General features: G+C 59.4%; 111 protein-coding genes, 5 tRNA genes and 1 pseudogene (2 of these 117 cut by a window edge). 77 read left to right on the top strand and 40 right to left on the bottom strand.

Annotation, left to right across the window (positions count from 1 at the left end; all coding sequences use genetic code 11):
- The 13 genes from LQ249_RS21445 to LQ249_RS21385 all read left to right on the top strand — a co-directional run.
- A protein-coding gene (locus LQ249_RS21445) for a FimV/HubP family polar landmark protein (protein ID WP_057005684.1) crosses the window boundary here: on the top strand, positions 1-2279 show its 3' portion. Its footprint begins 274 nt before the window's first position; 2279 of the gene's 2553 nt are visible here — the last part of the coding sequence; its start codon lies off the left edge, out of view; its stop codon occupies positions 2277-2279.
- 158 nt (positions 2280-2437) lie between these two features.
- Positions 2438-3262, top strand: a complete 825-nt coding sequence (truA, locus tag LQ249_RS21440; RefSeq protein WP_046382638.1) for a tRNA pseudouridine(38-40) synthase TruA — start codon at positions 2438-2440, stop codon at positions 3260-3262.
- A 64-nt stretch (positions 3263-3326) separates the two neighbouring features.
- Positions 3327-3959 carry a phosphoribosylanthranilate isomerase gene (locus LQ249_RS21435; protein ID WP_232565893.1) on the top strand — a complete coding sequence of 211 codons (633 nt, stop codon included), beginning with the start codon at positions 3327-3329 and terminating at the stop codon, positions 3957-3959.
- Positions 3960-4203: 244 nt separating this feature from the next.
- Positions 4204-5124, top strand: a complete 921-nt coding sequence (gene accD / locus LQ249_RS21430; RefSeq protein ID WP_046382640.1) for an acetyl-CoA carboxylase, carboxyltransferase subunit beta — start codon at positions 4204-4206, stop codon at positions 5122-5124.
- Positions 5121-6428, top strand: a complete 1308-nt coding sequence (gene folC / locus LQ249_RS21425; RefSeq protein ID WP_046382641.1) for a bifunctional tetrahydrofolate synthase/dihydrofolate synthase — start codon at positions 5121-5123, stop codon at positions 6426-6428. Before accD ends, folC begins: the two co-directional genes overlap by 4 nt.
- The gene (locus LQ249_RS21420; RefSeq protein ID WP_169864893.1) at positions 6412-7065 is read left to right on the top strand and encodes an SPOR domain-containing protein; all 654 of its coding nucleotides are present in this window, start codon (positions 6412-6414) and stop codon (positions 7063-7065) included. The genes folC and LQ249_RS21420 overlap by 17 nt, the downstream gene beginning before the upstream one ends.
- A gap of 257 nt (positions 7066-7322) precedes the next feature.
- Positions 7323-7880 carry a CvpA family protein gene (locus LQ249_RS21415; RefSeq protein ID WP_057005681.1) on the top strand — a complete coding sequence of 186 codons (558 nt, stop codon included), beginning with the start codon at positions 7323-7325 and terminating at the stop codon, positions 7878-7880.
- Between the two features lie 41 nt (positions 7881-7921).
- On the top strand, positions 7922-9427 hold the full coding sequence (gene purF / locus LQ249_RS21410; protein WP_017847690.1) for an amidophosphoribosyltransferase: 1506 nt from the start codon (positions 7922-7924) through the stop codon (positions 9425-9427).
- A 65-nt stretch (positions 9428-9492) separates the two neighbouring features.
- Positions 9493-10704, top strand: a complete 1212-nt coding sequence (locus LQ249_RS21405; RefSeq protein WP_057005680.1) for an O-succinylhomoserine sulfhydrylase — start codon at positions 9493-9495, stop codon at positions 10702-10704.
- Positions 10705-10715: 11 nt separating this feature from the next.
- Positions 10716-11480, top strand: a complete 765-nt coding sequence (locus tag LQ249_RS21400; RefSeq protein ID WP_017847688.1) for an SDR family oxidoreductase — start codon at positions 10716-10718, stop codon at positions 11478-11480.
- A 107-nt stretch (positions 11481-11587) separates the two neighbouring features.
- A tRNA-Val gene (locus LQ249_RS21395) sits at positions 11588-11663 on the top strand.
- Between the two features lie 55 nt (positions 11664-11718).
- Positions 11719-11795: transfer RNA gene (locus LQ249_RS21390), tRNA-Asp, on the top strand.
- Positions 11796-11900: 105 nt separating this feature from the next.
- Positions 11901-11977: transfer RNA gene (locus tag LQ249_RS21385), tRNA-Asp, on the top strand.
- A 224-nt stretch (positions 11978-12201) separates the two neighbouring features.
- Here LQ249_RS21385 and LQ249_RS21380 read toward each other — a convergent pair.
- Positions 12202-13485 carry an NAD(P)/FAD-dependent oxidoreductase gene (locus LQ249_RS21380; protein ID WP_017847687.1) on the bottom strand — a complete coding sequence of 428 codons (1284 nt, stop codon included), beginning with the start codon at positions 13483-13485 and terminating at the stop codon, positions 12202-12204.
- Between the two features lie 184 nt (positions 13486-13669).
- On the opposite strand from LQ249_RS21380, the gene LQ249_RS21375 reads away from it, so the two are divergent.
- Positions 13670-13746 (top strand) — tRNA-Val (locus tag LQ249_RS21375).
- Between the two features lie 545 nt (positions 13747-14291).
- On the top strand, positions 14292-14969 hold the full coding sequence (locus LQ249_RS21370) for an HAD family hydrolase (protein WP_057005678.1): 678 nt from the start codon (positions 14292-14294) through the stop codon (positions 14967-14969).
- A gap of 19 nt (positions 14970-14988) precedes the next feature.
- Here LQ249_RS21370 and LQ249_RS21365 read toward each other — a convergent pair whose 3' ends face one another.
- From LQ249_RS21365 to csrA, 3 genes are all read right to left on the bottom strand, one after another.
- Positions 14989-15285, bottom strand: coding sequence for a hypothetical protein (locus LQ249_RS21365; protein WP_017847684.1), 297 nt, complete (start codon positions 15283-15285; stop codon positions 14989-14991).
- 95 nt (positions 15286-15380) lie between these two features.
- Positions 15381-15644, bottom strand: coding sequence for a hypothetical protein (locus LQ249_RS21360; protein ID WP_046382646.1), 264 nt, complete (start codon positions 15642-15644; stop codon positions 15381-15383).
- Between the two features lie 211 nt (positions 15645-15855).
- A complete protein-coding gene (csrA, locus tag LQ249_RS21355; protein WP_003192511.1) occupies positions 15856-16050 on the bottom strand; it encodes a carbon storage regulator CsrA in 195 nt (64 codons plus the stop codon).
- Positions 16051-16297: 247 nt separating this feature from the next.
- Here csrA and LQ249_RS21350 point away from each other — a divergent pair, with 247 nt between their 5' ends.
- A complete protein-coding gene (locus LQ249_RS21350) occupies positions 16298-16678 on the top strand; it encodes a hypothetical protein (RefSeq protein ID WP_026140121.1) in 381 nt (126 codons plus the stop codon).
- 43 nt (positions 16679-16721) lie between these two features.
- Here the strand turns inward: LQ249_RS21350 and LQ249_RS21345 are convergent, their stop codons facing one another.
- The 3 genes from LQ249_RS21345 to LQ249_RS21335 form a co-directional block, all read right to left on the bottom strand.
- Complete coding sequence (locus LQ249_RS21345; protein WP_057005677.1) at positions 16722-17414, bottom strand: endonuclease; 693 nt, start codon at positions 17412-17414, stop codon at positions 16722-16724.
- Positions 17415-17418: 4 nt separating this feature from the next.
- Entirely contained in the window at positions 17419-17670 is a 252-nt protein-coding gene (locus tag LQ249_RS21340) for a DUF1654 domain-containing protein (RefSeq protein WP_017847680.1), read from the bottom strand.
- A 190-nt stretch (positions 17671-17860) separates the two neighbouring features.
- A complete protein-coding gene (locus tag LQ249_RS21335; RefSeq protein ID WP_017847679.1) occupies positions 17861-18949 on the bottom strand; it encodes an asparaginase in 1089 nt (362 codons plus the stop codon).
- Positions 18950-19512: 563 nt separating this feature from the next.
- Here LQ249_RS21335 and LQ249_RS21330 point away from each other — a divergent pair.
- From LQ249_RS21330 to LQ249_RS21300, 7 genes are read left to right on the top strand one after another with little or no spacing between them, the layout of a single operon-like run.
- The gene (locus tag LQ249_RS21330; protein WP_026140120.1) at positions 19513-20472 is read left to right on the top strand and encodes a sugar ABC transporter substrate-binding protein; all 960 of its coding nucleotides are present in this window, start codon (positions 19513-19515) and stop codon (positions 20470-20472) included.
- Between the two features lie 57 nt (positions 20473-20529).
- Entirely contained in the window at positions 20530-22083 is a 1554-nt protein-coding gene (locus tag LQ249_RS21325) for a sugar ABC transporter ATP-binding protein (RefSeq protein WP_232565892.1), read from the top strand.
- Complete coding sequence (locus LQ249_RS21320; RefSeq protein WP_046382649.1) at positions 22080-23057, top strand: ABC transporter permease; 978 nt, start codon at positions 22080-22082, stop codon at positions 23055-23057. The genes LQ249_RS21325 and LQ249_RS21320 overlap by 4 nt, the downstream gene beginning before the upstream one ends.
- Before the next feature lie 3 nt (positions 23058-23060).
- A complete protein-coding gene (locus LQ249_RS21315) occupies positions 23061-24083 on the top strand; it encodes a LacI family DNA-binding transcriptional regulator (RefSeq protein WP_104902760.1) in 1023 nt (340 codons plus the stop codon).
- Between the two features lie 23 nt (positions 24084-24106).
- On the top strand, positions 24107-25024 hold the full coding sequence (gene rbsK, locus LQ249_RS21310; RefSeq protein ID WP_232565891.1) for a ribokinase: 918 nt from the start codon (positions 24107-24109) through the stop codon (positions 25022-25024).
- The gene (gene rbsD, locus LQ249_RS21305) at positions 25021-25425 is read left to right on the top strand and encodes a D-ribose pyranase (protein WP_046382652.1); all 405 of its coding nucleotides are present in this window, start codon (positions 25021-25023) and stop codon (positions 25423-25425) included. Before rbsK ends, rbsD begins: the two co-directional genes overlap by 4 nt.
- Positions 25426-25451: 26 nt before the next feature.
- Complete coding sequence (locus LQ249_RS21300; protein ID WP_057005672.1) at positions 25452-26480, top strand: nucleoside hydrolase; 1029 nt, start codon at positions 25452-25454, stop codon at positions 26478-26480.
- 33 nt (positions 26481-26513) lie between these two features.
- Here the strand turns inward: LQ249_RS21300 and LQ249_RS21295 are convergent, their stop codons facing one another.
- Positions 26514-26726, bottom strand: coding sequence for a hypothetical protein (locus LQ249_RS21295; RefSeq protein WP_017847671.1), 213 nt, complete (start codon positions 26724-26726; stop codon positions 26514-26516).
- A gap of 171 nt (positions 26727-26897) precedes the next feature.
- On the opposite strand from LQ249_RS21295, the gene LQ249_RS21290 reads away from it, so the two are divergent.
- On the top strand, positions 26898-27206 hold the full coding sequence (locus LQ249_RS21290; RefSeq protein ID WP_026140116.1) for a hypothetical protein: 309 nt from the start codon (positions 26898-26900) through the stop codon (positions 27204-27206).
- Positions 27207-27350: 144 nt separating this feature from the next.
- The gene (locus tag LQ249_RS21285) at positions 27351-27671 is read left to right on the top strand and encodes an I78 family peptidase inhibitor (protein ID WP_017847669.1); all 321 of its coding nucleotides are present in this window, start codon (positions 27351-27353) and stop codon (positions 27669-27671) included.
- Between the two features lie 72 nt (positions 27672-27743).
- Here the strand turns inward: LQ249_RS21285 and LQ249_RS21280 are convergent, their stop codons facing one another.
- Both LQ249_RS21280 and LQ249_RS21275 read right to left on the bottom strand, forming a co-directional pair.
- Positions 27744-27956, bottom strand: coding sequence for a cold-shock protein (locus tag LQ249_RS21280; RefSeq protein WP_003234260.1), 213 nt, complete (start codon positions 27954-27956; stop codon positions 27744-27746).
- Between the two features lie 289 nt (positions 27957-28245).
- Complete coding sequence (locus tag LQ249_RS21275; protein ID WP_082107723.1) at positions 28246-28560, bottom strand: hypothetical protein; 315 nt, start codon at positions 28558-28560, stop codon at positions 28246-28248.
- 368 nt (positions 28561-28928) lie between these two features.
- Between LQ249_RS21275 and thrS the strand changes: the two genes are divergently transcribed.
- The 18 genes from thrS (at position 28929) to LQ249_RS21185 (ending at position 45194) form a co-directional block, all read left to right on the top strand.
- Entirely contained in the window at positions 28929-30851 is a 1923-nt protein-coding gene (gene thrS, locus LQ249_RS21270; RefSeq protein ID WP_232565890.1) for a threonine--tRNA ligase, read from the top strand.
- Positions 30851-31402 (top strand): translation initiation factor IF-3, encoded by a 552-nt coding sequence (gene infC, locus LQ249_RS21265; RefSeq protein ID WP_169850653.1) that lies wholly within the window; start codon positions 30851-30853, stop codon positions 31400-31402. Before thrS ends, infC begins: the two co-directional genes overlap by 1 nt.
- Positions 31403-31462: 60 nt before the next feature.
- Positions 31463-31657 (top strand): 50S ribosomal protein L35, encoded by a 195-nt coding sequence (gene rpmI, locus LQ249_RS21260; protein ID WP_002553160.1) that lies wholly within the window; start codon positions 31463-31465, stop codon positions 31655-31657.
- 30 nt (positions 31658-31687) lie between these two features.
- On the top strand, positions 31688-32044 hold the full coding sequence (gene rplT, locus LQ249_RS21255; RefSeq protein ID WP_002553161.1) for a 50S ribosomal protein L20: 357 nt from the start codon (positions 31688-31690) through the stop codon (positions 32042-32044).
- A gap of 109 nt (positions 32045-32153) precedes the next feature.
- The gene (pheS, locus tag LQ249_RS21250; protein WP_017847666.1) at positions 32154-33170 is read left to right on the top strand and encodes a phenylalanine--tRNA ligase subunit alpha; all 1017 of its coding nucleotides are present in this window, start codon (positions 32154-32156) and stop codon (positions 33168-33170) included.
- A 26-nt stretch (positions 33171-33196) separates the two neighbouring features.
- Positions 33197-35575 carry a phenylalanine--tRNA ligase subunit beta gene (pheT, locus tag LQ249_RS21245; RefSeq protein WP_232565889.1) on the top strand — a complete coding sequence of 793 codons (2379 nt, stop codon included), beginning with the start codon at positions 33197-33199 and terminating at the stop codon, positions 35573-35575.
- Between the two features lie 3 nt (positions 35576-35578).
- Positions 35579-35881, top strand: coding sequence for an integration host factor subunit alpha (gene ihfA / locus LQ249_RS21240; protein ID WP_002553164.1), 303 nt, complete (start codon positions 35579-35581; stop codon positions 35879-35881).
- Positions 35862-36218, top strand: coding sequence for a MerR family transcriptional regulator (locus LQ249_RS21235; RefSeq protein WP_003174972.1), 357 nt, complete (start codon positions 35862-35864; stop codon positions 36216-36218). Before ihfA ends, LQ249_RS21235 begins: the two co-directional genes overlap by 20 nt.
- A gap of 90 nt (positions 36219-36308) precedes the next feature.
- A tRNA-Pro gene (locus tag LQ249_RS21230) sits at positions 36309-36385 on the top strand.
- 1071 nt (positions 36386-37456) lie between these two features.
- A complete protein-coding gene (locus tag LQ249_RS21225; protein ID WP_169881657.1) occupies positions 37457-38386 on the top strand; it encodes a LysR family transcriptional regulator in 930 nt (309 codons plus the stop codon).
- 128 nt (positions 38387-38514) lie between these two features.
- Positions 38515-39009 (top strand): hydroxyquinol 1,2-dioxygenase, encoded by a 495-nt coding sequence (locus LQ249_RS21220; RefSeq protein WP_169881656.1) that lies wholly within the window; start codon positions 38515-38517, stop codon positions 39007-39009.
- 51 nt (positions 39010-39060) lie between these two features.
- The gene (locus tag LQ249_RS21215) at positions 39061-40080 is read left to right on the top strand and encodes a hydroxyquinol 1,2-dioxygenase (protein WP_169881655.1); all 1020 of its coding nucleotides are present in this window, start codon (positions 39061-39063) and stop codon (positions 40078-40080) included.
- Positions 40081-40169: 89 nt separating this feature from the next.
- Complete coding sequence (locus LQ249_RS21210; RefSeq protein ID WP_169881654.1) at positions 40170-41633, top strand: aldehyde dehydrogenase family protein; 1464 nt, start codon at positions 40170-40172, stop codon at positions 41631-41633.
- Between the two features lie 8 nt (positions 41634-41641).
- Positions 41642-42709, top strand: a complete 1068-nt coding sequence (locus tag LQ249_RS21205; protein ID WP_232565888.1) for a maleylacetate reductase — start codon at positions 41642-41644, stop codon at positions 42707-42709.
- A 36-nt stretch (positions 42710-42745) separates the two neighbouring features.
- Positions 42746-43618: a dioxygenase family protein gene (locus LQ249_RS21200; RefSeq protein ID WP_169881652.1), complete on the top strand. Its 873-nt coding sequence runs from the start codon at positions 42746-42748 to the stop codon at positions 43616-43618.
- Positions 43619-43621: 3 nt separating this feature from the next.
- Positions 43622-43933, top strand: coding sequence for a YciI family protein (locus LQ249_RS21195; protein WP_169881651.1), 312 nt, complete (start codon positions 43622-43624; stop codon positions 43931-43933).
- 2 nt (positions 43934-43935) lie between these two features.
- The gene (locus LQ249_RS21190; protein WP_169881650.1) at positions 43936-44277 is read left to right on the top strand and encodes a Rieske (2Fe-2S) protein; all 342 of its coding nucleotides are present in this window, start codon (positions 43936-43938) and stop codon (positions 44275-44277) included.
- A 140-nt stretch (positions 44278-44417) separates the two neighbouring features.
- Entirely contained in the window at positions 44418-45194 is a 777-nt protein-coding gene (locus LQ249_RS21185; RefSeq protein ID WP_169881649.1) for a helix-turn-helix domain-containing protein, read from the top strand.
- Positions 45195-45259: 65 nt separating this feature from the next.
- On the opposite strand, the gene LQ249_RS21180 is transcribed toward LQ249_RS21185, so the two are convergent.
- The 3 genes from LQ249_RS21180 to LQ249_RS21170 all read right to left on the bottom strand — a co-directional run bounded on the left by LQ249_RS21180 (position 45260) and on the right by LQ249_RS21170 (position 48407).
- Positions 45260-46522, bottom strand: a complete 1263-nt coding sequence (locus LQ249_RS21180; RefSeq protein ID WP_332840624.1) for an MFS transporter — start codon at positions 46520-46522, stop codon at positions 45260-45262.
- A gap of 355 nt (positions 46523-46877) precedes the next feature.
- Positions 46878-47513 (bottom strand): NADPH-dependent F420 reductase, encoded by a 636-nt coding sequence (locus LQ249_RS21175; protein ID WP_169881647.1) that lies wholly within the window; start codon positions 47511-47513, stop codon positions 46878-46880.
- 42 nt (positions 47514-47555) lie between these two features.
- Complete coding sequence (locus tag LQ249_RS21170) at positions 47556-48407, bottom strand: fumarylacetoacetate hydrolase family protein (protein WP_169881646.1); 852 nt, start codon at positions 48405-48407, stop codon at positions 47556-47558.
- Positions 48408-48777: 370 nt separating this feature from the next.
- Between LQ249_RS21170 and LQ249_RS21165 the strand changes: the two genes are divergently transcribed.
- Positions 48778-49071, top strand: a complete 294-nt coding sequence (locus LQ249_RS21165; protein ID WP_169881645.1) for a hypothetical protein — start codon at positions 48778-48780, stop codon at positions 49069-49071.
- The gene (locus LQ249_RS21160) at positions 49068-49565 is read left to right on the top strand and encodes a flavin reductase (protein WP_169881644.1); all 498 of its coding nucleotides are present in this window, start codon (positions 49068-49070) and stop codon (positions 49563-49565) included. The genes LQ249_RS21165 and LQ249_RS21160 overlap by 4 nt, the downstream gene beginning before the upstream one ends.
- A 122-nt stretch (positions 49566-49687) precedes the next feature.
- On the opposite strand, the gene LQ249_RS21155 is transcribed toward LQ249_RS21160, so the two are convergent.
- The 3 genes from LQ249_RS21155 to LQ249_RS21145 form a co-directional block, all read right to left on the bottom strand.
- A complete protein-coding gene (locus LQ249_RS21155; protein WP_232565886.1) occupies positions 49688-50218 on the bottom strand; it encodes a carboxymuconolactone decarboxylase family protein in 531 nt (176 codons plus the stop codon).
- A gap of 79 nt (positions 50219-50297) precedes the next feature.
- A complete protein-coding gene (locus tag LQ249_RS21150) occupies positions 50298-51077 on the bottom strand; it encodes an IclR family transcriptional regulator (RefSeq protein WP_232565885.1) in 780 nt (259 codons plus the stop codon).
- A 123-nt stretch (positions 51078-51200) separates the two neighbouring features.
- Positions 51201-52133: a fumarylacetoacetate hydrolase family protein gene (locus tag LQ249_RS21145; RefSeq protein ID WP_169881642.1), complete on the bottom strand. Its 933-nt coding sequence runs from the start codon at positions 52131-52133 to the stop codon at positions 51201-51203.
- 431 nt (positions 52134-52564) lie between these two features.
- Between LQ249_RS21145 and LQ249_RS21140 the strand changes: the two genes are divergently transcribed.
- From LQ249_RS21140 to LQ249_RS21130, 3 genes are read left to right on the top strand one after another with little or no spacing between them, the layout of a single operon-like run.
- A complete protein-coding gene (locus LQ249_RS21140) occupies positions 52565-53977 on the top strand; it encodes an MmgE/PrpD family protein (protein WP_232565884.1) in 1413 nt (470 codons plus the stop codon).
- A 60-nt stretch (positions 53978-54037) separates the two neighbouring features.
- A complete protein-coding gene (gene mhpA, locus LQ249_RS21135; protein ID WP_169881640.1) occupies positions 54038-55537 on the top strand; it encodes a bifunctional 3-(3-hydroxy-phenyl)propionate/3-hydroxycinnamic acid hydroxylase MhpA in 1500 nt (499 codons plus the stop codon).
- Positions 55515-56264, top strand: a complete 750-nt coding sequence (locus tag LQ249_RS21130; RefSeq protein WP_232565883.1) for a maleate cis-trans isomerase family protein — start codon at positions 55515-55517, stop codon at positions 56262-56264. Before mhpA ends, LQ249_RS21130 begins: the two co-directional genes overlap by 23 nt.
- Before the next feature lie 130 nt (positions 56265-56394).
- Here LQ249_RS21130 and LQ249_RS21125 read toward each other — a convergent pair whose 3' ends face one another.
- On the bottom strand, positions 56395-57936 hold the full coding sequence (locus LQ249_RS21125) for a carbohydrate porin (protein ID WP_232565882.1): 1542 nt from the start codon (positions 57934-57936) through the stop codon (positions 56395-56397).
- A 394-nt stretch (positions 57937-58330) separates the two neighbouring features.
- On the opposite strand from LQ249_RS21125, the gene LQ249_RS21120 reads away from it, so the two are divergent.
- Positions 58331-58762 carry an SRPBCC family protein gene (locus LQ249_RS21120; protein ID WP_169881638.1) on the top strand — a complete coding sequence of 144 codons (432 nt, stop codon included), beginning with the start codon at positions 58331-58333 and terminating at the stop codon, positions 58760-58762.
- Between the two features lie 120 nt (positions 58763-58882).
- Here LQ249_RS21120 and LQ249_RS21115 read toward each other — a convergent pair whose 3' ends face one another.
- Positions 58883-59668: a helix-turn-helix domain-containing protein gene (locus LQ249_RS21115; protein WP_253397212.1), complete on the bottom strand. Its 786-nt coding sequence runs from the start codon at positions 59666-59668 to the stop codon at positions 58883-58885.
- A gap of 416 nt (positions 59669-60084) precedes the next feature.
- Here LQ249_RS21115 and LQ249_RS21110 point away from each other — a divergent pair, with 416 nt between their 5' ends.
- The 11 genes from LQ249_RS21110 (at position 60085) to mdtD (ending at position 70712) form a co-directional block, all read left to right on the top strand.
- On the top strand, positions 60085-61347 hold the full coding sequence (locus tag LQ249_RS21110) for an acyl-CoA dehydrogenase family protein (protein ID WP_186354553.1): 1263 nt from the start codon (positions 60085-60087) through the stop codon (positions 61345-61347).
- Entirely contained in the window at positions 61344-62597 is a 1254-nt protein-coding gene (locus tag LQ249_RS21105; protein WP_222941884.1) for an acyl-CoA dehydrogenase family protein, read from the top strand. The genes LQ249_RS21110 and LQ249_RS21105 overlap by 4 nt, the downstream gene beginning before the upstream one ends.
- 11 nt (positions 62598-62608) lie before the next feature.
- Complete coding sequence (locus tag LQ249_RS21100; RefSeq protein WP_169881636.1) at positions 62609-63358, top strand: carboxymuconolactone decarboxylase family protein; 750 nt, start codon at positions 62609-62611, stop codon at positions 63356-63358.
- Entirely contained in the window at positions 63355-64080 is a 726-nt protein-coding gene (locus LQ249_RS21095) for a dienelactone hydrolase family protein (protein ID WP_169881635.1), read from the top strand. The genes LQ249_RS21100 and LQ249_RS21095 overlap by 4 nt, the downstream gene beginning before the upstream one ends.
- Positions 64080-64910, top strand: coding sequence for an SDR family NAD(P)-dependent oxidoreductase (locus tag LQ249_RS21090; RefSeq protein WP_169881634.1), 831 nt, complete (start codon positions 64080-64082; stop codon positions 64908-64910). Before LQ249_RS21095 ends, LQ249_RS21090 begins: the two co-directional genes overlap by 1 nt.
- Before the next feature lie 2 nt (positions 64911-64912).
- On the top strand, positions 64913-65470 hold the full coding sequence (locus tag LQ249_RS21085) for a carboxymuconolactone decarboxylase family protein (protein ID WP_169881633.1): 558 nt from the start codon (positions 64913-64915) through the stop codon (positions 65468-65470).
- Positions 65471-65503: 33 nt separating this feature from the next.
- Entirely contained in the window at positions 65504-66037 is a 534-nt protein-coding gene (locus LQ249_RS21080) for a VOC family protein (RefSeq protein ID WP_169881632.1), read from the top strand.
- 189 nt (positions 66038-66226) lie between these two features.
- A complete protein-coding gene (locus LQ249_RS21075) occupies positions 66227-67381 on the top strand; it encodes a thiolase domain-containing protein (protein WP_169881631.1) in 1155 nt (384 codons plus the stop codon).
- Positions 67378-67797 (top strand): Zn-ribbon domain-containing OB-fold protein, encoded by a 420-nt coding sequence (locus LQ249_RS21070; protein WP_169881630.1) that lies wholly within the window; start codon positions 67378-67380, stop codon positions 67795-67797. The genes LQ249_RS21075 and LQ249_RS21070 overlap by 4 nt, the downstream gene beginning before the upstream one ends.
- Positions 67798-67802: 5 nt before the next feature.
- Positions 67803-69206 carry a 3-oxoacid CoA-transferase gene (locus LQ249_RS21065; protein ID WP_169881629.1) on the top strand — a complete coding sequence of 468 codons (1404 nt, stop codon included), beginning with the start codon at positions 67803-67805 and terminating at the stop codon, positions 69204-69206.
- 123 nt (positions 69207-69329) lie between these two features.
- Complete coding sequence (gene mdtD, locus LQ249_RS21060; protein WP_232565880.1) at positions 69330-70712, top strand: multidrug transporter subunit MdtD; 1383 nt, start codon at positions 69330-69332, stop codon at positions 70710-70712.
- A gap of 27 nt (positions 70713-70739) precedes the next feature.
- Here mdtD and LQ249_RS21055 read toward each other — a convergent pair.
- Positions 70740-70994, bottom strand: a pseudogene (locus tag LQ249_RS21055) (winged helix-turn-helix domain-containing protein); the annotation flags it as partial.
- Positions 70995-71976: 982 nt separating this feature from the next.
- Here LQ249_RS21055 and LQ249_RS21050 point away from each other — a divergent pair.
- The 8 genes from LQ249_RS21050 to LQ249_RS21015 all read left to right on the top strand — a co-directional run bounded on the left by LQ249_RS21050 (position 71977) and on the right by LQ249_RS21015 (position 79697).
- Positions 71977-73209, top strand: coding sequence for an MFS transporter (locus LQ249_RS21050; protein WP_046382729.1), 1233 nt, complete (start codon positions 71977-71979; stop codon positions 73207-73209).
- A gap of 13 nt (positions 73210-73222) precedes the next feature.
- Complete coding sequence (locus LQ249_RS21045) at positions 73223-74140, top strand: LysR family transcriptional regulator (RefSeq protein ID WP_017847603.1); 918 nt, start codon at positions 73223-73225, stop codon at positions 74138-74140.
- Positions 74141-74225: 85 nt separating this feature from the next.
- A complete protein-coding gene (locus LQ249_RS21040; RefSeq protein ID WP_046382730.1) occupies positions 74226-74870 on the top strand; it encodes a DsbA family protein in 645 nt (214 codons plus the stop codon).
- Between the two features lie 67 nt (positions 74871-74937).
- Positions 74938-75657 (top strand): TetR/AcrR family transcriptional regulator, encoded by a 720-nt coding sequence (locus LQ249_RS21035; protein ID WP_046385219.1) that lies wholly within the window; start codon positions 74938-74940, stop codon positions 75655-75657.
- A 294-nt stretch (positions 75658-75951) separates the two neighbouring features.
- A complete protein-coding gene (locus LQ249_RS21030) occupies positions 75952-76434 on the top strand; it encodes a VOC family protein (protein WP_057005733.1) in 483 nt (160 codons plus the stop codon).
- Entirely contained in the window at positions 76431-77651 is a 1221-nt protein-coding gene (locus tag LQ249_RS21025) for an FAD binding domain-containing protein (protein ID WP_128192424.1), read from the top strand. The genes LQ249_RS21030 and LQ249_RS21025 overlap by 4 nt, the downstream gene beginning before the upstream one ends.
- A gap of 31 nt (positions 77652-77682) precedes the next feature.
- Positions 77683-78045, top strand: a complete 363-nt coding sequence (locus LQ249_RS21020) for a DUF485 domain-containing protein (protein ID WP_057005731.1) — start codon at positions 77683-77685, stop codon at positions 78043-78045.
- Complete coding sequence (locus LQ249_RS21015) at positions 78042-79697, top strand: cation acetate symporter (protein ID WP_057005730.1); 1656 nt, start codon at positions 78042-78044, stop codon at positions 79695-79697. Before LQ249_RS21020 ends, LQ249_RS21015 begins: the two co-directional genes overlap by 4 nt.
- A 148-nt stretch (positions 79698-79845) precedes the next feature.
- Here LQ249_RS21015 and LQ249_RS21010 read toward each other — a convergent pair whose 3' ends face one another.
- From LQ249_RS21010 to LQ249_RS21000, 3 genes are read right to left on the bottom strand one after another with little or no spacing between them, the layout of a single operon-like run.
- Positions 79846-82101 carry a xanthine dehydrogenase family protein molybdopterin-binding subunit gene (locus LQ249_RS21010; protein ID WP_232565879.1) on the bottom strand — a complete coding sequence of 752 codons (2256 nt, stop codon included), beginning with the start codon at positions 82099-82101 and terminating at the stop codon, positions 79846-79848.
- Positions 82098-82562 carry a (2Fe-2S)-binding protein gene (locus tag LQ249_RS21005; RefSeq protein WP_017847599.1) on the bottom strand — a complete coding sequence of 155 codons (465 nt, stop codon included), beginning with the start codon at positions 82560-82562 and terminating at the stop codon, positions 82098-82100. Before LQ249_RS21005 ends, LQ249_RS21010 begins: the two co-directional genes overlap by 4 nt.
- Positions 82559-83833, bottom strand: a complete 1275-nt coding sequence (locus LQ249_RS21000) for a c-type cytochrome (RefSeq protein WP_079444321.1) — start codon at positions 83831-83833, stop codon at positions 82559-82561. The genes LQ249_RS21005 and LQ249_RS21000 overlap by 4 nt, the downstream gene beginning before the upstream one ends.
- Before the next feature lie 235 nt (positions 83834-84068).
- Between LQ249_RS21000 and LQ249_RS20995 the strand changes: the two genes are divergently transcribed.
- The 4 genes from LQ249_RS20995 (at position 84069) to LQ249_RS20980 (ending at position 88087) form a co-directional block, all read left to right on the top strand.
- Positions 84069-84986, top strand: a complete 918-nt coding sequence (locus tag LQ249_RS20995) for a LysR family transcriptional regulator (protein ID WP_232565878.1) — start codon at positions 84069-84071, stop codon at positions 84984-84986.
- A gap of 111 nt (positions 84987-85097) precedes the next feature.
- Positions 85098-85742: a DsbA family oxidoreductase gene (locus LQ249_RS20990; RefSeq protein ID WP_057005726.1), complete on the top strand. Its 645-nt coding sequence runs from the start codon at positions 85098-85100 to the stop codon at positions 85740-85742.
- Between the two features lie 37 nt (positions 85743-85779).
- Positions 85780-86892 carry an alkene reductase gene (locus LQ249_RS20985; RefSeq protein ID WP_201021222.1) on the top strand — a complete coding sequence of 371 codons (1113 nt, stop codon included), beginning with the start codon at positions 85780-85782 and terminating at the stop codon, positions 86890-86892.
- 52 nt (positions 86893-86944) lie between these two features.
- The gene (locus LQ249_RS20980; RefSeq protein WP_079444318.1) at positions 86945-88087 is read left to right on the top strand and encodes an FAD binding domain-containing protein; all 1143 of its coding nucleotides are present in this window, start codon (positions 86945-86947) and stop codon (positions 88085-88087) included.
- Positions 88088-88254: 167 nt separating this feature from the next.
- Here LQ249_RS20980 and LQ249_RS20975 read toward each other — a convergent pair whose 3' ends face one another.
- Positions 88255-88524 carry a DUF2790 domain-containing protein gene (locus tag LQ249_RS20975; protein ID WP_232565877.1) on the bottom strand — a complete coding sequence of 90 codons (270 nt, stop codon included), beginning with the start codon at positions 88522-88524 and terminating at the stop codon, positions 88255-88257.
- A 406-nt stretch (positions 88525-88930) separates the two neighbouring features.
- Positions 88931-90052 (bottom strand): amidohydrolase family protein, encoded by a 1122-nt coding sequence (locus LQ249_RS20970; protein WP_128192416.1) that lies wholly within the window; start codon positions 90050-90052, stop codon positions 88931-88933.
- A gap of 277 nt (positions 90053-90329) precedes the next feature.
- Here LQ249_RS20970 and LQ249_RS20965 point away from each other — a divergent pair, with 277 nt between their 5' ends.
- Positions 90330-91241, top strand: coding sequence for a LysR family transcriptional regulator (locus tag LQ249_RS20965; protein ID WP_232565876.1), 912 nt, complete (start codon positions 90330-90332; stop codon positions 91239-91241).
- Positions 91242-91473: 232 nt separating this feature from the next.
- On the opposite strand, the gene LQ249_RS20960 is transcribed toward LQ249_RS20965, so the two are convergent.
- From LQ249_RS20960 to LQ249_RS20885, 16 genes are all read right to left on the bottom strand, one after another.
- Positions 91474-92109, bottom strand: a complete 636-nt coding sequence (locus LQ249_RS20960) for a hypothetical protein (RefSeq protein ID WP_165933338.1) — start codon at positions 92107-92109, stop codon at positions 91474-91476.
- A complete protein-coding gene (locus tag LQ249_RS20955; protein WP_169881619.1) occupies positions 92106-92807 on the bottom strand; it encodes a hypothetical protein in 702 nt (233 codons plus the stop codon). Before LQ249_RS20955 ends, LQ249_RS20960 begins: the two co-directional genes overlap by 4 nt.
- A 104-nt stretch (positions 92808-92911) precedes the next feature.
- On the bottom strand, positions 92912-93673 hold the full coding sequence (pstB, locus tag LQ249_RS20950) for a phosphate ABC transporter ATP-binding protein PstB (RefSeq protein WP_017847588.1): 762 nt from the start codon (positions 93671-93673) through the stop codon (positions 92912-92914).
- Between the two features lie 76 nt (positions 93674-93749).
- Positions 93750-94643 carry a phosphate ABC transporter permease PstA gene (pstA, locus tag LQ249_RS20945; RefSeq protein ID WP_026140105.1) on the bottom strand — a complete coding sequence of 298 codons (894 nt, stop codon included), beginning with the start codon at positions 94641-94643 and terminating at the stop codon, positions 93750-93752.
- Complete coding sequence (pstC, locus tag LQ249_RS20940; RefSeq protein WP_046382745.1) at positions 94643-95608, bottom strand: phosphate ABC transporter permease subunit PstC; 966 nt, start codon at positions 95606-95608, stop codon at positions 94643-94645. Before pstC ends, pstA begins: the two co-directional genes overlap by 1 nt.
- Before the next feature lie 74 nt (positions 95609-95682).
- On the bottom strand, positions 95683-96714 hold the full coding sequence (gene pstS, locus LQ249_RS20935; RefSeq protein ID WP_057005722.1) for a phosphate ABC transporter substrate-binding protein PstS: 1032 nt from the start codon (positions 96712-96714) through the stop codon (positions 95683-95685).
- A gap of 453 nt (positions 96715-97167) precedes the next feature.
- Positions 97168-98166, bottom strand: a complete 999-nt coding sequence (locus LQ249_RS20930; RefSeq protein ID WP_057005721.1) for a helix-turn-helix domain-containing protein — start codon at positions 98164-98166, stop codon at positions 97168-97170.
- Positions 98167-98237: 71 nt separating this feature from the next.
- Positions 98238-99716, bottom strand: coding sequence for an aldehyde dehydrogenase family protein (locus LQ249_RS20925; RefSeq protein ID WP_057005720.1), 1479 nt, complete (start codon positions 99714-99716; stop codon positions 98238-98240).
- Positions 99717-99787: 71 nt separating this feature from the next.
- The gene (locus LQ249_RS20920; RefSeq protein ID WP_057005719.1) at positions 99788-100636 is read right to left on the bottom strand and encodes a VOC family protein; all 849 of its coding nucleotides are present in this window, start codon (positions 100634-100636) and stop codon (positions 99788-99790) included.
- 22 nt (positions 100637-100658) lie between these two features.
- Positions 100659-102305 (bottom strand): bifunctional 3-(3-hydroxy-phenyl)propionate/3-hydroxycinnamic acid hydroxylase, encoded by a 1647-nt coding sequence (locus LQ249_RS20915; protein WP_057005718.1) that lies wholly within the window; start codon positions 102303-102305, stop codon positions 100659-100661.
- Between the two features lie 30 nt (positions 102306-102335).
- Entirely contained in the window at positions 102336-103148 is an 813-nt protein-coding gene (locus LQ249_RS20910; RefSeq protein ID WP_232565875.1) for an IclR family transcriptional regulator, read from the bottom strand.
- Between the two features lie 3 nt (positions 103149-103151).
- Positions 103152-104003 (bottom strand): fumarylacetoacetate hydrolase family protein, encoded by an 852-nt coding sequence (locus LQ249_RS20905; RefSeq protein WP_057005716.1) that lies wholly within the window; start codon positions 104001-104003, stop codon positions 103152-103154.
- Between the two features lie 232 nt (positions 104004-104235).
- Positions 104236-105681 (bottom strand): carotenoid oxygenase family protein, encoded by a 1446-nt coding sequence (locus LQ249_RS20900; RefSeq protein ID WP_057005715.1) that lies wholly within the window; start codon positions 105679-105681, stop codon positions 104236-104238.
- Between the two features lie 45 nt (positions 105682-105726).
- Positions 105727-106908 carry an MFS transporter gene (locus LQ249_RS20895; RefSeq protein WP_057005714.1) on the bottom strand — a complete coding sequence of 394 codons (1182 nt, stop codon included), beginning with the start codon at positions 106906-106908 and terminating at the stop codon, positions 105727-105729.
- A 15-nt stretch (positions 106909-106923) separates the two neighbouring features.
- Positions 106924-107916 (bottom strand): SphA family protein, encoded by a 993-nt coding sequence (locus tag LQ249_RS20890; RefSeq protein ID WP_057005713.1) that lies wholly within the window; start codon positions 107914-107916, stop codon positions 106924-106926.
- A 114-nt stretch (positions 107917-108030) separates the two neighbouring features.
- Positions 108031-108924, bottom strand: coding sequence for a helix-turn-helix domain-containing protein (locus LQ249_RS20885; RefSeq protein ID WP_057005712.1), 894 nt, complete (start codon positions 108922-108924; stop codon positions 108031-108033).
- Positions 108925-109128: 204 nt separating this feature from the next.
- Between LQ249_RS20885 and LQ249_RS20880 the strand changes: the two genes are divergently transcribed.
- The 4 genes from LQ249_RS20880 to LQ249_RS20865 all read left to right on the top strand — a co-directional run.
- Positions 109129-109968, top strand: a complete 840-nt coding sequence (locus LQ249_RS20880) for an SDR family NAD(P)-dependent oxidoreductase (protein ID WP_169864956.1) — start codon at positions 109129-109131, stop codon at positions 109966-109968.
- Positions 109969-110083: 115 nt separating this feature from the next.
- The gene (locus LQ249_RS20875; RefSeq protein WP_232565874.1) at positions 110084-111832 is read left to right on the top strand and encodes an FAD-dependent oxidoreductase; all 1749 of its coding nucleotides are present in this window, start codon (positions 110084-110086) and stop codon (positions 111830-111832) included.
- Positions 111832-112164, top strand: coding sequence for an NIPSNAP family protein (locus LQ249_RS20870; protein ID WP_126588891.1), 333 nt, complete (start codon positions 111832-111834; stop codon positions 112162-112164). Before LQ249_RS20875 ends, LQ249_RS20870 begins: the two co-directional genes overlap by 1 nt.
- A gap of 83 nt (positions 112165-112247) precedes the next feature.
- Positions 112248-112411: the start of an MFS transporter gene (locus tag LQ249_RS20865; protein ID WP_079444309.1), read on the top strand. It continues 1210 nt past the right edge of the window; the window shows 164 of its 1374 coding nt (coding positions 1-164); the start codon lies at positions 112248-112250; its stop codon lies off the right edge, out of view.

The raw sequence follows: 112411 nt of genomic DNA, 5'->3' as shown, positions 1-112411 counted from the left end.
GCAGTGTGGTGCGTGTCACGTCCAGCAAGCCGCTGCCTGATGCCTACGTGCGGTTCCTGCTGCAAGTGCAATGGCCCAATGGCCGCTTGATGCGTGACTACAGCGTGCTGCTCGACCCGGCCAAGTTCGACCAGTCGACGCCGACCAACAGCGCAGCCACGCCGCGTTTGAGCGCGCCCGCGTTGAGCGTGCCGGCCCAGCACACCACCACGGCCCGTGACACGCTGTGGGAAATCGCCGAGAAGCACCGTAATGGCGCTTCTGTGCAGCAGACCATGCTGGCGATCCAGGCACTCAACCCTGACGCTTTTATCGGCGGCAACATCAACCGTCTGAAAACCGGCCATGTGCTGCGCCTGCCGGATACCGTACAAAGCACGGCGTTACCGCAGCCCAAGGCCATTGCCGAAGTGACCGCGCAGAACGTCGCCTGGCGCCAGGGCCGCCGTGCCGCGCCCCACCAGACGGCCGGTAAGCAACAACTGGACGCCACCAAGCGCACCCAGGCTGGTAATGCGCCGGCGAGCACCAACGCCAAGGACAACTTGAGTCTGGTTTCGGCCGACTCCGCCAAGAAGGGCGCGAAGGGCAAGGCGGGTGATGGCCAGGCCCTGAGCGACAAGCTGGCGATGGCCCGGGAACAGCTCGACACCACACGCCGTGACAACGAAGAACTGAAAAGTCGCGCCGCAGACCTGCAGAGCCAATTGGACAAGCTGCAAAAGCTGATCCAACTGAAAAACGATCAACTGGCCAGGTTGCAGGCTGAAAAAGGCGCCCCGGCAACCCCGGCGACTGCGGTCATGCCCGCGCAGTTGGCAGGTGAGCCGCCGGCCGCTGCAGTCGCGCCCGCTGAGCCGGCCGCCACCGCGACCCCGGTGGCCGAGCCGATCAAGCCCGACGCCGTGCCTGCGACCAGCGAAGACAAATTCAACGAACTGCTGACCAACCCGATTGTGCTTGGCGTCATCGGCGGCGCGGCCGGCGTGGTGGCGTTGTTGCTCCTGTTGCTGTGGGCGCGTCATCGCAATGCCCGTCGCGCAGAAGAAAAGCACCTGCGCATGGCGCGGGCCCTGTCCGAAGAGCCGGAATTCGCTTCGAACATCGACCTTGATCTGCCACCGGACAGCTTCGCTGGCCTGGAAGTACCGGCACCGAACGTGACGTTGACCGCCGCGCCTGCGCCTGCGCCGGCACCTGTGGTCGCGCCGGCAGCGGCACCAAGCGCGGCCTCGGTGCTTGCGCCACTGGCTGGCGCCGTAGCGCCGGAAAACACCAATGATGCGCTGGTCCAGGCCCAATCCCATATCGACCGCGGTCACTTGAACCAGGCGGCCGATGTGCTGGAACAAGCCATCAAGTACGAACCCAAGCGCAGCGACCTGCGCTTGAAACTGATGGAAGTCTACGGCCTGCAGAACGACAAGGACGGTTTTGTCGTCCAGGAGCGTCAGTTGGTGGCCAATGGTGAAAACCATGCCCAGGTCGAGCAGCTCAAGTCGCGCTTCCCGGCCATGGCCGTGTTGGCGGCGGGAGTGAGTGCCGCCGTGGCCGCCGCCGCGATGGACGCTCAATACGTCAAGGATCTGCTGGAAGACAAGCCGGCCGCCGCGCCGCAAGCGACGGCAGAAGCGGAGCCGTTCGATACTGATTTCGATCTGAGTCTGGACGAGCTGGAAGCGGCTTCGCCTGCGGCGTTGGACAAGACCGATCAGCAGACCTTCGAAGCGCTGCTGCAACAACAGACCGATGCCAAGCCAAGCCCGGAAGATCTGTCGGACTTTGACCTCGACCTGCAACTGGACCCGCCGGCGTCCCAGTCCGATGACGACTTCCTCTCGGGGCTTGAAGATCAGATGAAGGACGTGTCGCCGGTCGAACCGCCGACCCTGACCCCGGCCGCCCTGGACGACCTCGACCTGCCGGAAGACTTCGACCTGTCCCTGGCTGACGAGCCGGACGCCCCGGCGGCCAAACCCGATGCGTTCGCCTCGGAGCTGGATGACGTCAACGCCGAGCTCGATCGTCTGTCCCAGAGCCTGGAAAACCCGCCGATCGAGCCGTCCTTCACCGCCGAAGATGCGGCGCTGGGCGGTGACGAACCGGAGGTCGACTTCCTCTCCGGCACCGATGAGGTCGCAACCAAGCTGGATTTGGCCCAGGCCTATATCGACATGGGCGATACGGACGGCGCGCGGGATATTCTTTCCGAAGTGCTGACCGAGGGCGATGAAACCCAGCGCGGCGAAGCCAAGGAAATGCTTGGCCGACTGGTGTAATCGCCACGGGATGACCCAGACGGCGGCCTTCGGGCCGCCGTTTTGCATTGCCGGTACCAAACACATGGCGTCTGGGGCGCAGCGCCTTATAATGCCCGCCTTTGCGCAACTCATCAGGCTCTCAGTTCTTGGCAAATATAGATAACCCGGCTGCCGAAATGGCGGCTGCAGGCTTTTACCGCATCGCCCTGGGCGTGGAATACAAAGGTTCGCGCTATTGCGGCTGGCAGCGCCAGGCGTCCGGCGTGCTGACGGTGCAGGAAACCCTGGAAAAGGCCCTGTCCAGAGTCGCCGACTCGCCGGTATCGCTGATGTGCGCCGGGCGTACCGACGCGGGCGTCCACGCCTGCGGCCAGGTGGTTCACTTCGACACCCAGGCCGAGCGCTCGATGAAAGCGTGGGTGATGGGCGCTAATATCAATTTGCCCCATGACGTCAGTGTCAGTTGGGCCAAGGTCATGCCGGCGCACTTTCATGCGCGCTTCAAGGCGATCGCCCGGCGTTACCGCTATGTGATCTACAACGATCAGATCCGCCCGGCGCACCTCAACGAAGAAATCACCTGGAACCACCGCCCGCTGGATGCCGAGCGCATGGCCGAAGCCGCGCAGCATCTGGTTGGCGTCCACGATTTCAGCGCGTTCCGTGCCGGCCAGTGCCAGGCCAAGTCACCGATCAAGGAAGTCCATCACTTGCGGGTGACGCGTCACGGCAAGATGATCGTGCTGGATATCCGCGCCGGAGCGTTCCTGCACCATATGGTGCGCAACATTGCCGGTGTGTTGATGACCATCGGCACCGGCGAGCGCCCGGTGGAGTGGGCCAGGGAAGTACTGGAAAGCCGTATTCGGCGGACCGGCGGCGTCACGGCGCATCCGTTTGGCCTGTATCTGGTGGAAGTGGAGTACCGCGACGAGTTCGAGCTGCCGCAGCGCTTCATCGGGCCACACTTCCTCACAGGTTTCAGCGAACTTGGCGGCTGACGCCCGGAAAAGCTTTTGTTACCATCCGGGACTTTCTCGGTTCAACCCCTGAGGTTTCCACGACATGTCAGCCGTTCGCAGCAAGATTTGTGGGATTACCCGCATAGAAGACGCGCTGGCGGCAGTCGAAGCGGGGGCGGATGCCATCGGTTTCGTGTTTTATGCCAAGAGCCCGCGGGCGATAAATGTGCTGCAGGCGCGGGCGATCATCGCCGCACTGCCGCCGTTCGTGACCACCGTGGGCTTGTTCGTCAATGCCAGCCGCTGCGAACTCAACGAAACCCTGGATGCCGTGCAACTGGACATGTTGCAGTTTCACGGCGATGAAAGCCCTGACGAATGCGAAAGCTACCAGCGTCCGTATATCAAGGCGTTGAGAGTCAAGGCCGGGGATGATATCGCCGGCGCTTGCGCCGCCTACACCGGCGCGCGCGGGATACTGCTGGACACCTACGTCGAAGGCGTACCCGGCGGCACCGGCGAAGCCTTCGATTGGTCGCTGATCCCCGAGGGGTTGAGCAAACCGATCATCCTGGCCGGCGGGCTTACCCCCGCCAATGTCGCGGCGGCGATCGAGCAGGTCCGGCCGTATGCCGTGGATGTCAGCGGTGGGGTAGAGCAGGGCAAGGGCATCAAGGACCACGGCAAGATTCGCGCATTCATGCAGGCTGTGCGCAACAGCGATGGCGTGATGTGACGGCTGGCAGTCTGCCGCCGTCCATAACTACCACTGTGTAAAACAGCCCGGTGCCACCTGCGGGAGGCCCGGAAATGAAGTGGCAACCCTGCACGGGCAGGTTGTCTGGAAGGCTGAGGAAACATGCGGGAAATGGCTGGTCGAACGTCTGACCCCGTCCTGCATGTGTCATCGCCACATATGAATTTAGCTCAAGGGCATACGCGGGGCTGTGTTCAAGCCACCGGTACTGGAGAAAGAAAGCATGAGCAACTGGTTAGTAGACAAACTGATCCCTTCGATCATGCGTTCCGAGGTGAAAAAAAGCTCGGTTCCTGAAGGTCTGTGGCACAAATGCCCATCCTGCGACGCGGTGTTGTACCGCCCGGAGCTGGAAAAGACCCTGGACGTTTGCCCTAAGTGCAACCACCACATGCGTATCGGCGCTCGCGCGCGCATCGACATTTTCCTCGACGCCGACGGCCGTAACGAGCTGGGCGCGGACCTGGAGCCGGTTGACCGCCTCAAGTTCCGTGACGGCAAGAAGTACAAGGACCGCCTGACCGCTGCACAGAAGCAGACCGGTGAGAAAGACGCGCTGATTTCGGTCAGCGGCAAGCTGCTGGGCATGCCGGTCGTGGTGTCGGCGTTTGAGTTCTCCTTCATGGGCGGTTCCATGGGTGCCATCGTCGGCGAGCGTTTCGTGCGCGCCGCCAACTACGCCCTGGAAAACCGCTGCCCGATGATCTGCTTCGCAGCCTCCGGTGGTGCGCGCATGCAGGAAGCCCTGATCTCCCTGATGCAAATGGCCAAGACCTCCGCGGTGCTGGCGCGTCTGCGGGAAGAGGGCATTCCGTTCATCTCCGTGCTGACCGATCCGGTGTACGGCGGTGTTTCCGCCAGCCTGGCGATGCTGGGCGACGTGATCGTCGGCGAGCCCAAGGCCCTGATCGGCTTTGCCGGCCCGCGTGTGATCGAGCAGACCGTTCGCGAAAAACTGCCGGAAGGCTTCCAGCGCAGCGAATTCCTGCTGGAGCACGGTGCGATCGACATGATCATCGCCCGTGGCGAGTTGCGTCCACGCCTGGGTAGCCTGCTCGCGCAAATGATGGGCCTGCCGACGCCGGTCTACATCGCGCCGAAGGTTGAGCCGATCGTCGTGCCACCGGTGCCTGCAAACCTATGACCCAACGTACCCTGGGCGAATGGCTCGCCTACCTTGAGCAGTTGCATCCGTCCGCCATCGACATGGGCCTGGAGCGCTCGCAACAGGTAGCGGCCCGCCTCGGGTTGGGCCGCCCGGCGCCGCGAGTGATCACGGTGACGGGGACCAACGGCAAGGGCTCGACCTGTGCCTTTGTCGCAGCGCTGCTGCAGGCCCAAGGCCTGAAGGTCGGCGTGTACAGCTCGCCGCACCTGCTGCGCTACAACGAGCGGGTGCAACTCAATGGTGTGGAAGCCACTGACGAGCAGCTCTGCGAAGCCTTCGCCGCGCTCGATGCCGGGCGCGGTGAGATTTCCCTGACGTACTTCGAGATGGGCACTCTGGCGGCGTTCTGGCTGTTCGAACGGGCGCGCCTGGACGTGGTCGTGCTTGAAGTGGGCCTGGGCGGGCGCCTGGATACGGTCAACGTGGTGGATGCCGACCTGGCGCTGGTCACCAGCATCGGTGTCGACCATGTCGACTACCTGGGCGATACCCGTGAATCCGTGGCCTATGAAAAGGCCGGCATCTTCCGCCAGGGCAAGCCTGCGCTGTGCGGTGACCTGGACCCGCCGCAGACGTTGCTCGACCGGGTGCGGGAGCTGGATTGCCCATTCTTCCTGCGCGGGCGTGAGTTCAATCTTGACGTCGGTGCTGAGCATTGGCAGTGGCGCGGGCGTGATGCGCGCGGCCAGCTCGTGGCGTTGCATGACCTGCCGCTGCTGAACCTGCCGATGGAAAACGCCGCGCTCGCCCTGCAAGCCTATCTGCTATTGGATCTGCCGTGGAATCCTGCGCAGATTGCTCGTACATTGCTGGCGACGCGGATCGTCGGGCGTCTCGATCGCCGTGCCTTCGATTGGCAGGGCAAGCGCCTGAACCTGCTGCTGGATGTGGGGCACAACCCCCACGCCGCCGAATACCTCGCGCAACGCCTGTCGCGTACAGCGCCGGTCGGTCGCCGCCTGGCGGTGTTCGGCTTGCTGGCCGACAAGGATCTGGAGGGCGTAGTGACGCCGTTGCTGGGGAATGTCCAGGCCTGGGCCGTGGCGCCCCTGGACACGCCGCGTAGCCGTCCGGCCGCCGAGCTTGAGGCGGCCTTGCAGAACCTTGGTGCGCGCGTGGCGTCGTATGCAAGTGTCACTGCGGCCCTTGAGGCGCAGTGTGCGGTTGCCACGCCCGAGGATGAGATTCTGTTGTTCGGGTCATTTTATTGTGTTGCCGAGGCGCTCGAATGGTTGGCCCGGCGCTCCACGGAGGAAGCTGCACATGGCATTACTGGATAGCGCATACAAGCAGCGGATGGTCGGAGCCCTGGTGCTGGTGGCCTTGGCGGTGATTTTCCTGCCGATGCTGTTTTCCCGTCAGGACGAACAGCGCCAGGTGGTCGTTGAGGCCCCGGCAGCGCCCCAGGCGCCGGTCGTGCCTCAGGTGCAGGTTGAGCCGGTGGTGGTGCCTGAGCCGCAGGCATTGCCTGAAGAAGAGCCGGTGCCGGCCGATGAGGAGCTGGCCGCGCAGCCGGCCCCTTCGATGCCGGTGCAGCCGAGTGTGCCTGTGGTCAAGCCGGCGCCTGCCGTCGCTGCCAAGCCTGCCACGCCAGCGCCTGCCCCCAAGCCGGTCGTGCCGCAGCCTGCCGCGCCGGGCAAACCGGACGTGGGTCAGAGCCGCATCGACCCGAATGGCCTGCCGATCAGTTGGTCGATCCAGTTGGCCAGCCTGGCCAATCGCGAAAGCGCCGAGGCCTTGCAGAAAAAACTGCGCAGTCAGGGCTACAACGCTTACATCCGCAGCGCCGATGGCAAGAACCGCGTGTTTATCGGGCCGTTGATCGAGCGTGCCGAGGCGGACCGCCTGCGCGATTTGTTGGGGCGTCAGCAGAATCTCAACGGTTTTGTGGTGCGTTTCCAGCCTGAACGCGGCTGAGTTCACGCCGCTTTCAGCTTGGAATGCAGTCAAATGTGGGAGGGGGCTTGCCCCCGATGGCGGTCGATCAGTATCGGTTGTGCTGACTGACCCACCGCCATCGGGAGCTAGCCCCCTCCCACTTTGGTTTTGTGCGGGCCTTGAAATGCGCTTAACTCGTCACAAACTATTGTTTTGCAAAGCACCCGCAATCACAGCTTACCGATAGCCCGGCGCTCTGCTAAAATGCGCCGCCTTATCCGTCTGTAGGCTGCACCGTGCCATTTACCTGGGTTGATTGGGCGATCGTCGCAATCGTCGCCATCTCCGCTTTGATCAGTCTAAGCCGCGGCTTCGTAAAAGAAGCACTGTCGTTGCTGACCTGGATCATTGCAGGAGTCGTCGCCTGGATGTTCGGCGGTTCGCTGTCGGTCTACTTGAGCGGGTACATCGAGACACCTTCGGCTCGCGTCATCGCGGGCTGCGCCATCATGTTCATCGCCACGCTGCTGGTGGGAGCAATGGTCAATTATCTTATTGGCGAGTTGATACGTGTCACCGGCCTCTCCGGGACCGATCGATTTCTCGGCATGGCCTTCGGCGCTGCGCGTGGCGCGTTGCTGGTGGTCGTGGCGGTCGGGCTGTTGAGCCTGGGGCCAGTACAGCAGGATTCGTGGTGGCAGGAGTCGGTACTCGTGCCAAAATTTCTATTGGTTGCAGATTGGTCCAAGAACCTCATTTTGGGGTGGAGCAGTCAGTGGCTGGCCAGCGGGATCAGCATACCCGCTGATCTTCCGTTCAAGGAGCACCTCTTACCGGCCAAAACGCCTCAGTAAGCAGTGTTCAGTCAAGATTCATTAAGTAGGGGTTGCGTCGCATGTGTGGCATCGTCGGTATCGTCGGTAAGTCGAACGTCAATCAGGCGCTGTATGACGCGCTAACCGTCCTCCAGCACCGCGGCCAGGACGCTGCCGGTATTGTGACCAGCCACGACGGCCGGTTATTCCTGCGCAAGGACAATGGTCTGGTACGTGACGTGTTCCATCAGCGTCACATGCAGCGCCTCGTCGGGCACATGGGCATTGGCCATGTGCGTTACCCGACTGCCGGTAGCTCGACCTCGGCCGAAGCTCAACCGTTTTACGTCAACTCGCCTTACGGCATCACCCTGGCGCATAACGGTAACCTGACCAACGTTGAACAGCTGGCCAAGGAGATTTACGAATCTGACCTGCGCCACGTCAACACCAACTCTGACTCGGAAGTGCTGCTCAACGTGTTCGCGCACGAGCTGGCCCAGCGCGGCAAGCTGCAGCCGACCGAAGAAGATGTGTTCGCCGCCGTCACCGACGTGCATAACCGTTGCGTCGGTGGTTACGCGGTAGTGGCGATGGTCACCGGTTATGGCATCGTCGGTTTCCGTGACCCGCACGGCATCCGTCCGATCGTGTTCGGTCAGCGTCACACCGATGAAGGCGTCGAGTACATGATCGCCTCCGAAAGCGTGTCCCTGGACGTGCTGGGCTTCACCCTGATCCGCGACCTGGCACCGGGCGAAGCGGTGTACATCACCGAAGATGGCAAGTTGCACACCCGTCAGTGCGCTGTTGCGCCGAAACTCACTCCGTGCATCTTCGAACACGTCTACCTGGCGCGTCCGGATTCGATCATCGACGGCGTTTCGGTGTACAAGGCGCGCCTGCGCATGGGCGAGAAGCTGGCCGACAAGATCCTGCGCGAGCGCCCTCAGCACGATATCGACGTGGTGATCCCGATCCCGGACACCAGCCGTACCGCTGCGCTGGAGCTGGCCAACCACTTGGGCGTCAAGTTCCGTGAAGGCTTCGTCAAGAACCGCTACATCGGCCGCACGTTCATCATGCCTGGCCAGGCGGCGCGCAAGAAGTCGGTACGCCAGAAGCTCAATGCCATCGAACTGGAATTCCGCGGCAAGAATGTGATGCTGGTGGATGACTCCATCGTGCGTGGCACCACCTGCAAGCAGATCATCCAGATGGCCCGCGAAGCTGGCGCGAAGAACGTGTACTTCTGCTCCGCCGCGCCTGCCGTGCGTTACCCGAACGTGTACGGCATCGACATGCCGAGCGCCCACGAGCTGATCGCCCACAACCGCACGACCCAGGACGTAGCCGATCTGATCGGCGCCGATTGGCTGATCTATCAGGACCTTTCCGACCTGATCGAAGCGGTCGGCGGTGGCAAGATCAAGATCGAGCAGTTCGACTGCGCGGTGTTCGACGGCAAATACGTGACCGGTGATGTCGATGAGGCTTACCTGAACAAGATCGAGCAGGCGCGTAACGACTCGTCGAAGATCAAGACCCAGGCGGTCAGTGCGATCATCGATCTGTACAACAATTGAGTAAACACCGGCCCTGAGGGGCCGGTTTTGTATCTTAAACAAAGCATTGAGTAAGGAGTCGCAGCATGAGTCAGGAATGGGATGCCGGTCGGTTGGACAGCGACCTCGATGGCGTAGCTTTCGATACCCTGGCTGTGCGCGCCGGTCAGCACCGCACGCCGGAAGGCGAGCACGGTGATCCGATGTTCTTCACCTCCAGCTATGTGTTCCGCACCGCTGCCGACGCCGCTGCGCGTTTTGCCGGTGAAGTGCCGGGCAACGTCTATTCCCGTTACACCAACCCGACCGTGCGGGCGTTCGAAGAGCGTATCGCCGCACTGGAAGGCGCTGAGCAGGCGGTCGCCACGGCGACCGGCATGGCGGCGATCCTGGCGGTGGTCATGAGCTTGTGCAGCGCCGGCGACCATGTGCTGGTGTCACGCAGCGTGTTCGGTTCGACCATCAGCCTGTTTGAGAAGTATTTCAAGCGCTTCGGTATCGAAGTGGACTACGTGCCTTTGGCGGATCTTTCCGGCTGGGATGCGGCAATCAAAGCCAATACCAAGCTGCTGTTCGTCGAGTCGCCGTCCAACCCGCTGGCCGAGTTGGTAGACATCGCCGCGCTGTCGCAAGTCGCGCATGCCAAAGGCGCCATGCTGGTGGTCGACAACTGCTTCTGCACGCCGGCGTTGCAACAGCCGTTGAAGCTGGGTGCGGATGTTGTCGTGCATTCGGCGACCAAGTTCATCGACGGCCAAGGCCGTTGCATGGGTGGTGTGGTGGCGGGGCGTAGCGAGCAGATGAAAGAAGTGGTGGGTTTCCTGCGCACGGCCGGCCCGACCCTGAGCCCGTTCAATGCATGGATCTTCCTCAAGGGCCTGGAGACTCTCAGCCTGCGGATGAAAGCCCATTGTGCCAATGCCCAGGCCCTGGCCGAGTGGCTGGAGCAGCAGGACGGTATCGAGAAGGTTCACTACGCCGGCCTCAAGAGCCATCCGCAGCACGCATTGGCCCAGCGCCAGCAGCGCGGCTTCGGTGCGGTGGTGAGTTTTGAAGTGAAAGGCGGCAAAGAGGGCGCCTGGCGCTTTATCGACGCGACGCGCCTGATCTCGATCACCGCCAACCTGGGTGACAGCAAGACCACCATTACCCATCCGAGCACCACGTCCCACGGCCGCCTGGCACCGCAGGAGCGGGAAGCGGCGGGTATTCGCGACAGCCTGATCCGTGTTGCGGTGGGGCTTGAAGACGTCGCTGACTTGCAGGCTGATCTGGCCCGTGGGCTGGCGGCCTTGTGATCGAGTGGTCCATGGAAGCGGCTGCGGGCGGTAACGGCCGCGTCGCGCTGGTGACGGGCGCTGCCCGGGGCATTGGCCTGGGGATCGCGGCGTGGCTGATTAGCGAAGGCTGGCAGGTGGTGTTGGCCGACCTGGACCGCGAGCGCGGCTCCAAGGTCTCCAAGGTGCTCGGCGAGAACGCCTGGTTTATCACCATGGACGTGGCCGACGAGAAGCAAGTCGCCCAGGGCGTCGCTGAAGTGCTTGGGCAGTTCGGGCGCCTGGACGCATTGGTGTGCAATGCGGCGGTGGCCGACCCGCGCAATATCACCCTTGAAAGCCTTGACCTGGCCTCCTGGAATCGCGTGCTGGCGGTGAACCTCAGCGGCCCGATGCTGTTGGCCAAGCACTGTGCGCCGTACCTGCGCGCCCATGGCGGTGCGATCGTCAACCTGGCCTCGACCCGGGCTCGGCAGTCGGAGCCGGACACCGAAGCCTACGCGGCGAGCAAGGGCGGCGTGCTGGCCCTGACACACGCCTTGGCGATGAGCCTTGGCCCGGAAGTGCGGGTCAATGCCGTCAGCCCTGGCTGGATCGATGCGCGTGATCCGGCAGCCCGTCGCGCAGAGCCGCTGACCGACGCCGACCACGCCCAGCATCCGACGGGCAGGGTTGGCACGGTGGAGGACGTGGCGGCGCTGGTGGCATGGCTGCTGTCGCGCCAGGCCGGGTTCGTCACCGGCCAGGAGTTTGTGGTGGACGGCGGCATGAGCAAGAAGATGATTTACAGCGAGTAGGGTGGATAGCCGTCTTGAAACTATTTTGTCTTTTTCAGAAAAACTTCAAGCAGGCTATTGACTTAGGTCCGCTATCTGCGTAAATTTCGCGGCCTCAACGAAGCAAAGGGTGATTAGCTCAGCTGGGAGAGCATCTGCCTTACAAGCAGAGGGTCGGCGGTTCGATCCCGTCATCACCCACCACTTCTTGAGAGTTTTGCCCTAGGGTAAGACGCAACGTTAAAGGTTGCACCGACGCGCAGCGGTAGTTCAGTCGGTTAGAATACCGGCCTGTCACGCCGGGGGTCGCGGGTTCGAGTCCCGTCCGCTGCGCCATATTTTCCAGGTTCGATTCGTCGGGCTTGAGGTTGAACAGCCAAGGCTGATCAGCCAGATGTTTAAAGACGGTCGAGGGTTTACGCTCGGCCGGTCAAGCGATACGCAGCGGTAGTTCAGTCGGTTAGAATACCGGCCTGTCACGCCGGGGGTCGCGGGTTCGAGTCCCGTCCGCTGCGCCATATCTGCTTCAAGGCCCACTGAACGCCTTGCAGCACAAAGAAAGCCGTTGGCTGCCTTTGACCCGATAGCAAAGACCCTGGTCGAAAGACCGGGGTTTTTTGTGTCTGCGATTCAGCATTGATCAGCGCGTGTCGGCAAGCTACCTCAGCCTCTGTGGACGCAAGCTTGCCTGTGATGGCGTCGGCTGAGTGCGCCGTGCCAGCATCCCAGGCAAGCCTTCCCATCAGAACCCCAGCTTATCCCGTAGCCCGTAATACCAGGCGCCCATCGCGGCAAACGGCGTGCGCAGCAGTTGCCCGCCGGGGAACGGGTAGTGCGGCAGGTCGGCAAACGCGTCAAAACGCTCTGCCTGGCCTCGAAGGGCCTCTGCCAGTACCTTGCCCGCCAGGTGCGTGTACGTCACGCCGTGGCCGCTGCAGCCTTGGGAGTAATAGATGTTGTCGCCCAGGCGACCGACTTGCGGCAAGCGCGACAGGGTCAGCAGGAAATTGCCGGTCCAGGCGTAGTCAATCTTCACATCCTTGAGTTGCGGGAAGGCCTTGAGCATCTTCGGGCGGATGATTGCTTCGATATTGGCCGGGTCCCGCGCGCCATAGACCACGCCACCGCCGAAGATCAGGCGTTTGTCACTGGTCAGGCGGTAGTAGTCGAGCAGGTAGTTGCAATCTTCGACGCAGTAGTCCTGTGGCAATAGCGTTTTGGCCAGCTCGTCCCCCAGCGGTGCGGTGGTGATCACCTGCGTGCCGCACGGCATCGATTTGGCCGCCAATTCCGGCACCAGGTTCCCCAGGTAGGCATTGCCGGCGACGATGATGAACTTCGCCCTGACCTTGCCCTCGGCGGTGTGTACCACTGGGTTGGCGCCGCGCTCGATGCGCAATGCGGCTGACTGCTCATAAATCGTGCCGCCGAGGGACTCTACGGCTGCTGCTTCGCCCAGCGCCAGGTTGAGCGGGTGGATATGTCCGCCGCTCATGTCCAGCAGGCCGCCGACGTAATTGTCACAGGCCACCACCTCGCGGATGCGCCGCTCGTCCAGCAACTCCAGCTGCGTATGGCCATAACGCTCCCACAAGCGCTTCTGCGACTCCAGGTGACCCATGTGCTTGCTGTTCAGCGCGGCGAATACTCCACCGTCCTTCAGATCGCACTGAATCTGGTACTTGGCGATCCGCTCACGAATGATCCTGCCGCCCTCGAACGCCATCTGTCCCAGCAACTGCGCCTGCTTCGGCCCGACGCTGCGCTCGATCACATCGATATCGCGGCTGTAGCTGTTGACGATCTGCCCGCCGTTGCGGCCAGACGCGCCAAACCCTACCTTGGCCGCCTCCAGGACTGTCACGCGAAAACCGTTCTCCAGCAGAAACAGCGCGCTGGAGAGCCCGGTGTAGCCAGCACCGATCACGCACACATCGGTTTCGACTTCACCTTGCAGCACTGGGCGAGGCGGAGCCGCATTCGCCGACGCGGCGTAATACGACTGGGGGTAGGGGGTGTTCGCCATCCTGGAACCTCTGTTTTATATTTTTTACGAGTGCCCCGATCCTACCTGAGTTGAAAATCGCCTGCCAGCCGCCCGAAAAATACGGGTGTACGGGCCGAAAATAAAAAATTCGCATATTCATAGGGTTAGCTGCAAAAAAGATGTTGACAGCCCTCCGGAATTCCGTAGAATGCCGCCTCACAGCAGGCACGTAGCTCAGTTGGTTAGAGCACCACCTTGACATGGTGGGGGTCGTTGGTTCGAGTCCAATCGCGCCTACCAAACAAAATCCGCTCTGCTGGGCGGTCTGGAAGGGCTCACCGAAAGGTGAGCCCTTTTTTGTTGTCTGAAATTTGGGCGTCGTTTTGCCACGCCCCGTTCGCGGCGGACGGTGAAGCGGGCGATCAGAAGAAAAGCTGAGCCACCGCTAGCAGACAGATGATCTGGACGAACATCTGGCCGAGAATTTCGCCATTGAACGTTTCCATATGCGTTTGTCCGGCGTACATAGTGGCTAGCCTCTTTGTCGGCAATCTTGCCCTGAACGATGCACAGAACGTGCGGTTGCTTTGTTGAGTGTAGTGGCTGAATGAGAATCTTCACGCCGGGCCGACACAAGGCGATCACCCCCCCCACGGTTTGTCGGTCTGCAGCAACAATTCTCCCGCCTTGGAAAAAACCACTCGAAACACGTCGCCCCGCCCTGGGCTCTGCCGCTGTAGCGCCGGGGATGCGTCGCGTGAGCGCTGTTGGCGTTTACAAGCGTCGAGGTGATCCGTAGATTGCCTCGAGTCTATTTTTGTCGTCGCCTGCGAGGAAGCCACACCGTGTCCATCCCCGGTTCAGCCGTATTTGCCCAGCGTTATCGCGCCTTCCTGTTCGATATGGATGGCACCTTGCTCAACTCCATTGCGGCTGCCGAACGGGTGTGGAGTATCTGGGCTGAACGTCATGGCCTGGATGTGGCGGCGTTCCTGACCACCATTCATGGCGCGCGGGCGATCGATACGATCAGGCGTCAGGCGTTGCCTGGGGTCGATCCTGAGGCTGAGGCGCAATGGATCACCGAGGCCGAGCTGAATGATGTCGAGGGTGTCGTGGCGATTCCCGGTGCCGTTGCGTTCTTGAATGATGTGCCCAGCGATCAATGGGCGTTGGTGACGTCCGCCCCCAGGGAGTTGGCGCTACGGCGCCTACAGGCGGCGGGCATCAGTCCGCCGGCGGTGTGGGTGACGGCCGAGGATGTCGCCAACGGCAAGCCGGATCCCGCCTGCTATAGGCTGGGTGCGCAACGTCTGGGTGTCGCGGCCCAGGACTGCCTGGTATTCGAAGATGCGACGGTGGGGATCCGAGCGGGGGAGGCGGCGGGCGCGGATGTGATGGTCGTGACCTCGACGCACCTGACACCCATGGTGACTGCGCATGCCTGGATCGACGGGTATGAGCAGTTTCAGGTGCGGCGCGACGCTGAAGGCCTGCTGCGCGTCGAGCGCCGAATGGAGTGAGAGGGAAAGGGCGCGCGTTCTATCGGCCGTGGCCTTCTTCACACGTGCCTGGGGCGCCGGGCGTGTGCAAAGGATAATTTTTCACGCCCTGGCGCGACAGCACCATCTCTCTGAGTATCTCATTGGCAAGTCGGGCAATCGCTTCTTCGCCGCGATAGTGTGCGCGCACGATGCCGGTGATTGCGAAGTGGTCGGTGTTCGGGCCGCTGAGAATGGCTGAGAGGGTGCCGTCAGCATGTAATGTGCAGACGACCTTATAGCTGGGCAAGCGCGATGCCAGTGCAGATTCGATTTGGGATTTGCTCAGGGTGTCCATCTGCTTCAACGCCTTTCAGCCGACCGTGCAAGGCCAAGCATAGGTGCTGCTGCAGGGCTGTAAATACCGGCGATCTGATAGCCAGGCATCAGCCGTCAGTGGGTAGTTCTCCGGTGTTCGCCGGGAGCTGCGCGCTGGCACATTTTGCGCTGGACGGTTTTCTGGATCGGCTTGAGGCAGAACACAAACAGGTAGCCGCCGAGCAACAGCGTCAAGTCCAGCCATGACGGCACATCGGTGACGTAGATATCTTTGATTTCGAACCTCAAGCCGCATTCCAATCCTGCAAAGACGAGCCCGATGAACAGGGCGATCATCCAGGAACGGGCGGCAAAAGGTCGCTTCGTGCTAGGCCTCATCGATGTGCTCCTGAGTGCACTCGTATGGCGGAAGAGGTTCTCACGAGGTTCGGCTGCAAATCATGTAACAAGTTCCGGGCGTAATGACAGTTTCATCTTTTTAGCGACGATGAAAGGGCCGGATACGCTGAACGCGAAAAGAACGCGAGCAGGCCAATAGGGTTTTCGCCAGCCGTGACCGTGAACGAAAAGGCTGGCTACTGAAGGCGCTTCAAGGCGTCTGGTTTTTGTCCGGCGCCGTCAGGCCGGCCTGGATGCGCTGGTAGATTTCCTCGCGATGCACGGCAACATCCTTCGGTGCATTGATGCCGATTCGTACTTGCTGGCCGCTGACGCCCAGGATGGTGATCGTAATGTCATCACCGATGTTTATGCTTTCACCAACTTTACGGGTGAGTATCAGCATGGACTTCTCCTTGATTACTTTTAAGGACACATGTTTCAGACAGGGCAGGTGTCGGATGTGTGTAGCTTACTGCTAAGCGCTTCCCTGTGACTGCCTCTTTTAGGACGCATAGAGGCGACATTAATTCCCATGGCGTCATCATACAGGTCTGCGATACATGATTCGCATTGTTTAACCCAACGTTTATGACGGCCAGAATAGACAGTGGATGATAAAGTTGCCTCTTTATCCTTAAAGGAGCAGGGCAGTGCGTAAAGTAGCGATGGCAATGGCGGTGTTGGCATTGGCCGGTTGCGGTGAAGGCAAGCGTGTCGAAGAGCCCAGGGCCAAGCCCGCCGTGACTGAAAGCCAGCCGCAAACCGGTGCGATTGCCGCTCAGGAGTGGGACCTGCGCGTGGGTCCGCCGGATCACAAGCTGCAGGCGATCACCGACCTGACCGCCTGGTTGCTGGAGCATGGTTTCAATTTTTATATCGTGAAGGAAGACGGCAAGGATGTGGTGCTGTTGGGGCCATTCCAAACCAGGGCCGAGGCTGAAGCCAAACAGGCCTTGCTGACGGAAAAACTTGCCCGTGCCAAGAAAAACGACACCGAGTCGCAGATCATCGAACACAAGGTCGCGCAGTAACCGGCCGATTGGGCGGGAAAATACCGATTTTTCCCGCTCGGTTTCAGTTGCAGGCTTTCAGATTCACCGGGCCGACGAACTCGTTGCCGCGCCCCATCACGCAGGCTACCGTCTGATTGCGTTGGCGCTCCCAGGTCTGCACCGGATAGGTCTTGTTCCAGGCTTCGTACAGTTGGCGATCCTGTTTCGACAGGCGCAAGCCGTATTGTTTACTCATGTAAAAATACGTCCGTGCGATCATCCCGCGAATGGACGGACGCGGCATGACCTTCTTGGCCTTGAAGTCGACCTGGGTCAGGCATGAACCGTACTGCCCGCTTTGCACCGGCAGCCAGCCAAAACTGAAGTTGTTCCGGTCGCCATTGACCTCGCCGATGCTCGGCACGAGGTTGTGCAGGTCGGCTTCGGCACGTTTGAACACGTCGTCATACCGCGTACAGTTCTTGCGCCCGCCATTCTGCCAGCACTGGCGCTGATGCCCGATCTGCCAGGCCGGCACGATATGTTCCCACTCGATGCGCGCGGCGCGGCTGGCGTTTTTGCGTGGGATGTAGCCGCAGGCTTTCAGGTCTACGCGGTTGCCCGTGTATTTGCAGCCGCAATAGAACTCGGTGGATTGTGGTGCGTAGAGTTTCCAGGCGATTTTCTTGGCTTCGCTGAACGTTCGGGGCGCTTGGGCGTGGGCGGCGATGGCAAAAAACAGACACAAAAACACAGCAGTAAAACGGACACTCATTGAATCAATCTTCCTTCGGCACAACCCAGAAAATCTGCACGCCACCGTCGTCCCGGTAGGCGAGTGTGACGTTGTCGTTCTCCGCAATTTCCTCCAGCAGACGTTGCCATTCGTCCTCCGGTTCATCCGGCAGGCGGAAGATCAAGGCTGCCTTGGCTTTCTGGGCGTTGGTCGAATTGATGATCTTTTGCACACGAAGGGCCAGGCGTTCGTAAGCATCAGGCGGGGTTGGCGCTGCGGAAGAGGACTTTGCCACGGAGTATTCCTTAGTAAGCTGTACGTGCATACAGTATTTAACTGTAGGCGATTTCGCAACTGCTTAAAATTCAACAAGCTCGTCTGACAGTGATTCAAGCGAATTGATGTAGGGCGGGGAGATATGTAGCGAGGGTTTTGCGGGGAAGCAGGGGCGGGCGAATCCGCCCCTGCACAGGTGTTACCAGGAATCAGTATTCCCAGAACATCCGTTGCAGCTCTTTGCTGTCCTGGGTCTTGGTCAGGCCAACCATTGCCAGAATCCGCGCTTTCTGTGGGTTCAGGTCGTGGGCAGCCACCCAGTCGTACTTGTCGTCAGGCTGTTCGGCGTTGCGCAGCACGAAACCGCCGGCATTCACGTGGGACGAGCGAATGATCTGCACGCCTTGCTTGCGCAGTTCCTGCAGGGCCGGGACGACCTTGGAGGACACCGAACCGTTGCCGGTGCCTGCAAAGATGATGGCTTTGGCGCCGGCCTGGGCCAGGGCTTTGGCGGCAGTGTCGCTTACGTTGCCGTAGCCGTAGGCAATTTCGACGTCGGGCAGGCTCTTGATGGTCTTGATGTCGAACTCGGAGTCCATGGTGTGACGCTTGGCCGGCAGGCGGAACCAGTAGGATTTGCCTTCAACCACCATGCCCAACGGGCCCCATGGGCTCTTGAACGCTTCGGTCTTGATGTTGACCATCTTGCTCACGTCGCGACCCGACTGGATCTCGTCGTTCATGGTCACCAGCACGCCCTTGCCGCGGGCATCCTTGCTGCCGGCGACGGCGACGGCGTTGTACAGGTTGAGCATGCCGTCTGCCGACATGGCGGTACCTGGGCGCATCGAGCCGACAACAATGATGGGTTTGTCGGTTTTTTCCACCAGGTTCAGGAAGTAAGCGGTTTCTTCCAGGGTATCGGTGCCGTGGGTGATCACGATGCCGTCGACGTCCTTGCTGTCAGCCAGTTCGGCGACGCGGCGACCCAATTGCAGCAGGTTTTCGTTATTGATACTTTCGGAGGCAATTTGCATGACTTGCTCGCCGCGCACATTGGCGATCTGGCTAAGCTCGGGAACACCGGCGATCAATTGCTCGATGCCGACTTTGGCTGCCTGGTAGGTGGCGCTGTTAGCGGTGCTGGCGCCGGCGCCGGCAATGGTGCCGCCGGTGGCGAGGATCACCACGTTGGAGAGTTTGGCTTTGGTTTCGACTTCTTTTGCCTGAGCGGCAACGGGGAACAGCAGCAGGAGGGCGAGTGCGCCCGGAACAAAGGTCTTCAGTGCAGATTTCATTATTTTTCTCTCTGGTTTTTGATGAGTGCGGTAGCAAGTTCATCTAGAGCGCTCGGGCGGTTCTGAACGCCTCGAGGTGCAGGAAGGGAGCAGGATTTGTACCAGCCTGAACGCCTCCGTGTTTATTATCTAAAGTATTGATTTAAAACAAATTAAATTTATCTTTAAGAAGGTTTGTCCATGCACTTGTCCGGCTTTCCGAACAAAGCGTGGGTGTTGCGTTCGGTTGTCCGAAGATAATGACGGGATAGTCGCCGGAGGCGTATGACATCGGCGGCACTGCCTGTCGTTTTAGAGAACGATCCGGCGACGGTGATGTTTAATAACCCCGCGAGACAGGCTGGAACGCAGGCGCTAGAGGGCTTGGGTGGAGGGCGGTTTTCTTCCGTTGACAAATCCTGGCAAGGTTCTCATAGTTTGTTTAACGCAAACGTTTGCGAGATGTTTCGCGGGTGCGCCCTGAACGTCTTGAAAGCTCGTATCAGTCACCCGGGTGGGTGGGCTGCCGAAGTGTTCTTCGGTGCAAGCGTTGCTCCCAATAATCATAAGATCGGAGTGAACCCATGAAGCTGCCATTCGCTGGACGTCTTCTTGCTGTCGCTGTGCTTGCCGCCGCATCTGCTGCTCTGCCTCTCTCTTCTGCATTCGCCGCCGACACCGCCGCCAAACCCAAGGTCGGCCTGGTGATGAAATCCCTTGCCAATGAATTCTTCGTCACCATGCAAGAGGGCGCGAAGGACTACCAGAAGTCCCACGCCGCTGATTTCGACATGATCACCAACGGTATCAAGAACGAAACCGATACCAGCGCGCAGATCGATATCGTCAACCAGATGATCCTCGCCAAAGTGAACGCCATCGTCATCGCACCGGCTGACTCCAAGGCACTGGTCACCGTGCTGAAAAAAGCCTCCGATGCCGGCATCAAGGTCGTCAACATCGATAACCGCCTGGACCCGGGCGTGCTGAAAAGCAAAAACCTCGATATTCCCTTCGTCGGCCCGGACAACCGCAAAGGCTCCAAGCTGGTGGGTGATTACCTGGCCAAGCAACTGGCCGCGGGTGACAAGGTCGGCATCATCGAAGGCGTACCGACCACTACCAACGCGCAGCAGCGCACCGCAGGCTACAAGGATGCGATGGACGCGGCCGGCATGAAGATCGTCTCCACCCAATCGGGCAACTGGGAAATCGACCAGGGCCAAAAGGTCGCCTCTGCGATGCTGAGCGAATACCCCGACCTCAAGGCGCTGTTGGCCGGTAACGACAACATGGCCCTGGGCGCCGTCTCGGCCGTGCGTGCGGCAGGCAAGGCTGGCAAGGTTCTGGTCGTAGGCTACGACAACATCGCCGCGATCAAGCCGATGCTGCAGGACGGCCGTGTCCTGGCGACCGCCGACCAGGCTGCCGCACAGCAGGCCGTGTTCGGTATCCAGAACGCGCTTAAGCTGGTCAAGGGTGAGAAGGTCGACGCTCAAGACGGCGTGATCGAAACCCCGGTCGAACTCGTCCTCAAGAAGTAATCCCGGCTGCACCCAACAGCGTCCGCTCACCCTGAGCGGACGCCTGGAGATTTTCCTATGTCATCTTCCGCCCCGACCGCTGTCCTCTCGGTCAGCGGTATCGGTAAGACTTATGCCCAGCCGGTTCTGTCCGACATCACCTTGACGCTCAATCGCGGGGAAGTGCTGGCGCTGACCGGTGAAAACGGCGCAGGCAAAAGTACCTTGTCGAAGATTATCGGCGGGCTGGTCACACCGACCGCCGGGCACATGCAATTCAACGGTAAGGACTACCGCCCCGGCAGTCGCACCCAGGCCGAAGAGCTGGGCGTGCGGATGGTCATGCAGGAACTCAACCTGCTGCCGACGCTGACCGTGGCCGAAAACCTGTTCCTGGACAACTTGCCCAGCCACTGTGGCTGGATCAGCCGCAAGCAGCTGCGTAGCGCGGCGATCGAAGCGATGGCGCAGGTCGGCCTGGATGCGATCGACCCGGACACCCTGGTCGGCAGCCTGGGTATTGGCCATCAGCAAATGGTCGAGATCGCCCGCAACCTGATCGGCGACTGCCATGTGCTGATTCTCGACGAGCCCACGGCTATGTTGACCGCCCGTGAAGTCGAGATGCTGTTTGAGCAAATCACCCGCCTGCAGGCCCGGGGCGTGGCGATCATTTATATTTCACACCGGCTCGAAGAGTTGGCCCGTGTCGCCCAACGCATTGCAGTACTGCGTGACGGCAAACTGGTCTGCGTCGAGCCGATGGCCAATTACAACAGCGAGCAACTGGTGACCTTGATGGTCGGCCGCGAGCTGGGCGAGCACATTGATCTGGGGCCCCGTACCATCGGCGGCCCGGCCTTGACGGTGAAAGGGCTGACCCGTGCGGACAAGGTCCGCGACGTCTCCTTTGAAGTGCGTGCCGGCGAGATCTATGGCATCTCCGGCCTGATCGGCGCCGGCCGCACGGAATTGCTGCGCCTGATCTTCGGTGCCGACCTGGCCGACAGCGGCACCATTGCCCTGGGGGCGCCGGCCCAAGTGGTGAGCATTCGCTCGCCGGTCGACGCAGTGGGCCACGGCATCGCCCTGATCACCGAAGACCGCAAGGGCGAAGGTCTGCTGCTGACGCAATCCATCAGCGCGAATATCGCCTTGGGCAACATGCCGGAAATTTCCGGCGGTGGTGTGGTAAATAGTCGCGACGAAACCGCCCTGGCCAAGCGTCAGATCGACGCCATGCGTATCCGCAGTTCCAGTCCGGCACAGTTGGTGTCCGAATTGTCCGGCGGTAACCAGCAGAAAGTCGTGATTGGCCGCTGGCTGGAGCGCGACTGCTCGGTGATGCTGTTCGATGAGCCGACCCGTGGCATCGACGTGGGGGCCAAGTTCGACATTTACGCCTTGCTCGGCGAGTTGACCCGCCAGGGCAAAGCGCTGGTGGTGGTGTCCAGCGACCTGCGCGAGCTGATGTTGATCTGTGACCGCATCGGCGTGCTCTCTGCCGGGCGGTTGATCGAGACCTTCGAGCGCGACCGCTGGACCCAGGATGAATTGCTTGCCGCCGCCTTCGCCGGCTATCAGAAACGTGACGCGCTGCTCAACGATACAGTGCTTAGGAATGCCCAATGAAAACAACAACTTCCCCCGGTAAAGCGGGCGGCAATTTTTACGGCCTGGGCACCTACCTGGGGCTGGCGGGTGCGTTGCTGGCGATGATTGCGCTGTTTTCGGTGCTCAGCGATCACTTCTTGTCCTACGACACCTTCAGCACCCTGGCCAACCAGATCCCGGACCTGATGGTGCTGGCGGTGGGCATGACCTTCATCCTGATCATCGGCGGTATCGACCTGTCGGTGGGTTCGGTCCTGGCCCTGGCGGCGTCGGCGGTCAGCGTGGCGATTCTCGGCTGGGGTTGGAGCGTGTTGCCGGCCGCCGTGCTCGGCATGGGCTGCGCCGCGCTGGCCGGCACCATCACCGGCTCGATCACCGTGGCCTGGCGGATTCCGTCGTTTATCGTGTCCCTTGGCGTACTGGAAATGGCACGCGGCGTGGCGTACCAGATGACCGGCTCGCGCACGGCTTATATCGGTGACTCCTTTGCCTGGCTGTCCAATCCGATCGCCTTCGGGATTTCGCCTTCATTCATCATCGCTTTGCTGGTGATCGTCGTCGCCCAACTGGTGTTGACTCGCACGGTATTCGGCCGTTACTTGATCGGTATCGGTACCAATGAAGAGGCCGTGCGTCTGGCCGGGATCAATCCCAAACCTTACAAGATCCTGGTGTTCAGCCTGATGGGCCTGCTGGCGGGTGTTGCGGCGCTGTTCCAGATATCGCGCCTGGAGGCGGCAGACCCGAACGCCGGGTCCGGCCTGGAACTGCAAGTGATCGCGGCCGTGGTGATCGGCGGCACCAGCCTGATGGGCGGGCGCGGCTCGGTGATCAGTACGTTCTTCGGTGTGTTGATTATTTCGGTATTGGCGGCTGGCCTGGCGCAGATCGGTGCCACCGAACCCACCAAGCGCATCATCACCGGGGCCGTGATCGTGATTGCCGTGGTCCTCGATACCTACCGCAGTCAACGCGCCAGTCGGCGGGGCTGAACCATGGCGACGATTAAGGATGTGGCAGCCCTTGCAGGTATTTCCTACACCACCGTGTCGCATGTGGTGAACAAGACGCGCCCGGTCAGCGAGCCGGTGCGCCTCAAGGTGGAAGCGGCGATCAAGCAACTGGACTATGTGCCCAGCGCCGTGGCGCGTTCGCTCAAGGCCAAGACCACCGCCACCATCGGCCTGCTTGTGCCCAACAGCCTCAACCCGTATTTCGCCGAGCTGGCCCGGGGGATCGAGGATTACTGCGAGCGTAATGGCTATTGCGTGATCCTCTGCAACTCCGACGACAACGCCGAAAAGCAACGCAGCTATTTGCGAGTGTTGCTGGAGAAGCGCGTCGATGGCTTGATCGTGACCTCGGTGGGCGGCGACGACAGCGGCCTGGCCGCGGGCTTGAGCGCGGTCCGCACGCCCATGGTGATTGTCGACCGGGCGTTGGACGGTATTGATGTCGACCTGGTGCGTATAGATCACGAGCAGGGCGCCTACCTGGCGACCCGGCATTTACTTGAACTGGGCCATCGGGACATCGCCTGCATCGGCGGCCCCGGCCATACCCGCGTGGCACAAATGCGTCTGGCGGGGTATCACCGCGCTTTGCGCGAGGCGGGTATCGACGTTGCCGCCAATCGCACCCTGGAAAGCGACTTCACCAGCACCGGCGGTTATGCCGCGGCAGTGAAGTTGCTGGCGGAAAACCCGCCGAGCGCGATTTTCGCCAGTAACGACATGATCGGTTTCGGCGTGTTGCGTGCGGCAGCCGAGCGCAACATCCGCGTGCCGAGCGAATTGTCGGTGATCGGCTTCGATGACATCCAAATGAGCCGCTATGTGTACCCGGCGCTGACCACGGTCGGGCAGTCGATCGTGCAATTGGGCGAGACGGCGGCCGAGTTGTTACTGCGACGAATTGCGACCCCCCAACTGCCGATCGATCAACGCATCGTGACGCCGAGTATTGTCTTGCGTGAGTCGACGGCGCCACTTGCCGGTGTGTTCGCCCAATACCGCTGAACCGAATTGATGAGTACTGATGTATGCCAGCAAAAGTAGTGGTAGTAGGCAGCTTGAACATGGACCTGGTCACCCGCGCCAGCCGGTTGCCCCGCGCCGGTGAAACCCTGATCGGCCAATCGTTTTCCACCGTCCCCGGTGGCAAGGGCGCGAACCAGGCCGTCGCATCGGCGCGGCTGGGGGCTGAGGTGGCGATGATCGGCTGCATCGGCTCTGACGCCTACGGTGTCCAATTGCGCGATGCGTTGCTGGTCGAAGGCATCGATTGCCAGGCCGTTAGCCGTGTCGACGGTTCCAGCGGTGTGGCGTTGATTGTGGTGGACGACAGCAGCCAGAACGCGATCGTGATCGTTGCCGGCAGTAACGGTGAGCTGACGCCCGCTTCGTTGCAGGCGGCTGATGCGGTGTTGCAGGCCGCCGACGTAATCGTCTGTCAGCTTGAAGTGCCGCTGGAGACCGTCGGGTATGCGCTCAAGCGCGGGCGTGAACTGGGCAAGACGGTGATCCTCAATCCGGCCCCGGCCAGCGGTCCTTTGCCGGCGCAGTGGTATGCCTCGATCGATTACCTGATCCCCAACGAAAGCGAAGCCACCGCCCTGAGCGGCGTGACGGTGGACTCCCTGGACAGCGCCAAGCTCGCCGCGGCGCAGTTGATCAAGGCCGGCGCCGCTAAAGTGATCATCACCCTCGGCGCTCAGGGCGCGCTGTTCAGCGATGGCAACCGTGTTGAGCACCTGGCGGCGCCCAACGTCAAGGCGGTGGACACCACGGCTGCCGGCGACACGTTCGTCGGCGGTTTTGCCGCAGCGCTGGCCCATGGCAAAAGCGAAGCCGAGGCGATTCGTTTTGGTCAGGTGGCGGCCGCGCTGTCAGTCACCCGCGCCGGCGCGCAACCCTCTATTCCTACGCTGCACGACGTTCAAGGTTTTGTGCCCTCATGAAAAAGACACCGCTGCTCAATATCGCCCTGTCACGGCTGATCGCCTCCCTCGGGCATGGCGACATCCTGGTTATCGGTGATGCGGGCCTGCCTGTGCCGCCGGGCGTCGAGTTGATCGACTTGGCCCTGACCCAGGGCATTCCCGACTTCATCAGCACCTTGCGCATTGTGCTCAGCGAAATGCAGGTGGAAAGCCACGTGCTGGCCGAAGAAATCCTGCTCAAGCAACCGCCGGCGCTCAGCGCGCTCAATGCCCTGACCGACCAGGCGGCGCTCGGCGAGCGGCGTCTGCTCAGTCATGACGCATTCAAGCAACTGAGCCGCAGCGCGCGTGCCATTGTCCGCACGGGCGAGTGCCAGCCTTATTGCAATATCGCACTGGTGTCCGGCGTCACGTTCTAGAGTTCCCCAACGACAAGGAGTGTTTCATGCCGCGTAATCTTCCAACCCTGAGAAATCTGTTCCGGAGTGTTTTGCTTTTGTCCGTACTCACCGCAGTGAGCGCCCAAGCGGCGGAAAAAATCGACCTGATCATCGACACCGACCCAGGTGCCGACGATGTAGTGGCCTTGCTGTTTGCCATGGCCTCCCCGGAGGAGTTGAACATTCGGGCGCTGACCACCGTCGCCGGCAATGTGCGCCTGGACAAGACCTCGCGTAACGCGCGCCTGGCTCGTGAGTGGGCAGGGCGAGAGGACATCCCGGTGTACGCGGGCGCGCCGAAACCGCTGCTGCGCACGCCGATCTACGCCGAAAATATCCATGGCAAGGAAGGCATCTCCGGTGTCGCCGTACATGAGCCGAAAAAGGCCCTGGCCGAAGGCAATGCCGTTGATTACCTGATCAAGACCCTGAGCACCGCCAAGCCGCACAGCATCACCATCGCCATGCTTGGCCCGCAGACCAACCTGGCGTTGGCGCTGACCCAGGCGCCAGAGATCACCCAGGGCATCAAGGAAGTGGTGGTGATGGGCGGCGCGCACTTCAACGGCGGCAATATCACGCCGGTGGCCGAGTTCAACCTGTTCGCCGACCCGGTCGCGGCCGAGATTGTGCTCAAGAGTGGCGTCAAGCTGACCTATCTGCCGTTGGACGTGACCCACAAGGTGCTGACCAGTGAAGCGCGCCTGAAGAAGATCGCCGACATCAACAACAACGCGAGCAAAGTCGTCGGCGATATTCTCAATGAATACGTCAAAGGCGATATGGAGCACTACGGCATTCCTGGCGGCCCGGTGCATGACGCCACAGTCATCGCGTATCTGCTCAAGCCTTCGTTGTTCAGCGGGCGTCAGGCCAATATGGTGGTGGACAGCCGCGAAGGGCCGACCTTTGGCCAGACCATCGTCGATTGGTATGACGGCCTGAAGCAGGAAAAGAATGTGTTCTGGGTTGAGAATGGCGACGCCCAGGGCTTTTTCGATCTGTTGACCGAGCGCCTGGCGCGCCTGAAGTAAGGTGATTGCCGGTCGGCGCTCGCCGGCCGGTGCTTAATCGCGCCCGGGGTTGTGTGCGCCCATGTGATCGGCCGGGTATTTCTCGAAAACCTGGCCAATGAACGCTTGCGCGGCCTGGGTGCCCAACTCCTTGACCAGCAGGTCGATACCGATGATCGCCAATTCTTCCGGGCTTCCGGGGCTGTAGGAACTCTGCCCTTGGGGCCACTTGGCTTTGATGTCGGCTTGGAGCGTTACGGTGGTCATGGGTGTCTCACGAGCTGGAAGTACGGGGTGATGCGCTGAAACGCGGTTCTTACGTCGGCAGTTAAGCATTTTGTACGGCGTTTGGCACTGCTACTTACGCATGAGGTATTTCGAAATGAGGCAAGCAGTGTGCGACACTGTCAGCCTGTTTTAATGACCGGGGAACACCGCGTGCAGATCGACTTGAACAACCCCGAGAACCTGACACTGGCCGCCGTGCGCCAACTGCTTGCCAGTGCCAGTGACGATGAACACACTCAATTGCGAGTCACCAGGGCAGGTATTGCCTACATCTCCTCCGGCAAGGCCGTCGGCGGCGTCGATATCGATGGGTTGCTGTTTCGCCTGGAAACCTGGGCCAAGGGCTCCGGTTACGTCGGAAACGTGGCCGCCAGCGATGAGGTCTGGGTCACACAGATTTTCAATGCCTTGAAACAGAACTGGCCTAAGCCACCGTTTGACTACATCGACATTTACTGAATTCGTTCATATCTGGTGACGATTGATCGGGCGAATGCCTGCCCTGAGTCAGGCAGACTTGCCAGCAGGCGATTTACGTCTTGAAACCAATCCGCCTGATCGCTGTCGCACGATCTCTGTCCATTTTTTATCATAGGAGGCTTCATGCCTTGGAAGCTCGCATCATTCGGTACTTTGTTGGCGGCACTCGCGTTGGCGGGTTGCAGCACCCCGGGTACCTCTGAGCCAGCCAAAGATGCCGCCGTGACCGATGCCGGTCATAGCCGCTGTGAGGCGAAGGCCGCCGAGTTCACGATCGGCCAGAAAGCCTCGCCCCAGTTGCTGGAGCAAGCGCGTACCCGTGCCGGTGCGCAGAACGCCCGAATTCTCAAGCCTAACGATATGATCACCCTGGAATACCGCTCCGACCGCCTTAACCTCAACACCGACGACAACCTGGTGATCACCCGGGTCAATTGCGGCTGATAGCCACAGGCTTTTGCAGCGCCCATAAAAAACCCCGTCACATGGACGGGGTTTTTTTAGCTCAGCGGAGAATTACTCGCCGCGAACCTGTGCAGCTTGCATACCCTTTTGGCCTTTCTCAGCCACGAAGGAAACGGTTTGGCCTTCTTTCAGGCTTTTGAAACCGTCGCTTTCGATAGCTTTGAAGTGTACGAACAGGTCGTCACCGCCACCTTGAGGAGTGATGAAGCCGAAGCCTTTTTCATCGTTGAACCATTTAACGGTGCCGGTTTGGCGATTAGACATGGTGTATCTCCAAGAAACATATATTTTCAGTAGTGCTGTGCTGCTCAGGCCAACTGGGCACACAGGGCTATCATAGTCGAAATGTTCGGCTTGGGAGCCCCCCCAAGGCACTGTTTGCTAATCAATAGCCCCGGGTTTAGTCCTTCGGTTGGCTGAAAGCCCCGATCTACGGGGCTTTCGCACGAAATATCAGCTGGTAAAAAAAGCCGTAAAAGCTGCGTATTTTGTGCGAAATGGCAGTTTTAAGAGGGCTTTTACCGAAAAACTGCCATCCGAATTGCAGCGATTCTTACTTTTTCTTCACGACTTTGCAGGACGAAATAGCCGAGACTGCTTTGTTTTTAAGCGCCTGGCTCGCGTTCTGGTTGGTCATGAGTTCCTTGATTTCCGCGGTGCTCAATTCAGCATTGATCTTGTCGGCGCCGCATTCGCAGTGATCTTTGGCGGTTTTGATGTCCACGTTCTGGCTGGCGGCTGAACTGCAGTCTTTGACGAATGCGTCCCTGGCGCCCGCAGGCCAGTTCGAAGGGGCGGCGGCCTGTGCGCCGAGGGAGAGAAGGGTAAGGGATGCTGCAAGCGCGAAGGTCGAGGAAAAACGCATCATTAAATGCTCCTAAAGTCGTGAGGACGAATGGCGATTCTCGGCGGATTTGACGGGGGACGTACAGCTCAAGTTCACTTTTGCCGCTATAAAAGCGGGAATTTGTTATTGGCTGTGGCGCCGTGGGCGCGATGACCGTTCATCTGTGCTAGCATCGTGTGCTTGGCTATTTCCGGGCGCGCCAAATGCCGCCTTGCCATGTTTCTTTTTCGTCCACTCCAGTCACTCTGGTTCGATCACCGGTTGGCCGAAAGGCTCCTGCCGCTGTAAGGCAGGCGTTCATCACTGAACGGCCTGGTATTGGATCTTGTACTGGCTCATCCCAACCCACGTGACCTTTGGTAGGGGTCACCACTAGGAGAGGAGGCGCCATGCCAACTATTACTCTTCCCGATGGCAGTCAACGTTCATTCGATCATTCGGTTTCCGTAGCCGAGGTCGCCGCATCCATTGGTGCTGGCTTGGCCAAGGCCACCGTGGCCGGCAAGGTCGACGGCAAGCTGGTTGACGCCAGCGACCTGATCACCGCCGATGCCAGCCTGCAAATCATCACGCCCAGGGATCAAGAGGGGCTGGAGATCATTCGCCACTCTTGCGCACACCTGATTGGCCACGCGGTCAAGCAGCTGTACCCGACGGCGAAAATGGTGATCGGCCCGGTCATCGACGATGGCTTCTATTACGACATCGCCTACGAGCGTCCTTTTACTCCGGACGATCTGGCCGCAATCGAACAGCGCATGCACGCGCTGATCGAAAAAGATTACGACGTGATCAAGAAAGTCACGCCGCGCGCCGAAGTGATCGACGTGTTCACTGCCCGTGGCGAAGACTACAAGCTGCGCCTGGTGGAAGACATGCCGGACGAACAGGCCATGGGCCTGTACTACCACGAAGAATACGTCGACATGTGCCGTGGCCCGCACGTGCCGAACACGCGTTTCCTCAAATCGTTCAAGTTGACCAAGCTGTCCGGCGCCTACTGGCGCGGCGACGCGAAGAACGAGCAACTGCAGCGGATCTACGGCACGGCCTGGGCTGACAAGAAGCAGCTGGCCGCCTACGTCCAGCGCATCGAAGAAGCCGAGAAGCGCGACCACCGCAAGATCGGCAAGCGCCTGAACCTGTTCCACCTCCAGGAAGAAGCGCCGGGCATGGTGTTCTGGCACCCGAACGGCTGGACCCTGTATCAGGTGCTCGAGCAGTACATGCGCAAGGTTCAGCGCGAAAACGGCTACCTGGAGATCAAGACTCCTCAGGTTGTTGACCGCAGCCTGTGGGAGAAATCCGGGCACTGGGCCAACTACGCCGACAACATGTTCACTACCCAGTCGGAAAACCGCGACTACGCCATCAAGCCGATGAACTGCCCTTGCCACGTGCAGGTGTTCAACCAAGGCCTGAAGAGCTACCGCGAGTTGCCGATGCGCCTGGCCGAGTTCGGTGCCTGCCACCGTAACGAGCCGTCGGGTGCGCTGCACGGCATCATGCGCGTGCGCGGCTTCACTCAGGACGACGCCCACATCTTCTGCACCGAAGAGCAGATGCAGGCCGAATCCGCTGCGTTCATCAAGCTGACCATGGACGTTTATCGCGATTTCGGCTTTACCGAAGTCGAAATGAAGCTGTCCACTCGTCCGGAAAAACGCGTCGGTTCCGATGAATTGTGGGATCGCGCCGAAGCCGCACTGGCCGCTGCGCTAGACAGCGCGGGCCTTGCGTATGATCTGCAGCCGGGTGAGGGCGCCTTCTACGGTCCGAAAATCGAGTTTTCGCTGAAAGATTGTCTTGGTCGTGTCTGGCAATGTGGTACTTTGCAGCTCGATTTTAACCTGCCGATCCGTCTGGGAGCCGAATACGTCTCCGAAGACAACAGCCGTAAACACCCGGTTATGCTGCACCGGGCGATCCTCGGCTCGTTCGAACGGTTCGTCGGTATCCTGATCGAGCACTACGAGGGCGCATTCCCCGCGTGGTTGGCTCCGACCCAGGCAGTGATCATGAATATCACTGATAAACAGGCCGATTTTGCTGCTGAAGTTGAAAAAACTCTCAACGAAAGCGGATTTCGTGCCAAGTCCGACTTGAGAAATGAAAAGATCGGCTTTAAAATCCGCGAGCATACTTTGCTCAAGGTTCCCTATCTTTTGGTTATCGGAGATCGGGAAGTCGAGATGCAGACTGTCGCTGTGCGTACTCGTGAAGGTGCTGACCTGGGCTCGATGCCCGTCGCCCAGTTCGCTGAGTTCCTCGCGCAAGCGGTTTCCCGGCGTGGTCGCCCAGATTCGGAGTAATTATTATTAAGCGTGAAATGAGACAAGATAAACGAGCTGCACCGAAAGCCCCGATCAACGAGAATATCTCGGCACGCGAGGTTCGGTTAATTGGCGCTGACGGCGAGCAGATTGGCATCGTCTCGATTGATGAAGCGCTTCGTATCGCTGAAGAGTCCAAACTGGACCTGGTGGAAATTTCCGCCGACGCAGTCCCACCTGTTTGCCGGGTGATGGACTACGGCAAGTCGATCTTCGAAAAGAAGAAGCAGATTGCTGCGGCGAAGAAGAACCAGAAGCAGATTCAAGTAAAAGAAATCAAGTTTCGTCCAGGGACGGAGGAAGGGGATTACCAGGTAAAACTGCGCAACCTGGTACGTTTCCTGAGTGATGGGGACAGGGCCAAGGTATCCTTGCGATTCCGCGGCCGTGAGATGGCCCACCAGGAGCTGGGGATGGAACTCCTCAAGCGGGTTGAAGCTGACCTGCTCGAGTACGGTTCGGTCGAACAGCATCCTAAGATGGAAGGACGCCAACTGATCATGGTCATCGCCCCGAAAAAGAAGAAGTAATCAATAGGGCACGGCAGGCCTTCTGATTATGTTTATCAACTGAATGCGGAGTATCCGAACATGCCAAAGATGAAGACTAAAAGTGGTGCTGCTAAGCGGTTTCTGAAAACTGCTAACGGTATCAAGCACAAGCACGCTTTCAAGAGCCACATCCTGACCAAAATGTCGACCAAGCGTAAGCGTCAACTGCGCGGTAGCAGCTTGCTGCATCCGTCTGACGTGGCAAAAGTCGAGCGCATGCTGCGCCTTCGTTAATTTTTGGATCAAGAATAGAGGAAGTAACTCATGGCTCGTGTAAAGCGTGGCGTCATTGCCCGTAAACGTCACAAAAAAATTCTGAAACTTGCTAAAGGCTACTACGGCGCGCGTTCACGCGTATTCCGTGTCGCCAAGCAAGCGGTAATCAAGGCAGGCCAATACGCCTACCGTGACCGTCGTCAGAAAAAACGTCAGTTCCGCGCTCTGTGGATCGCTCGTATCAACGCTGGTGCTCGTGTTAACGGTCTGTCCTACAGCCGTTTCATCGCTGGCCTGAAAAAAGCGTCCATCGAGATCGACCGTAAGGTTCTGGCTGATCTGGCAGTGAACGAAAAAGCGGCGTTTGCTGCGATTGTCGAGAAAGCTAAAGCCACCTTGGCTTAAGTACCCCCGACAGTCACCCTGGGCTACTCCTGTGGCCCAAGGTGTTAAACGTCATAAATAGGGGAAGAGCCTTCAAGCTCTTCCCCTATTTTGTATCTGGAGTCTGTACATGGAAAACCTGGACGCGCTCGTCGCTCAAGCTCTTGAGGCTGTGCAAAGCGCTGAAGATATCAATGCCCTGGAGCAAATCCGGGTTCACTACCTTGGCAAAAAGGGTGAATTGACTCAGGTGATGAAGACCCTGGGGAATTTGCCGGCTGAAGAGCGTCCGCAAGTCGGTGCGCTGATCAACGTCGCCAAGGAGCGTGTCACAGAGGTTCTCAATGCGCGCAAGGCGTCGCTCGAGGAGGCCGAACTTTCGGCCAAGCTCGCCGCCGAGTCCATTGACGTAACCTTGCCTGGCCGTGGCCAGGCCTCGGGCGGTCTGCATCCGATCACCCGGACTCTGGAACGTATCGAGCAGTTCTTCACCCATATCGGCTACGGCATCGCCGAAGGCCCTGAGGTCGAAGACGACTATCACAACTTCGAGGCGCTCAACATCCCAGGCCATCACCCGGCCCGGTCGATGCACGACACCTTCTACTTCAACGCGAACATGTTGTTGCGCACCCATACCTCGCCGGTACAGGTCCGCACCATGGAAGCGAACAAGCCGCCGATCCGCATCGTCTGCCCAGGCCGTGTGTACCGCAGCGACTCCGATATTACCCACTCGCCGATGTTCCACCAGGTCGAAGGCCTGCTGGTCGATCGCGATATCAATTTCGCCGACCTCAAAGGCACCATCGAAGAGTTCCTGCGGGTGTTCTTCGAGAAAGAGCTGGCGGTGCGTTTCCGTCCATCGTTCTTCCCGTTCACCGAGCCTTCCGCCGAAGTCGACATGGAATGCGTGATGTGCAGCGGTAAAGGCTGCCGCGTCTGCAAGCAGACCGGCTGGCTGGAAGTGATGGGCTGCGGCATGGTTCACCCCAACGTGCTGCGCATGTCCGGGATCGACCCGGAAGAGTTCTCGGGCTTTGCCTTCGGCATGGGCGTTGAGCGTCTGGCCATGCTGCGTTACGGCGTGAACGACTTGCGTCTGTTCTTCGACAACGACTTGCGGTTCCTCGCGCAATTTCGCTAGTCGTAACGAATCTTTAGGAGAGCAGGATGAAATTCAGTGAACAATGGCTGCGTGGCTGGGTAAGCCCGCAGGTAAGCCGCGACGAGCTGGTTGCTCGTCTGTCGATGGCCGGTCTTGAGGTCGATAGCGTTACTCCGGCCGCCGGCGTATTCAGCGGTGTGGTCGTGGGTGAGGTGCTGAGCACCGAGCAGCACCCCGATGCCGACAAATTGCGTGTGTGTCAGGTCAGCAATGGCGCGCAGACGTTCCAGGTCGTGTGCGGAGCGCCTAATGTGCGCCCGGGCCTGAAGATCCCGTTCGCCATGATCGGCGCCGAACTGCCGGGCGACTTCAAGATCAAGAAAGCCAAGCTGCGTGGCGTTGAGTCCAACGGCATGCTGTGCTCCCAGGCGGAACTGCAGGTGGGCGAGGGCAATGATGGCCTGATGGAGCTGCCGGCCGACGCGCCCGTGGGCCAGGACATTCGTGTCTACCTGGAACTGGAAGACGCCAGCATCGAGGTCGACCTGACCCCGAACCGCGGCGACTGCCTGTCCCTGGCGGGCCTGGCGCGTGAAGTAGGCGCGCTGTACGACGCGCCCGTCACCCGGCCGGTGGTTGCCGCAGTTGCTGCGGTGCATGATGAAGTGCGCTCGATCGAAGTACTGGCACCCAACGCGTGCCCGCGTTACCTGGGGCGTGTGATCCGCAACGTCGACCTGTCCAAGCCAACGCCGCTGTGGATGGTTGAGCGCCTGCGTCGCGCTGACGTGCGCAGCATCGACGCCGCCGTCGATATCACCAACTATGTGATGATTGAACTCGGCCAGCCGTTGCACGCGTTCGATCTCGCCGAAATCAATGGCGGCATCCGTGTGCGGATGGCGGAAGAAGGCGAGAAGCTGGTTCTGCTCGACGGCCAGGAAGTCAGCCTGCGTGCCGACACCCTGGTGATCGCCGACCATTCCCGCGCCCTGGCGATTGCCGGTGTGATGGGTGGCGAACACAGCGGTGTGTCCGCAACCACGCGTGACATCTTTCTTGAGAGCGCATTCTTCGACCAGATCGCCATCGCCGGCAAGGCCCGTTCCTACGGCCTGCACACCGATGCGTCGCACCGCTACGAGCGTGGCGTGGACTGGAAACTGGCGCGTGAAGCCATGGAGCGCGCCACTGGCCTGCTGCTGGAAATCACCGGTGGCGAAGCGGGCCCGATCACTGAAACCGTCAGCGAACAATACCTGCCGTCGATTGCACCGATCACCCTGCGCGCCAAAAGCGTTGAGCAAATGCTCGGCCTGGTGATCGAGCCAGCGGAAATCGAGCGTCTGCTTTCGGCCCTCGACCTGGGCATTGCCGCCGGTGAAGCCGGACAGTGGCGCGTTGAGGTGCCAAGCCATCGCTTCGATATCAGCCTCGAAGTCGACCTGATCGAAGAACTGGCCCGTCTCTACGGCTACAACCGTCTGCCGGTTCGCTACCCGCAAGCGCGCCTGGCGCCGCAACCCAAGGCCGAAGCGCGCGCGCACCTGCCTGAGCTGCGCCGTCTGCTGGTTGCCCGTGGCTATCAGGAAGCGGTGACCTACAGCTTCATCGATCCTAAGCAGTTCGAACTGTTCAACCCAGGCGTCGAGCCGCTGTTGTTGGCCAACCCGATCTCCAACGACATGGCCGCCATGCGTTCGTCGTTGTGGCCAGGCCTGGTGAAGGCACTTTCCCACAACCTGAACCGCCAGCAAGACCGCGTGCGTATGTTCGAAAGCGGCCTGCGTTTCGTCGGCCAGCTGGATGGCTTGAAGCAAGAGCCGATGCTTGCCGGTGTTGTTTGCGGTAGCCGCTTGCCGGAAGGCTGGGCCCAAGGCCGTGATGCAGTGGACTTCTTCGACGTTAAAGCGGACGTGGAAGCCGTATTGGGGTTTGCCGGAGCACTGAACGACTTCTCGTTCGTGCCAGGCAGCCACCCAGCGTTGCACCCGGGCCAGACGGCGCGCATCGAGCGCGAAGGTCGACTGGTGGGCTTCGTCGGTGCCCTTCACCCGGAACTGTCGAAAACCCTCGGTCTCGACCGTCCGGTCTTCGTTTTTGAACTGGTCCTGGCCGAAGTCGCTTTGGGCAAGATGCCGAAATTCAGCGAGCTGTCGCGCTTCCCGGAAGTGCGTCGCGACCTGGCGCTGATCGCCGATCGTGAAGTGTCCGCCACGGCCGTTCTGGATGTCATCCGTGAAAATGCAGGCGAATGGCTGACGGACCTCAGGCTATTTGACGTCTATCAGGGTAAAGGCATTGATCCGCATAGAAAAAGCCTTGCAGTTGGCTTGACCTGGCAGCATCCATCGCGCACTCTTAATGACGATGAGGTGAATACCACGACACAAAATATCCTCACCTCGCTCGAACAAAGGTTGAACGCCACGTTAAGGAAGTGACGTATGGGGGCTTTGACGAAAGCTGAGATGGCGGAACGTCTGTACGAAGAGTTGGGTCTGAACAAACGCGAGGCCAAGGAATTGGTCGAGTTGTTCTTTGAAGAAATCAGACACGCTCTGGAAGACAACGAACAGGTCAAATTGTCCGGTTTCGGCAATTTTGACCTGCGAGACAAACGCCAGCGGCCTGGCCGCAATCCAAAAACGGGAGAAGAAATCCCGATCACGGCTCGCCGTGTGGTCACCTTTCGTCCAGGGCAGAAGTTGAAGGCCCGAGTTGAGGCTTATGCTGGAACCAAGTCATAACGACGAGCTACCCGTCATCCCAGGCAAACGCTACTTCACCATCGGTGAAGTCAGCGAGCTCTGTGCGGTAAAACCGCATGTGCTGCGCTATTGGGAGCAGGAGTTTCCTCAACTCAACCCCGTCAAACGCACCGGGAACCGTCGGTATTATCAGCGCCAGGATGTGCTGATGATCCGACAGATCCGTGCATTGCTGTACGATCAGGGGTTCACCATCAGCGGCGCGCGCCAGCGCATGTCCGGTGATGAAGCCAAAGACGACACCACCCAATACAAGCAACTGATCCGCCAAATGATCTCCGAACTCGAAGATGTGCTGGTGGTTCTGAAAAAATGATTCAGGCTTTTAAAATACTTCCACATTTCAAAAGCTTGCGGTATATTCCTGATCGCTTCATTGCGAAGCGAACCCAGTAACACGCCTAGTCGGGGCGTAGCGCAGTCCGGTAGCGCACTAGCATGGGGTGCTAGGGGTCGAGTGTTCGAATCACTCCGTCCCGACCATATAATTCAAGGGGTTGCGAGATTTTATCTCGCGACCCTTTTTTATTTTTAGTCGTTTTTACCCCCACAAAACGGCTGGCTCTAGGTGGAATCTTAGGTCGCTCGTAGTTTCTGGAAAGGTTGTGTGAGTTCACTCCGCTTTTGGCCCTTTTTCGCGCTGCCTTTGGCACCAGTCCAGTCCGATATTTCTCTTCATTTCTCAGCGTTTTCGCATGTCAGATAGCCTTGCCAAACGCCACGTTCCTGGGCGATTAGGGCGTTTTTCCTAAACCGCTCCGCGGCTCTAAACCCTGGAAGCTCAGTTCCGATTTTTCGTTCTTAAAGGTCACCATCCCAAATCAGTGAAACCGGTTGCACGTCAAGCGGGCCTTGCCTTTGAAGACAAACGGAAGCAGCGAAAGCACCTTTAGGCCGGACTTCCGATTGTGCGCTAGGGAAGCGGAACAGAGCGCGGGGAGGGCGCATCAATTCGAATTGATTTCTGACGGCCTGTGGGTCTCCTGAAGACCCTTTGATCCCAAGGCCCAGGGGCCGTTTGGAATCAAACCATCGCGTCCGAGAGCCTGACTCATACCTCCAAATTCTACGTTTTTGGGCCCAATCCGCAGTGCCAATCAGACCGCAAACTCAACCGACTTTTTGCGGTTTTAGTGACAATCCATTTTGCGGGTAGTTGGCACCATTGAGTTCCGCTGAACCCACGAAAGATCCGTTGGCCGCCGCTTCTAGCGGTCAGCTCGGGATTTCTTGCAAGGTCCTGGCCGGTGCCAAATCCGCTGCGAACTCACAGGTTGAAAAAAAGGGACGTAGGAAGCTCCAATCACGGTTCGCCTCAGATCCGAACGTTCTGCTGTAAGTCGATCAAGCCCTCAAAGTGACGATGTGCTCGCATTGGTGATGATGATCAAGGGGGATTTACCGGCTAACTCATGGGTTGGCAGGTTATCCCCATGCAACAGCGGTTTTCGGTTCAGAGAGACAAGTCGCGCTCCTTCACGGTTGTGGAGGGGCAGCTGTCGACAGGCTAACCTGCTGCTCCTATAAGAACAGAAACTCCAGAGAGCCTGCCCCATGGATCGTTTACTCAGTGTCGAAGCCTTTGTACGTGTTGCCGAGACCGGTAACTTCGCCAAGGCGGCTCAGCAATTGGGCGTCACCCGCTCGGTAATCACTCACCGCATTCAACAATTGGAACAGTTCATCAGCGCGCCGCTGTTTCACCGCAGCACTCGTCATGTGCGGCTGTCCGAGGTGGGGGAGACGTACTACAAGGAGTGCGCCGACATGGTCGCGAGTTTCAACTCGCTGACTGAGCATATGCGCGAATTGCGCGCCAAACCCACCGGTAAATTGCGCGTGCAGATGCTACCGGGTTTTGCCATCGGCCACTTCGGCAGGATGCTGGCTGAGTTCACGCGGCTTTATCCGGACATTGAGGTCGACGTTATCGTCAATGATCGGGTGGTGGACCCTATCGAAGAAGGCTTTGATGTGGCGTTCCAGATGTTCCCGCCACTGGCCGAGACCCTGATCGAGCGCCGGTTGTTCAGTGTGCGTCGGTTGTTCTGCATGTCCCCCGATTATGCCGCCGAGTTCGGCATGCCCACGCACCCGCAGGAACTGTTGCAACACAAGATTGCGTTGTACGAAGGCTATCCCTCGCGTAACCGTTGGATCTTCACTGGGGCAGACGAGCAGGTCGAGTTGAGCCTGCCAGGGCATGTACGATCAAACTCGGTGCATTTACTGCGCGACTACGCGTCGACCGGGGTCTGCATTGTCTGTCTGCCGACCCTGGTCGCCAGTGATGATCTGCTCAGCGGCCGGCTGATTCCTGTCCTGCCTGAGTATGCGCTGTCCTCCTTCAGCTTTTCTGCGGTGTACCCCGCAACCCAGCGGCGGGCCTTGAAAGTACGCACCCTGATTGATTTTCTTGTGGAAAGTTTTGGCGATGAGCCATGTTGGGATAAGCCCTTGCTGGAGCGCGGCTGGATCCGCTGATCAGGGCGTTGCCAACGTATTGTTTGCGTTTTGCGAACACTGTTGTCGCCAGCACTCTCATTGTTCCTGAAGAAAGCACGACGTACTGTGGGGCCACTGTTACTACAACAACAAAACGGTGAAAAACCATGAGCAGCGCTGCAATCGAAACGGTCTTCGGCTCGCTGGACAACTACAGCAAAGGGTCGGTTGAAATCATCAGCGGCCAGGCCAGCCATTACGCCTTTTCAAATGTCTTCGAGGTGGCGGAAAAATCCCTTCCCTACGAAAAAGTCGTCGTCGGCCTCAACCTGGGCTACGTCATTGAAACCCTGCGCGCGGAAGGTCAGTCGCCTTGGTACACGGCGGCGCACGATGAGTTCGCTATCGTCATGGACGGCGAAGTACGCGTGGATTTCCTCAAGCTCGATACGCCGTTGACCGACGGCGAAGGCACACGGTTGGCGGGTGAAATCCCCGCAGGCAAGCCGATGGGCTACGTGCTGCTCAAGCGCGGCCATCAATGCCTGTTGCCGCACGGGGCCGCCTATCGCTTCGAATCCAGCCGTCCTGGCGTGTTATTGCAGCAGACAATTAAAGGCCCGTTGTCGGTCGAGAAGTGGGCAGACATCTGCTTCAAGTGATCACCGCCGTTTTCCACTCAAAATAATCAGAAAAACTTGAGGAATCCTGTCATGGCCATGCTTGAAAACGCTGTCGATAACGCCATTTTTGCCGAAGACGAAGTCCAGGTCAGTCTGCCCCATGCCGTCACCGGCTACTGTGCTTTCAAGCTCGGCGCTTTCGAGCTATCGCGCGACGAGTATTTTGCCCGTATCACCTGGCCCGCCAAAGGTCAGACGCGCTCGCACCTGATTCCGATCGATGCCTTTCTGCGTGCGATGATGCGCGACGTGGCCTGGGGCTTTTTCTACGGTTGGGTCAACTTCGACCATGTTATCGGCACCCGTAATTACTACGGCAAAGTCGACCTGTATGCAGGCACCTTCAACGGCACGTTGAAAGCCGCAGGCGTCAACTACACCGAAAACTTTGAAACACCGCTGATCATGGCCACGTTTAAAGCCATCTTGCGCGACTGGACCAACGCCACCTTCGATCCGTTCGCGGCGCCGGAAGAGACCGGCACGGCGTTCGGCCGCAAAAATGGCAATAACATCGAAGCCATCGAGCGCTTCCGCATTGCCACCAAACGCATGCCTGGCCTGGCGGATGATTCGCCGTTGCGTGACGATCTGCCGGTCAATCGCCAGTTCACCGATGTTTCTCAAGGCGAACCGGAAGTACACGCCGCCGAAGGCTTTGAAGGTGAGCTGCATGCCTTCAGCCTGTTCAAATACTTGTCGCGCTCTGACGTGACGTGGAACCCGTCGGTGACTTCGGTGTGCAAGGCCAGCCTGTTCTGCCCGACCACCGAAGAATTCATTCTGCCGGTGTTCCACGGCAATGACCGGGTCGAGTGGTTCCTGCAACTGTCCGATGAAATCCTCTGGGATGTTGGCGACAAGGATGACGGCAGTCCACGCGCGCGCATCACCATGCGTGCTGGCGATATCTGCGCCATGCCGGCGGACATTCGCCACCAAGGCTATTCGACCAAGCGCTCAATGCTGCTGGTGTGGGAAAACGCCACGCCGAACCTGCCGCAACGCTATGAAAGCGGCGAACTCACGCCTTATCCGATCGCGTTCTAAGCCCCTTCTTCGGCCCGGCGCTCGCCGGGCGATGTATCCGGATCAAATCGTCAGACACTGCGCCATTGGCGCGGTGCGAGGAAAATATTATGCAAAATCAGCTGTATATAGATGGACGATTTGTTGATGCGGTCGCTGGCGGCACGATTGACGTCATTTCACCCCATGACGGTTCGTTGATCACTCGAGTTGCCGCCGCCGAAGCGGCTGACATCGACCTTGCTGTCGCCGCCGCCAAACGCGCTTTTCCTGCCTGGTCCGGCCTTGGCGCCGCCGAACGCGGGCGCTTGTTGCTGAAGCTGGCAGACAGAATCGAAGCCTGCAGCGAAGAACTGGCGCAGCTTGAATCCCTCAATACCGGCCACCCGATTCGTGACTCCCGGGGCCTCGACGTTCCACGCACGGCCGCTTGTTTCCGGTATTTCGGCGGCATGGCGGACAAGATCGAAGGGTCGGTGATTCCGGTCGAAGCTGGGTTTCTCAATTACGTGCAGCGCAAGCCGATCGGTGTGGTCGGGCAAATCGTGCCGTGGAATTTCCCGCTGATGTTCACCAGTTGGAAAATGGGCCCGGCGCTGGCCGCAGGTAACACCATCGTGATCAAACCGTCGGAAATCACGCCGCTGTCGACCTTGCGCATCGTCGAGTTGATGACCGAAGTTGGCATCCCCAAAGGTGTGGTCAACGTGGTGCCGGGTTATGGGCATACCGCCGGGCAGGCGCTGGCCGAGCATCCCGACGTCGGTAAGATCGCCTTCACCGGTTCGACGGCGACCGGTCGCCGGATTGTTGAAGCCTCGACCGGCAACCTCAAGCGCATTCAGTTGGAACTGGGCGGGAAGGGCGCGAACATCGTGTTCGAGGACGCCAATCTTGAAGCGGCCGTCAACGGCGCGGCCTGGGCGATCTTTCACAATCAGGGTCAGGCCTGTATCGCGGGGTCGCGTTTGATCCTGCATAAAGACATTGCTGAGCGCTTCCTCGAACGGTTTGTCGCGTTAGCCAAGTCCATACGCCTTGGCGACCCGATGGATCCCGAGACCGAAATGGGGCCGTTGACCTCGGCACTGCACCGCGACCGTGTGCTGGCCTATATCGATATCGCCATCGAGCAGGGCGGCCGGGTTCTCGCTGGGGGCAAGGCGCCGGACGATCAGGCATTGGCAGGTGGCTTTTATGTTGAGCCGACGATTGTCGAAGCCTCGCCCGAGGATCGTGTGTGCCAGGAAGAAGTCTTTGGTCCATTCGTCACCGTGGTGCGATTCAGTACCGACGAAGAAGCCCTGGCCATCGCCAACAGCACGCAGTACGGGTTGGGCAGCGGCCTGTGGACGCAGAACCTGACCCGCGCGCACAAAATGGCCAACGCCATTCATGCGGGAATGTGCTGGGTCAACTGCTACAAACGCGTCAGCCCCGGCAGCCCGTTTGGTGGCGTTGGGCAGTCTGGTTATGGCCGTGAGATGGGGTTCGAGGCGATCCATGACTACACCGAAGCTCGCTCGGTATGGGTCAATGTCGACGCCAAAATTGCTCCGCACTTCAAACGTTGAGGCCTGCCATGAATCCTTTTGTGTACCAAAGTTTGCCTACCCGCGTGGTCTTTGGCTGGGGCAAGCTCTCGGCGCTGGCCGATGAGATCGAACGCCTCGGCGCCAGGCGCGCGCTGATTCTCACCACGCCTGAGCAACAGGCATTGGGTGAACAGGTCGCGGCCTTGCTCGGCGACCGTGCGGCGGGCGTCTATCCCCAAGCCGTGATGCATGTGCCGCTGGAGGTGGCGCAAGCGGCGCGTATCGAAGCGGCTCGGCTTGATGCCGATTGCTGTGTGGCTGTGGGCGGCGGTTCGACGATAGGCCTGGGCAAGGCGATTGCGATGGATTCGGGCCTGCCGATCGTGGCGGTTCCGACCACCTATGCCGGTTCGGAAATGACCCCGATCTACGGGCTCACGGAAAACCGCCTGAAGAAAACCGGGCGCGATCCGAGGGTTTTGCCCAAGACCGTGATCTACGACCCGCAACTGACGCTGACCTTGCCGGCGCAGATCTCCGCCTGCTCGGGGATGAACGCCATGGCGCACGCGATTGAGGCGCTGTATGCCGAGGACGCCAATCCGATCATCGGGTTGATGGCCGAGGAGTCGATTCGCGCGCTGGCGCTGGCGCTGCCGGGTGTGGTCAATGATCCAAATGACCCGCAAGCCCGCAGCCAGGCGCAGTATGGCGCGTGGCTGGCGGGGATTTGCCTCGGATCGGTGGGCATGGCCCTGCACCACAAGCTTTGCCACACCTTGGGCGGAACGTTCAACCTGCCGCACGCCCAGGCCCATGCGATCGTGCTGCCGCACGCCGCGCACTACAATCGCGAAGCGGCGGCCGGCCCTTTGCAACGCGCTGCCCGCGCGCTCGGTGGCAGCGAAGCGAACGAGGTGGGCGCCTTGTTGTATGCGCTGAACCAGAAGTTGGGTATTCCGTTGGCGCTGGCCGACATCGGGCTGCCTGAAAATGGGGCGGCCGAGGCGGCGAAAATTGCCTGTGCCAGCCCGTATTACAACCCGCGGCCCTTTGAACAAGGCCCGATCGAAGCGCTGTTGACCCGCGCCATGCATGGCCTCGCGCCGGCCTGATCCTTCGGTGTGTCTATCCTCGTCGGAATAACAATAATGACCGATCAAGACAAAGTCATAGAGTCACTGATCTCCGAACAGACGGTGAACAGCTTCAACAGCGCTCCCGATGCGCGTTACAAGCAGATCATGCAAAGCCTGGTGCGTCATCTGCACGCCTTTGTCAGCGACGTCGAGCTGACCGAGCAGGAGTGGTTTGAGGGCATTCGCTTTTTGACCGAAACCGGCCAGACCTGCGATGGCCTGGTGCGCCAGGAATTCATTCTGCTGTCGGACACCTTGGGTGTGTCGATGCTGGTCGATGCAATCAATCATCGACACAGTGCAAACGCCACCGAGACCACGGTGTTCGGTCCGTTCTATATCGAAGGGATGCCGGAGCGCGAGTATGGCGAAAACATGGCGTTCACCGCAGGTGAGGCTGCCCTGGTGCGTGGACGTGTGGTCAATACCCACGGCGACGCACTGGCAGGCGCTGTGCTGGATGTTTGGCAGACCGCTGAAAACGGCATGTATTCGGGTCAGGACAGCACGCAGCCGTTCGGCAACTTGCGCGGTCGCTATCGCACCGATGCCGACGGCTATTTTGCGATTCGCACGATTGTCCCGGTGTGCTACCCCATCCCCACCGACGGTCCGGTGGGGCGCATGCTCAATACCGCCAATCGGCATCCCTGGCGGCCCGCACACCTGCATTTCATGATCCAAAAACCAGGTTATCGCAAACTGGTCACCCACCTGTTCAACCACGATGATCCTTACCTGGACTCCGATGCGGTATTTGGCGTCAAACAGTCGTTGCAAGTGATCTATGAACCCCGCGTCACACACGACGACTTATCCGAGAGCCTTGGCCTCGAATTGCCGTTCAAGCGGGCGTGTTACGAGTTCGTCATGGAGGCCGAGTGAATCATGGGGCATTTTTTTGCGGTATTCGCAACGGACCGTCCGGACTCACTGGCCTTGCGCCAGCGCTTGCGGCCCAGTCACCAGGCTCACTTGCGCGCTCCCGAGATGCATCGGGTGATTGTCTGGCTTGGCGGTCCGACGCTCGATGATGCGGGGGAGGCGATGAATGGCACCTTGCTGGTGATCGAGGCGGGCAGTTTGCCGGAGGTCGAGGCGTTCATCCAGGAAGACCCCTATGTCCGGGCCGGGCTGTTTGCCACGATTCAGATCCGGCCGTGGCACTGGAGCCTTGGCAACCCACAATTGCGCGGCTGATCGTGAACGTCATTACGTTGTGCCGATTGGATGATATTGCCGATGGCGGTGCCCTGGGGCTGCCCGAACAGCAGCAACTGCACCCCGGCGGGCTGGTGGCGGTGCGCCAAGGCGAACAGGTGCGGGTGTACGTCAACCGATGCCCGCATTTTTCTGTGCCTCTGGATTATCGTCCGCAAGAGTTTTGCACCTATCGCGGCAAGATCCTGATGTGCGCTCACCACAGCGCGATGTTCCGTTTTGAAGACGGGCATTGCATCGATGGGCCGTGTAAGGGCGCGCGCTTGGAGCCTGTGCCGGTGCGTTGGGTCGAAGATCGATTGGTGCTGGATCTCGAACGCTAGCCGCAGCCCCCCTGTTTTGCCGCGCAATCCTGCGCCTCCTTCCTCCGACCCGATAGAGCCTTTGCTCACGCATCGGGTGGGCTTGCGAGGCAGGATGGGTGAGCGTAGGTTGATCTGTGTAACCTGATTGGAGTGGCCGAATGATAACGCGACTGCGAACCCTTGATCGTGGCCTGGACGTTCTGGGGTATCTCAATAAAGTACGGTCCGCCTCGGCGCAAAATATCGCCAAGGCGCTGAAGTTACCCTTGCCAACTGTCTATCGAATCATTGAAACGCTTTCTCAAGGTGGTTTTGTCGAGCGAGTGAACCCCGATGAAAATACCTATCACCTGACCATCGCAGTTCGTCGCCTGAGCGGTGGGATGACCTGTGAATCGGTGTTCGTCTCGGTGGCCACGCCGGTGCTTTTTGGGCGTCGACAACAACTGAAGTGGCCAAGCGCAGTGTCGACGTTCGAGGACGATGGCATCGTCGTGCGTGAGAGCACCGACCGCTTCACCCCGCAGTCGATTGGATTGAGTGCGGTCGGCAGGCGGATTCCGCTATTGTCCACCCCGCTGGGTTGGGCTTACCTGGCGTTCGCCCGTGACGAGCAGCGACGTGAAATTCTCGCGCATCTGCGCAAATCCCAGGCCCCGGAAGACCAGGCAGCCCGTGACTCACACCGCATCGTTCATATGATCCGCTCGGTCCAAGTGAAGGGCTACTGTACGTCCGATGATGTTCCCTACAAGCGATGCAACAGCATTGCGCTGGCGGTGTTGTGCCAGGGGCGGGTGTTCGGCTGCATCAGCACCGTGTGGCCTTCTACGCTGATCAGTCCGGATGCTGCCATCGCGCGCTGCCTACCGGTATTGCGTGAGGCCAAGGCGGAAATAGAACATAACCTCGAAACCGCGGGTATCGAGTGGTAGGTCACGCACCGAGCGGTTTGAAAAAAAAAGGCGGGGAGCTTGATGCTCCCCGCCTTTTTTTGGTTTCAGGCGTTTGGCTTGGAGGAGTGTTCCATGCGTTCAGGGGAGGAGGGCAGGCCCCATCCTTGCACGCCACTGGCCTTCGGCGGGCCGATCAGGCGGAGCAAGACCATCGCGACCACCGTCATGATCACAATCACGAGGATGACCGGCTGGTAGCGACCGGAGCTGTCGAAATACACGCCCGCCGCGATAGGGCTGACGGCGGCGCCGGCGGTCTGGATCAGCAGCCCGAGCGCGGTCAGCATCGGGAACACCTGGACACCCCAGTAGCCGCTCAGCAGCACCATGGGACCGACCTGCGCGGCGCCGAAACCGAGCCCGTACAGGATCGCGTAGCCGTACAGACCGACTGAGCCGGTCGCGTAGATCAATGTGAAAAGGCCGACCCCAAACAACACCAGGGCACCGAAGTAGGCGCGGCGTGGGCCAAGACGTTGCGCCACCGAGCCGATACCAAAGTTGCCGACGACCATAGCCGCAGAAATGATCGAAATGGTCGCGGCAGCCAGCACCGGTGAGTGCCCGATATCGCGCAAATGTGCCTGCGCATGTGCAATGACGAACGCCGAGCCGCAGGTTGTCGCAAACATGCTGAAGTAGATCGCCCACAAGGCCGGTGAGCAAAGTACTTTGCGCAGCCCCTGATCAAGGTTGAGCGGCGCGGGGGGCGGAGCGAACGGTCGTGCGGCCAGTCGGTGGCTGTCAGCAAGCTCCCACGCGTCGAATTGATCGGCGTCGGGCTTGTTGCGGACCAACAGCAGGGTGACCACCAGGCCGATAACCGAAAAACCGAAGAACACCCAGCAGCCCATTCGGTAGCCGATAGTTGAGCCTTGGATTGCCCACGTCATCAACCACACGAAGATGAAACCGCCGATGCCCATGGCCGCATAGAGCAATGACAACGCAAACGGGCGCCGGTGGCCGAACCAGGCGGTGACGGCCGTTTGACACGGGATGATACTGGCGAATGTTGCAGCCACGCCGATCGCCCCGAATGTCACCGCCGCTTGCCACGGCGCGGTGACCCAGGTTGCCAGCGCAATCGAGGCTGCCGCCATGAGGATACAGCCGATGATCAGGCACCAGCGCACGCCGATTTTCGTTGTCAGTGCGGCGACCAGTGGCGCACACAGGCCATTGGCGGCCATGTTGGCCGCGATCAGTAGTCCCAGGGTGCTGCGTTCCCAGTGGAGCTCTGCAGTCATATAGGTGCCGAGCACGCTGCCGCCGTAGATGGGCAGCGCCATGCTGACGCACATCATGAACGCGAGTGCGCCCAGTACAACCCAACGCGAGTGCAAATATGTGTTTGTTTTTATTGTTGTCATGAGGATCTGCCAATCAGAACTGAGGTCTGTCCAATCACTCGGCGTGGGCCGAGTGAGTTCTTGGGTGAGACGGCAACGCAAGAAATATCGCCGAACAAACGCAAGCCGTGCGCCCTTGCTGCATACCGCCGAGGTGAAGAGGCACTGGCTGCCACCCGCCAGGTAGCGATGGCGCGGCCGAGACGGTGAGATTTTCGGCAGGCAAATCCGTGGTCAGTATCCGCTTTCGCGAACCGGTTCACTCATCTCGTTTGCGCACCGCGATCAGGCGGGCTTATCGCTGTTGAATCTAACGAAGCGTACTCAGCAGTGCCTTCGCTTCCTTGGGCGAAAGCAATTTCAACTTGAGCGACAACGGGCCGCCCATGCCGTGCAATTTCCCGCCTTCAACCAGCGAGCCCGCATCTATCGGCTCGCCCCCCAGATCGCGAATCAACTGCGCGACTGAGGCCTTGGCCTGGGTGTCATCGCCGGAGAAGAAGATTGCACCGCTGTCGCCTTCTGCGGGCAGGCCTGCGGCAAACACCGGAATCGGCTCGTAGTTGAAGGTTTTCACCACATGAGCCCCCGGAATCATCTGTGCGACGACTTCACTGGAGCCTTTGCCGCCGATATCAATCAGGTCTTCAGGGCGTGGGCCACGGCGGTTGTTGGTCGCGTCGATCACCACCTTTCCAGCCCAGGAGCCTGCGGCCGCGATGGCGGCAGGGGTTTTTTCCCAAGGCGTGGCCAGAATCACCACGTCGGCCTCAGCGAGCATCTGCTCCGGCGTCGCCGCGCTCACGCCACTCCCCAATTGCTGGATCAGCGGCTGCAGGGACTCGGGGCCCCTTGAGTTACTGATGAGGACGTGATGCCCTCCCGACACGAGTTTAGGGACAAGCATTTGTGCCATTTTTCCTGCACCCAGAATTCCGATTGCCATGATGTCTAATCCTTCATTGGTTTAGGTTGGGATGAGCGGTGCTTACGCTTCATTTGCAATCACATTGCGCAGCACGCCGATTTCCGCGATTTCCACTTCGACCACGTCACCGTCCTTCATGAACAGTTGCGGGTTGCGACGTGCGCCTACGCCGCCGGGGGTGCCGGTAACGATCACATCGCCTGGTTCGAGTTGGGTGAATGTGGAGCAATAGGTCACGAGTTCAGCAATCGAAAAGATCATTTGCCGACTGGTGGCGCGCTGCACTTCCAGGCCGTTCAAGCGGGTGCTCAGATGCAGCTCGGGATCGCTGCCGAATTCGTCAGCCGTGCTCATCCACGGCCCGAACCCGCCGGTATGCAAAAAGTTTTTCCCGGGCGTCCACTGATGGGTATGGCCTTGCCAATCGCGAACCGAAGCGTCGTTGTAGGGCGCGTAACCGGCGATGTGCTCCCAGACTTGAGCGGAAGAAATACGGCGTCCGGCCTTGCCGATAATCACCGCGATTTCACCCTCATAGTCGAGCTTCACCGATTCTGGCGGCAGCGGAATCACGCCCAGGTGGCCCACTTGCGAGTTGCTGAAGCGCCCGAAAACCGGCGGTTTGAGCGTAGGCTCACGACCGATCTCAGAACGGTGTTCTTCATAGTTGACGCCAATGCAGATGATTTTTGGCGGCGAGGGAATTACCGGCAGAAACGTGATTTGCTCAAGGGTGAAGTCGGGTTCAGCGCCCTCCAGAGCCTCGGCAACGTTGGGGAGTGCGCCCGCTTGCAGCACGCTCAGCAGATCAGGAAATTTACCGGCCAGGCGTTGCGTCAAATCGACGACCCCGCCGTTGACCCAGGCACCGAATTTCGGTGAACCATCAACTTCAAAACTCAGGAGCTTCATCGTCTCTTCTCTCTATCAGGGTGTCGGCAATCGTCCCTTGGGCCAGAGGCTCGTGATGCAGCGCATCAGGCAGGCCTTGCCCGGGTCGATGAAGACTAGTCCCGCGCTGAAGCGGCGAACAAGCACGCCACCTGTTCTGTCCGGTGTGTGTATCAGGGGGGGTAACGGGGTGGCGATTGATTCGAGCGGTTGAAATCGACGGTTGCCGATCAACGTGCCGGACTGGGGCTTGATACACAGAACGGACAGAACAGGTGGCGTGCTTGTTTGGTGGGCCGCGTGGGCACTAGTCTGATTTTGCCCGAGTGGGCTTGGCCGATGCGTTGCATCGCAGCTATTGCTGAAACCCTAATAAGAGAGAGACGAGACGATGAAGCTCCTGAGTGTTGACGTTGGAGGTCCGCAGAGGTTCGGTGTCTGGATCGCGCGCGCAGTCGCCACACTGACATTGCGTCTGGGCGGTAAAGCGCCACAGGCGCTGTTCAACGATGAGCCGCTTTCTTTTTTTGCCGCAGGCCTTTCGGTGGAGGATGACAGTGGTGTGATCTTCTTTTCGCGTGAGGATGTTCCAGCCAGGGCGAAAGCGCCGCTCGATACGGATCGTTACGTTTTCAATAACGAACCTTTCCTGTGTTCCTATCCAGCATTGCGGGGCTCCAAATGATTGATCCACTCAGCTTTCGTGACGGCATGTCTCGCCTCATCGGCGCAGTCACCGTCATTACCACGGATGGTCCCGCAGGCCAGGGCGGTTTCACGGCATCCGCCGTCTGCAGCGTGACGGACGACCCGCCGATGCTGTTGGTGTGCATGAACCGCAACAGTCGGCAGCACAACGTTTTCAGCGGCAATGGGGTCTTGTGTGTCAATGTGCTCACAGCCGACCAGGAGACCATCTCCAGGACTTTTTCAGGCGCGGCGACGGTGCACGAGCGCTTCCAGATCGACCGCTGGAGCGTGCTGGAAACGGGCGCACCCGCGCTGGAGAACGCGTTGGTCAACTTCGATGCGCGCATCGTCCAGACCATCGAGGCTGGCACTCACAGCATTTTCCTGTGCGGCATAGTGTCGGTGCGGGTAGAGCCGGAAGTCCACTCGGGTCTGGCTTATTACGCTCGCAAGTACCACCCGGTCGCGGCACACCGGCCAGAGGAGTGAGTGGGCCCGGGCGCTTGCACATTCAGTGCAGGCGACCTGCAACCCCGCCCAAAAAAACATCGCGAGACGTCCCCTTCATCACCCTGCAAGTGAGCGGCGAAATCACTTTCGCCGCAAGCAGATCAATGGGCAATCGCAAGTGCCACGAGGAATCGGGAGACCATGTTGTAGGCGGCAATCGTCGCGACCAACTCCACGACTTCCTGTGGGTTGAACCGCGCGTTCATGCGCGCCATCAATGCATCCGGCACGGCCACTTCTTGCGTCATCCTGTCCGTGAGTTCGAGCACGAGGGCCTGGTGTTCGTTGAACAGCTTCGCGTCGAACACATCGGGGGTGCGCAGGCTTTCGATGGCTTGCTCACAAACGCCAGCGCTGAGGGCGTGCGGCACGTGCGCCTCGAATTCATAGGTGGCTCGGTTAAGCACAGCGACTCGCAGAATCGCGAGCTCGCGCAAGTCTGCCGGGATCGAGCTGTGATTGCGTACCGCCGACAACATTTGTTCCCAGCCGCTGGCAATCGGGGCGCTATTGAGCAGTACCTGGTAGAGCAAGGAGATGTTGCCGCCACGTTGCTTTTTGATTCTGTCCTCAAGCTCGGCGAGCTCGGGCCTTGTACCTGGCGTGACAACGGGAACTCGAATCTGACTCATGAGAAACCTCTGTTTGGTCGGCAAAGCGCCGAGCATAGGGGGGCAGTTGTCTGGAGTATCGGTATTCGTCAGCGCCTGTTTATTGCACGGGGTGATGCGGGCTCACGAGGCCTGCTGCGCTGTCGCGTGACGATGCAAGTTCAATCTGTCGGGCGCTGTTCTTCATCAACTCGATCAATCTGGCTTGATCGGTGAGGGCGAAGCGCGAGCGGGTCGTCACCAGAATCAACGCCGCCGGTTCCAGCGATGTGCCTGCGTACAGCGGAACGGCGGCGCCGGCGGCGTCGGGATCCAGTTGGCCGACCGAGATCACATGCCCCTCGTGCTGAATCTTGAGCATTTGGGCGCGGAACGCTTTCCAGGTGTCGCCAAGGCCCGCCTCGGCGATTTCTGCCGCGTAGCTTTCATAGAGTCGCTTATGCCTGGCTGGCGAGAGCGCAGCGAGGATGACTTTCGATCCGCCGCCGCGAAAGAGAGGCATGGGGCGGCCCCGCCCGTATGCGACGGGGCACGCCAGTTCTCCCTGCTCCTGGTGAACGGCAAGAATGCGCACGCCATAGATGCTGGCGAGCAAAATGTTGCAACCGGTCTCCTGCGCCAATCGGCTCATCACCGGTTGGCAGGCGATCAACAGCCTGTCGCTTTGACGGATGTAGTAGTCCATCTCGATGATTCGCGGCCCCAGTGAATAACCGTTCTCCGCGCGTCGAAGAAGGCCTGAATCGCACAGTTCCTTGAGGTAGCGGTAGCCCGTCGGCCGGGACAGGCCGGTTTCGGCGATCAAGTCCTCGGGCGACCAGGTGGCCTTGTCGATCGAGAAAAAGTCGAGCATCGACAGCATCTTAGTTAGGCTGGACATTGAGCGCTTCAGAGGAAAGTTAGGACGCCGGCATGGTAGTCAGCGCAGGTTGAGCGTGCAAGCAAACGCCGCAGCGCCCGCAGGCTCCCACCTTGGAGCCTGAGAGCCTGCAATGCACGCGTTCTATTGGCTGGCCGCATATTTGCCGGTCAGTTGCGGGGAGAGCGCGTTCAGTCCCTGGGTTTGCCTTTGCAGGCGCGTTTCGTTCGACCAGGTTCGACGCAGGTCGTCTGTGACGTTGACCGATAGCGTGCCGAGGCCCTCGACCGAGAGTTCGAGGACGTCGCCGTTCTGAATGGCGCCAAGGCCGCGATGGTTGGTGCCCGTCGCGATAATGTCCCCGGGTTCGAGCGGGTGGATATGGCTTAGCCACTCAATGCTTTTTGCGATGCTGTGGGCCATGTCATTGGTATTGAAGCGCTGCCGGGGTTGGCCATTGAGGTTCATGGCGATGTCCAGGTTCTGCGGGTCGGCGATCTCGTCTGCGGTGACGATCCATGGGCCCATCGGGGCGAAGGTGTTCCTCGACTTTGCCTGGAAGAAACTGTTTTTTTCCGGCTTCATTCCCCGGGCCGAACCGTCCATGAAATTGGTGTATCCGAACACATAGTCCCGCCAGTCCGCCGCCGCGACCTTGTCGGCCCGGCGTCCGATAATGATCGCGAGTTCCGCTTCCGCTTCGAAAACGATCGCCGGGATATCAGGAAGCACCAGGGTGTCTCCCGGCCCGATCACACAGGAGGACGCCTTGTGAAATGCATTGATCAGTGGCGGCTCCGCCAGGGTGCCGTCTTCCATGTAATTGACCGCCATGCAGACGATGTTGCCCGGCTTGGGCAGCGGTGCTCGCAGCCGAACGCCAGACAGGTTGATCCGTTGCCCCAGGCGTTGCGCTTTCTCCAGTGCGTCCTTGTATTCATCGAACTTCTCAATCAGATGAATCATTGCATCGTTGGGGTTTGCGTAGGGAAATCCACTGATCAATGACGAAATGTCCACGATCGAGTCGTCGACGATCAGGCCGAGTCTGTAGGAGTCGAAGAACGCAAGTTTCATTGGCGGCAGTCTCTTGTTGATGAGGCATTGGACACGGGACCCGCAAAGGCTTGAGGTTTGGAGGCTGGTTGAACGTCGGTGTGATCACGTGGATCTCGTCGGCCGCCAAGCGGGCTGCTGCGGTTGTGATTCGAGTAAATCTATCACTATGAGATTTGATCGTAAAATATAAATTCTGTTTGGCTGTCTTTTTTATCCTTATATATTGAAATAAATTCATAGCTATCATGTTGTTATAGTATTTTTAATGATAAGTATAAAATTGTGCCAATTCTCATAATTCAAGATTGAATTGATATTCATATTTTGTGTGTGCTAAGTTTTGGTCCAACGCGCCGTGCGCACGTGCGGCGCCGCGACAGGCAGAAGAGGCAGCTGCGCCGCAGGCCTCAGTGACCGCAGGCGTCTACGCCGGCCCAGGAACGTTCTCGATGACCCTCATTGATACGCTTGCTCAAAGGATGGCCGCGGGGCCTTCCATCGACGCAATGGAATCTGCCGCGCAAACGCTCTCGGTGCATGTGCTCGATACCGTGGGCGCCTGGATCGCCGGGCGCGCAACCCGCGAGGGACGGCTTCTCAACGGGCTGCGAGGCGAGCACGCACCGTTCAATTCGTCGACGCTCGATGCGGTAGGGCTGTTTACGGCCACGGCAAGATTGACCGAGGTCGACGATATCCACATGGCGTCGTGCACCACGCCCGGCGCGCTGGTGGTCATGACCGCGTTGACCCTGGCTGCGAACCTGCCGCGCGATTGGCTTGGCCAGGCGCGTTTCGCCGAAGCGGTTCACGTTGGTTATGAAGTGATGACCGGGCTGGGGGAGGCGGTGTCGGGCCCGAAAATATTGCACCAGGGCGTTTGGCCGAGCCTCCTGCTCGCGCCGGTCACGGCGGCGGCCGTCACGGCGAAGCTCCTCAACCTGGACGCGGAGCGCACGGCCCACGCGCTGGCGATTGCGCTGACCTCGTCCAATGGCCGACCGGGGGGCAATGCGAGTGCCGGGGTTGCATCGGTGCGAGGAACCTCGGCCAGATGGCTGCTGTTCGGGATGGCCGCCCGAACCGGTTGCGCCGCTGCCATGAGCGCCGCCGCAGGCTTCACCGGCGACCGGGGCCTGCTTGAGAATGATCAGGCGTCGCCGATGCGCGGGCTGACCCTCTGCCACGAGCGCATTGCGCGTATCTTGCAGGGCCGTCCCGCGATCCTGGGGGCGAGCATCAAGCCTTACTGCGCGGCGAAGCACAACATCGCCGCGATGTTCGGGTTCCGGCAGTTGCTTGACCAGGGTATCGACCACGAGTCGCTGACGGCGGTGCGCGTTCGCTTACCTCCTTCACACGCGAACATGGTGGCGCATTACGACGTGGAGATCAGCCGGCTGTCCCGTGTGACCAGTTGCGCCTACAACCTCGCGCTGGTGGGCGTCATGCCCGATGAACTGCTGGATGTCGAGCGTGCGCAGGCCCATCGCGGGGTTGAGATGACGCGTCTTGCCGACAAGGTTGAAGTGCTGGCCGACGAGTATCTGCAAGCGGCGACACCGCACGCCTATCCGGCGGTGGTAGAGCTGCTCATCGGCGAGCGGATCATCGCCAGCCAGACGATCATTCATGCCTGGGGCGATCCGCAACGGCCCTTTCGAATCGACGAGGCGAGACAAAAGTTTCGCCGGCTGTCCAGGGACCTGCTCGAGCCGAGCACAGCCTTGGAGATCGAGAACCTCTGCCTGGAGGTTGCGGACTCGGCGCACGCTCGCGCCAGCGTGTGGAATCACCTCGTGGACATCGACCGACGCGAGTCGGAACGGGATTCGCTGCAATTGACTCACCCTCGCAACTAACGGGGCTCGCTTTACAGGAGCGCTAAGCCCTCTGGATCAACCCCCATCATGAGCATTGTCATGAGTAATTATTCAGACGTCATTATTGTTGGACTCGGGCCTACGGGAGCCACGCTCGCCAATCTGCTCGGGACCTTTGGGCTGTCGGTGACGGTGATAGAAGCCATCGACGAGACTTTTCCACTGCCGCGCGCGACGCATTTCGATGGTGAAATCATGCGCGTGTTGCAATCGATCGGGCTGGCCGAAGAGGCGCTGCCGTTCACCCATGTGAACCCCGGCATGACCTTTGTGAACCTCAAGCACGAGGTGATTTTGAGTTGGCCCAGGCCGGACACCGTCGGCCCGCACAACTGGCACCCCAGCTATCGGTTTCACCAGCCCGCGCTGGAAGCGGTGTTGCGCAAAGGGCTCGATCGCTTTGCGCACGTGAGCCTCAGGACCGGATGCGAACTGCTGTCCGTGGTGCAATCGGAAGACGGGGTGCAGGCGCAATTCATCGCTCGAGGCAAGACCACGCCAGAGGTCGTCAACGGGCAGTATCTGATCGGCTGCGATGGCGGTAGATCGCCGGTGCGCGGCATCCTCGACGTGCCTCTGGAGGACTTGGGCAGCCACGAAAAATGGCTGGTGGTCGACGTGATCATGAATCGCGAAGTCGCGGGCCTCACCGACGGTACCGTTCAATTCTGCGATCCCCAGCGCCCCACGACCTACATGCGATGCGTTGGCCAGCGGCGACGCTGGGAATTCATGGTCATGCCGGGCGATGACATCGAGGCACTTACCTCGCCTGAAGGCGTCTGGGGGTTGTTGTCTCCGTGGCTGGTTCCCGACGACGCGCAAATCGAACGCGCCGTGACCTATATGTTCCATGGGGTTATTGCCCACCCGTGGCGTCGGTCGCGGGTAATGCTGGCCGGGGATGCCGCTCACCTGATGCCTCCTTTCCTCGGTCAAGGGTTGTGTGCAGGTCTGCGGGACGCCGCCAACCTGGCCTGGAAACTGGACTGGGTGATCAAGGGGCGCGCATCGGCGGACCTGCTCGACACCTATGAACAGGAGCGCTCTGCACACGTTCGCGCGACCATCGAACATGCGATCGAAGTCGGCGAGATCATCCAAACAATCGACCCCGAACAAGCCCGTGAAAGGGACGCCAAGCTCGGCCAGGGGCCTCGAAAAATGAGCTCCCTCGTGCCTCGGCTCGGGGCGGGGCTGCATCGGGCCGAGGACGCTTGCGCAGGGTTTATCTTCGCGCAACCCATACTCGAATCCGGCGTGCCCCTCGATGAATTTGTGGGCTCGAACTTCGCGGTCATCGGTGATCGCCAGTTGCTGGATTCGGTTTCGCCGGCGACCAGGATGCTGTGGGACCTCAATGGCGTCATACGCCTGCCGGACGAGGCGCAACAGTGCCTGGACGAACTGAATGCCAAGGCGGTAATCATTCGTCCCGATCGGTACATCCTGGCGGTTGCCAATAGTGTCGAGGCGTTGGATCACGTATCAACCTATCTCCCCGGAGGAAACGAAAATGAGCACTCACGCCGTACATGAAATATCACCGGTAGCCGACCTGGCGCGGCCGCTGAAAATTGGCATGCTGTTGCCCTCGAGTAACGCCATGGCCGAACCCGAGATTCAACGAATGCTGCCGCCGGGCGTGAACATATTGACGACCCGCTTGAAACTGGCCGGCTCGTCAAAGGCCGCGCTGCTGGGCATGACCGAGAAGATCGAAGAAGCCAGCAGCCTGCTGGCCGACGCTGCCGTGGACTTGATCGTGTTCAACTGCACGGCGGTCTCGACGTTTGATCCGAGCATGGGTGAACAGCTGTCTTCGCGGATTGCTGACGCCAGCGGTTGTCCGGCGACGGCGACATCGGATGCGTTGCTGGCCGCCTTCAAGGTGCTGCGGGCCAAGCGCATCGTACTGATCACACCCTATATCGAGGAGGTGAATCTGCGTGAAGTCGAGTATCTCAAGCATTTTGGATTTGAGGTGCTGAGCCAGGTTGGATTAGGCCTGCTGGAAGGCACGAGCATGGCCGCAGTACCGCCTGCCAAATGGCTTGAACTCGCGCGAAGCTATCGAGACGACTCCACCGACATTTACTTTCTCAGCTGCACGGCAATCAACGTGTCTTCGATCATCGACACATTGGAGGCTGAGTTGGGGCGGCCGGTCGTCACGAGCAATCAGGCGATGTTGTGGCACTGCCTGCGTCTGCTGGGGCGAACTGAGCCTGTGCACGGGTTTGGCAAGCTATTCGAAATGGCCTGACGGTCTGAAACGCGCTCGGGCCAATGAGGCCCGGCGCGACAATCAATGGGTTCAACTGTTTATCTGCCGACGATCGATCGACCCGAACTCCGGCGCACGCACGTGCTGCCGGAGTAGGCGTCGACGGTTTTTATCGGGACAGACCACTGATGCGGCCAATGTCGATGACGAACGTCAGGGCGAACAACCAGCCGCTTTGAGTCGGCCCGACCAGCGCGTTTGGACCTTGCCTGTTCGGATTCAGAAAGTACTGGGCCGAGGCGTTGGCCAACACGCCGGGGGCGACGCCGTACTGACCGTGCACGTCAAACGTGAACGTGTCTCGGTGAACCTTATCGTCGCCCCAGCCGCTTGCCGCACTGGTCTGTTGCTCGTTTAAAGCGCGCCCCTTGCTCAGCTGTAGATAGCGTACAGTCGAGCCCACCAGTGCCGCCGGGTTGCCTTTGATAAAGCCACCATATTCGCTACCTGCGTACAGTTCGAGGGGAAATGACTGACCGGAGCCTGGGGTGACAAATGCGCCCCCGTACACCGCAACGTTAGGTGGAACGATGCTGTCCGCGTCGGCTTTGGTCCAGAGCACCTTTCTTGCCTGGCCGTAAAAGCCCGAGGTGCCGCTGTCATGTGTAACCGCGGTGCCAAAGGGATTCTGCGACTGAGTCGATCCGTCCTTGTTGTACAGGTCATCCGTGTACGGACTTGTGTTGTGGTACACACCGACTTCGGCGTTCAGCGGATATCGGCTGTCGGAGAAGTCGCTGGTGTACGTCATATTCCCCAGCCATATCCAGCCTTTCCTGGTGTCAGAGATCCAATCCCATCCGGACGACTGGCTGAAAAGGCCGTAATTGTCCTCGGTCACGCCCAATCCCAGGCGAGTATGGGGCGACAGTTTGTAGGAGGCGCGTGCCCCCCAAAGTGATTTATCGAAGGGCGGCACGCCCACCGTGATCAGCGGGGTCGATGTGATGCATCCGGCGCACATTGTCGCGACCATGAAATCATCGCCCAGATTCATGCGGCCATATTCAAGGTGAAGCTGTTTATCGAAGACGTCGTGCGACAGTGTCAGCTTGACCAGGTTCGAACTCGTGGTTGTCGCGGGAAAGGGCGCAAGGGAGGAACCGACTTTATAGGAGTAATCGCCGTTGTTTTGAGACAGCGGCTCCCACGCCTCCGTGATGTGCAGTTGTGTATTGGGAACCCCTAGGAGCTTGGTCAGATCGGCGTTGGCCGACATGAACAATGCCGGGGAGTCCATGGAACTGCCCGGTTTGATACCCGCCGTAGGGTTTGTGAAATAGCCATTGGTAAAGAACAGACCGAACGTGAATCCCTGCTTTTCCAGTTCATCGCCTAACTCGCTAAGTGGCCCCTTTCGGGTGGGCGGGGGAATATCGGCTGGAGGTCTTACGCTGACGCTCGCGACACCGGGTGGGTTCTGCCCGGTTTCAGTCTGGGCTTGCAGGAAGACGCCTCTGATGAGCTTTTTAGTGGGATCGATTGAGCTGTTGGCGGCGACTGCAGCGCTCGCATCCAGTGGGTTATTTGTTGCATCAGTCGAAGCTATTGGCGTCTGCTGACCTGATTCGGCAGCTGTCGCGGTAAGGGCTGAGAATCCCAGTGCGAAGACAATTGTTTTGGCACGCGTGACATTGATGAAGCGTTTCATGTGTTTCCTCCATTGTATTTATTGTTGAGTCAACGCGCTGAAGCATAACGAGCGACCCTATGGAGTTAGCCCAACACCTGGTTGCTGTCCGCTGGGTGTACGGGCGCGGACTGGCAAGCGGCTGAAGACACATTGGGGAGGGCGATTGCCAATAGAGGAGGGGGCGTGCGATACGTTTTGAACCTGGCGCCGAATACGGCAATCGGGTGGTCGGTACACCCAGCGGACACTCGCCAGAACATACGATCACGCGCGCGTGGCACACGATAGACTTCGAGACGTCTTGCATGTTTAGAAGGTCTACGGCAGTCGCCTAAGCTCAACCACCATAGCGACTGCCCAATAGCGTATGCGGCTGCCTGCCGCAGTCTGTCCACCGAGAGAGGAAGTAGCGATGACGATTGTCACAGTGAGCAAGAGTGTCAAATTGAAAGCTGGCGCGTCGGATGTATGGGAATTTGTTAAGGACTTTGCCGGCTTCGCTGCCTGGCAGCCCCACATCAATTCGGTAGAGATGCTGCCCAATGGCGATCGCAAGGTGTTATTCAAGCGTGGCAACACCATGCTCGATCGCATCAAGCATCTGAGCGATGAGTCGAAGACGTTGACCTACGAACTCGTTCCCGGCCAGGAAACCCCGCCAGGTGCACCACCGATCAAGAGCCTGGATGCAACCTTTGTAGTGGTCGCTGACGGCTCGGGCTCCGACGTCACCTACACCATTGAAGCGGATGTTCCTGCGCCCATGGTGGAGTTGGCGCCCAAGGGTATCGGCGCAGATATCGATGGCGCACTGGAAGGTCTGAAGACGCAATTCGGCAACTGAAAAAACGCACGCACGGAGTGACGGTCCGTCCCCGCGAACGTCCATGTGTTCGCGGGTGGATCAAGGCTCATATCGGGTCGATGTGACGGTACTTCCGGTGTGTTGCGGTGGAACTCGCGGTTAACCCCGCGAGCGCTCGAACCCCATCTTTATCAGGCCGGCTTCCATGTCGAGCTTGGTCTGCAAGAGGTCAGGCAGGTAACGGCTGACCACCTCGTCGTAATCAATCGTCGCGGCCACCCACACAATGTTGATACAGGCGATCACGCTCTGTTGGTACATGATGGGAACGGCGATGCTCGCGCACTTGGGATGCTCCAGATCGCGGCAGTTGCTGTAGCCATTGGCGTGCGAGCTGCTGATCATTTTTTGCAGGAACGCTTCGTCACGGCTCAAGGCGTTGTCCGGATCCTGCGAGCAGCGCAGTGAGGCGAGAATGTCCTCACGTTCGTCCTCGGGACAAAACGCGAGATACGCGCGCCCAAGCGGACTTTTCAGAAGGTGGCGTTTGCGTCCGATCATCCCCACGTCGACTGAAAAGGGGCTGAAGCTATGGGTGCTTTCCCGAATGATCATCGCATCGCGCTCGAAGGTCGCCAGATCGGTTGGCCACAATACCTTCTCGCCCAGGCGCTGCAGCAGCGGCGCCCCGAGGGTGCGAATCCACTCTTCATCGGTGAACCCTGCGCTCAACTGGCGCACCGCGTCGGTCAAGCGAAATACGCTGTCGGACACACTGCGATAGAGCAGCCCGCGGTCTTCCAGGGTTTCGAGGATGCGATACACGGTGGGGCGTGGAAGTTGGAGTTCGAGAGCGATCTCGTGCACGGTGGAGGCGCGAACCGTATTGAGGTACTCAAGCACTCTGAGCCCTCGGTCCAACGAACAAATCGTCTTATAAGTCATGAGCGTTTCCCGGCGTTCGTTATGGTCGATTTTTTGTGTGCGGGATGAAGTAGCCATTGAGGGGGCGGCGTGCCTGAGTCCGGTGTTTGTCGAATAACACCCAGCCTGCCGTGATTCATTCTCTTCAACGATCAAGGTTATACACCAAACACGCGGTGGTAAATCGACGCGCCGCCCAGCGGCCTGGGTGAGTTGAGTGCGCAAGCTCCCTCGGCGCAGCGTGTGGGGTTGGCGCTGTGTCGGCTGCACGCCGCCGCACGCGCCTGTCGGCATCCTGGTCGACGTTTGGCGTGCCGATTTCGGCCTCAGATACACAGGCCGGACAGCCATCAACCGCGCCTTGTTCCGCCTGATCCGGGAGGACTACTGTGGCTTCTCATAGTAGCTATCCATAGAAGATTGCTAAGGAGATACCGATGGTCAGTACGCTTAAGAAAAACATGGCCGGTTACATGGCGCCGCCTGAGCCAGGCTTGACTGCCGAAACTTTGATTGCACGGGCGGTGGCAATGCGTCCTGCGTTGCTGGAGGGGCAGGCCGCCGCGGAGGAGCGCGGAACCTACTCGCCGCAAATGCACAAGGCGTTTGAGGAGGCGGGCTTTTATCGGACCTTGCAGCCGCAACGTTATGGCGGATACGAGTTCGACGTGCCGACGTTCGCGCGCATGGTCATGGAGGTTGCGCGTGGCTGTCCGGGGAGTGCTTGGTGCCTGGCGTTGTCGGCGGGGCATGCACTGAATGTGGCGCAACTGTTTGGCGAGAGCGCGCAGACCGAGGCTTTTGGGGTTGATGGGCACTTCGCCGCAGCGGCACGCGCCATTCCGTCAGGTACCGCCACCCGTGCCGATGGTGGCTGGCGCCTGGAGGGCACCTGGGATTATTGCTCCGGGGTGCCGTACTCAACCCACGTGATGGTCGGTGTCAGAATCATCGAGGAAGGCGGCGCGCCGCAGGCGGCGGTGGCGTTGGTACCGCGCTCGGAGTGGAAGATGCTCGACAACTGGGGCGACTTCATTGGCATGCGCGCCAGTGGTTCCAACAGCGTGGAGATGCACAGCGCCTGGATCCCGGAACACTTCCTGGTGCGCGAGGATTTCTTCGCGCCGAATATCTCTCAAGGCACCGAAGGTGCGCGGTTGCATGGCAACCCGATGTACGCCGGCGGCACGTTGGGTTTTTTCCAGACCGAGATCAGCTCGATCATGGTGGGCGTTGGCTTTGCCGCGCTGGATGAGTACGAGAACATCATTCGTGCCCGCAAGGCTTTCGGCCCTAACGCAGTGCTGCAATCGGAACACCCCGATTACCAGCGCCCTTATGGGATTGCCCTCGGCAAACTTGAAGCGGCGCGTCACGCAGTGGTTGGCGCAGCGCAGGAATATATGGACCTGGCACGCCTGAGCATGGAAGGCAAACGCACCTACCTGCGCTCCGATGACCAGCGTCTGCAAGCGGGGCTGCAGCATGCGGCGCAGTTGTCTTTCGAGGCCGTCGACATGCTGTACCGCGCCTCGGCGACCAGCGCTGCGGCGAAAAATGGAACGCGCATGCAGCGCTACTTCCGCGATATCTCCATGGCTCGCACCAACCCTGGGTTGCAGTTCGAGCTCAAAGCCGCCGACCTGGCTCGACAATTGTTCGCAGAACGCGACCAACGCCAAGGGAGCAAGCAGCCGTGATCGACGCTGAACAAGCCCGTGATCGGCAGAGATCACAACCGGCGTCGACGGCTGGCGGCGCCATCCCGGTTCCCGAGGTCAACTTGACGCCGCAGGAGATGATCCGCCGTGCCACGGCGATGCGTCACACCTTGCGCGACCGGCAGGCGGCCACCGAGGCAGAGGGTCGCCTGCTGGCGCAAACCAACGAGGAATTCATCAACGCGGGCTTTTACCGCGTGGTGCAGCCGCGCCGGTTCGGCGGCTACGAATTCGATCTGACCACCTATGTCCGGGTGATGAGCGAAGTCGCACGCGGCTGTCCTTCAAGCGGCTGGGTGCTGGCGTTGACCTCGGGTCACCCCATCATCCTGGCCGATCACTCCGAACAGGCTCAGATCGAAGCCTACGGCACCGACGGCGAATACCGTTGCCCGTCCCTGGGCTCGCCGATACCGGTGCAGCCTGTGCCGGGTGGGTACAGGGTTTCGGGGTTCTGGGATTTCGCCTCTGGCTGCGACATTGCAACCCACATCATGGCGAGCGGCTTGATTGCGCAGGAAGGCGCCGCGCCCAAGCCGGTCCTGATGCTGATTGATCGCCAGGATTATTCGATCGTCGATAACTGGAACATGCTCGGCATGCAGGGCACCGGCTCGCGCCGGGTGGTCGTGGAAAACCTGTTTGTGCCCGAGCACCGCGTGGCACCGCTGGCGATGTGGGTGGGGGCCGCTGGCGACAAAGTGCATCCCAATCCGATGTACAACGGGCGCAAGGCCGGGTTCTTCATGATCGAGGGCGGGGCCGTGTTGATGGGCACCGCGCGGGGCATGCTCGATCTCTACGACGAACTGCTGCGCAACAAACCCATGCGCTTCGCGCCAAAGACCAAGCTCATGGAACATCACGAGTTTCAGCATTACTTCGGTGTGGCGCAGGCGCTGATGGACAACGCCGACGCAGCGCTTCTCAAAGCGGCGCAGGACTACATGGATGCCTGCACGGCGCAGTCAGAGCAGGGTATCGAATTCTCGGAGGAGGAAGACCGGCGGATATTCCTGATGGTCCAGCAGGCGACCCGCCTGGCCTTCGAAGCCGCCGACCGGCTCTTCACCACGGCAGGCACCCAGACCGGCCAAAGCACGTCGATGTTTGGACGCTACTACCGTGACCTGGCGATTCAACGCACGCACTTCACCCAGCAGATGGACCGAACCGCGGTGAACTTTGCGCGCATTCACTTCGGCTTCGCGCCCTTGTCACCGTTCTAAGGAAAGCGACCATGCCCTCTGAAGCGACGGCCTCCCGCATCCGGGAGAGTTTCAAACAGCGACGCGGTTATTGGAACGATGATTGGGAACGGCTGATGCACAGCAACCCGGCCTATGTGGCGGCGTATCTGGAGTTGTCTGCCTACACGTCGGAGCGCGGCAGTCTTTCGCCGAAGATGCGTGAGTTGATCTATGTGGCTACCAACTGTTCGCCCACGCACTTCTTCGAGCGCGGCGTGCGACAGCATGCGCGTTTCGCCCGGCAATTCGGTGCCTCGCTCGAGGAACTGATCGCGGTGGCGATGATTGTCAGTACGGTCGGTGTTCAGACCTATCTGCTGGGGGCGGCCGCGCTTGAGGAGCTTGTGCCGGGCGCACTGACCTCAAGCGACCATCAGGCGCATGTCAAGGCAGTACACAGCCGGCATCTCCAATTGCTGGGCGCAGCCCTGCCTGAGGTCGATGCTGCCATCAATGTCGATCCTGCGTTCTATGAGGTCTGGTTGAATTTTGCCGAGGCCGCGATGGGTGCCAACGGGCTGCTCTCGCCCAAGGACAGTCATCTGATCGCCTTGGCCGCGTATGCGCAATGCACGCAACTGTCGGGCCCTGGCGTGCGACAACACATGCGGGCGGCGCTGGCGAACGGTGCAACTCCAAACGAAATCATCGACGTGTGCAAGCTGATCACCAGCATGGGGGTGCACGCAGTGGTGCACCCCGTTCCAGTGCTGATCGACGAATGGGAGCAACAGCCTTGAGTACTACGCCGCTTCGCTATAGCGCCGATGACCTGAGCTTCTGCGGTCAGCTGGCATGCCCGGATGCACAAGGCAAGGTGCCCGGCATCCTGATCTTTCCGGAAGCGCCAGGCGTCGGGCCACATGTGATCCGGCGCGCGGCGGCCCTTGCCCGGATGAACTACGTCGCCCTTGCCGCAGATGTGCACGGCGAGGGGGCGTTATTCGACGATCCCACCGCCATGCGCGCGAGTATCGACCTGCTCAAAAGCCAACCCGAGCGGCTGGTCCAGCGTCTGCAAGCGAGCCTCCAAGCGCTCACACAGGTTCCGCAGGTGGACCCCCAGCGCATGCTGGTGATCGGTTACTGCTTTGGCGGTTGGTGCGCGCTGGAACTGGCGCGCACTGGCGCACCGCTGCTGGGCGTCGGGGTGTTCCATGGCGCCTTGGTTGCGACACAGGCCGATACCGCCAACCAGATTCAGGGCAAGGTGCTGGTTTGCTCGGGTGCGTCCGACCCCCTGGTGCCTACGGAACAAATTACCGCGTTCACGCAGGAAATGTCCGCGGCAGGGGTTGATTGGCAAGTTCACCTGTATGGCGGCACCGGCCATGGTTTTACCAGTCCCGAGGCCGGCAGCAATCCGCGCCCCGGCTTCGGTTACTCGGCATCGGCCGATCAACGTTCCTGGGCGGCGCTGGGCGTATTTCTGAATGAGATCTTTGACATGGGAAAAGACTGATGGAATTTGCGAATAAGACTGTCCTGATCACCGGAGCTGCAACCGGTATCGGCCGCATGACCGCTAAGAAATTAGCCCTGTTGGGCAGCCGTGTCGTCATCGCTGATCTCAACGGCGAAAAGGCCGAGGAAGCAGCGAAATCGATTCAACTTGAAGGCGGCGATGCGATAGGCGTGCGGTGCGACGTTACCCAAGATGAGGACGTCGCTGCGTTGATGGCAACGGTCGTTGCCACCTATGGTCCGGTCGACGTGCTGATCAACAATGCCTCGATGCCGCCCATTGCCGGGCGTATCGAGGACATTCCTTTTGCGGCTTGGGAAACCGCGCTGCAAGTGAACGTGCTGGGCTACGTGCGCATGATCAGCGCCGTTTTGCCCTCCATGATGGAGCGGGGCAGTGGTTACCTGGTCAACACCGCATCATCCCTTGCCATCCTGCCCGATCCACCCACGCGCTTTCAAATTCCCTACACGACGACCAAAGGTGCTCAGCTCGCCATGAGTTACGGCCTGGCGCACGCGCTTAAACCCCATGGCGTGCGCGTGTCGGTTTTCTGTCCAGGCATCACGGCCACGTCCGATCGCCCTGGCGGGCAAAGCCTGACAACCTCCGGCACCGCGATCCCGAGCATGGCAGAGTTTCTCGACGGTGTTGACCCTCGGCGCGGCAAGCCCGCGACGGCAGAGTTCGCTGCGTCCACGCTGGTCGGGGGCCTCCAGCAAGAGACGTTTTTAATCAGTTCACAAGTGGGTTATGAGGAGCAGATCGTGGAGTTTGCGCGCGCTGGCCTTGATCCACTGGCGTTGATCGTTGGCGGGGGCGTCTGATCATGGCACGCGTACGCTATCTCGATCGAGAAGACCTGGCTCCTGAATTCCAGGACATGCCACGCATGAAATCCAACATCACGCGCGCGCTCGCCAACAGCCCACGCGGAGCCCGACATGTCGCCGGCACTGGGATGTACCTACGGCACGAGAGCACGCTCAACCCGCGCCTTCGCGAACTGGCGATTTTGCAGGTGGGGTATTCCACCGGCAGCGAATACGAATACGCCCACCACGTCGATGTCGCGCTCTCGTTCGGTGTCAGCGAGGCGGACATCCTGGCTATTGCCGCCGACAGCGCCGGGCAGGCCACCACACTCGAGCCGCTGGCCCGTGCAGTGTTGCAGGCCGCCCGCGAGATGACCGAGCGGCTTAACCTGAGTGATGCGACATTCGCGGTGCTAAGTGAAGCGCTGGATGCCGAATCGCTCATCGATTTACTCATCGCCATCGGCGAATACAACGGCATGGTTCGCATCATGGCGGCGCTTCAGATCGATCTGGAGCCGGAGTTCATGACTTACCTGGAGCGGTTTCCGCTGCCCGTCCGTCATCATTGAGCTGCGCCATTCTAACTAACAAGGTTAAAGACTATGGACTTGGGACATGTGGGCATTCACGTGCGCGACTTCGACGCCATGCTGGGTTTCTATCAGCGCGTATTCGGTTTTGTCATCAGCGACATAAAGCGCGGGCCGGAGCGGTCGATTGTTTTTCTGACTTCAGAACCTGAAGTCCATCACCAGTTCGTCATCGCCAACGGCAGGGCGGCCGACGACCACTCGCGCGTCATCAATCAGATCTCCTTTCGCCTGTCGAGCCTGGCTGAGTTGAAGCGTATCGGCGCCGCGCTCAAGGGGGAGGCGGTCGAAGAGCTCGACATCATTACCCATGGGACGGCGTGGTCGATTTATTTCCGTGACCCGGAGGGCAATCGCGCCGAGGCCTTTGTCGATACGCCGTGGTATGTCGACCAGCCGTTTCGGGCGCCGATCGATCTGGATCAACCCGATGATGTCTTGCGTCGAGAGACAGAGGCGTTGTGCCGCACTCGCCCCGGGTTTCAAAGCATTGAGCAATGGCGGCTCAAGCTCGCTCAACGCTTCGAGTTGGCAAGGGCTCAATAACGGGATTCCCCAGGCCGTTGCGTTCGCCGCACGATGACCTTTCACCCTCCATCGCCGAGGGTTGTCAGCGGGCGGCCATCACCCAGCAAAGCCCCCAGATTCACACTGCGGACACTTATACGGCGTGCATGGCAGCGCGGCTCTATGACAATTAATGTGCAGTTATCGCAATGTGTCTTGGAGTACGACGTGAGCTTAAACGCAAAGGCGGTAATTGTAGGTGCCTACGAGCACCCCGGCCGCGATCTACCGGATCGCTCGGCGCAGCAGATCCACGCGGAGGTAGCGCTGGGTGCGCTCGCTGATGCGGGCCTTGGACTGCAGGATATCGATGGTTTTTTCTGCACCGGCCAACTCGGGTTTGGCGCCATCTCACTGGCGGAATATATAGGCCTTAAACATCTGCGTTACACCGATTCGACGTTTACCGGTGGCTCTTCCTACCTGTGCCATGTCGGCCACGCTGCGCTTGCTGTGGCAAGCGGCAAGTGTCGTATTGCATTGGTGACACAGGGTGCACGGGTTCGCGGCATCGTACGCGGTGCCAAGCTGGCGCCGGATACGCCCGAGTATCCCTTCGAGGCGCCTTACGGCGAAACCAACCTGGGGATCTATGCCCTGGCCGCGCGGCGGCACATGCATGAATACGGTACGACTGCGCGGCAACTCGCTGAAGTCAAGGTGGCCGCCGCGTATCACGCGCAATTCAACCCCAATGCGCTGCTGCAAAAACCCGTCACCCTCGACGAGGTATTGGCGTCACCTTTCGTCGCCGACCCGCTGCGTCGGCTCGATTGCTGCGTCGTTACCGATGGCGGCGGCGCGGTGATCGTCACGACGCCAGAGATCGCGGCCGGATTGAAGCGCCAATCGGTCCAGCTCCTGGGGCATGGCGAAGCGATCAAGCACACCATGAGCGGGCGTCTGGACATGACTTATACCGCGGCCGTGTGGTCCGGTCCCGCGGCCTTTGAGGAGGCCATGGTGACGCCGGCCGACATCGATTACGCGTCGATCTACGACTCCTTCACCATTACGGTGCTGATGACCCTGGAGGACCTTGGGTTTTGCAAAAAGGGGCATGGCGGCGCGTTTGCGGCGGACGGGGCGTTACGTATCGGCGGGCGACTTCCGATCAACACGGATGGCGGTGGCCTGTGCAACAACCACCCAGGCTATCAAGGCGGCATGATCAAAATCATCGAAGCGGTTCGACAGCTTCGCGGCGAGGCCCATCCAGAAGTGCAAGTCAAAAATTGCAGATTGGCACTGGCGCACGGCACCGGCGGCGGTATCTCGCGCCTGTGCAGCGCAACGTTAATTCTTGGTCGAGGTGATGCATGAGTGGCTTTGAACTACCTGCGCCTTCCCCACTTGTTGTCCCGGAAACCCAACCCTTCTGGGAGGGGACCAAGGCGGGCCGACTCATGCTGCCGCGCTGCTTGCGGTGCAGTTTTGTCATTTGGTACCCGCGCCAGTTCTGTCCGGAGTGTGGACACAATGCCGTCGAATGGTTTGAAGCCACCGGGTGCGGTTCGATTTACAGCTTCACGATTGTTCGTCGCGGCGAAGGTGCGTACCGCGAGACACCGTCATATGTGCTCGCCTTTGTCGACCTTCACGAAGGTCCGCGCGTCATGACAAACATCATCGACTGCGACGCCACGCAACTTCAAATCGGTCAGCCCGTGAGTGCTGTGTTCTGCGATGCGGGAGATAGCGCTGCGTTGTTGCGATTCCGCCCACTCCTTACTGAGTAAGCCCCATGACAAAAATATTTTCTTCTCCCGAGGCCGCCGTCGCCGATATTCCCGACGGCGCATCCGTCGCCATTGCCGGTTTTGGAGTGGGGCATAGCTACCCGAACAGCCTGGTGATTGCCCTTAAGGACCAAGGCGCACGCGACCTGTGCGTGGTTGCCAACTCGCTGGGTGCTGGCGAATACCGGCCGGAGCTGCTCCTTGAAAACGGGCAAGTCAGTAAGGTGATCTTGTCGTTTTCGGCGCGGCCCGGCTTCCCCTCTCTGGTGGAGCAACGCGTCGCTGCCGGTGACGTGCAACTGGAAATGGTTCCGCAAGGGATACTCGTTGAACGCCTGCGTGCAGCAGGCGCCGGGCTGCCGGCTTTCTATAGCCCGGTGACCGTGGGCACGCCATTGGCGCAAGGCAAGGAATTACGTGAGTTTGACGGCAAGGAGTACGTGCTTGAACGATCCCTGCCGGTCGACTACGCGCTGGTGCGGGGCTTTCGTGCAGACGCCAATGGCAACGTCGAGTTTCGCGGCAGCAGTATGCATTTTCACCCAAGCTTCGCAAAGGGCGCGCGGGTCGCCATCGTGGAAGTTGAGGAAATCGTTGAGGTGGGCGCTATCCCACCAGAGCGCGTGGGCTTGCCTGGGGTTTTTGTGTCGCGGGTAGTGCTCGCCACCAAGAAAGTGGCAATACCCAAGGGCGCGTTGGGACGTCGGGCGCCAGACACCCGGCGCGAGTACTTCGGCAAGCCGGCGCTCTCGCGGCTGGAGTTTGCCAAACGCGCTGCAGCGCTTTTGCCCGAGCATGGTTATGTGAATCTGGGCTCCGGCTTGCCGACGTTAGTCGCCTCACACGTCAGCGGGCGAAACATCACGCTGCACGCCGAGAATGGTGCATTGGGCTACGAGCTGCTCAGCGACTCGGGCGCACCCGACTCTGACTTCTTCGACGCGGCTGGAGGTTTTATAGATATGCGGCCGGGTGGCGCATTGTTTGACAGCGTCGTGTCGTTTGAAGTGGCCCGTTCGGGCAAGCTTTCGGCGGTGCTGCTGGGCGCGTACCAGGTGGCGCAAAACGGCGATCTCGCCAATTGGTGCGTACCGGGCCAGGTCGGTGGGGGCATTGGTGGCGCGATGGACCTTATCGCCGGCGCAAGCAAGCTCATCATCGTGATGGAGCACAGCGACAGCAAAGGCCGCTCCAAGCTTGTACGTGAATGCCAGTACCCGCTCACCGCGCCTCAGTGCGTCGATGTGATCGTTACTGACCTCGCGTTGCTTGTACGTCGGGGCAACCGCTTTGTCCTTGAAGAAATTGCGCCGGGCTTCTCCGTTGCAGAAATCCAGCAACTGACGGATATGGAACTGTTGATCGCCGACGACGTTCGCGTGATGCAGCCCGACGCTGAGCCCGCGTGATGTAACCCTGCGCCTACCCTCTATGCCCACAGCGCAACTGCGCTGATTCCAGGTCACGCAACGTTAATGCTGCGTGGCCTGTTTCGCTTTGATCGGCGGTAATAATCTACGCAAAGGTGATGTGTGACCTCACAGGCTGTGCTTGACCCTCGCACTGCGCGCTTATTGCCTTGGTTGGTGGCAGTGGCGTTTTTCATGCAAACGTTGGATGGCACTATCCTCAACACGGCGTTGCCGGCAATGGCCATCGATCTGGGAGAAAGCCCGCTGCACATGCATGGCGTGTTAATCGCCTACCTCATTACCGTCGCGATCGTGATCCCGGCTTCCGGGTGGTTGGCTGACCGCTTTGGTACCCGCAGGACTTTTTACACGGCGATCATGTTATTTTGCTCCGGTTCGTTGCTGTGCACCCAGGTCAACACCCTGGACTCGCTGATCATCGCACGTGTCATCCAGGCGCTGGGCGGTGCCCTGATGATGCCCGTCGGACGACTGGTGGTGCTGCGCGCTTATCCGCGCAGCGACCTGGTGCGGGTCATGAGCTTTGTCACATTCCCCGGACTGGTCGGCCAACTGATGGGGCCAACCCTTGGCGGATGGCTAGTGGAGTACGCCAGTTGGCGCTGGATTTTCGCGATCAACCTGCCGATTGGATTACTTGGCGGTTACGCTGCTCATCGGTTGATGCCCGATTTTCGCCCCGCCATACGCACACGTTTTGACGTGGTTGGTTTTGGGTTGTTCGGCGCATTTACCCTGTCAATCATCCTGGGCCTGCAAAATCTGTCCCAGGATTCGCTGCACGCCTCGGGTGGGTTCTTTGGCATCGCGGTGAGCGCACTGGCGCTGTATTGGCTGCATGCCTCCCGCAGCCAATACCCGTTGTTCGCGCTGTCACTGTTTCGCCTGCGCAGCTTTTCGGTCGGCATCGGCGGCAGCCTTATGTCGCGCTTGGGCAGTGGGGCGATGCCATTCCTGACACCTTTGATGATGCAAGTGGGGCTTGGCCATTCACCCTCAGTAGCGGGGATGAGCATGATCCCGCTGACCGTGTCCGGAATGGCCACCAAGCCGTTTATCAGCGGGATGATCCGGCGTTTCGGATATCGTGCGGTGCTCAGTTGCAACACACTGGCTCAAGGCGTGCTGATTTGCAGCATGGCGCTTGTCGGGGCGCAAACATCGTTGTGGCTGATTATCGCGTTATTGTCGCTGATCGGTGTCGCCAACTACATCCAGTTTACCGCCATGGGCACAGTGACGCTGATCGAACTGAATGACCATCAGGCAAGCGGCGGCACCAGTTTGATGTCGGTGACTACCCAACTGTCGACTGGCCTGGCAGTTTCGGCGGTGGGGGTCTTGCTGGTGCTGTTCAATCCGAATCAGGGCGTGTTGGGCCTGTCCGGCGTGATGGATGTTTTCTCCAAGGTTTATTTCAGTCTTGGTGCGCTGACCATTGCGTCAGCGCTGCTGTTCCTGCGTTTACCGCGTAAGGATTAGATCGAAAGCACCTGCTTCGCGGGCGCTTCAGGCGTCAGCGAGCTGAAACCCATAGCCCACTCCATAAGGTGACTCAATGGGCGTTTCTTCTGGGCACGCCTGTTCCAGCTTGCGCCGCAGATTGCGGATATGACTGTCCACCGTGCGGTCGATGACCACGCGGTGGTCGGAGTATTTTGTCGAGCAACTGATCGGGGAAAAACACTCGACCGGCGAAGCGAGCAAAGGTGCTGAGCAGCCGCTGCTCCAAGGGCGTAAAATCCAGTTCACACCGTCGAGTGACTCACGGTACTGCGCTTCTTCAATCAGCAGTCGTTGCGGGTCTCGGGTAGCCTGCAGCGATCAGATAATCCTGCCGCACATTACGTACTGAGATTCGACCAGCAAGATTGCCATCCTCCCTGAGGATGTGGCTTGTATGTTCAGCGGCCAGCGACTCGAGGTCGTTGACGGTGTTTTAGTCATAAAAATAAGTTACCCCTACTTTTACCCCCACAAAAACGTCGGCTCTTGATGGACGTTCCTGGACTCTCGTAGAGCAGAACACCGCTGGAGTTCATGTAAATACCCGCTTAGAAAAATCCAGAGTAAAATTCTGGAAGCTTTCGAGAAGTATTAAAAAGGAGATGGGGTGCTAGGGGTCGAGTGTTCGAATCACTCCGTCCCGACCATATAATTTAACGACTTAGGCCAATGTTCACAGCATTGGCCTTTTTCGTGTGCGTGACATTTGCGTGACTTCTCTATTTTTCACGCCTGCTTCCCGCTCCAAAAGGGGTCTGCCGGGAAAACCAAAGGTCATTCGCCTCTTGCCGGTGTGGCCGCATTTTGAGCAGTCGCTTGCTTCATACGAGCAACGGTATTCAGCGCCGCAATCACACGAACATCCACTGCACTCGAGCGTGCATGTCTGGATCTGCTTGTCTTGGCCATTCCGCTTGATCAGGTAATTGGTGCGTCGTTCCAGCCGAAAGCCGGTTAGTTTCTCGGCCACCGTGTAAGTAGCCGGATCCCATCGGAAGTTATATTTGGCCTTTGGATCATCGGCGAGTCAGTTTACTTGGCGCATGGCGATTCCTCGTCCTCGAATCAAGCGGGGGCGCTCACCGAGCCTGGGTATCTCTTGCGCAAGACGCAACGCGACGTTGCGTCCTGACCATATTCTCTCAAGATGCAGTGCCGCCTATGTTGTTGACCTGGAAAACATCAATGCGCGTGACTTTTTCTGAAGAGTCACCGCTGTCGAACCTCAGGAGTCTATGGCATGGGCGTTTCTACAAGAGATACAGCAGCGACGATACAAAAAGCGTCGATGACAAAGGGGCTCGTGCTTCTGTTTGCTTTTTGTTGCGGTGCCATCGTGGCCAACATCTATTACGCTCAACCGATTATCAGCTTGATCGCTCCGGATATCGGCATGTCGAGTGGACGCGCGAGTTTCATCGTTTCGCTGACTCAGATTGGTTATGCGCTCGGATTGTTTTTCCTGGTGCCCTTGGCGGATCTGGTAGAAAACCGTCGGCTGATGATCGCGACAATTGTGATTACGATCTTCAGCCTGGTAGCCGCCGGTTTGTCCAAGCAGCCGAGTGTATTTCTAGTGGTGTCGGCACTCATCGGTTTCAGCTCAGTCTCCGTGCAGATGCTTATCCCGTTGGCGGCACATCTGACACCGGAAGAATCTCGCGGTCGGGTAGTTGGCGGGATTATGGGTGGCTTGCTGCTAGGGATTCTGCTTGCGCGGCCGCTGTCGAGTCTGGTTGCCGATCATTTGGGCTGGCGGGCGGTGTTTATCGGGGCCGCCGCCTTGATGCTCGTTATCTCCATCGTGATTGGCATGACCATGCCTAAATGGCAACCGACCCATCGCGCGTCGTATGGTCAATTGCTGATGTCCCTGGGACAACTGTTTTGTCGCGAGCCCGTGCTGCGTCAGCGCGCGCTTTATCAAGGGCTGATGTTTGCGGCGTTCAGTTTGTTCTGGACCGCTGTGCCGTTGATATTGAGTCGTGAGTTCGGCCTCACGCAAAGTCAGATTGCGATTTTCTCTCTGGTCGGCGCGATCGGTGCAATTGCCGCACCTATCAGTGGTCGACTCGCTGATGCAGGACATACTCGACGAGCGTCGCAGTTGGCCATGGTGCTGGGTATATTGAGTTTCCTACCGGCCTTCATCAATCCCTTCTACGGTGTGATTGGGTTAGCGGTCACCGGTGTAGCGCTGGATTTTGCAGTGCAAATGAACATGGTGTTGGGTCAGCGAGCCGTCTACGCCTTGGGCATTGCTAACAGAGGCCGTCTGAATGCGTTGTACATGATCAGTATCTTTATCGGTGGTGCAATCGGTTCTTCGGTGGCCAGTTCGCTTTATGAACATGCCGGCTGGTTGGCGATTGCTGCGGTGGGAAGCGGATTGTCACTGGTCGCTTTGGTCGTCTTCTCGGTGGTTTCTCGTCGGACCCGAACTGGCGCAATGCTCAAGATGAACAACGGGTGAGTCAAGGAGTGTCATGGACAAGCTGCTCGCATTGAAGATGTTCGTCCAGGCTGTGGATTCGAAGGGCTTTTCTTCTGCCGCTCGACAGTTAGGCCTGGCGACGTCTTCTGTGACTCGGATGATCGATGGGCTTGAGGCGGAACTAGGCGCTGTCCTGCTTAATCGATCCACGCGTCAAATCTCATTATCAGATGCCGGGGCCGCCTACTACTTGAAAGCGCGGGAGGTGCTGAATGCTGTCGCCGAGGCGGATGCCTCGGTCACTGACCGCGGGGAACTCCCTGCGGGCCATCTTCGTATTTCCGTGCCCGTAGCGCTGGGGCGCCGTCTGATTGCGCCGCATATTGCCTCGCTGTTGAAGCGATACCCTCAACTTGTGTTGGACATGACGCTCTCCGATGACATCGTCGAATTACTGGGGGAACGCGTCGATCTGGCAATCCGATTGGGATCGGCAGCAGCCATGGATGGTGTCGTCAGTCGTCCCGTCGGTCATTTCAGACGCCGGGTTGTGGCCAGTGCCGAGTACCTGAATGCACATGGTTTTCCTGAACATCCCATGGACCTCATGCAACACGAGTGTCTGCGTTTTAGTTACGGCCCAAAGCAGCAGGTGTGGACTTTCTTAAAGGAAGGTGAGGAGACTCGGGTACCGATTGAGGGGCGCTTCAAAAGCAACAATGCGGAAGTTTTACGTGAGGTTGCGCTGGCGGGTGGCGGGGTGGCTCTGTTACCTGACTGGCTCGTCAACGACGATATTGGCAGCGGTGATTTGACGTCATTGTTCGAGTCCTTTGTTATCAATCCGAACGATGCCAGTTCGGCCATTTCTGCGTTGTATCTTCCCAATCATCGTGGCTCCAAACGCGTCAATGCGTTTATCGATTTCATCAGCGAATTGCTCGGGCCTGAAGGCTTGGCCGAGCGCTGATCGCCTCATTGCTGTTTTCGCATGTTTGATCCACGACGTAACGAACCTCTTTCGCCGTGTGGCACGGCAGATCCCGGAGATTTGAATGAGCACTGCGACATTGCATTACGTCTACGACCCGTTCTGTGGCTGGTGCTATGGGGCGGCGCCGATGATCACGGCGGCCACCGCTATTCCTGGCCTGGAAATTCAGGCCCATGGCGTGGGCATGCTTTCGGGGGACAAAAGCAAGTTGATGTCGGGTGAGTGGCGCGATTTTGTTCGTCCTCACGAAGCCCGGATTACGGCATTCAGCAAACAGACCTTCGCGGACGCCTATGTTCAAGGCGTACTGGAACATGAAAATGTCCAGCTGGACTCTTCGCCACCGATTGCAGCGATGTTGACCGCTCAACAGCTGTCCGGACGTGGTATCGAAATGCTCAAACGCCTGCAAATTGCCTACTACCAAGAAGGTCAGGCCATTGCTGACCGAGGGGTAATCGCCGGCATTGCCAATGAGCTTGGGTTTGAACCCGAATCGTTTATGGCAACTTTTGATTTGATCACGGCAGACTCATTGCAAGACCACATCAAGCGCAGCAACGAGATGCTTGAAGCTCTGAATGCGCGCGGCTTTCCGGCATTTGCGCTGGAGATCGACGGCCAAATGGAAGTGTTGGCCATGGGGCATTATTTAAGCCGACCTGCGTTGTTCAAGAAGGATATTGAAAGTCGTCTGGCCAAATAGGTGTGGTTCATAGCCAGTGCATTCTTTTGTTTTGTATGATGCCTTAATGAAGCTCCAGCGAGGCGTTATGCAAGACTCAAAAGATAGAGACGAGAACGAGTCGGGAAAATCAGCGAAATCAGCAGACCCCGTCAAATCGACGACTCGACGCCTTTCGCCTGAGGTCAGGGAAAAGCAAATCGTGCAGAAAGCTATCGAGCATTTTGCGACGTGCGGATTCTCGGGCAGTACCCGTGAGCTGGCGCGACAACTGGATATTACCCAACCGTTACTCTATCGATATTTCCCCAGCAAAGAGGCACTGATAGACCGCGTGTACGACGAGGTATATCAGTGGGATTCCTCGTGGGAGGCGATGATCAAGGATCGCTCCGAACCCCTTCAGTCTCGCCTGGTTCATTTCTACACCTCATACGCTCGTGTGATTCTGCGGCGAGAGTGGATTCGTATCTTCGTATTCGCCGGGCTGACACGTGAAGGTATCAATGATCGGTATCTGGCTAAATTGCGTGAGCGGGTCTTCATCCCTGTCATTGCAGAAATCCGTCAGACTCATGGATTGGCTCCATCCTCAGGTGACACGATCAATGAAAAAGAGCTCGAGCTGATCTGGAGTCTGCATGCCAGCATTTTCTATATCGGTGTTCGCAAATGGATTTACGATCTTCCAGTGACTGAGGACATAGATGCGCTGATCGAGCAAATGGTCGATGCGTTCCTTAACGGCAGTCCCCACGTATTGCAGCAAGTCGATAACGATTTGGGTAAGAAGCCTCGCTTGAATTGATCGGTTTCGATTTCCTGTTTGTTGCCTCCTGATCGCCTATTTTGCCCTGCTTTTTTGTCGACCACTCATCACCTGTTTCAGCCTTCAACTGAGCGGGTGAAGAGGGGTTTCCGCGCACCATCCTGCTCTGAAAAGCCCTTTCCCAACGCCTGAAGCCCGTTCGCTGTTGGCGACGCCACCGCGTGGTTCAAGCCTGTCCTCAAAAATTTGATCCGCCACCTATTTACTTCAATTTCAGCTGGTCGTATTGTTTATCAACTGATAAATAAATACAAAAAAACTGTTGGAGGCACCATGCAAGTCGTGAAGCTCGCTCACTACTCGATCCGGTCGTTCGACCTGGAAAAGTCCAGTCGATTCTATGAAAGGGTCCTCGGTTTTACTCCTGGCTACCGGCCGCCATTCGATTTTCCTGGCGTTTGGTTGTACATGGGCGGTGATGAGAAGGACTTCGGCACGGTCCACATTATCGGGATTGATCCTTCCAATCCTGAAGGCCTGAAAAAATACCTGGGCGATAAAGAAATCCCGCTGACAGGCACTGGGACGGTTGATCACATTGCTTTTTTGGTCACCGGCCTGGTCGAGTTCTGGGACGTCTTCAAAGCCGAAGGGATTGCGTGGCGCGATCGCACCGTGCCGAGCCTAGGCCTGCATCAAGTGTTCATCGAAGATCCGTCTGGTGTCACCATCGAGCTCAATTTCCCGGCCTCCGAGATCGATGCTGTGGGTTCTTACGCCTCCCATGCCTCTGCAACGGTGGGAGAGCAGCCATGATGAACGCCTCGAACAAGCCCCGCGCCATAGTCGTGGGCGGCTCGCTGGGCGGCCTGTTTGCAGCAAATATGCTGTTGCGCAACGGTTGGGACGTTGAGGTCTTCGAACGCGTTCCGGATGAACTCGCTGGACGAGGCGCAGGGATCGTTACACACCCTGAGTTGTTCGAAGCGATGGCCGCAGCGGGAATTCCCCTCGACGCATCGGTAGGTATCGATGTGCTGTCGCGCGTCACTTTGGCCCAGGACGGCGAAGCCGTACTTGAGAATGCGCTTCCACAAACGTTGACCGCGTGGGGGAAGATGTACCAGGTGCTTCGCTGTGCATTCCCAGACTCACGGTATCGCTGCGGTGGCAGTGTGGTGTCGGTCGAAAGTACTGAAACCCATGCCAGCGTGACATTGGCCGATGGGACGACTCATCAAGCAGACGTCATTGTTGCGGCTGATGGGTTTCGGTCGACGATTCGCCAACATTTTTTACCCGATGTGCATCTGCAATATGCCGGCTATATCGCCTGGCGCGGGTTAGTCGATGAAAGTGCTCTGTCTGACGCTGCCCACGCCGCACTTTTCGATAAATTCGCGTTTTGTTTGCCCCCGCATGAGCAGATCCTGGGGTATCCAGTTGCCGGGCATTCCAACAGCACCCTTGTCGGCGAGCGCCGTTACAACTTCGTGTGGTACCGCACCAGCGGTGACGATGACTTGAAGGATTTGCTGCGTGATGAAAGCGGTAAACAGTTTGAAGGCGGAATTCCTCCGGCGCTGATACGTCGTGATGTGCTCGACAATATGTACAAGTCCGCAGAGACATTACTGGCCCCGCAGTTTGCCGAAGTCGTTAAGAAAGCTGCTCAGCCGTTATTCCAGCCAATTTACGACCTGGAAGTACCGAAGATGAATTTTGGCCGTGTCGCGTTGCTCGGCGACGCGGCATTCGTGGCGCGTCCCCATTGTGGGATGGGCGTTACCAAGGCCGCCGGTGATGCGTTGGCAATCGTGGACGCACTTGCGCGACATGCAACGGTTGAAGAGGCATTGGCGGACTACAGCGAGCGGCGCTGTCGTTTCGGCGCGTCGATTGTTCAGCACGCCAGGCATCTTGGCGCGTATATGCAGGCGCAACTGAAAAGCGAGGAAGAGCGTGACATGGCGGAGTTGTACCGGACTCCGGAAGCCGTGATGCGTGAGACTGCAGTGCCCGTGAAGTTTTAACTCAGCCACAAGCCATTTGCTGGAGATCACCATGGAACATACATATCCGCAAGACGGTGGCCCGACCATGTCCGCTGAACAGGTTGACGACACTATTCAAAACCCGATTCTCGAAAATACGGAGTTTCGTGCTTTGGTAAAACAGCGCCGACTATTTTCGTGGAGCATGACGGCGCTTATGCTCGCCGTCTATTTTGGTTTTATTCTTTCCCTGGCCTTTATACCTGCCCGTTTGGGTACGCCTATCACAGAAGGGCAGCCGATGACGTGGGGCGTGCCAATCGGTTTTGGAATGCTCGCTTTCACGACTCTCCTCGTTGCTGTCTATGTCTGGCGCACTAACACCTGCTACGACCCTAAAATAAAAACAATTATCAGGAGCTTCAACAAATGAAGCGTCTACTTATTACAATCTCCGCCATGCTTGCTTCGGTAACGGTATACGCGGCCGATCTCCCTGGCGCCGTACAAAAACATAATCCCATTGCCATCGGCATGTTTTTGGCCTTCGTTATTTTCACGCTGTTCGTCACCCGCTGGGCGGCACGCAAAAACAATAGCGTCGCGGATCACTATGCCGCAGGAGGAAAAATCACCGGCTTCCAGAATGGCTGGGCTATCGCTGGCGACTACATGTCTGCGGCGTCTTTGCTGGGCATCTCCGCCTTGGTTTTCACCAGTGGATTTGATGGGCTGATTTACTCGATCGGCTTCCTTGCCAGTTGGCCGATCATTCTGTTTCTGATTGCGGAGCCACTGCGAAACCTGGGGCGCTACACCCTGGCGGATGTACTGTCCTATCGGTTGAAACCGCGGCCCATACGGGCATTTTCAGCCTCCAGTTCCATTGTGATCGTGTTGCTTTACCTGGTTTCTCAACTGGTAGGTGCCGGAAAACTAGTGGAGTTGCTGTTTGGTTTCGATTACACCGCAGCAGTGCTTCTAGTGGGCACGCTAATGGTGATTTATGTTTTCTTTGGTGGGATGTTAGCAACCACCTGGATTCAGATTATCAAGGCCGTATTACTGCTGACCGGCTGCGTCTTCATGGCTTTCATGGTGCTGTCCCAATTTGGATTCAGCCTGAACCAGCTGTTTACTCAAGCGACCCAGGTGCATCCTTCCCATATAGCAATCATGAGTCCAGGCGGTCTGATCAGCGACCCGGTGTCTGCGATTTCCCTAGGCCTGGCATTAGTCTTCGGCACGGCAGGCCTTCCACATATTCTCATGCGGTTTTTCACTGTCGGTAACGTTAAGGCCGCACGCCAAAGTATTCTTTATGCCACCGGTCTTGTCGGCATAGGGTATGCCCTGATCGTAATCATCGGCTTCGGCACTATCGCCTTGGTTGCCAGCAATCCGGCCTATCACGATGCATCAGGGGGAATATCAGGCGGCGTTAATATGGTTGCGATTCACCTCGCACACAACGTAGGCGGTAATGTGTTCCTAGGGTTTATGTGTGCTGTATCGTTCTCGACGATATTGGCGGTGGTGGCTGGGCTCACCCTTGCAGGCTCGTCTGCTGTTTCGCATGACCTCTATGCACATGCCTTGCGCCGGGGCACCGCCAGCGACCGTGAAGAGATGCGCGTCTCTCGCGTTACAACCATCGCGTTGGGGGTGTTGTCGATTCTATTGGCCATTGCTTTTGAAAAACAGAACATCGCATTTATTGTGAGCTTAACGTTCTCCATCGCCGCAAGTTCCAACTTTCCCGTGCTGTTATTGTCGATTTACTGGAAGGGCCTGACGACACGTGGCGCCGTGATTGGCGGATCGCTGGGGCTGGTATCAGCCATTACCCTATGCATTCTTAGCCCGACCGTGTGGGTCAAGATCCTCCATAATCCGCAAGCCTGGTTCCCATACGAATATCCGGCCTTGTTTTCCATGGCCGTGGCATTTGTCGGTATCTTTTGGTTCTCTATTACCGATCGCTCGGTCAGTGCCATAGGTGAGCGCAATCGATTCGAAAATCAGTTGGTCGATTCTGAACTGGGTACGCCGGCAACATGGAGAGCGCTGCTGAAGGCTGATTGATTCGGGTTATTAGTGTTCGCGTTAACTAATTGCTGCATGAGCTCCAGGCGCTCACGAGCGTGCGCCTGGCTACCGATTCAGACGTTTCGCCGGAATCGGGTGGCTGACTTTTGGCTGAAGGGCATAACGTCGACACCGCCCGGATCGGTCATGACCCCAGCGCATCCTGCCAGCCACGTCGTGCCAGGGGCAGATCGAGCAAGCGCTTGCCGGTGGCATCGTTGATGGCATTGCCCAGTGCTGCGGCCATGGGGCCCTGGACGATTTCTGCGGCACCCAGAAATGGCTGATCCGGCTGATCAAGCATGTGGACCTCGACCTGTTGCGGTAAATCCGGAAAACGCATGATCGGATAGCCGCTCCAGTCGAAGCTGTGCATGCCGCTGGCGTCATAGAGGATTCGTTCATAGAGCGTCCAACTCGCGGACTGCACGATGCCGCCCTGGATCTGATTGAGCAGCCCGTCGGGGCTGACAATTTGCCCCACGTCGACGGCGGCGACTACGCGATCGATCATCACTTGGCCAGTCTGGCGCTGCACATGCAACTGCACGGCGATCGCGCAGTAACCCATGATGTTTTTGTAGCGGGCAAAGGCGAAGCCGATTCCGCTGCCGGGTCCCGTTGCTTTGTGCGGCCAGCGGAACTCAGCGGCCACGCGCTCCACCACCGCCCGTGCTCGCGGATCGCTCAAGTGATTCAGGCGAAATTGCACCGGGTCGATGGTGGCCCTAGCCGCCAGTTCATCGACGGTGCTTTCGATGGCGAAGATGTTGATGTGGGCACCGAGCGAACGCATGGCCGAGGTCCTGAATGGCATGGTCAGCACAAAGTTCATGTCGACCTTCAGGTTGGGTATCTCATACAACGGAACGGCATTACGGTCGCCGTCACCTTCGGGCTGAGCAATCGGCACCGAAGGTGCCGGGGTGAAGGGATTGGCCAACAGCCACGCCGGCAACAGGCGCCCGGCATTGACGATACGTTCGTTGTGCGGGGTGCTCCAGAGCTCGTATTTCCAGTCACGAAGACGCCCACTGTCGTCCAGTCCCGCTTCCACCTCGGCAAGCATGGCCGAGCTGTACGGCTCCCAGAGGTTTTCCTGTTCGCGCATCCATTGCACCCGAATCGGCTTGCCGGGAATGGCCATGGCAATCAGCGCGGCATCGGCGGCGGCGTCATCGGCGCCATTGTGGCCATAGCAACCGGAACCTTCAGCGTGGATGCAACGCACCTGAGCCACTGGCAGGCCGACCATCTCGGCGATACCCGCGCGCAGAGGGTAGACACCTTGGGTATGGGTCCAGACGGTCAATGTTCCATCCTTGAACCAGGCCACTGCGCAGGAGGGCCCGATGGAGCCGTGCATCAGGTATTGCTTGGTCACCCGGGCCTTGTAAGCACGCGGCAGCGGTTGCGGGAGGTCACCCTTGGCGCTCACCGGATAGCGCCGCGCCGGTAATTCGGTGAGGAGTTGATGGATGTGTGTCGAGTCAGGCAGCGGGTTACCTTCTGTCCAGCGGGCCTTGGCGTAGCCTTCGCGCATCGCTTTGACCGCCAGCCATTCGTCGGTGGCGACCACGGCGAGGTAGCTGCCATTGCGGACCAGTTTCACCTCGCCGGGAAGTTGCCTGAGGGCGGCCTCGTCGATCTCCAGAAGCTGACTGCCGCGCCGGGGCGGGCGTATCACCCGGGCGTGCAGCATATCGGGCAGCCGCATGTCCTGCACATAGGCCGCACCGCCGCTGACTTTGGCCGGGATGTCCAGCCGAGGCAACGATTTGCCGATCAGGGTGAAAGTGCCAGCGGGCTTGAAGGGCGAGTTGGCCGACGCAAAGCGATGCAGTTGAACCCCCACCACTGCCTGTGCGTAGGTCATGCTGCGGCCTTGTGTATCGTAGATCACCGCATCCCGCGTGGTCAGGCTGTCGATGCTGCGCTGCCATTGCCGTGCTGCGGACTCGAGTAACAACTGCCGCACCTGGGCCGCGGCGTTGAACAGTGCAGTGCCGCTGTCGACGATCGTATGGCTGCCGGCGGTGTAACCCTCATTGGGTGTCAGTGCGGTGTCGGCAGTGAGAAAACGGATGAGCCCAGGTGACACTTCAAGGCGTTCGGCGGCGATCTGCAGGAGCGCAGTTTTAACACCCGTGCCCAGCTCCACTTTGCCGGTGTAGACGGTGATGCCATCTTTCGCATCAATGCGGATCCAGGCGTCCAGATAGGGCGTGGCCCGCAGGCTGCCGGGCAGATCAGGCGCCAGGATTGTCGTACCCAAGGTGTCCACCTCGGTGTCAGCGAAGGCCCGGGGAATACCTGGAAGCATCGCGAACCCCATCACCAAAGCCCCGTTTATCACGAAGGCGCGGCGGCTCAGATTGACGTTTTGCGTGGGGGTTTTCATACCTTGCCTCCCTGCGCGACAACCGACTTGATCGCGGCGAAGATCCGCACGTGGGTGCCGCAGCGGCATAAATTCGGTGCCATGTGGCGGCGGATCGTTTCATCGTCCGGATGAGGGTTGGCCTCCAGCAGCGCCTGCGCCCTCACGATCATTCCCGCGATGCAATAACCACACTGGGCGGCCTGTTCATCGATAAAGGCTTTCTGCAACGGCCCCGGTTGGTCGACGCTGCCCAGGCTCTCGACGGTGCGTACCGATTTGCCCGCCAGCGCGCCGCACGGCGTCAGGCAGGAAAACACCGGCTTGTCGTTGACTAACACGGTGCACGCGCCGCACTGACCCAGGCCGCAGCCGTATTTGGCGCCATTGAGCCCCACCTGGTTGCGCAAGGCATATAGCAGGGGCATGTCGTCCGCGATGTCCAGTTCGTGAGTCTTGCCGTTGATGTCAAGTGTGATCACGGTTGCTGCTCCTGAGCCCGAATACTTTTGATTGTCTTGTCGAGATCCGTCCAGGGTCGGTTTGCACAGCTTTCATTGCGCAAGTACTCGGCAAGTGCAGCCACATGGGTGTCGTCCAGGTTGTGGGCGAAGGCAGGCATGTAGTGGCTGGAAGCGGCGCTGGACATCGGGATGCCCTGCAGGATGGTCTGGATCAAATTGCGTGGCGAGTCCGCCCTCACCGCCGAGGTGTTCGCCAGTGCCGGCCGCGATTCAATGACGCGCATCGGCGCCGCGCGGCCATGGCAACTCGCGCAGGCCCCCTCGAACAACGCGGCGCCCCGCAGCGCCGTGGCGCTGGGCTTGACCCCAGAGGTGCAGGGCGGCGATGGGGCATCCGATGAAGTTTTCTTGAGGTCAAGAATGTACTGCGCGATGGCATGCGCGTCTTCCGCCGGCAATTGCGCGATGCTCAGGCTGACCGGCAACATCGGGCCCGCCGCTGCGCCATGTCCTTCGGCGACCTCGCCCGTCAGATAGGCGACCAACTGGGCTTCATTCCAGGGGTGTTGTGCCTCGGTCATTCCGCGCAGGGCGGGAGCTGTCCAGCCGTCGACGACGCCACCGTTGAACAGTTCGCTGCCTTTCTCCCCACCAATCAGATTCAGGGGCGAATGGCACGACGAACAGTGCCCCGCGCCTTCGACCAGATAACGTCCGCGGTTCCATTGTGCTGATCGGTTGGGAAGTGGTTCCAGCGGATCCCCATGCAGGAACAGTAAGTTCCAGAAAGACACCAGCGGACGGAAGTTCATGGGGAAGACCATATGATTTTCCGGTGCGGTGTATTTGATCGGGTCCACGCTCATCAGGAAAGCATAGGCGTCGGCAATATCGGCATCGCTCAGCTTCCGGTAATGCACGTAGGGGAAGGCCGGATAGAGAAAGTGGCCGTCACGCGCGATGCCTTCACGCATGGCCCGTTCAAAGGCGTCCAGCGACCACTGACCGATACCGGACTGCGGGTCCGGGGTGATGTTGGTGGTGAAGAGGGTTCCGAAGGGCGTTACCAGCGGCAAACCGCCGGCCATGTAGGCGCCCCCTGGCCGTGTGTGACAGACCGCACAGTCGCCCGCTTCGACCACGCGGCGGCCTCTGTCCAGCGTCTCGCGATCAGCATTCAGGTGTTGGCTGACAGTGGCAATTTCCGGCCTCCACATCATCCAGAACGCAAAGCCTAACCCCGCGACGCCGATTGCCAGAACGGCACCGATGATCGTCTTGCGCTTCATCGCCTTACCTCTCGAGCTGAATTAACGACAGATTTTTCAATCCGCCGCGTGCGATGGGCGGCGATTTTCCATGTCGTGAGCTTAGAGAGGGCGCTTGTGATGGAGTACCCCATCAAGGCGCAACGCTACATTGCGCCAGGCGCAACGGCGGCAGAATTAACAACCGTTAACTCGCGCAGGGTGCGCCGATGTCCAAAGATAGGCGCTCAAGGAGCGTAATGACGGAAGGGGTTTCATGGACAAGCTGCTCGCACTGAAAATATTCATCCAGTCAGTAGATTCCAAAGGCTTTTCGTCTGCCGCCAGGCAACTCAATCTGGCGACCTCTTCAGTCACCAGAATGATCGACAGGCTTGAGGATGACCTGGGTGCCGTGCTGCTGAATCGCTCCACCCGGCAAGTCACGTTGACCGATGCCGGTAGTGTGTACTACCTGAAAAGCCGGGATATTCTGAGCGCCATGGCTGACGCCGACGAGTCAGTTTCGGACCGCGGTGAAGTGCCCGCGGGACAGTTGCGCATCTCCGTGCCCGTGGCGTTTGGACAGCGTCTTATTGCCCCTCATATCGGCGCGCTTTTAGCGCGCTATCCCCTGCTCGTACTGGATATGACGCTATCGGACGACATCGTCGATCTGCTCGGCGAACGCATCGATCTATCGATCCGGCTGGGGTCGCCAGCGGCGATGGAAACGGTGGTCAGCCGCTGCATCGGCAACTTTCGCCGCCGCGTAGTCGCCAGCGCCGAGTACCTGAACGCTCGAGGATTTCCCGACCGACCCATGGACCTCATGCAGCACGAGTGCATGCGCTTCAACTATGGCGCGCCACAGCAGTTCTGGACATTTACAGAGCAGGGCCAAGAGCTGCGCGTGCCCGTCGAAGGGCAATTCAAGAGCAACAATGCCGAGGTCCTGCGCGAAGTGGTGCTGGCCGGGTGCGGGGTGGCGCTGTTACCCGATTGGTTGGTCAATGATGACGTCGACAGTGGTCGACTCACTTCCTTGTTCGACGCTTTTGTCGTCAATCCGAACAGCGCCAGTTCAGCGATCTCGGCTTTGTACCTGCCCAATCATCGCGGCTCGAAACGTATCAATGCGTTCATTGATTTCCTCACCGAATTGCTCAAGTCGCAAACACAGCCGACGACGTGATCGGTGCATCGTTGCGTTTTGCGAAAAGCAACGTTGTGCAGCAGGTGGATTCTCTGTCGGCGCTCCGGCACCTACCTTGGGGGGGTGAAACATTCAACCACGGAGACCGTCATGAGTTTGCATTCATCCAAAATTCAGGTGACTTACGACTTCATCTGCCCATGGTGCTGGATCGGTGAGGAAAATCTTGAACGCGCGCTGGCCGCTTCGGGTTTTTCAACGGACCGCCCAATCAGTTTCCTGCCTTATCAGTTGAACCCGGACATGCCGGTTCGAGGCATGGATCGCAAAGCCTATCGCTCTGGCAAGTTCGGCAGCTGGGCGCGTAGCCAGGCCATGGACGCACAGGTCACTCACGCCGGTAAGGCCGTCGGCCTTGAGTTCGATTATGAGCGCGTCGAAAAAACCCCCAACACCCTGGCCGCGCATCGGTTGGTATGGCGCGAGCAACAGGCGGGTCGAGATGCTTCCTTGCTGGTCAAGGCCATTTTCAAGGCGTACTTCAGCGAAGGGCGGGATATCGGCGACCTCACTGTGCTGGCCGACATCGCTGCCGAAACCGGGCTGGACCGAGAGGTCATTGTCGACTTTCTCAAGGCCGATGAAGGCACCGCTGAAGTCTTGAAGCTCGAAGCCCAAACCAAGGCGTCCGGTGTGCGCTCGGTGCCGAGTATTCAGATCGCAGATGACGTGATCAGTGGCGCGCAGCCCATCGAAATAATGATCCAGATACTGAAGCGAAGCCAAGCCGCCTGAGGCGGTTTTTCAATCCCAATCCATTCAGGACATCATCATGACTCATCACTTGTTCAGCCCTATCAAACTCGGCCAATTCACCCTCGATCACCGCGTCGTCATGGCGCCTCTGACTCGCTCGCGAGCGGGGCAACCTGGCAACGTACCGACATCGATGAACGTCGAGTACTACCGTCAGCGTGCCAGTGCTGCATTGATCATTACCGAGGCTACACAGATTTCGCAGCAGGGCCAGGGTTACGCCTGGACGCCCGGCATCCATAGCGACGAGCAGATTCAGGGCTGGAAGGCTGTCAGCGAGGCCGTACACGCAGAAGGCGGACGCATTTTCCTGCAGCTCTGGCATGTGGGGCGAGTGTCGCACCCGGTGTTCCAGCCTAACGGCGGCTTGCCGGTGGCACCGACCGCGCAGCCAGTGCCCGGCAAGACCTTCATCCTGAATGAAGAGGGCGAGGGCGTATGGGGTGATGTACCTGTCCCTCAGGCGCTGGAAATTCCTGGGATCGAAGCGATCGTTGGTGACTTCCGCAGGGCCGCTCGCAACGCGATTCTGGCCGGTATGGATGGTGTGGAAATTCACGCGGGCAACGGCTACCTGCTCGACCAATTCATCAACAGCGCCAGCAATCAGCGAAGTGATCGCTACGGGGGAAGTATCGAAAACCGTGCGCGGTTGCTGCTTGAAGTCGTGGAAGCCGTGACCGCGGAAGTAGGTGCCGAACGCGTTGCTGTCCGCCTGACACCGATGGGACGTTTCATGGGAATGGGCGATGACACCCCGGAACAAACCTTTGGCTACATCGCATCCCGGCTCAATCACTGGAATCTCGCTTACCTGCACCTGGTAGAACCGATGATGGTCGGCACAGTGCTCGATGAAAGTAACGATCCACGCTGGGACGCGATCATCAAGCAACTGCGTACTGACTTCCACGGCGTTCTGATGTTGGCGGGTGGCTACTCCGGCGAAACGGCCGAACAGGCCATTGCGCAGGGCCGTGCAGACCTCATTGCGTTTGGTCGCCCGTTCATTGCCAACCCCGACTTACCGGCTCGCTTGCGTGGTCGCAACGAACTCAACGTGGCTGACGGCAACAGCTTTTTTGGCGGCGACGCCAAGGGGTACATCGACTATCCGGTGTTGGCATAACGCAACGGTAAACCGCAGCTGCGGGAATCACCCTGCAACGAGGAGAAAGGTAATGAAGAGTTCAGGCGTTCCAAAGGCCTTGGTCATTGGTGGTTCCCTGGGCGGGCTGTTCGCCGCCACGGCGTTACGCGCGATTGGTTGGCAGGTCGATATTTACGAGCGATCCCCTGCGGCGATGGATAGTCGTGGCGGGGGCATCGTTCTGCAAGCGGACGTCCTGCACCATTTTCGTTATGCGGGCATTCATCCGGCAGGTGCGCTCGGCGTCCGGTCCCATGATCGTCTCTATCTGGATCGAGAGGGTAGCGTCGTGCATAAAGAGCCGATGCCGCAAACCCAGACGTCCTGGAACACACTGTACAGCTCATTATTTTCTGCATTTGCTGCTGAGCATTATCACCGTGGCAAGACGTTGGTGGATCTGACTCAGAATGAACACCGGGTGACTGCGATTTTTGCCGACGGCAGCACTGCCGAGGCAGACCTGCTGATTGGCGCTGATGGCTCGGGTTCAACCGTGCGAAGCGTGGTGTTGCCTGGAACAGTACCCAGCTATTCGGGGTATGTGGTGTGGCGCGGGCTGGTCGATGAAGAGCAACTTCCAGACTTCGCCAAAATGCAGCTTTACGAGGACTTTGTTTTTCAACAAGACCCTGAATCGCTGATGTTGGAATACATGGTGCCGAGCGTGAATGGCTCCGTTAATCCGGGCGAGCGTCGGTTCAATTGGCTGTGGTACCTGAAAGCTGCGCAAGGGGCGGAACTGGACGCTGTGCTCACTGACAGCGATGGCCGTCGGCGTAGTCACTCCATTCCACCCGGAGCCTTGGCCGCTGGGCAGGATGCTTACATACGGGGAATGGGGGAGCGGCAGGCGAATCCGGCTTTTCGGGAACTGATTCGCCAGACCCAAGATATTTTTGTGCAAGCGATCCTTGATCTCAAAGTTCCTCAGATGGTGTTTGGCCGTGTGCTGTTGACTGGCGACGCCGCTTTTGTGCCGCGTCCTCATACCGCCGGAAGCACGGCCAAGGCAGCCCGCAATGCACTGGCCCTGGCGCAAGCAATCGACGACATCGGCGACCTCGATAAAGCCCTGCTTGCCTGGCAGCACCAACAACTTGCAGAAGGCATGCGTATGGCGGATTGGGGGGTGAGTATGGGCAATCGGATTATGGGGATCGCCCAAGCCTGATGGAGCGGCTCACATCGGACTTATTGGCGAGAGCCTTGCGTTGGCGGGATGAAAGTGGGGTGTGATCGTTGGGCTGTTGCAGTCTTTCTAGACTGAATATAAAAAGAGGAGATTAGCTTCAGATCGAAGCGGTCTCCTCTTTTTTAGCACCTGTAAACTTTGAAGTTTTAACCATTCTGGCAAGCGCCACCGAGTATTTTGTATTGCAGGTCGTGCGTTATACCCTTGTGATCCACATACACCATGTGCGCGTCCACTGGGCCACAAGCGTTGTTTGTGTCCTCTGCTGTAGTGATGTGGATGACCTTGGCGATATCCAGGTGTTCGGAATAATTGTACCGCTCAGGTTCAGGGGCAGAGGCATTGTTGTTGGCGCCATCATGGGCTGAAGCGTATACGCTAAACATCATCAGTGAGGCGAGCATTGCATATTTCATCAGGGTGTCTTCCAGTAAGAATGAGAGAGGGGACAAGATCTCTTTGTTTGCTTCTGGAGCTGATTATGCTGTCGCCAGGTTGTTTGTAGAAATGCTCAGGCGGGATACTGATTATTACCGAAAATGATGTTTATCCATGTTTGTCTACAGATGGGCCAATATAATTTAATGGGTGTAGTGCTTGCTGTCGGCAATGCGGGTCGGTTGGTTTTTATAGTCTTTTGACTGATTTATTTAAAGTCGTATGGGCCCATGGTTATGATTGATCAGTATTTGTTTATTCGGTTCGATCATCTTGGCTGGGGGCCCGAGCGAACGGGAGAGACGATTTGGTGAAGTCTTGAACGGTTCGCAAAAAAAAAGGCCGGTCAAACCGGCCAAAGGGAAATCGAGAGTTTCGCCAACGCTATACGGGGAGTTTCAGGATTCTGGCCGCGTTGGCGCCGAGTACTGCCGCTTTCTCGCGCGGGCCCAAGCCTACGCTTTCGACAAAACGCACCGGCTGTTCATAGCCCATGTCGAAGCAGTAGTCGCTGCCCAGGACCAGATGGTCGATACCGACGTTGGCGATCAAATAGTCCAGCACCGGCCCGGAGTGCGACACGGTGTCGTAGCTGAATCGCGTCAAGTAGCTGCTCGGCTTTTGGGCCAGGCGTCGTGTCTCAGGACGTGAGGTCCATCCGGCATCGAGACGTCCCACGAGTATTGGCAAAGCCCCCCCGGCGTGAGGCAATGACACATGCAGTTGAGGGTATTGATCCAATACTCCGCCGAGGATCAGGTGTGACGCCGCGATAGCGGTATCGAACGGGTTGCCCAGCAAGTTGCTCAAGTAGTAGTTGCTCAGACGGTTGCCGCCGACCGTTTGTTGCGGGTGCAGGAATACTGGGAGTCCGAGCTGTTCTATACGGGCAAAGACGGGCGCGAAGCGCGGATTGTCCAGGTCCAGGCCGTTGATGTTTGTGCCCATGTACACCCCACGAACCCCAGGCAATTCGGCGGCGCGTTCCAGCTCGGCGATGGCATCGTCAGCCTCTAGCATCGGCAACGTGGCCAGCACCACAAAACGTTGTGGGTGTTGGCGATGGACCATCGACGCAGCATCGTTCCAGGCACGTGCCAGGCGGGCATTGAGTTGTCGATCTGCCCAGTACACCATTGGCACGCTAAGGGACAGCGCCTGTACGTCGACGCCGGAACGGTCCATATCGAGCAAACGCGCCTGCACGTCGATGAATTTCAACGGCAATGGCCCCAATCCTCCGGCCGGGGTGGCGAAGCTGAAAGTAGTTTCCTGGCGGGTATAGCTTGCACCGAACGTTTTGCCCTCACTTCCCAGGAGGTGTAAGAACTCTTCAGGGTAGTAATGTGCATGGATGTCCACCGATCGCACCGGGACATCGGCACCTTTCTTGATCGGTGCCGCCGAGGCGGGTGATAAACGGGTAACCAGCAGACCACCGGCGGTAGCTGCCATGATGCCCAGCAGTTGGCGACGGGTCTTTGAAAGACAGCAGGGGCATTGCATCGTCGATCTCCTTTTTATTGTTGTCTTGACGGGTTCAAGTGCGCGCCTTTGTGCTTGCACGGGTTCAGAGCGACCGGTTCTCGCCGTGGCATGTACCCGCTCCGAGACGTCGCTCTATTAATCGGTCGATCATTTGATCAATTTTGATTATCATCCGATCAATAGGGGGATCGCAAGCCTCCTTAACCAATCAAGCCATTGAGCACAGCCATGCAAGACTCCCATTGCCTGGTCATGCACAGTCGCTACCTTTACCTTTCGATCTCGGAATCCGTGCATGGACAAGTTGCTGGCGCTGAAAATGTTTGTCGAAACGGTGCGCTGTGGGGGTTACTCATCTGCGGCGCGTAAGCTCGGCATCTCCACATCGTCTGTGACACGGCAGGTCGCGGGGCTGGAAAGTGAGTTGGGCGCCAGCCTGCTCAACCGCACCACGCGCAATACGAGCGTCACGGTGGCGGGGCAGCACTATTTCGATAAAGTCGTGGCGATCCTTGAGGCCATCGATGGCGCGGATGCCGTCGTTGCCGACCGTGGCAGCGAAGCTCAGGGGCGTTTGCGGGTCAGTGTCCCGGTGGAATTCGGCCGGCGAATCATCGCCCCGCACTTGGGGCGGTTGCTTGAACGCCATCCCGGTCTGGAAATCAGTCTCTCGCTGAGCGACGAGGTCAGTGACCTGCTCAGCGAACAAATCGATGTGTCAGTACGTCTTGGTTCATCGGTTGTCAGTGATGACATCGTCAGCAAGCGGCTGGGCTATTTCCAGCGTTGGGTGGTGGCGAGTCCCGAATACCTGACACGAACCGGACTGCCGCGACACCCTCGCGACTTGCTCGAGCACCCGTGCTTGCGTTTCGATTACCACACCGGCCACCACACCGGCCACCACGACTGGACATTCCTGGGCGATGAGGACGTCATCCGCGTGAATGTGCAGGGACGGCTGCAAAGCAACAATGCCGACATTCTGCGCGAGGCTGCCTTGGCCGGTGGCGGGGTGACGCTATTGGCCGATTGGCTGGTACGTGAGGACGTCAGTGCAGGTCGGCTGACGCGGGTGCTGGAGCAATATGAAGTCAACCCAGGCAGTGCAAGCACCTGCATCAATGCGCTGTATCTGCCCAACCACCGTGGTTCCAGCCGCATCAGTGTATTCATCGCGTTTCTTCAGGAAATACTCGCGCCCTAAGCACGTCCTGCGCATCAGGCAAGATCGCGTTGCGCGTCGCTTTTGATCGAATTGACTGCCAGCCAATACCCGCGCGGCGTGCGAATACCCTCTTCCTCACCCGCAGGCCCACAACGTGTCCGGTTAGGGTAAAGGCAATGGAGCGATTTCGATGAACACACAAGAGCATGTCCAGACCGTGAAGATTTTTTTGCAGCCATGGGCCGCGGTGAGAAGCCAGGGTTACTAAAACTCACGAGGGCACAATTTCCGAGCATTGTTGTGCTGGCTTCTTCTTCCTGAACGGTTGTTGCCAAGCGAGCTGTGTTTGGACTTCCGCCACGGCATCGAGGACTTTCTGTGCCCAGCGCTCATCCTCCGGATGCACGACAACAACGCGAAAACCGTGATCACGCCCTTCAGTCCGCACGCCTTCGGAATCGTCGACATGTAAGTCGATATCGAATGCCGGCGGAAATTTCGAGGGCGCGTTCGACAGGCCATGCACCGTCAGGGCACGGTTATGCAGCATGCTGTTGACCACCCCGTCGACGCGGATGCCGTACAGCAATAGCCAACGCCTGATGTAGGACGGAGTGCGACCGGACGAGGTGTAGACCCAGATACTGCAGCCCTGGCGACGTAACTCTTGGGTCAGGGAGCGTGTGCCGATACGCAGTGGTTCACCCAGCCAACGATGCACACAGGCCGGCAGCCGGCTTGGCTCGACCGCGCAGTGGTGGAGTTGGCAGGCCAGGGTGTCATCGATATCGAACGAAATGCGTATGCGCTGACGCCTGAATCCGTGCATCGGGACGGCGCGCCGCATGGCGTGCCATACCCGGCTGCCGGAAGCTCGGCATTTAGCGAGCGTGGGATACCGGCTCATCGATGACCCTCCTGGTAGAGGGGCGAGGCCTTGTCGTTGAGAAGAAATTTCATTGAATCAGATGCCTGTTCTTCCAGGAAGGCTGCATACTTTTTCTTGATCTTGGGCAATTCATACAACGCCTTGACGCCATGCTTGGCGGAGTTGCGTATGACCGATGACGGGTTGAAGTAGCCCTCGGCGTTTTTCAGCGTCAGCACGAACGGAGGCAAACCTGCGCGCATGAGCAAATAGCTGACGATGAGCGACCCACTGCGGTTATTACCTTCAATAAACAACTGCGGCTTGCTGAGGATTCGCACGTAGACACCGGCTGCACGTTTCCAGACGGATTCGCTGCGATACGCACAGTACCAATTGAACAAGTCTTTTATCCCCCCCTCGACGTTGTTGAAGAAGTGTTCCTCGGTCGCCGCCAGATGTTGAGCGTATTCTCGTCGGCGTACCGGGTCCCGGCCACAGAGCACGGTGGCGTTGATCTCCAGCATCAGGTTCAGTTGCTGAAGGTCGAACAGGTCTACGCCGCTTGCGACATAGCTGTCAATCAACGCATAACCTTCAAGTACATTGTGCAGCACTTCGTCAGTCAAGGGGTCGCGCGGCTCGGTAAAGTGCCTGCTGAGCTCGGAAAAGCGGCTCTGCACCTCGCGTAGCGCGCGTTCGATTGCAGGTAAATCAAGACGACGGGGTGCAGGCATTGGCAATCCTGGGAAACGGTAGATAAGCAGGTAAAACGACCGGATGCCCGCTAAAGCACCTTTGGCACTATAGCGGCATGCGGTCTTGACTGGACGTTTGCTGTTTAGCTGAACTTGCCGCTGATGTAATCCCCGGTCATTTGTTCGCGCGGGTTATCGAAAATCTGCGCCGTTGGGCCCATCTCAACCAAATAGCCGGTGCGCGTGCCCTGGGAAATATCAACCGAGAAAAACGCCGTCGTGTCCGCAACACGGATGGCTTGCTGCATATTGTGGGTGACCAGGGCGATGGTGTAATCCTTCTTCAGCTCAACCATCAACTCCTCGACCCGACGCGTCGCGATCGGGTCGAGTGCCGAACAGGGCTCATCCAGCAACAGCACTTCAGGTTCGGTCGCGATGGCGCGAGCGATACAAAGCCGTTGTTGCTGGCCGCCGGAGAGTGACAGGCCGCTGACCTTGAGCTTGTCCTTGACCTCATCCCACAGCGCCGCGCCTTGCAGGGCGTGCTTTACACGGTCTCCCAGGTCGCCTTTGTAGCGATTGAGGCGCAGGCCAAACGCAACGTTGTCGAAAATGCTCATCGAAAATGGGTTCGGCTGCTGAAAAACCATACCGATGTAACGTCGCACGACCACCGGGTCAACGCCCTTGCCATAGACGTCTTGCCCAAGGAAATGCACGTGCCCTTCAAACCGAAAGCCTTTCACCAGATCGTTCATCCGATTGAGGCTACGCAGCACGGTACTTTTGCCGCAGCCAGAAGGGCCGATGAAACCGGTGATCTTGTTTTTTTCGATCGGCACATGGCTGTCACGTACCGCCATGAAGTTGCCGTAGAAAATTTTGTCCAGCTTGCAGTCCATGACCACAGGCGCCTGGGTGACAAACGGAGCGGCTATTTGCGCAGTTGATACGTTCAAAATTCAGATGCTCCCGTTCTCAATACTTGGGCTTGCCGAAAATGCGGCTGACAATATTCACGACCAGTACGATCATCACCAGCACCAGTGAGGCTGCCCATGCGAGCTCGAGTTGGTTGTCGAAGGGCATGCCGGAGAAGTTGTAAATCAGCACGGCAAGCGATGCAGTCGGATTCATGACCGCCAGGCTGCCGTCGTGAAAAATCCAGTAGTTGCTGAACAGCGCGGTAAACAACAACGGCGCGGTTTCGCCCGCGGCGCGGGCCACGGCGAGCATGACGCCCGTCAGGATCGCCGGCATGCCGGTAGGCAAGACGATTTTCCAGATGACCTGCGAGCGGGTACAGCCCATGCCGTAGGCCGCATCCTTCATGATTTTAGGCACCATCCTCATCGACTCTTCAGCCGTCAGCACGACGATGGGCAACATCAGTACCGCCAGTGCCACGCCACCCGCCGGTGCTGAATAGGTACCGGTGGTCATCACCACCAGCGCGTAGGCAAACACCCCGGCCAGAATGGATGGCAGGCCCGTGAGCATCTTGGCGGCAAAGCGCGCGGCGTTTGCCAGCTTGCTGTCTGGCCCCAGTTCCGCCAGAAAGATGGCCGCCATGATGCCGACCGGCACCGCGATTGCCGCCGCGATACCGACCATGACGAAGGTGCCTGCCATCGCGTTGCCGAAGCCACCGCCGGTCTCGAAACCGGTTGGCGGCAGTTCGGTGAATACCTCCAGGCTCAGGCGTGCCCCTCCGCGCGTGATCAGCATGTAGAGCACGGAAATCAGCGGCACGCTGGCCAGTAGAGCACCACCCCAGACCAGTGTGGTCAACACCAGGCTGCGCAGGGCGCGGCCTTCAAACTTGCGCTGCAGGCTTGGTAAAGCGGCTGTAGAGGAAGTGATGTCAGTCATCATTTAGTACCACGTTGGGCATAGACCATGATCATGGAACCGATGACGTTCACCAGGAGCGTGATAAACATCAGTACCAGTGCGGCGTACATCAATACTTCGATTTCGTTCGGCCCGGCTTCAGGGAAGTTCAGCGCCAACAAGGCCGCTAGCGTATTGGCCGGGGCAAACAGAGAAAGCGAGATGTTGTTCGCGTTGCCCACCAGCATGGCCAGCGCCATGGTTTCCCCTAGCGCGCGACCCAGGCCGAGGACCAGGGAACCGAAAATACCGGTGGCGGCGGATGGCACCATCACTTTCAGAATCGCTTCCCAATGGGTGGTCCCCATGCCGTAGGCGGCCTGTTTGGTTTTCATCGGGACACCGGTGAGGGCGTCCTGCGACACGGCCGCAATGGTCGGCAGAATCATGATGGCCAGTACCAACGCCGCAGGAAGCAGCCCCGGCCCGCTCAAGGTTGTGCCAAAAAAAGGTATCCAGCCCAGTTCGCTGTTCAGCCACGCCGTAAGCGGGCGAATCGTCGGGATCACCACGTAAATCCCCCACAGGCCATAAACGACGCTGGGGATGGCCGCGAGTAATTCGACGATGGTTCGAAACACGGCTGCCAGCTTCGCCGGCAGGAAATCCTGGGTCAGGAAAATCGCCATGCTGACGCCGAAAAAGCCTGCGATCAGCAGTGCGATCAGGGCGCTGTAGAGCGTGCCCCAAATGGCCGGCAAAATGCCGTACTTGCCTTGGTTAACGTCCCAGACGCTGCCGAGAAGCACATCAAAACCGTGCTTTTCCATGCCTGGAAGGGCCTTGCGTCCCACCTCGAATACCAAGGCGAAGACCAACGCCAGAATCAGAATCACCCCTATTCGTGCGAGCGCACGGAAGGTGCGATCAACCAGGAAATCCTTTGCAGAGGGTGGCTGGCAGGCAGAATCCTGGTTAACCGGTACGACAAAAGGTGTGCTCATTGGCTAACTCCGGAACAAGGGGGAAACGCTCCCGGTATGGCTGAGCGCGCATACCGAGAGAGGCCTCACGTGCGTTACTGGATGTTGGCGGACGCTTTGCGAACCTCATCGACAACCGATTTCGGCAGCGGGATGTAACCCATCGAGTCGGCGATTTTCTGCCCTTCGGTCAGGCTGTATTCGACCATTTCGCGCATCGCCTTGGCCTTGGCCGGGTTCTCGTTGTGCTTGCGGAAGATCATCCAGGTGTAGGACGTGATCGGGTAGGACTTGGCGCCGTCCGGATCCGGCAGCCAGGCCACCAGGCTTTCCGGCATTTTCACAGCCGCGAGGGCCTCGGCACCGCTTTCTGCGTTAGGGACAACGTACTTGCCGGCCTTGTTCTGCAGTTGGGCAAAGTCAACCTTGGCCAGCTTGGCGAAACCGTATTCGATGTAGCCGATAGCGCCCGGAGTCTGGCGCACGGTCGCTGTCACACCATCGTTCTTCGGCGATTTGATGAATTTGTCGCTGGCAGGCCAGTTGACGGTGTTGCCTTCACCCAAATCTTTCTGGAACTGTGGGTTGATCGTCGCCAGATGCTTTGTGAATACCGCAGTGGTACCGCTGGAGTCTGCACGCACGACCACGGTGATCGGCATATCAGGCAGTTTCAGGCCCGGGTTGGCTGCAACGATTTGCGGGTCGTTCCACTTGGTGATCTTGCCCAAGAAGATGTTGGAGTAAACGTCGCGTGGCAATTTGAGTTCTTTAGGATTGCCCGGCAGGTTAAAAGCCAACACGATTTCACCTGCCGTCATCGGCAGCAACTGCACGCCTTCGGCAACCTTGGCGATATCTTCGTCTTTCATTGCCGAGTCACTGGCGGCGAAATCGACGGTTTTGTTCAGGAAGTCCTGCACACCGGCGCCACTGCCCTTGGATTGATAATCCACAGTGACGCCTGCGGTTTTCTTACTGAAATCCTTGAACCAGGTCAGGTAGATCGGTGCCGGGAAACTAGCGCCTGAGCCGCTCAGACGAACGCTTTCCTCAGCAAAAGCCATGGAACTTGCACAAAGAGAAACCGCAACGGCGAGTGCAGCAGACTTCATCAAATTTTTCATCGAAGGAACTCATTGTGATAACGGGCTCCCGAACTTTGCAGCACTTTCGTTAAGCTTTTATGAAAGTTGAATGGCGGGTCGCGCCAACCGCGCCAGGCGCTAGGGGCTGGCCGTTGTGCATTAGGTCGTCCAGCCTTTGCGAAACGTCGAGGTCAGGTCATTACCGTGAAGGTAAAACCAGTACCACCAGAACCCTGCAGCCGTTCGAGGCATCAGTCAGCGCACTGAGACTCTCCGGTGCGGGTCTTGAGTTCCTGAAAGACATGCAAGGCAACGCGGGAGAGAAAAACAGGGGGGCCGGTTTCTTGTCCCTGGGTGCCTTTGACGGTTTCGCTGGGGCGACGTACAGGATGACGGTTGATCGGTGCGTTACCAGCCCTTGCCGGGCGGTGAGGCGCATTGATCGCAGGGGCCGTCCATCAACGCCTTGGCGCTGGCGGACGGCGCCTGGGGTTACGCCGCAGTGGCGTTGGCACGGGTGTCGCTGGCGGTGTCACGAAACAACCGGGGCGACATGCCGAATGTCGCTTTGAAGTGCCGGCTGAAATGCGAGCTGCTGCCATAGCCCCAGGCATAGGCGATCTCGGTGAGGGAGCGATGGGCCTGTTCATGGTTGCGCAGGTCCTCGGCGCAACGGGACAGCCGACGCTGCCAGATGTACTCGCTGACACTGCACCCCAGTTCGTCCTGAAATGCCCGATGCAAGCTGCGCACTGAGCATTGCTCGGCGTTGGCGATGCGCTCGATGCTGAGGTCGCGGTCGGCCAGGTGACGCTCGATATACGCCTTGAGGCGATTCTGTTTGAAAAAGCGGAAGTCATGGTCGAGTTGCTTTTCATCTTGTTTGTTCTTCAGCGCATTGTTCAGCAACCCGGTGATGCTGTCGCCGATCAGCCCGGCCGATTGGCTGTTGAGCAGGGGATATTGGTGATAAGCGTCGCTGATCAAGTGCATCAGCATGCGCCCCAGCCCGTTGCGGCCATTCAAGTGCATGTCGCCGGTCTGCGTCAGTTGCCCGGCGGGGCCCTGGAATAGCAGGATAAAGTGCTCGCAGCCCTGGGTGCTGGTGACGCTGAAGGGTTTGCCGCAGTCGACCAGGAGCATTTCGTCCGGCGCGACGGTGCTGTTTTGCTGGCCTTGCTCGAAATGACTGACACCAGCGACCTGCAGTATCAACATGCGCGGTGTGTCGACGACATCAAGCGCCTTGCTCAGGTGGCGTGAATAGCGATGGGCACTGGCGGTCATGCGGCAGAAACGCAACTGGCCCAAGTCGCCGTATTCCAGGCGGCCCTGGAAGTTGCCGTTGTGCAACGGGTCGATGTTGGTGGACTCCAGGCGCTTTATATACTCCGGCGTGCGGCCCAGGTGATCGCTCATGAACTCTTTCCATTTCATCAGCCGATCAGAGCGAACGACTTGATCGGTGGATACGCAGGCTAGGTTATTCATTGTTTCGCCTTTTGTTTTTTTGTTTTGGGCTGGCGGGCAAGGTGTGAGCCTTGCCCGCTCCTGACAGACGATCAGAAAGGGTAGTGATGGCCCCCGGCTTGCCAGGTGACCCAATGGGCTCGGGTAAACTCATCCAAGGCATAGTGGCCGTTGAAGCGTCCAAGACCGGAGTTCTTTTCGCCGCCGAACGGCGCATTGGGCTGGTCATCGACGGTGATGTCGTTGATATGGGTCATGCCCGCTACGATGCCCCGGGCAAAGCTCAGGCCGCGTGCCATGTCACGGGTAAACACCGCGCTGGACAGACCGTACTCGCTTGCATTGGCCAACTCCAGGGCATGGGCCTGATTCTGCGCAATCATCAGCGGCAGCAACGGGCCGAACGTTTCATCGCGGGCCAAGGCCTGCTCGGGGCCCACTTCACCGAAGACATGGGCCGGTAGCACCAGCCCGCGCGCCTGGCCGCCACACAGTTGCTTGAGACCGGCACGCTCGGCGGCGTCGATCTTCCCAAGCAGGCCATCAAGCTGACTCTGGTTGACCACCGGCCCGATTACCGTATCGGCCTTGGCCGGGTCACCGGTCTTGAGATTGCGCACGCGCTCGACCACCAGCGCCGCGAAGTCGGCATACAGCGCACGATCAACAATGACCCGGTTGACGCTCATGCAGATCTGACCCTGATGCAGGAAGCGCCCGACCACGGCGGCATGCGCCGCTATCTCGATGTCCGCATCCTCCAGCACCACCAGCGGTGCGTTACCGCCCAGCTCCAGGGCAACGCGCTTGATGTGTTTGCCGCCAGTGGCGATGCGTCCGACGTTGCGTCCCACGTCGGTGGAGCCGGTGAAGGAGATCAGGCTCGGTATCGGGTGTTCGACGAACGCATCGCCGATCTCCGCACCCGCGCCGACCACCACGTTCAGCGAGCCCGCCGGGAACCCGGCCTCTTCGAACAGATGGGCAATCAACAGGCCGCCGGTAACCGCCGTATCGCTGGCGGGCTTGAGCACCACGGTATTGCCCAGCGCAAGGGCCGGCACCACCGAGCGCATGCTCAGGTACAGCGGGAAGTTCCACGGGCTGATCACACCGACGACCCCCAGCGGCTCGCGAAACACGAAACTCTGTTCGCCAGGCTTGTAGCTGGTCAGGATCCGGCCTTCAACCTGCATCGGCAGTGTTGCGCATTCGCGAACCAGGTTGAGGGTGAACTGCCATTCCATGCCAGCTTTGATACGGGTACTGCCGGACTCGCGGATCAGCCAGTCGATGATTTCTTCGCTGCGGTTCTGGATGACCTGGGCGAGTTTTTCCAGTTGCGCACTGCGCTGGGTCGGGTGCAGCGCTGCCCAGTCGGTTTGCGCGCGCTGGGCGGCCTGGTAGGCGTCATCCAGGTCGGCCACCGAGGCCAGGGGCATTTCCAGCAAGGGTTCGCCGTTGAAGGGGTTGCGGTCGTCCAGGCGTCGTGCAGAACGACCCGCACGCCAGGTGCCGTTGATGTATTGGTCGCCGTTGATGGCGTAGGCCGCGAGTATTGGAGTTGTCATAGTCTTACCTTAGAGGCAGGTAGCCGCGTCGATTGAGGGTGGTGAGGGCAGACCCTTTAGGTTGAGCGTATTCAGCTTCGGATCCAGGCGCGTCCCCAGGCGTTGAGGGTGTATTCCTCCTGCGGCCAGACGCCAGGCGGGCGGGAGGCTTCGGTGATCTCCAGCTCGGCCGAGAATTCCAGGCGGTTGCGATCGGCATCGACCACCATGAAGAACAGGTTGTTGCCTGGGCCATGTCGTCCCGGGCCGAAGAACAAGGTGATCCGCTCCTTGGCGAAGCGGTCGCCCCAGTCGCGGATGTCATTCCATTCGTTGGTTTCGTAACAGTGGTGATCCCACTCGTTTTTCGACCCGCGGAAGAACGCCAGCGAATGGTGTTCATCGTCCGAACGCAGGAAGCAGGTGGTGAGCTGGCCGCTTTGCTCGTCGACGACATTGTCCGAGACGGTGAACCCCACTGTGTTGACGTAGAAGTCGATCATCGCTTCCAGCTCCGTGGTCTGGAACACCACGTGCTGCAGGCGCCCCGGCATGCCCTTGCGGTCGATGGTGGACGCGCCGCGAGACACGCCAAATAGGGTTTGCCGACCCTGGGGGTCACGGATTTGAAAGGCGCCCGCTTCCAGCAGCGGCGAGTCGAGCGCTTCGACCTGACAACCGTTGCCGAGCAGGCGCGCGCGCAGTTCACTCAAGTGCGCTTGGCTGCCCAGGTCATACGCCGCCGCGAGCAGGCCGCTATGGTCGGCGGGTGAAATCAGCATGGCCCGTTGGGGCCCCTGGAGCAGCCAGCTGCCGTCAGCCTGCGCCAGGCCGTCCATGTCCAGCAGGCGCCGATAGAAGTCGACCTGCTGCTGTGGAGCTTTGCTTGCCAGGTGCAGGTAACACAGGCGGGCGGGGGTGGAAGTCTGCAAGGTTTGCATAAACACCTCTGGGGCTGAAGGTTCAGGGGTAGACGGGCGCCATGCCCGGCTGATCCGCGCAGTTGTTCGTCAGGGTGATGCCGAACAGCGATTGCAATGCGTCGGCGACCGGGTCTTGCGTGGCCATCTCGAAGATGGCGGCGACATAGCGATCCGGACGCAGCAGCAGAAACTTCTGGCTGTCGCCGAGCAGGTCCTTGAGCGCATTCTCGCGGTCTTGCAGCACGGTGCAGCCGGGGATCGACGGTAGCGTCTGAACGTGTGCGGGCAGGATCAGGATGCGTTTGGCTTCCAGGTGGTCCCACAGACCGTGTCGCAGTTCATCGAGACGTGGATGGGGCAGGTCGCCATATTGGATCAGGGCGAAGCCGGCACCGATGGTCGTGTCCAGCAGGTGAGCGCGGCCTTGGGCATCGGTCAGCAATGGCTGAGGAAACATTTGCCCGCAGGCCAGTTTCCCGGCCTTGCCTTCGGGCAATACCAGGCCTTTGGTAAAGCGCGGTTTGGGCTTGAAGCGCATTTGCAGGAAATAATCGCGCAGCGGCGGCACCAGGCCGATGACCGCGAATGCCGCGCTGATCAGGCGAGCCCGCAGCACGGTGGCTGGCGCCATGACCACACCAAGGTTCAGGGCCAGCTTGATCAAGGCCCAGGCATGGTCGCGCCGCTCGCTTTCGTAGGACAGCAGGGCGTTCGCCGCCATTTGGCCCTTGAGCACGGCGACCAGCTTCCAGCCCAGATTGTGGGCATCGCGAACGCCGCTGTTCATCCCTTGCCCCGCGTAGGGCGGGGTCAAATGCGCGGCATCGCCGGCGAGAAATACGCGGCCGACCTGCCAACGTTCGGCGATGCGGGCATGAAAGGTGTACACCGTCTTGCGCACGATGGACACCGGGGCATCGCCTTTGAACGGATGAAGCAGGGTGTGCAGGCATTCGGGGCTGAGCACCTGCGCATCGGTTTCGTCCGGCTTGAGCAGGAATTCAAAGCGCCGCGTGCGGTGTGGGCCGGGCACTTCCACCACGGGGCGGCGGGCATCGCAGTACACGCGGGTCTGCCAGAAGGGGTCGTCATCCTGGTCGGTATCGACCACCAGCCAGCGTGAGGAGAAGCTCGACCCCACCATCTCGATCCCCAGTTGCTTGCGCACCGGGCTGCGGCCGCCGTCGCAGGCGATCAGGTAGCTGGCCTTGACGTTGAGCAACTGGCCATCGGCATCCTTGATCAACGCGTGCACGCCATGCTGGTCTTGGGTGAACTCGAGCAGCTCGTGATTGAAGCGCGCGGTCAGGTTCGCAAAACGCTCAAGGCCGGTCTTCAGCGTGCTTTCGAACAGCGGCTGGCGGAAGGCGTTACGCTTGGGAAACCCATATAACCTGCCGGTCGGCTCGACCTTGCCGAAGCAACGCCCGCCCGCGCGGGTGAAGTAATGCACGCCATAACCGGGCACCACATCGCGCAACACGGCGTCATCCAGCCCGATGGCTTGCATGGTGCGCAAGGATTCATCGTCGATCGAGACGGCACGCGGTTCGGTCACGGTGCCGGGTTTGCGGTCGATGATCAGGCTGTCCACGTTGGCCTGGCCGAGGAGGTTGGCCAGGGTCAGTCCGGTAGGGCCTGCCCCGATGATCAAGACTTGGGTGCTGAAGCTGTTGAGGGTTGTCATTGTTATTCCCTTCCAAAGTTTTCAGTCTGGCTACGCGGGGCGGTGGGTGAGCGTCGCCATGCGCTGCGACAACGCCTGTGCGAGGGCCTGCATTTGTGCCCCTTGTTGCGCTTCCTGGGCGTTGTCGCGCTCCTGAATCGGACGCAGGCAACTGATGCTGCCGACCACCTTGCCGTCGTTGTCGAAGATCGGTGCCGCCAGGCCGTAGACGCCGGGGTCAATTTCAGCCGCGCTGGCGACATAGCCCTGGCGGCGCAGTTGCTGCAGTGAGCGGCGGAATTGTTCCCAGGTCTGTCCCAGATGGCTGGCGCGCACTTCATCGGGGTTTTCCAGAAACAGCTGACTGTGTTGGCGCGACGTCATGTTGGCGAGGATCGCCTTCGAGGTCGCGCCGAGGAACAGCGGCCTGGGTGAGCCGCGGGAGTAGCTGACCTCGCTGAACAAGTCGCCATGCTGGTGGATACACACCACCTGGTTCTTGAACAGCCGGCAGATCAGCCACACCTGTTGCTCGCTCCAACGCGGCAGGTCTTGTTCCAGGGCTTGCGCTGCGCGTACCAGCGGGTCGCTCAGGCGCAGTTGGCGGTCCCAGGTGATAATCCGTGCGCCCAACGCGTAGCGGCCGGCTTCGACCTGAAACAACAGGTTCGCCTCGGCCAGTTCGCGCACGTAGCGGTAGATGGTCGACCGCGTGTAACCCAGCGCAGCGCCCATCTCGTCGACCGCCCAGATCGGGCTGGCCTCGGTAAACAGATCCAGCACCCGCAGCATGCGCTCCAGGCTTGAGCCTTTGCTGTCGGCGTCCTGCTCCGGCAGGTGTTCTGATTCAGGTAATGGCTTCATGGCTTATTGTTCATCGGCGATGCTGTTGCGCAGGATGCCGATGCCCGATATCTCGACCTCGACGGTATCGCCGGGCTTCATCCATACCGGCGGTTCACGGAATGCGCCGACGCCACCGGTGGTGCCGCTGACAATCACATCGCCGGGCGCCAGTTCGGTGAAGGTGGAGCAGTATTCGATCAGGTGGCGCACGTCGAAAATCATGTCGCTGGTGCGGGTGTGTTGCATCACTTGGCCGTTCAGGCGCGTGGTCAATTCCAGGTCCTGCGGGTCGCCGATCTCATCGCAAGTCACCAGCCAGGGACCGAAGCCGCCGGTGTCCGGGAAATTCTTGCCCGGCACGAACTGGATGGTGTGCTTCTGCCAGTCGCGGACGCTGCCATCGTTGTAGCAGGCATAACCGGCCACATACTCCAGCGCCTGCGAAGCCTTGACGTGGCGCGCGGTTTTGCCGATGACCACTGCAAGTTCGCCTTCGAAATCCAGCTTATGCGAAACCTTTGGGCGAATGATCGGTTGCAGGTGTGCAACCTGGCTGTCGGCGAAACGCGTGAAAATCATTGGGTAGGTCGGCATCTCCCGACCGGTTTCACGCACATGGGTGGCGTAGTTGATGCCAATGCACAGCACTTTGCCCGGGTTTGCGATCACCGGCAGGAACGTCACGTCCGCCAACGCTACGCGTGGCAGCGCGGCCAGGATGGTCGGCGTCAGTTCACCCAGGCGATTGATGGCGATGGCTTGCTTGAGGTCGGTGCCAAAGGTGGATTTGACCGATTCCAGGTCAATCACCTGAGCGCCCTCGACCACCCCGTAGGTGGTACGGCCTTGAACGATAAAGCTCGCGAATTTCATGAAGTGTCCTCTCGGAAAGGGGAGCGTGAGATGGGCTGCAATGGGCTCAATCTAGTCTTGCGAACTAATCCTGTAAAGTGGGATTTTTGTATAAATCCTGCATTTCGGAATAAATGTTATTTTTCTGTTCGGTGATCGGATTGCTGCCTGAAACGCCAAGCAGCCCGTGCCATTCCAGTATGTGGATGGCTACGGGCGTGGCTATTGGAGGGGAGGGGAACGCTATGCCGATTTAGCGCGGTGCCCAGCAGCCGTGCAGCGACATCCGCATACGGAATGGGACTTTGATGCGGGCGATGGGGCCGGCCGCCATGTCAGTGGAGTCCAGCACCACCAGTTCACTGCGCCCTTCGACAATCAGGTTGAGCAGGCAGACCACGTAGCCATCGCCTTCCGCTGCCGCGGCGGAGCGTGGAATGAAAATGGGTTCCTGAAAGCACCCGCTGTCACCGGGAAACCATGCGTCGGTGACACCGGTTGTCAGGTTGATGTGAGCCAGCAGGTTGAAGAACTGAAACGGCATCGGGCCATTCGCCGAGTTATACGGCCGCTGCGGATCAAAGGCGAGCAGGAATCCGTGTTCATATTTGCGGCCTATGTAACGGTCATCGCAGCGGGGAAATTCACAGGGATAGTCCGTCAGCGCCTGCGGTTGCAGTTCGTCCTGTGCGCTGCTCAGGTCAAAGACCCAGCGCATCAGGCTGGCCGCCAGGGTTTCCGGCGGCGGTACGAAACCGTCCGCCTGGGGAAAGAAGTAAAAGACGTTGCCGCCGGTGACCGGCATGTCCACATAGACTTTACCGTCTTCGTCGAACGCGTTCAGGGTATGGCCCTGGAAGCCGTCCTTGGGCCCTTTGAACCAACGCACCTCGCGCGCGTCCCCGTGGCGGGGCACCACGGCAAACAGCTGGGGCAGTTCGGGCTGCCACTGGAAATGCTGGCCGCCTTGTTTCATGCGCTCGACGTCCACCGTCAGGGGGATCAGCGGGAACACCACATAATGCTCGGTGACCGCGAAGTCGTGGACCATGGCGGCGTAGGGCGCCTGGAACCAGATCTGGTGCAGCAGTTTGCCCTGCGGCGAAATTTCGAAATACGCCATGTCGGGTGTGCCGTCGCCTTTGGCTTCGTAGCTGAAGGCCAGCAGGTTTCCGGTCACCGGGTCGAGCTTGGGATGGGCGGTGAAGGTGGCTGAGTCGATCTGCCCGTCGAAATTCCACTCGCCGAGGGTCTCCAGCGTCTGCGGGTCCAGTGCCCACGGCATGGCATCTTCCTTGAGTGCCAGCAGGACGTTGTTATGCGGGATCACCGAGGTGTTGGCCGTGGTGTTGTTTTTTGCCGCGAGCGCGTCGTTGGTGTAGGCATTGCGATAGACGCCGTTGAGCGAACGCCCTTCACGGCGCTGGGCGACCAGGCGATCGGTGAGCACATAGCGCCGACGCAACGAGACCTTGCCATCGGCAAAATAGAAGCCGCTGACCATGGCGTCGCCGTTGAAGAAGATATCCGTGCCCAGCATGGGCGGGTATTGCGGGTCCGGCGAGACTTGATAAAAGGTCCCGCGGATCGCCTCAGGCACAGCGCCTTCGATCTCCAGGTCGAATACGTCGGCTTCTACGCGGCTGGGGGTATACAGCGCGCCGGAAAACTCGGGGGTTTTGGGAAATGGAATATTCATCGCGTCATCTCATTGATCCAGTGGGTTCACGTCAGGGCAGGGTATTCAGGCAGATTGTGGCGACAGGGCCGGCGCGCGCGGTTTGAGGCCTCGACGAAAGCGCGCCACCACCAGGCACGAAATGATCAAGGCCACTCCATACGCCGAGGCTGCCAGCCACCCCACGGCCCGGAAATGCCCTTCGCCGACCACCAGCGCGGCACCGAACGGGCCCAGCCCTTGGCCGACAAAAATCGCCGCGTTGCCCAGGCCGGCCAATCGACCGGAAGGGTCCAGTTCGGCCGCCATCGACAGCAGGTAGGGCAGGCTGAAAAACCACACCATATGGATCAGGCACGCCGTGGCGGCGAACGCGACGGTGCTGTCGCCATAGACCATCACCAGGGTCGCCAGCAACGCGGTGCCAAAGCTCAGCAGTTGCGGAAACAGCAAACCCAGGCGGCGCCCCAACAGCCCGGAGAGCCCGGCGCCCAGGGCGCCGGCAAGGATGCTGCCGCCGAGGATGGCGCCGATCTGCTGGGGTTCCAGGCCAATACTTTTGCCAATTCGTTCCTGATACACCCACAGCGCGGAGTGCCCAAAAAACAACAGTGCAAACAACAGGATCAGCAGTACGGCAGTCAGCCCGAACGGCTGAGCCGCACCCTGGGCGATGCGATGAGCGTCAGGGTAGTGCCTGGGGATTTTCCAGCAACCCAGCGCCGCGAACAGGCTGGTGATGGCCAGCAAGGAAAACGCGCCCTGCACGCCAAACGCCTGCAAGAGCATGGGCATGGACGTCACCAGCAGCATGCCCCAGAGCAGGTTGCCGATATTGATCACGGCGAATGTCGCGTCTTTCGACCTGCGCAGCGCCGCAGTCGCATACACCACCGCCATGACCGCGCCACCGCTGGCGCCGCAGATGATCCTGAACACCATCAGCCAGGCCTGGCTGTGCAGTTGTGTGCTCGCCAGGTTGCCGGCGGCCAGGATCAGCAAGGCAACCAGCGCAAAGCGGCGGCGGTCGACCCGTGCCATGAACAGAGCACAGACGCCGCAGGCGATGGCCATCGCGATCAACTCGGCGGCGAAGATCGCGCCGATGGCATTGAGCGGCAGCCCCAGTTGATCAATCAACGCGCCGCCCAGGATCGGCTGGATCTGCAGCGTTCCCAGGGAAATGACCATCATCAGGCAAATAGCGCCCAGTGATTTCTTGCTGTCGATGGAGTCGAGCGCATTCATCGCATATCACCTCAGTCAGAACTTGTGAACGTAGCGGACCTGCACGGCGTAATCCGTCTTGCTGCGGTTTTCCACGCCGGTCTCTTTATAGGTATTGAGCCAAAAGGCCTGGTCTTCGGTCATTTTCCAGAAGAGGCCGGGGCCAATGCCCAGTACTTTTTCCCGAGAATTGCTCAGGCGGTCGCCGTTGACCTGGTCATCGGAAATCTGCCTGAAGTAATAGCCGTTGATCCCGACTGAAACCTTCGGGAACACCTCATACGAAGCCGTAAAGTTGGCCCACGCCGATTGACCCGATTGGGTGTCGTGCACCGGCCGCCCTTCAAAGAACTGCGCCGAACTGCTTGCCGGGTCGTTGTTCTTGAAGTTGTACAAGTAATTCAAGCGCCAACTCACTTCCCAGCGCGGCGCCGGCATCAGGGTCGCGGCCCAGTAGGGGTTGAAGGAGAAGTAATTGGAGCCGGGATTCAAGTCCTTGTGTTTGTCGTACTTGCCGGTGGGCAGGATCGTATCGAAGGCCACGCGCTGCACAAACACCGGCCGGCCTTCGGCGTTGACGATCGGATCGAACTGGATCTGCGGGCCGACAGTGACGTCGCCCAGGCCGACGCCGTTGTCCTTGAGCTTTACGCCGTTGTCGCCAAAGTCGCCGTCCAGAGAGACCACGGGCACCAAAAGGCTCCAGCCCAAGTGCGCGCCGCCGCCGATGGTGTCGGGCGAGTAATAGCTGAATTGGTTGATCAGGGTAATGACGTTGATCTTCGGGTTATCGAAGTTGCGGTTGTCCTTGCCGCCATTGTCACGAACGCTGCTGGATGTACTGAACTTCAGATAGGTCTGATGCGTTAGCCCGGGGGGGCCTGCGAACCCATCATAAAAGCTGGTACCGCCCAGGTTGATACCGCTGGGTTGGCTCACGGAGGGGGGAGGAGGGCCCTCTGCCGCAAAGACGGCAAGTGATACGAAGCTGAGTGTCAGGCACGCTGGCAAGGATTGTGTCAGTCTCATTGACGTCGCTCTATTATTGGAGTTGTGAGCTGGGGTAGCTTCCCCTGGCGCTTCAACTTTAATTCTCGAGCTTTCGGGTTGCTTGAACACAACGGTCAGAGTTGACTGAGAGCGTCACGTTGCGTGACGTGTGGCTTGGGTTTGAAGGCGGAATTCACTCGGGCTGCACTGGGCGTGCTTGCGGAAAAAGCGGCTGAAGTAACCGACATCGGAAAAGCCCATGCCATGGGCAATCTGCTTCACGCTTTGGGCCGAATGGGCCAGCTCGCGTTTGGCTTCGAGGATCAGCCGGGCGTTGATCAGGGTCATGGGGGTCATGCCGAGTTGTTCGTGGCACAGCCGGCCCAATGTGACGACGGTGACCCCCAGGAAACCGGCATAGTCATGCAGCGAAAGATGCTCGCGAAAGTGCCTGTTCACCAGCTCGCGAAAGGCAATGACCTGCTGGCTGCGTCGATCATGACGGTGTGCATGCAGGTCGTGGCTGTACTCGCTCAGGCGCAGCATCTGGATCACCAGCGCCAACAATAACGACATGCTGCACGCGATGTGTTCCCGACCGCGTCCGTGGTATTCGCCGTACAACGCCCGATACAGCGGCTCCAGCGGATCATCGGCCGGCGCCCAGTGCGGCAGGGCGACTACGCAGGGTTTCTGGATCTGCGGTAACAGGCCAGGGGAGAGCACTTGGACGATGCTTTCCAGCGGGTGTTGGACGGCGGTGATCACATGCCCTTCGACCCGGCCGTGCCAGGCGAAGCCATGCACGATCTGCTCAGGGATGAACAGCAGGCACGGGGCCTTGACCTCGACCCGCTGGTTGTCCAGCAGCACCTCGCCTTCGCCGCTTTGCAGGTACAGCATCTGCAACAACCCATCGTGGCGATGAGCGGCGATCTCCCAGTTATAGGCGCCGGAGCGCAGGGAGATTGACTCGACATGCAGGGAGTCGTGCCATATCGGCGCCGCCGCCTCGCCGTACAGGGCATAGCTGGGAATCTTGTTCATTATTCTTATGGTCTACAGGCACGTGTTTTCTACCTTAGCGAAGAATCCGCGCGTAGGGCAATTTGCCGCTGATTTGTCGTAAAAGTCTCTACGGTTGAAGGTTTTGTCCATTCTTGTGAGTCGTCCCACGCTTCTATGCTGAGCCTCGCCTGCTGCTTGCCATGCAGTGGGCGAACTGTCTTGAAATGCGTGTTGGAGATAACAATGAATAATAACGACCTGCCGAAAAACTGGCTGAACCTCGAGGCCAAAGTCTGTGTCCTCACTGGCGCGGCTGGCGGTATCGGCGCTGCGATCGCCGCCGCGCTGGTTAGCCAGAATGCCCATGTGGTGCTGCTCGATCGCGACGAACGGAAATGCCGTGAACTGGCCGTCGAGCTGGCGAAAAACAGTGAAGCGGATGTCTCGGTGTTGCACTGCGATATTGCCGATCCCTTTAGCGTGCAACAGGCCGCGGAGCAAGTGCAGGCGCTCCATGGGCGTTGCGATGTGCTGATCAACAACGCCAGCGTGCTGCAGGCCGGGGCCCTTGAAACGCTGACCCTGGACGAATGGAACCAGGTGCTGTCGGTCAACCTGACGGGCTATCTGCTGTGTGCCCAGGCGTTCGGGCGCCTGATGCTGGCCCGACAAAGCGGCAGCATCGTGCATATCGCGTCAATCGCCGCGCATTACCCGCAAACCTTCAGCGGTGCCTACAGTACAGCCAAGGCCGGGGTCGCCATGCTTTCTCGGCAGATAGCGGCGGAGTGGGGGCCGCGGGGCATCCGCAGCAATGCCATCTGCCCGGGCCTGATCCGCACGCCGCTGTCGGCAGCGTTCTACGCCGATCCCAAGGTCGAGCAAGAGCGCAAGGCGATGACCGCCAACCAGCGGATCGGCGAGCCGCAGGACATAGCCGATGCCGTCCTGTTCCTTGCGAGCCCGCGGGCAGGTTATGTCAACGCTGCCGAGTTGACCGTCGATGGAGGCCTGGAAAGTATGTTGATGGCGTTGATCCCTCGCCCCGGCTACGAATCACCCACGATCAGCCGCCAGGCCTGACCTCCGTTCGGCCGATGACGGTCGACTCCGAATCCCCCAGCGAACCCTCGCCTGTCGTGCTGTCGATGGCGACGACGGCTGCCGTTCGGCTGGCTTTTACCGAGTGAGACTGACTATGACGACGACAACAACCGCGGCGATCCGCCGGTTCGACGTACTGGTGATCGGCGCCGGTGCCGGTGGCCTGGCGACCGCCATTACGGCGCGCAAGCAGGGGCTGGAAGTCATTGTGATTGAAAAGGATGCGTTCTTCGGCGGCACCACCGCCTTCTCGGGTGGGGTGCTGTGGATTCCCGGCAATGCCTTGTCCCAGGCCAACGGCATCCCGGACAGCCGCGAGGCCGCGCTGACCTATATGAAGCACGAAACGGGCGATTTCTACGATGCCGAGGCCGTCGATGCATTTCTCGATAACGCGCCGCGGATGATCGACTTTTTCCAGCGAGAGACCGAGGTCCAGTTCGTCCCCACCCTCTATCCGGACTATCACCCGGACGTGGCCGGTGGCGTCGATATTGGCCGTTCGATCCTCGCCGCGCCTTTCGACATCCGCAAGCTTGGGGCCGACATGGCACGCCTGCGGCCGCCGCTCAAAACCATCACGTTCATTGGGATGATGTTCAATTCGTCGAATGCCGACCTCAAGCATTTCTTCAATGCCACCAAATCCCTGACCTCATTCCTCTATGTCGCAAAGCGCTTGATGACGCATGCCAAGGAGTTGCTGCTTTACCGGCGCGGCATTCAGGTGACCAGCGGCAATGCCTTGGCCGCGCGGCTGGCGAAATCGGCACTGGACCTGGGGATTCCGATTCTGACGCAAACCAGCGCGCAGCAATTGTTGAAAAGCGCAGACCGGGTCAATGGCGTGGTCGCTCAGACCGCGGGCGGTGAAGTGCGGTTTGAAGCCCGCTACGGTGTGGTGCTGGCCAGCGGTGGGTTTTCCCATGATCTGCAACGGTTGAAGCAGGCCTATCCCCATGTGCGCCGCGGTGGCGAGCATTTCTCCCCGGTGCCGCAGACCAACACCGGAGATGGCGCACGCATGGCCGAGGCCTTGGGTGGCACCGTCGATATACGGCTCAAGGCGCCTGCTGCCTGGATGCCCGTCTCGAAAGTGCCGATGGGTAACGGCAGGTTCACCGCCTTCCCGCATCTGCTCGATCGCTACAAGCCCGGAGTGATCGGCGTGACCCGCAATGGCCAACGGTTCACCAACGAGTCCAACTCGTATCACGACGTGGGCGCGGCAATGATTGACGCCTGCGCCCACCAGGCTGAAACCGCCATGTGGTTGATCTGCGACCGCCGGACCATGGCCAAGTACGGGCTGGGTTATGCCAAGCCGGCACCGATGCCCCTCGCGCCATTGCTGCGCAACGGTTACTTGCACAGCGGCAGCACCCTGGCTGAATTGGCGCGCAACGCCGGGCTCGACGCGGCCGGCTTGGAACAGACCGTGCGTGACTACAATCGCACGGCGGGGCAGGGCGTGGATCAGCAGTTCGGCCGTGGCAGCACCACCTTCAACCGCTACCTCGCCGACCCGCAGAACCTGCCGAATCCGTGCGTGGCGCCGATTGGCGAAGGCCCTTACTACGCCCTCAAAGTGATCATGGGCGACCTCGGCACCTTCGATGGCATCAACACCAGCGTGCGCGGCGAAGTGCTCAACCAACAAGGCCAGGCGATCGATGGGCTTTACGCGGTGGGCAACGACCGGGCGAGCATCATGGGCGGCAACTATCCCGCTGCCGGGATCACGCTCGGGCCGATCATGACCTTCGCTTATCTCACCGGCCTGCACCTGGCTCGCGTGGCTGCAGAAAAAGCTTCGGGCACCCCCCAGCAGGAGGTGGCCTGATGATTCACAAACCGGTCATCGATCACCGCATCTACACCATCCGTCCACGCGGCATGAGCGAGTTCATCGAGGTATTCGATCGTCTGGCAATGCCGATTTTGCTGGAGCATCTGGGCGCGCCGCTGGGTTTTTATTCCAGCAGCATCGGCCCATTGAACCAAGTCGTTCACCTCTGGGGCTACGACAGTCTCGATGACTTCGAGCGCCGCAGCCAGGCGCGGGATGGCGACCCCCGCTTCCCGGCCTACCTGCAAGCATCGGCGCATCTGATCCTGGCTCAGGAAACCCGGATTATCCGTCCGGTGCGGTTCAACAGTCTCGGCAGCGCTTGAGCCGCCGGTCGCGATCCTCGTTTCACCCCAATAAAAAAGCGGGCGCAGTGGTTGGGCGCCCCCACAACACAGAGGTGACTTTCATGCTGACAACTCAACCCATCGACATCCAGGCGCTGATCAACAGTCGCGCCATTGGCGGCTTTCAGAAGTGGGTCGTATTTCTCGGTTTCCTGATCATCGGCCTGGATGGCTTCGATGTGGCAATCATGGGCTTTATCGCACCGCAATTGAAAATGGACTGGGG

It is taken from the genome of Pseudomonas sp. 7-41, assembly GCF_021233075.1.
Taxonomy (GTDB): domain Bacteria; phylum Pseudomonadota; class Gammaproteobacteria; order Pseudomonadales; family Pseudomonadaceae; genus Aquipseudomonas; species Aquipseudomonas veronii.
The sequence above is the reverse complement of the archived record's forward strand: the minus strand, read 5'-3'. Positions and strand labels throughout refer to the sequence as shown.

What these genes read in the sequence shown, in the direction of transcription:
- truA (WP_046382638.1), top strand. Translation starts at nt 2,438, where the DNA reads ATGGCGGCTGCAGGCTTTTACCGCATCGCCCTGGGCGTGGAATACAAA.
- LQ249_RS21435 (WP_232565893.1), top strand. Translation starts at nt 3,327, where the DNA reads ATGTCAGCCGTTCGCAGCAAGATTTGTGGGATTACCCGCATAGAAGAC.
- accD (WP_046382640.1), top strand. Translation starts at nt 4,204, where the DNA reads ATGAGCAACTGGTTAGTAGACAAACTGATCCCTTCGATCATGCGTTCC.
- folC (WP_046382641.1), top strand. Translation starts at nt 5,121, where the DNA reads ATGACCCAACGTACCCTGGGCGAATGGCTCGCCTACCTTGAGCAGTTG.
- LQ249_RS21420 (WP_169864893.1), top strand. Translation starts at nt 6,412, where the DNA reads ATGGCATTACTGGATAGCGCATACAAGCAGCGGATGGTCGGAGCCCTG.
- purF (WP_017847690.1), top strand. Translation starts at nt 7,922, where the DNA reads ATGTGTGGCATCGTCGGTATCGTCGGTAAGTCGAACGTCAATCAGGCG.
- LQ249_RS21405 (WP_057005680.1), top strand. Translation starts at nt 9,493, where the DNA reads ATGAGTCAGGAATGGGATGCCGGTCGGTTGGACAGCGACCTCGATGGC.
- LQ249_RS21400 (WP_017847688.1), top strand. Translation starts at nt 10,716, where the DNA reads ATGGAAGCGGCTGCGGGCGGTAACGGCCGCGTCGCGCTGGTGACGGGC.
- LQ249_RS21380 (WP_017847687.1), bottom strand. Translation starts at nt 13,485, where the DNA reads ATGGCGAACACCCCCTACCCCCAGTCGTATTACGCCGCGTCGGCGAAT.
- LQ249_RS21365 (WP_017847684.1), bottom strand. Translation starts at nt 15,285, where the DNA reads ATGGACACCCTGAGCAAATCCCAAATCGAATCTGCACTGGCATCGCGC.
- LQ249_RS21360 (WP_046382646.1), bottom strand. Translation starts at nt 15,644, where the DNA reads ATGAGGCCTAGCACGAAGCGACCTTTTGCCGCCCGTTCCTGGATGATC.
- csrA (WP_003192511.1), bottom strand. Translation starts at nt 16,050, where the DNA reads ATGCTGATACTCACCCGTAAAGTTGGTGAAAGCATAAACATCGGTGAT.
- LQ249_RS21345 (WP_057005677.1), bottom strand. Translation starts at nt 17,414, where the DNA reads ATGAGTGTCCGTTTTACTGCTGTGTTTTTGTGTCTGTTTTTTGCCATC.
- LQ249_RS21335 (WP_017847679.1), bottom strand. Translation starts at nt 18,949, where the DNA reads ATGAAATCTGCACTGAAGACCTTTGTTCCGGGCGCACTCGCCCTCCTG.
- LQ249_RS21330 (WP_026140120.1), top strand. Translation starts at nt 19,513, where the DNA reads ATGAAGCTGCCATTCGCTGGACGTCTTCTTGCTGTCGCTGTGCTTGCC.
- LQ249_RS21325 (WP_232565892.1), top strand. Translation starts at nt 20,530, where the DNA reads ATGTCATCTTCCGCCCCGACCGCTGTCCTCTCGGTCAGCGGTATCGGT.
- LQ249_RS21320 (WP_046382649.1), top strand. Translation starts at nt 22,080, where the DNA reads ATGAAAACAACAACTTCCCCCGGTAAAGCGGGCGGCAATTTTTACGGC.
- LQ249_RS21315 (WP_104902760.1), top strand. Translation starts at nt 23,061, where the DNA reads ATGGCGACGATTAAGGATGTGGCAGCCCTTGCAGGTATTTCCTACACC.
- rbsK (WP_232565891.1), top strand. Translation starts at nt 24,107, where the DNA reads ATGCCAGCAAAAGTAGTGGTAGTAGGCAGCTTGAACATGGACCTGGTC.
- rbsD (WP_046382652.1), top strand. Translation starts at nt 25,021, where the DNA reads ATGAAAAAGACACCGCTGCTCAATATCGCCCTGTCACGGCTGATCGCC.
- LQ249_RS21300 (WP_057005672.1), top strand. Translation starts at nt 25,452, where the DNA reads ATGCCGCGTAATCTTCCAACCCTGAGAAATCTGTTCCGGAGTGTTTTG.
- LQ249_RS21295 (WP_017847671.1), bottom strand. Translation starts at nt 26,726, where the DNA reads ATGACCACCGTAACGCTCCAAGCCGACATCAAAGCCAAGTGGCCCCAA.
- LQ249_RS21285 (WP_017847669.1), top strand. Translation starts at nt 27,351, where the DNA reads ATGCCTTGGAAGCTCGCATCATTCGGTACTTTGTTGGCGGCACTCGCG.
- LQ249_RS21280 (WP_003234260.1), bottom strand. Translation starts at nt 27,956, where the DNA reads ATGTCTAATCGCCAAACCGGCACCGTTAAATGGTTCAACGATGAAAAA.
- LQ249_RS21275 (WP_082107723.1), bottom strand. Translation starts at nt 28,560, where the DNA reads ATGATGCGTTTTTCCTCGACCTTCGCGCTTGCAGCATCCCTTACCCTT.
- thrS (WP_232565890.1), top strand. Translation starts at nt 28,929, where the DNA reads ATGCCAACTATTACTCTTCCCGATGGCAGTCAACGTTCATTCGATCAT.
- rpmI (WP_002553160.1), top strand. Translation starts at nt 31,463, where the DNA reads ATGCCAAAGATGAAGACTAAAAGTGGTGCTGCTAAGCGGTTTCTGAAA.
- rplT (WP_002553161.1), top strand. Translation starts at nt 31,688, where the DNA reads ATGGCTCGTGTAAAGCGTGGCGTCATTGCCCGTAAACGTCACAAAAAA.
- pheS (WP_017847666.1), top strand. Translation starts at nt 32,154, where the DNA reads ATGGAAAACCTGGACGCGCTCGTCGCTCAAGCTCTTGAGGCTGTGCAA.
- pheT (WP_232565889.1), top strand. Translation starts at nt 33,197, where the DNA reads ATGAAATTCAGTGAACAATGGCTGCGTGGCTGGGTAAGCCCGCAGGTA.
- ihfA (WP_002553164.1), top strand. Translation starts at nt 35,579, where the DNA reads ATGGGGGCTTTGACGAAAGCTGAGATGGCGGAACGTCTGTACGAAGAG.
- LQ249_RS21235 (WP_003174972.1), top strand. Translation starts at nt 35,862, where the DNA reads ATGCTGGAACCAAGTCATAACGACGAGCTACCCGTCATCCCAGGCAAA.
- LQ249_RS21225 (WP_169881657.1), top strand. Translation starts at nt 37,457, where the DNA reads ATGGATCGTTTACTCAGTGTCGAAGCCTTTGTACGTGTTGCCGAGACC.
- LQ249_RS21220 (WP_169881656.1), top strand. Translation starts at nt 38,515, where the DNA reads ATGAGCAGCGCTGCAATCGAAACGGTCTTCGGCTCGCTGGACAACTAC.
- LQ249_RS21215 (WP_169881655.1), top strand. Translation starts at nt 39,061, where the DNA reads ATGGCCATGCTTGAAAACGCTGTCGATAACGCCATTTTTGCCGAAGAC.
- LQ249_RS21210 (WP_169881654.1), top strand. Translation starts at nt 40,170, where the DNA reads ATGCAAAATCAGCTGTATATAGATGGACGATTTGTTGATGCGGTCGCT.
- LQ249_RS21205 (WP_232565888.1), top strand. Translation starts at nt 41,642, where the DNA reads ATGAATCCTTTTGTGTACCAAAGTTTGCCTACCCGCGTGGTCTTTGGC.
- LQ249_RS21200 (WP_169881652.1), top strand. Translation starts at nt 42,746, where the DNA reads ATGACCGATCAAGACAAAGTCATAGAGTCACTGATCTCCGAACAGACG.
- LQ249_RS21195 (WP_169881651.1), top strand. Translation starts at nt 43,622, where the DNA reads ATGGGGCATTTTTTTGCGGTATTCGCAACGGACCGTCCGGACTCACTG.
- LQ249_RS21185 (WP_169881649.1), top strand. Translation starts at nt 44,418, where the DNA reads ATGATAACGCGACTGCGAACCCTTGATCGTGGCCTGGACGTTCTGGGG.
- LQ249_RS21180 (WP_332840624.1), bottom strand. Translation starts at nt 46,522, where the DNA reads ATGATGTGCGTCAGCATGGCGCTGCCCATCTACGGCGGCAGCGTGCTC.
- LQ249_RS21175 (WP_169881647.1), bottom strand. Translation starts at nt 47,513, where the DNA reads ATGGCAATCGGAATTCTGGGTGCAGGAAAAATGGCACAAATGCTTGTC.
- LQ249_RS21170 (WP_169881646.1), bottom strand. Translation starts at nt 48,407, where the DNA reads ATGAAGCTCCTGAGTTTTGAAGTTGATGGTTCACCGAAATTCGGTGCC.
- LQ249_RS21165 (WP_169881645.1), top strand. Translation starts at nt 48,778, where the DNA reads ATGAAGCTCCTGAGTGTTGACGTTGGAGGTCCGCAGAGGTTCGGTGTC.
- LQ249_RS21160 (WP_169881644.1), top strand. Translation starts at nt 49,068, where the DNA reads ATGATTGATCCACTCAGCTTTCGTGACGGCATGTCTCGCCTCATCGGC.
- LQ249_RS21155 (WP_232565886.1), bottom strand. Translation starts at nt 50,218, where the DNA reads ATGAGTCAGATTCGAGTTCCCGTTGTCACGCCAGGTACAAGGCCCGAG.
- LQ249_RS21150 (WP_232565885.1), bottom strand. Translation starts at nt 51,077, where the DNA reads ATGTCCAGCCTAACTAAGATGCTGTCGATGCTCGACTTTTTCTCGATC.
- LQ249_RS21145 (WP_169881642.1), bottom strand. Translation starts at nt 52,133, where the DNA reads ATGAAACTTGCGTTCTTCGACTCCTACAGACTCGGCCTGATCGTCGAC.
- LQ249_RS21140 (WP_232565884.1), top strand. Translation starts at nt 52,565, where the DNA reads ATGACCCTCATTGATACGCTTGCTCAAAGGATGGCCGCGGGGCCTTCC.
- mhpA (WP_169881640.1), top strand. Translation starts at nt 54,038, where the DNA reads ATGAGTAATTATTCAGACGTCATTATTGTTGGACTCGGGCCTACGGGA.
- LQ249_RS21130 (WP_232565883.1), top strand. Translation starts at nt 55,515, where the DNA reads ATGAGCACTCACGCCGTACATGAAATATCACCGGTAGCCGACCTGGCG.
- LQ249_RS21125 (WP_232565882.1), bottom strand. Translation starts at nt 57,936, where the DNA reads ATGAAACGCTTCATCAATGTCACGCGTGCCAAAACAATTGTCTTCGCA.
- LQ249_RS21120 (WP_169881638.1), top strand. Translation starts at nt 58,331, where the DNA reads ATGACGATTGTCACAGTGAGCAAGAGTGTCAAATTGAAAGCTGGCGCG.
- LQ249_RS21115 (WP_253397212.1), bottom strand. Translation starts at nt 59,668, where the DNA reads ATGACTTATAAGACGATTTGTTCGTTGGACCGAGGGCTCAGAGTGCTT.
- LQ249_RS21110 (WP_186354553.1), top strand. Translation starts at nt 60,085, where the DNA reads ATGGTCAGTACGCTTAAGAAAAACATGGCCGGTTACATGGCGCCGCCT.
- LQ249_RS21100 (WP_169881636.1), top strand. Translation starts at nt 62,609, where the DNA reads ATGCCCTCTGAAGCGACGGCCTCCCGCATCCGGGAGAGTTTCAAACAG.
- LQ249_RS21090 (WP_169881634.1), top strand. Translation starts at nt 64,080, where the DNA reads ATGGAATTTGCGAATAAGACTGTCCTGATCACCGGAGCTGCAACCGGT.
- LQ249_RS21085 (WP_169881633.1), top strand. Translation starts at nt 64,913, where the DNA reads ATGGCACGCGTACGCTATCTCGATCGAGAAGACCTGGCTCCTGAATTC.
- LQ249_RS21080 (WP_169881632.1), top strand. Translation starts at nt 65,504, where the DNA reads ATGGACTTGGGACATGTGGGCATTCACGTGCGCGACTTCGACGCCATG.
- LQ249_RS21070 (WP_169881630.1), top strand. Translation starts at nt 67,378, where the DNA reads ATGAGTGGCTTTGAACTACCTGCGCCTTCCCCACTTGTTGTCCCGGAA.
- LQ249_RS21065 (WP_169881629.1), top strand. Translation starts at nt 67,803, where the DNA reads ATGACAAAAATATTTTCTTCTCCCGAGGCCGCCGTCGCCGATATTCCC.
- LQ249_RS21050 (WP_046382729.1), top strand. Translation starts at nt 71,977, where the DNA reads ATGGGCGTTTCTACAAGAGATACAGCAGCGACGATACAAAAAGCGTCG.
- LQ249_RS21045 (WP_017847603.1), top strand. Translation starts at nt 73,223, where the DNA reads ATGGACAAGCTGCTCGCATTGAAGATGTTCGTCCAGGCTGTGGATTCG.
- LQ249_RS21040 (WP_046382730.1), top strand. Translation starts at nt 74,226, where the DNA reads ATGAGCACTGCGACATTGCATTACGTCTACGACCCGTTCTGTGGCTGG.
- LQ249_RS21035 (WP_046385219.1), top strand. Translation starts at nt 74,938, where the DNA reads ATGCAAGACTCAAAAGATAGAGACGAGAACGAGTCGGGAAAATCAGCG.
- LQ249_RS21030 (WP_057005733.1), top strand. Translation starts at nt 75,952, where the DNA reads ATGCAAGTCGTGAAGCTCGCTCACTACTCGATCCGGTCGTTCGACCTG.
- LQ249_RS21025 (WP_128192424.1), top strand. Translation starts at nt 76,431, where the DNA reads ATGATGAACGCCTCGAACAAGCCCCGCGCCATAGTCGTGGGCGGCTCG.
- LQ249_RS21020 (WP_057005731.1), top strand. Translation starts at nt 77,683, where the DNA reads ATGGAACATACATATCCGCAAGACGGTGGCCCGACCATGTCCGCTGAA.
- LQ249_RS21015 (WP_057005730.1), top strand. Translation starts at nt 78,042, where the DNA reads ATGAAGCGTCTACTTATTACAATCTCCGCCATGCTTGCTTCGGTAACG.
- LQ249_RS21010 (WP_232565879.1), bottom strand. Translation starts at nt 82,101, where the DNA reads ATGAAAACCCCCACGCAAAACGTCAATCTGAGCCGCCGCGCCTTCGTG.
- LQ249_RS21000 (WP_079444321.1), bottom strand. Translation starts at nt 83,833, where the DNA reads ATGAAGCGCAAGACGATCATCGGTGCCGTTCTGGCAATCGGCGTCGCG.
- LQ249_RS20995 (WP_232565878.1), top strand. Translation starts at nt 84,069, where the DNA reads ATGGACAAGCTGCTCGCACTGAAAATATTCATCCAGTCAGTAGATTCC.
- LQ249_RS20990 (WP_057005726.1), top strand. Translation starts at nt 85,098, where the DNA reads ATGAGTTTGCATTCATCCAAAATTCAGGTGACTTACGACTTCATCTGC.
- LQ249_RS20985 (WP_201021222.1), top strand. Translation starts at nt 85,780, where the DNA reads ATGACTCATCACTTGTTCAGCCCTATCAAACTCGGCCAATTCACCCTC.
- LQ249_RS20980 (WP_079444318.1), top strand. Translation starts at nt 86,945, where the DNA reads ATGAAGAGTTCAGGCGTTCCAAAGGCCTTGGTCATTGGTGGTTCCCTG.
- LQ249_RS20975 (WP_232565877.1), bottom strand. Translation starts at nt 88,524, where the DNA reads ATGAAATATGCAATGCTCGCCTCACTGATGATGTTTAGCGTATACGCT.
- LQ249_RS20970 (WP_128192416.1), bottom strand. Translation starts at nt 90,052, where the DNA reads ATGCAATGCCCCTGCTGTCTTTCAAAGACCCGTCGCCAACTGCTGGGC.
- LQ249_RS20965 (WP_232565876.1), top strand. Translation starts at nt 90,330, where the DNA reads ATGGACAAGTTGCTGGCGCTGAAAATGTTTGTCGAAACGGTGCGCTGT.
- LQ249_RS20960 (WP_165933338.1), bottom strand. Translation starts at nt 92,109, where the DNA reads ATGAGCCGGTATCCCACGCTCGCTAAATGCCGAGCTTCCGGCAGCCGG.
- LQ249_RS20955 (WP_169881619.1), bottom strand. Translation starts at nt 92,807, where the DNA reads ATGCCTGCACCCCGTCGTCTTGATTTACCTGCAATCGAACGCGCGCTA.
- pstB (WP_017847588.1), bottom strand. Translation starts at nt 93,673, where the DNA reads ATGGACTGCAAGCTGGACAAAATTTTCTACGGCAACTTCATGGCGGTA.
- pstA (WP_026140105.1), bottom strand. Translation starts at nt 94,643, where the DNA reads ATGACTGACATCACTTCCTCTACAGCCGCTTTACCAAGCCTGCAGCGC.
- pstC (WP_046382745.1), bottom strand. Translation starts at nt 95,608, where the DNA reads ATGAGCACACCTTTTGTCGTACCGGTTAACCAGGATTCTGCCTGCCAG.
- pstS (WP_057005722.1), bottom strand. Translation starts at nt 96,714, where the DNA reads ATGAAAAATTTGATGAAGTCTGCTGCACTCGCCGTTGCGGTTTCTCTT.
- LQ249_RS20930 (WP_057005721.1), bottom strand. Translation starts at nt 98,166, where the DNA reads ATGAATAACCTAGCCTGCGTATCCACCGATCAAGTCGTTCGCTCTGAT.
- LQ249_RS20925 (WP_057005720.1), bottom strand. Translation starts at nt 99,716, where the DNA reads ATGACAACTCCAATACTCGCGGCCTACGCCATCAACGGCGACCAATAC.
- LQ249_RS20920 (WP_057005719.1), bottom strand. Translation starts at nt 100,636, where the DNA reads ATGCAAACCTTGCAGACTTCCACCCCCGCCCGCCTGTGTTACCTGCAC.
- LQ249_RS20915 (WP_057005718.1), bottom strand. Translation starts at nt 102,305, where the DNA reads ATGACAACCCTCAACAGCTTCAGCACCCAAGTCTTGATCATCGGGGCA.
- LQ249_RS20910 (WP_232565875.1), bottom strand. Translation starts at nt 103,148, where the DNA reads ATGAAGCCATTACCTGAATCAGAACACCTGCCGGAGCAGGACGCCGAC.
- LQ249_RS20905 (WP_057005716.1), bottom strand. Translation starts at nt 104,003, where the DNA reads ATGAAATTCGCGAGCTTTATCGTTCAAGGCCGTACCACCTACGGGGTG.
- LQ249_RS20900 (WP_057005715.1), bottom strand. Translation starts at nt 105,681, where the DNA reads ATGAATATTCCATTTCCCAAAACCCCCGAGTTTTCCGGCGCGCTGTAT.
- LQ249_RS20895 (WP_057005714.1), bottom strand. Translation starts at nt 106,908, where the DNA reads ATGAATGCGCTCGACTCCATCGACAGCAAGAAATCACTGGGCGCTATT.
- LQ249_RS20890 (WP_057005713.1), bottom strand. Translation starts at nt 107,916, where the DNA reads ATGAGACTGACACAATCCTTGCCAGCGTGCCTGACACTCAGCTTCGTA.
- LQ249_RS20885 (WP_057005712.1), bottom strand. Translation starts at nt 108,924, where the DNA reads ATGAACAAGATTCCCAGCTATGCCCTGTACGGCGAGGCGGCGGCGCCG.
- LQ249_RS20880 (WP_169864956.1), top strand. Translation starts at nt 109,129, where the DNA reads ATGAATAATAACGACCTGCCGAAAAACTGGCTGAACCTCGAGGCCAAA.
- LQ249_RS20875 (WP_232565874.1), top strand. Translation starts at nt 110,084, where the DNA reads ATGACGACGACAACAACCGCGGCGATCCGCCGGTTCGACGTACTGGTG.
- LQ249_RS20870 (WP_126588891.1), top strand. Translation starts at nt 111,832, where the DNA reads ATGATTCACAAACCGGTCATCGATCACCGCATCTACACCATCCGTCCA.